The organism is Azospirillum sp. Marseille-Q6669 (assembly GCF_965111635.1).
The window spans coordinates 1,603,580-1,714,480 of record NZ_CBCOOP010000001.1 but is presented as its reverse complement, the minus strand read 5'-3'; the positions used below and the strand labels follow the sequence as shown (position 1 = coordinate 1,714,480).

Here is a 110,901-nt window from a genome sequence, read left to right as displayed (position 1 = left end):
AGGCGATGCCGTCGATGAAGCCCTCGTCCAGCGGCTTGTAGCCGTCGCTGGCCCAGGGGAAGTCGGCCTCCTTGGCCTTGCCCTCCTCCACCAGCAGCCGCGCGGCCTTCAGGTAGACCTCCGGCTTGTAGACCTTGCGGGCGGTCTCGTCGTACCAGCTGTCCGGCTTGGCCTCGGCGATCTGGCCCCAGCGGCGCATCTGCGTCAGGTACCAGACGGCGTCGGAGTAGAAGGGATAGGTGGCGTTGTATCGGAAGAAGACGTTGAAGTCGGGAACCGCCCGCTTGTCGCCCTTCTCATACTCGAAGGTGCCGGTCATCGAATTGGCGATGACCTTGGCGTCGGCCCCGACATACTCCGACTTCGCCAGGATCTTCACCGCCTCGGCGCGGTTGGCGTTGTCGTTCTCGTCCAGCCACATGGCGGCGCGGATCAGTGCCTTGACCAGCGCCAGATGGGTCTTGGGATTCTTGGCGGCCCAGCCCTCGGTGACGCCGAAGACCTTCTCCGGGTTGTTCTTCCAGATTTCGGTGTCGGTGATGACCGGCACGCCGATGCCCTTCATCACCGCCTGCTGGTTCCACGGCTCGCCGACGCTGTAGCCGAAGATGGTCCCGGCCTCCAGCGTCGCCGGCATCTGCGGCGGCGGGGTGACCGACAGCAGCGCGTCGGCCTGGATCTGCCCCGAAACGTCGTTGGGCGCGTAGTAGCCGGGGTTGATGCCGCCGGCGGCCAGCCAGTAGCGAAGCTCGTAATTGTGGGTGGAGACGGGGAAGACCATGCCCATGGTGAAGGGCTTGCCCTCCGCCCGGTACTGGGCGATGACCGGCTTCAGCGCGTCGGCCTTGATCGGGTGCAGCGGCTTGCCATCCGGTCCCTTGGGCAGGTTGGGCTTCATCCGCTCCCACACCTCGTTCGACAGGGTGATGCCGTTGCCGTTCAGGTCCATCGAGAAGGCGGTCACCACGTTGGCCTGGGTGCCGAAGCCGATGGTGGCGCCCAGCGGCTGACCGGCCAGCATGTGGGCGCCGTCCAACTCCCCGGAGATCACGCGGTCGAGCAGCACCTTCCAGTTGGCCTGCGGCTCCAGCGTCACCGACAGGCCCTCGTCCTCGAAGAAGCCCTTCTCCGCGGCGATGGCGAGCGGGGCCATGTCGGTCAGCTTGATGAAGCCCAGCTTGAGCTGGTCTTTCTCCACGTCGAGCGGAGCGGCCTGGGCGGACCCGAGCGTCAGCGCCAACGTGGCGGCGGCGGACAGCAGGGCGGTGCGGGGGGAGGCGGGAAGTCGGATCACGTCTCGGGTCACGTCGGTCGCTCCATCTCTCGTTCCGGAACCCCGCGGCACGCCTGACCTCGATCCAACGCCCCACCGGCGACGCGCCGTTGAGGGCTCTCCAGCCATGAAGGGCTGTCGAACCGGGTCAGCGACGGTGCCGAGGGGCCCAACCTTGGGCGTATGGGATGGACGCACCGCCGTTGGCGCGTCCCGCCGTTCCTCTCGCAAGGACCATGCCAAAGGCTGAACAAGCGTCCAAACAGAGCCAAAGGTCTTTGTTTCTGCGGCTTTGACGCGAATTGCCTATTGTTTGTGCTAGTACCTTGGTGGTGCCGCATTGCACAATTTGTCGGCTTTCGGACCGCTTTTTGTTCGATGCAGGACAAAAGCGCGTGTTCAGGTCCCGACACTCCCGCCATGCGCCAGTGGTGGCGGAGCCTCGCAAATGGCGGAAATCCGCCATTCCGGCCCCTTTCTCATACCTTGGTGCCGGTGTTGGCACGCGGATTGCCAGGAGGATGGGCAGATCAGGGCCAGGGCAACGGCGCCATGGCCGGTTCGACGGCGAACCACCCGGACAACGGCGTCCGAAACCCTGGGAATCCCGCGGGAGTCCCCAGGGCTTCGGGCGCCTTTTTCTTTTCGGCCTCGCGGCCTCGCAAGAGGGCACACAGCATGAGCACGCACACCAATCCATCCACTCCGCGCGAACGGCTGGTCGTCGTCGGCAACGGCATGGCCGGCATCCGCACGCTGGAGGAACTGCTGGCCAAGGCGCCGGACCGCTACGACATCACCGTCTTCGGCGCCGAGCCGCACCCCAACTACAACCGCATCATGCTCTCACCCGTGCTGGCCGGGGAGAAGACCTTCGAGCAGATCGTCCTGAACGGGCGCGACTGGTATGAAGCCAACGGAATCAAGCTGTTGACCGGCGACCGGGTGGAGGTGATCGACCGGGCGAACCGCACCGTCACGGCCATCTCCGGCCTGACCGTGCCCTATGACAGGCTGCTGATCGCCACCGGCTCCACCCCCTTCATCATCCCGGTTCCCGGCTCCACCCTGCCCGGCGTCGTCGGCTTCCGCGACCTCGCCGATGTCGACACGATGCTGGAGGCGGCGGCGAAGGGCGGGCGCGCCGTGGTCATCGGCGGCGGCCTGCTCGGGCTGGAGGCCGCCAACGGCTTGAAGGTCAAGGGTATGGACGTCACGGTCCTGCACCTGATGGACACGCTGATGGAACGGCAGCTCGACCGCTCCGCCGGGGCGCTGCTGCGGCACGAGCTGGAGCGCCGTGGCATCACCGTTCTGACTGGCGCGGACACTGCTGAAATCGTAGGCAACGAGCGCGTTTCCGCGGTTCGCCTGAAAAATGGGCAGGAGCTTCCCGCCGATCTGGTGGTCATGGCCGTGGGCATCCGCCCGAACATAGCGCTTGGCAGGGCGGCGGGGCTGGCCTGCGGGCGCGGCATCCAGGTGGACGACGCCATGACCACCTCCGACCCGGCGATCCTGTCGGTGGGCGAGTGCGTGGAGCATCGCGGCCAGACCTACGGCCTCGTCGCCCCGCTGTTCGAGATGGCCAAGGTCGCCGCCGCCCGGCTGGCCGGCGGTACGGAGGCCGCCTACACCGGCTCCGTCACCTCGACCAAGCTGAAGGTGACGGGGGTGGACGTCTTCTCGGCCGGTGATTTCACCGGCGGCAAGGACTGCGAGGACATCGTGTTCCGCGACGCCGCCCGCGGCGTCTACAAACGCGTGGTGGTCAAGGAGAACCGCATTCTCGGCGCCGTCCTCTACGGCGACACCAAGGACGGCGGCTGGTACTTCCAGATGCTGAAGGACGGGACCGAGGTGGCGCCGGTCCGCGACACCCTGATCTTCGGGCAAGGGTTCGGAGGCGAGGGGGCGGCAAACCCTAAGGCCGCCGTTGCGGCACTCCCCGACAGTGCGGAGATCTGCGGCTGCAACGGCGTGTGCAAGGGCACCATCGTCAAGGCGATCACCGAGAAGGGCCTGTCCAACCTGGACGAGGTGCGGGCTCATACCAAAGCCTCGGCCTCCTGCGGAAGCTGCACTGGTCAGGTGGAGCAGATCCTCGCCCTGACGCTGGGCGACGGCTATGCGGGCGAGGCGAAGGCCAAGCCGATGTGCAAATGCACCGACCGCACCCACGACGAGGTGCGCCGGGCCATCACCGCGCTGACCTTGAAATCCATCCCCGACGTGATGCAGCGGCTGGAATGGCGCACGCCCGACGGCTGCCACCATTGCCGCCCGGCGCTGAACTATTACCTGCTCTGCGAATGGCCGGGCGACTACAAGGACGACAGCCGGTCCCGCTACATCAACGAGCGCGTCCACGCCAACATCCAGAAGGACGGTACCTACTCCGTCGTCCCGCGCATGTGGGGCGGGCTGACCAGCGCCAAGGAGCTGCGCGCCATCGCCGACGTGGTGGACAAGTTCGCCATCCCCACGGTGAAGGTAACCGGCGGCCAGCGCATCGACCTGTTCGGCGTGAGGAAGGAGGATCTGCCCGCGGTGTGGGCGGACCTGAACGCCGCCGGCATGGTGTCCGGCCACGCCTACGCCAAGGGGCTGCGCACCGTGAAGACCTGCGTCGGGTCGGAATGGTGCCGCTTCGGCACGCAGGACAGCACCGGCCTGGGCGTCAAGCTGGAGCGGATGACCTGGGGCACCTGGACCCCGCACAAGGTGAAGCTGGCCGTCTCCGGCTGCCCGCGCAATTGCGCGGAGGCCACCATCAAGGACCTGGGCGTCGTCTGCGTGGACAGCGGCTACGAGCTGCATGTCGGCGGCAACGGCGGCATGCATGTCCGGGCCTGCGACCTGCTGGTGAAGGTGGAGACCGAGGCGGAGGTGCTGGAATACACCGGCGCCTACATGCAGCTCTACCGCGAAGAGGCCCGTTACCTGGAGCGCACCGCCCCGTGGCTGGAGCGCGTCGGGCTGGACCACATCAAGCGCCGGCTGGTCGATGATGCCGAAGGCCGCGCGGCGCTCAACGCCCGCTTCCTCTTCTCCCAGAGCTTTTCGCAGGACGATCCCTGGGCCGAGCGGGCCAGCGGGTCGGTGGACCGTCACGAATTCGCGCCGCTCGCTCAGGTGGGGTAACGACACATGGATCAGAGCATTTCCTGGATCACCGTCGGCTCGGTCGAGGACATTCCCCGCCAGGGGTCCCGCGTGGTGCGGACCGACTTCGGCGACATCGCCCTGTTCCGCACCGTGGCGGACGAGGTTTACGCGCTGGAGGACCGCTGCCCGCACGCCGGCGGCCCGCTGTCGCAGGGCATCGTCCACGGGGCGCGCGTGACCTGCCCGCTGCACAGCTGGGTGATCGACCTCGCCAGCGGCGAGGCGGTCGGCCCGGATGAGGGCTGCGCCGGGCACTGCCCGGTGCGGGTGGTGGACGGCGCGGTGCAGCTCGGGCTGGCGGCCTTCCGCCCAGGCCGTGGAGGGTGCGGCCATGGGTGACGCGCCGTCCGACTCGCCCCTTCCTTTTTCTCCCTCTCCCCCCTGGGGAGAGGGTTGGGGTGAGGGGGTTGCGCTTGGCGGAGCGTTCGGCACAAGCGCAACCCCCTCACCCTCCCCTCTCCCCAGGGGGGAGAGGGAAATCGCGGCGGGGAAGCCCATCCGCACCACCTGCCCTTACTGCGGCGTCGGCTGCGGCGTGCTGGCCACCGTCTCCAGCGACGGCGCCGTCACCGTGGCCGGCGACCCCGACCACCCGGCCAACCGCGGCAAGCTCTGCTCCAAGGGCACCAACCTGCCCGACACGCTGGGTCTCGGCGAGCGACTGCTCCACCCGCAGGTGGACGGGCGGCGCGTCACCTGGGACGAGGCCATCGCCGCCGTCGCAGCGCGCCTGTCCGACACCATCGCCAAACACGGGCCGGACTCGGTGGCCTTCTACGTCTCCGGCCAATTGCTGACCGAGGACTATTACGCCGTCAACAAGCTGGCGAAGGGCTTCCTCGGCACCGCCAACATCGACACCAATTCGCGCCTGTGCATGGCCTCCAGCGTGGCCGGCCACAAGCGCGGCTTCGGGGCCGACGCGGTGCCGGTGACCTACGAGGATCTGGAAGAGGCCGATCTGGTCCTGCTGGTTGGCTCCAACCTCGCCTGGTGCCACCCGATCCTGAACCAGCGGCTTTTGGCGGCCAAGCGGACGCGCGGCACCCGCATTATAGCCATCGACCCGCGCCGCACCGCCACGGTGGATGGGGCCGACCGCCACCTGCCCATCCGGCCCGGCACCGACGCCCTGCTGTTCAACGGGCTGCTCGTCCATTTGGCCGACAACGGCCTGATCGACGCCCGTTTCGTCGCCGAGCACACCGCCGGATTGGCGAAAGCGCTGGAGGCCGCCCGCGCCGATGCGCCCTCCCCCGCCCATGTCGCCGCCCGCTGCGGCCTGCCGCTGGCCGAAATCGAGGCCTTCTACGCTGAAGTCGCAACGGTCCGCCGCACCGTCACCATTTACTCCCAGGGGGTGAACCAGTCCTCGCAGGGGACGGACACGGTCAACGCCATCCTGAACGTCCATTTCCTGACCGGGCGGATCGGCGCGCCGGGGATGGGACCCTTCTCGGTCACCGGCCAGCCCAACGCCATGGGCGGGCGCGAGGTCGGCGGGCTCGCCAACCAGCTCGCCGCCCATATGGGGTTCGAGCCGGAGTCGGTGGACCGGCTGCGCCGCTTCTGGAACGCGCCGCGCGTGGCGGACAAGCCCGGCCTGAAGGCGGTGGACCTGTTCCGCGCGGTGGAGGAGGGCACGGTGCGCGCCGTCTGGGTGATGGCGACCAACCCGGCGGTCAGCATGCCCGACGCCGCCCGCGTTCGCCGCGCGCTGGCAAACTGCGAGACGGTCATCGTCTCCGACTGCATCGCCGACACCGACACGGCGCGGCTGGCCCACATCCGCCTGCCCGCCGCGGGCTGGAGCGAGAAGGACGGCACCGTCACCAACTCCGACCGCACCATCTCCCGCCAGCGGGCCTTCCGTCCCCCGGCGGGCGAGGCGCGGCCCGACTGGTGGATCGTCACCCAGGTCGCCCGCGTCCTGGGCCATGCCGCCGCCTTCCCCTACGAGACGCCCGCCGACGTCTTCCGCGAGCACGCCGCCCTCTCCGCCTTCGAGAACGACGGCACGCGCGCCTTCGACATCGGCGGTCTTGCCGGGCTGTCCGACGCTGAATTTGAAACGCTCGCTCCCGCCCCCTGGCCGCGGCGGGTCGGCGAGGATCCGACGCGCCGTCTCTGCACCGACGGGCGCTTCTTCACCGACGACGGGCGCGCGCGCTTCGTCCCCGTTACCTCCCGCCCCCTGCCCCGTTTCGCCGAGCCGGGTTCGCTGATGTTGAACACCGGCCGCCTGCGCGACCAGTGGCACACCATGACGCGCACCGGCCTGTCGCCGCGCCTCTCCGCCCACGCGCCGGAACCCTGTCTGGACCTCCACCCGCAGGACGCGGCGGCGCGCGGCCTGACCGACGGCGCCCTGGTCAGCCTCTCAACCCCCGTCGGCACGGCGCTGGCCCGGCTGCGCGTGACCGAGGCGCAGCGGGTGGGGGAAGCCTTCCTGCCCATGCACTGGACCGATCGCTTCACGGCCTCCTGCGTCGTCGGGCGGCTGGTGGACGATCTGGCCGTGGACCCCGTGTCGGGCCAGCCGGACCTGAAGCGGATGCCGGTGACGGTCGTCCCCTACGCCGCCGCCTGGACCGGCTTCCTGATCGCCCGCGAGCCTGTGGAGCCTGCCCATGGCGGCTACTGGTCACGCCGCGCCGTCCCGGGCGGCCACCTGATCGAGCTGGCCGGCGAGGGCGCCCTGCCCGCTCCGGAGATGCTCGCGTTCGGCTTCGCCGGGGCGACGGTCGATTACAGCGACGCGGCCCGCGGCGTGCTGCGCCGCGCCTGGGTGACCCACGACCGGCTGGAGGCCTGCCTGTTCCTGTCCACGGCCGGCGGGCTCCCAAGCCGCGCTTGGCTGGTCGACCTGCTGTCGGCGGGGGCGTTGGACGGTGCCGCCCGCCGCGCCCTGCTCTCCGGCCGGTCGCCGGTTCCCACGGCGGACGAGGGGCGGACGGTGTGTTCCTGCTTCGGCGTCGGCGTCAACCGCCTGATCGCCGCCATCCAAAGCCAACGCCTGACCACGGTCCAGGAGGTCGGAACGGCCCTGCGGGCCGGGACCAACTGCGGCTCCTGCATCCCCGAACTCAAGGAGATCCTTGCCGATGCCCAGCGCTGCCATGTGGCTTGACGGCCTTCTCTCTCCGACCGGGGGCAAGCGTATCAACTTCATCGTCGCCCTGCGCGCTGCGCTGGGCTCGGCGCTGCGCCCGAGCACGGCCCGCCGCGTCGCCCGCGCCATTCCGCAGGCGGGTACGCGGACCCCGCACGTCACGCTGGTCGGCGCCGGGCCGGGGGATCCCGACCTGCTGACCGTCGCGGCGGCGCGCGCCATCGCGCAGGCCGAAGTGATCCTCTACGACCACCTCGTCGGGCCGGGCATCCTCGCCCTGGCGCAGCCGGGTGCGGAACTGATCTGCGTCGGCAAGCGGTCGGGCAAGCATTCCCACTCGCAGGAGGCCATCAACGATCTGATTGCGGCACAGGCCTGCACCGGGCGGCGCACCGTCCGGCTGAAGGGCGGCGACCCGATGATCTTCGGCCGGGCCGGCGAGGAGATCGAGCATCTGGAGCGTGTCGGAATCAGCGTGTCGGTGATCCCCGGAATCACCGCGGCGCTCGGCTGCGCGTCCAGCGCCGGGCTGTCGCTGACCAAGCGCGGCGTGTCGCGCGCCGTCACCTTCGTCACCGCCCACGCGCGCGAGGGCGACGCGACCGAGCCGGACTGGGCGCGGCTGGCCGACCCCAAGGGCACGCTGGCGATCTACATGGGCCGCGAGGCCGCTTGCCGCGTCGGGCGTGGCCTGACCGCGGGCGGGCTGTCCTCCGACACGCCGGTGCTGGCGGTGGAGAACGGCTGCCGCCCCGACGAGCGCCACCACCGCACGACGCTGGGCGCCATGGCCGAGCGGGGCGTGGCGGCGGGCGACGGGCCGACGCTGCTTCTGATCGGCTGGGCGCTAGAGGACCGGTCGGCGCACGCCGGTGATGCCCTCTGCGCGGGCGGCCACGTCGGCCAGGGGCTCGGTCACGACTGACATGGTGAAGACGGTGGCGTGCAGCAGCGTGGCACCGTCCAGCATGATGCCGACATGGCCGGGGAAGAAAACGATGTCGCCCCGGCGGTAATCGATCCCCTGCCCGCCCGGCCCAAATCCATCTTGGGACAGCATCGGCCCCAGCCGGTCGTCGTTGCGCTGCATCCCGCTGCTGTGGTGGGTGACGATCCCCGCCGCCCCCAGCGCCACCTGAACGAGGCCGGAGCAGTCGATGCCGAAGGCGCTCCGCCCGCCCCAGACATAGGGTGTCTCCAGGAAGCGCAGCGCCGTCTCCACCGGGACGCGGTTCAGCGGCACGGCCACCGGCTCCAGCTGCTTGCCGAACGTCCACAGCCCGTTGTCCAGCCGGACCCAGCCCCCTGGACCCTGGGCGTCGGCTTGCTCCGCCACCGTGACGAGGCTGCCGAAGCTCAGCGCCGCCACGGGCACCGCCTTGTGGGTGGGCGCCGGGTGCAGGTTCGCCACGCGTCCGGACACGCGGTGGGTCGGGGAGACCGGTTCCCTCAGGTTCGTGCCGGGGGGCAGCCAGCCGACATGCCCGTCGGTGCGGTTTTCCACCTTCACCCAGTCGCCGTCGCGGTCGAGCGGCGTACATGTCTCACCGAACAGCATCTCGCTGGTTTGCGGGACGCCGTGCCTCGGTTGTTCCAGAAGAACGGCCTGCGGGGCGGCGAGCCGGCGGATCGGGATGGTCTGTGCATCGGTCATGCCGGTCACGCTAGAGCCCGCCCCGCCGGAATGCAAGCCAGAGGACCGTTCCGGACAATCCTCCGGCAAACGGGGATTTGCTATGGATTTGACGCTTTTCGACAGGAGAGTGCGATGGGCAACCGTGTGAGGCGTCTGGGGCTCGCGGCGGCTGTGGGCTCGTGCCTGCTGGCCGGTGCCGCCGTGGCGCAGACGGCCCCCCAAACGGCCACCCAGGGTCCCCTGCGGCTCGTGCCGCAGCCCAGTCCTTCACCGGCGGTGGAGCCATCTCCTCCCCTGCCGATCCCCGTTCCACCGCAGCCGTCTCCGGCGGCCGCGGTGGTCTGGCCGGGTCAGCCCGCGGCCACTCCTGCGCCCATCCCGCGGGCGGCCCCGAGCGCTGACCCGGCCCAAATCCATCCGCCCACGCCGCGCCCCCGACCGACCGACGGGGTCGCGGCGGTGCGCGCCTTCTATGACGCCTTGGGGCAGGCTGACGCCGCGCGGGCCAACACCTACGTCGTTCCCGAGAAGCGGGGCAGCGGGGCCTACGACATCGCGTCCATGAACCGCTTCTACGGCAACATGAGCGTTCCCGTCCGCCTGCTGGGCGCGGAGCCCATCGGCCGGGACGCCGTGCGCGTGCGCTACCACTATGTCCATGTGAGCGGCCGCGCCTGCGATGGCGCCGCCGACGTCGCGCTGGCCGAGCGCGACGGGCTAGCCCTGATCGAACGGATCAAGGCGCTCAACGGCTGCTGAGCCTCCATCCCCTCTCCCCCTGGGGAGGGTGAGGGGGTTGTGCATTTGCCGAACACACCGACACGCGCATCCCCCTCACCCTCCCCACGCCTACGGCACGGGTCCTCTCCCTCTTCCGGGAGGGGCGAGGGCTACCTTGCCCTTCCCGTCGGCTTGCCGGCCTTGGCCGGCGTCCGGCGGCCCTTGCCGGCCTGCTGGGTGTAGAAGGTCTTGCCCGGCTTCGGCTTCTCCGCTTTGCCCACGCCCCCCGTCGTCTGCCAGGCCGGAACGAGCTGGTGCTCGCCCGGCCCGATCAGGTCGCTGCGGCCCATCGCCTTCAGCGCGTCGCGCAGCATCGGCCAGTTCTCCGGGTCGTGGTAGCGCAGGAAGGCCTTGTGCAGGCGGCGCTGCTTCAGCCCCTTGGCGGAGAACACCGTCTCCGAGCCCTCGCGACGGATCGGGCGCAGCGGGTTGCGGTCGCTGTGGTACATCGCCGTGGCGAGCGCCATGGGGGAGGGCAGGTAGGTCTGCACCTGATCGGCCTTGAAACCGTTCCGCTTCAGCCACAAGGCGAGGTTCATCATGTCCTCGTCGCTGGTGCCGGGGTGGGCGGCGATGAAGTAGGGAATCAGGTAGAGCTTCTTCCCCGCCGCCTTGGCCGCCGCCTCGAACATCTCCTTGAAGCGGTCGTAGGTGCCGATGCCCGGCTTCATCATCTTGGACAGCGGGCCGGGCTCGGTGTGCTCCGGCGCGATCTTCAAGTAGCCGCCGACATGGTGGGTCACCAGCTCCTTCACATACTCCGGGCTGCGGACGGCGAGGTCGTAGCGCAGGCCCGAGGCGATGTTGATCTTCTTCACGCCGGGGATGGCGCGGGCCTTGCGGTAGAGCTGGATCAGGTCGCTGTGGTCGGTGTTCAGGTTCTTGCAGATGTCCGGGAAGACGCAGGACGGGCGGCGGCAGACCTTCTCGATCTCCGGGTCCTTGCAGGCCATGCGGTACATGTTGGCGGTCGGCCCGCCCATGTCGGAGATGACCCCGGTGAAGCCCTTCACCTTGTCGCGGATCTCCTCGATCTCCTTGAGGATCGAGCCCTCCGACCGGCTCTGGATGATGCGCCCCTCATGCTCGGTGATCGAGCAGAAGGAACAGCCGCCGAAGCAGCCGCGCATGATGTTCACCGAGAAGCGGATCATCTCCCAGGCCGGGATGCGCGCGTCGCCGTAGGACGGGTGGGGCGCGCGGGCGTAGGGCAGGCCGTAGACCCCGTCCATCTCCGCCGTGGTCAGCGGGATCGGCGGCGTGGTCAGCCAGACCTCGCGGTCGCCGTGCCGCTGCACCAGCGCGCGGGCGTTGCCGGGGTTGCTCTCCTGGTGCAGCACGCGCGAGGCGTGGGCGTAGAGCACCTTGTCGGCGCTGACCTGCTCGAAGGAGGGCAGGCGGACCACCGTGCGGTCGGCCCCGGCTGCGCGCGGGGCGGCGGGAGTCAGCTCGTCGATGCTGCTGCTGTCGATGACGGTCCAGCCGTCCGGCACGCGGCTGCGGACGATGGAGGTGCCGCGGATGTCGTCGATCTCCCGCGCCTTCTCCCCGGCAGCGATGCGGTGGGCGACGTCGATGATCGCGCGCTCCGCGTTGCCGTAGCACAGGATGTCCGCCTTGGAGTCCACGAGGACGGAGCGGCGCACCTTCTCGCTCCAATGGTCGTACTGGGCGATGCGGCGGAGGCTCGCCTCGATGCCGCCCAGCACGATCGGCACGTCCTTGTAGGCCTCGCGGCAGCGCTGGCTGTAGACGATCACCGCGCGGTCGGGCCGCTTGCCGCCCTCGTCGTTGGGGGTGTAGCTGTCGTTGTGGCGCAGGCGGCGGTCCGAGGTGTAGTGGTTCACCATCGAGTCCATGTTGCCGCCGGTCACCCCGAAGAACAGGTTCGGCTTGCCCAGCGCCTTGAACGGCTCCGCGCTGCTCCAGTCCGGCTGGGCGATGATGCCGACGCGGAAGCCCTGCGCCTCCAGCAGCCGCCCGATGATCGCCATGCCGAAGCTGGGATGGTCCACATAGGCGTCGCCCGTCACCACCACGATGTCGCAGGAATCCCAGCCCAGCCGGTCCATCTCCGCCCGCGTCATCGGCAGGAAGGGCGCCGGCCGCCGGGCCTCCGTCCGGTGCCGGGGGAGGGAGAAGATGTCCCGCGCCGCCGGAACGGTGACGGTGGGCGTGGCTTCGTTGAGCATGACGCTCTCCGTTCGGGCCACCGGGGCGCGGAGCGCTGCCGGGGCGGGGTGCTTGATGGTCGGGTGCCGGTTTCATACCGGCAATGTCCGGCATGGTCCACCGCGCGAGTCCCTACGGAAGTGCCGCGGCGCGGTCAAGGATTGCCTGACCGTCGGGGTCAACTTTATACGCGTTTATGACGCCGTGATGTGTGCAGCCGGGCCGCCGTCGGCAAGGGGCCATAGGAAAGAGGGGCTGCAACAGGCGTCCCGGCACCCTGTTGGGAAGGGCTGAGACGCAAGCCCTTCCCCATGGACAGGAGTGGATCATGAGCACCGACAAGCGTTACGGCGACCAGCGCGACGAGCCGCTCGACATCAAGAACACCCGCGCCGACCCCGCCATCGACGAGGAGAAGATGGGCTTCCAGAACATCGAAGGGCCGGGCGCCGAGACCAGAAAGGATAAGGCGCCGGGCACGGACGACTCTCCGGACAGCGCACCCCGGCCGTGACGGGGACCCCACCGGCACCACGGGCGTTGTTCGCTGGAACCACAACAAAGCGGAGGTTCGTCATGGCTGAAGAGAAGACACCCGACAGCCCTTCCCAGGCGGGGGCCGAGGCGGGGAGGGACTCCCCGTTGGAGGACAAGACCAAGACGCCCGGCGATGGGACGCTCCAGGACGCCGTTCCCGCCGGAACCACGTCCGACGAGCTGCGGCGGCGGGCGGAAGAGGATGAAGGGTCCGTCCAGCCGGGCACCGGCTGACGTGCCGGAAGCGTCGTCGGTTTCATCATACGACGTCGTATGAGAGCAACTGGGTATGAGAGAGCTACCGTGTGACGCTCTCGCCCGCGGGCGCGGCCAATCCGACCATGGCATAGCTGCTGCGGATGGCCGCGTCCAGCGTCGGGGGCAGGGGCTGGATGCGCTGCTCCCGCGCGGCGCGGCGGGCGAAATCGGGGTCCGCCGCCAAGGCCCGCGTCGCTGCGGCCTTGGCCTCGTCCATGCGGCCCATCTGCACGAAGGCGACGGCCAGCGCGGCCTGGGCCGGGGCGGCGGTGGTCATCTCGAACTCCAGCTTCGTGCTGTCCGGATGCCCATGGCGCTGCAGGGCGAGGCTGTAGGCGGGCAGAAGCCGTTCCCGCTGCGCCGGGTCGCGCTCCATCGCCTGCTCCAGCAGGGGCAGGCCCTTCGCGGGCTGGCCGGCTTCGACATGCCAGAGGCCGAGGTCGCCGAGCACATGGGCGTTTCCAGGGGAAGCCCGCAAGGCGCGCTGACCGGCGGCGAAGCAGGAAGCGTATTGCCCGCGCAGGCAATAGGCGGTGTAGAGCACCGTCAACGGGCGCAGCGAGGTCGGCTCCAGTTCGGTGGCGCGCAGGGCGGCCGCCAGGGCATCGTTGAGGGTGTCGTCGTTCCGTTCTGTCCGATACGCGTCGGACTGCAGAAGGGATAGCGCCGACCACAGCCGGGCGGCCTCGCTGGCGTTGGTCGTCGGCGCGCTGGCGGCCGAGGTCAGGCAACCGCTCAGGGCGGTTCGCTCGGTGGGCGGAATTTCATGGCGACCGGTGGCGAGGAAGGCGCACTCGCGCGGCGACAGGCTGGTGGTCGGTTTGGTGCGCAGACGCGCGGTGGCAACCGGCAGCAGCGGACCCTGCGCGGCGGTCAGCGGCTCGACGATGTCGGCCGCCAAGGCTTGTGGGGTGGGCGCGCCCTCGGGCCCGGCCGGTCGGTCCAGGCTGCTGGACCACAGCACCGTCCCGGTGGCGAGGTCGGTCAAGTGCACGACCAGACGCACCGCGTCGTCGTGCCCCTGAAGGCTTCCGGACAGGCGAAATCCTTGACGGGGCAGGGTGGCGGTCGGCGGCGGGGCAATCCGCACCGGAAGATCGGTGCGATTGGCGAGGCTGCTGGCAATCTCGTCGGTCAGCATTGCAGCGAGCGCGCCGTCCTCCGCCGACTGGCCGGTGGTGCGGAAGGGGCCGACGACGAGCGGCATCGATGGATCGACCGCCACGGGTGGGGCCGCCGACAGCATCGTCGACTGGAGCGGCGCCGGCTCGTTCCCCATCGGCTCCGCGCTGGCCGCGATCGGATGCGGACCGAGCGCCAGGGCCTCTTCCATGTCGATGGTGGTGACGAGGTTTCGTCCGACCAGCAAGCCGGCCAGCCCGACGGCGATCAGCACCACGGCGGCCAACCCGGCAATGCGCAGGGAAACGGGCCTGCGCACTGTTTCCACCTCCGGAATGGCGTGAGGGGCGGGCAGGGCAGGGGGCAGATCGTTGTTCAGCCGTTCGAAGCGGGGTGCATAGCCGCCCTTCGGGATGACGATGCGGATCGGGTCGTTGCGGCCCGCGGTGAGATAGTAATGTTCCAGGCTGCGGCGCAGCCGTCCGGCCTCCAACCGCACGATGGGATCGGATTGCGGGTCGAAGCTCGGCTCACGGTTGAAGACACTGACGGCGATGCAGTAGGCCTTGATCTGCTGCGCCCGCCCCTCCAGGCACTCCTCGACCACATAGCGCAGGAAGCGGCGGTTGCGGTCCGACGCGTCGAAATGGTTGCTCGCCAAAATCCGCTCAAGCTGAGTCCTGACGGCACGATCATCCAATGCCCACCCCTGTGCGGGCGGAGTTTCCTCGGTCATTCGTGACGTCTCCCGAACGTTGAGAAAGACGACGGACGATCCTTCTCAAAAGGGGTGGGTCGATGTGTTGCCGGCATTCTTTCATCGGGAAAAACTGATGTCCATTGGCCCTGTGCTTTTAGGACGGATCATGTTCCCGAAGTCCGCCCGTTTCTCTGATCGTTGGGATAGGGCGCCTATCCAAAGGATGGCGCCGCACGTCCGAAGGCGGCGGGAGCCACCCCCGCCGAACGGGGCGTAAACTACCGTATGCTACCCGCCGCGGCGGAACGGTCGGGCCGTTGTCCGGGTTACCCGCCGCCGGACAGGGGACTCGACACGGGAGAGCCTGAACACTGGCTGAAGGCTTCTCCCGTCCCCGCGGCACGCCCGGCTCACCGACGCGCATCCCCCGCCGTCGACCCCGCTGTCGACAAGGCGTGCCGACATTTCCCGGTTTTCCCTGTTCTCGGCTTCGGTAACGCAACGCACCGGTGGTTCCATGCCTTTTTTGTCTTCGTCTTTCTTGTCGTCTCTGAACGTTCCGTCGCGCCGCTATCCGACACCTCACCTTCAAACGTCCCCCCATAAATCCCCGATGGACGAGCCCGCCGCGTCTGCGCTGACGCGCCGCGGCATCTTCGGGCTGGGGGCCGCCGTGGCGGTCGGCGTCTGCAACAGCCGCAGCGCCGCGGCATGGGAGCCGGCGCCGGAGCGTACGCTGCGGATTTACAATTGCCTGACGGGGGAGAGCTTCGACGGCGTCTACTGGGCGGAGGGGCGTCCGGTCGCGGAGGCGATGGCCCGCATCGACTGGGTGCTGCGCGACCATCGCAGCGACGATTGCCACCGCATCGATCTCGCTCTGCTGAACCGTCTGTCGGAGATGCAGGAGAAGCTGGACAGCCAGCATCCGTTCGAAGTGCTGTCGGCCTTCCGCTCCCAGGAGACCAACCGCCGCGTGAAGGGTGCGGCGACGGGCAGCCTGCACCTGCAGGGTCGGGCGGTCGATCTGCGCCTGCAGGGGCGGCGCGCGGTGGACCTTTACCGTTGCGCCCTGTCCTTCGGCGACGGCGGGGCGGGCTGCTACGCCAAGCGGAACTTCGTCCATGTGGACACCGGGCCGACGCGGCGCTGGATGGGAGCCTGAAGCGTGGAAGGGCCGGAATCGGGACTTTTCGTCGCAGAACCTTTTGCCAGGGGGCATCAGGCGAAGGGCATTAAGCCGATGGGTGGATTGTGCGCAGGACGGAGGAAGCGCACCATAGCCGAAAAAGAAGGCCAAATGATCTGGCCGAAGCTCTTTGGGAGGAGCCCATGCTAACCCCCACCGACTTTGCTGACCCCCGGGGCCGCAACTTATCGGCGCGTTGTCATCCTCTAACCGACCCGGCCCGGATGGCCCAGGCCCGCACGCTGGCGGGCTGGATCGCCGTGATCGCCGAAGACCGCGGGTTGGATGAATGGGGCGTCGCCGCGGCCACTGGCCTGCACATCGACGATGTCCGGGCGGTTCTGGGCGGCACCGTGTTCATGATGCCCGTGAGCACGCTCGACCATGCGCTGCGTCGCCTGGAAGGCCGCCCGCACTGAGAATCCGCAAACCCCGCCTCTCCCTCCGTCCACCGGCACAGGAGGACCGCATGACTCACCACGTCCGCAAACGGAGCAGCGCCATGGACCGTACGGAGAAACGCGACGCCATCACCCGCATCCGCCACGCCGCCGAACAGCAGGGGCTGGACGCCGGCGATCTGGCGCGGATGACCGGTCTGGCGCCGGGGCACGCCCGCGCGATCCTGTCCGGTTTCGGCTCGACGGTTCCGCGCGATGCCCTGGACCGTACCGTCACGATCCTGCCGGAGTGACGGCACGCTGAAATGGAAACGGCGGCGCATCGGATGCGCCGCCGTGTCACCAATCCTTGCGGAGTGCCCCGGTTCAGGCGACCGAAAGCACGTCCAGATAGACGTTCGCCGGTTCGGTCAGGTGGATCCGGTACAGCATGCCCGTCTGGTCGATGATGATGCCGGCGACGGGGTTCTTGGCCGCCATGTCGGTGACGGCGGCGCGCACGTTGCGCGGCAGGCTGTCGAGTTCGACGTCGCGATAGCCGTTCTTGTCGGAGAACTTGATGGTCTTCTGGCCCATGGTCAGGCGCCTTGCGTGCATGCTCTGTTTGCGGTGGGCGGACCATGATCCCGTCGGGTTAAGGAAGCACTAACCAAAAACCGCGCAAACGCAGGACTGATGAGCGGTGGCTGCATCAGTGCCTTAGGAATAATTCGGCCGCGGTTGCCCCCACCGCGACCACTCATCCCCTACCCATGAAAATGCTCGAACACTCGCCGGGCCAGCGCCGCGCTGATGCCGGGGGTGGCCTCCAGATCCTTCAGCCCGGCCGAGGCCACCGCGGTGGAACTGCCGAAATGGTGCAGCAGGGCCTTCTTGCGCGACGGGCCGACGCCGGGGATGCCGTCGATGCGGGTGTGGTCCATCGCCTTCAGGCGGCGGGTGCGATGGGCGTCGATGGCCGTCCGGTGCGCCTCGTCGCGCAGCCGTTGCAGGAAGTAGAGCACCGGGTCGTTGGGCTCCAGCCGGAAGGGCTCGCGGTCCGGCACGAAGAAGCGCTCATGCCCGGCGTCGCGGTCCGGCCCCTTGGCTATGGCGGCCAGCGGCACCCCCGCGATGCCCAGCCCGTCCAGCACCGCGCTGGCGGTGTTTAACTGGCCAAGCCCGCCGTCGATCAGCACCAGATCGGGCCACTGGCCGCCGCTGCGCTGCGGGTCCTCGCGCAGCGCGCGCCCGAAGCGGCGGGTCAGCACCTCGCGCAGCATCGCGTAGTCGTCGCCCGCCGCGGCGGGGTCCTTGATGTGGAAACGGCGGCATGCGTTGCGCTGGATGCCCTCCGGCCCGGCGACCACCATGGCGCCGACCAGGAAGGCGCCCTGGATGTGCGAGTTGTCGTAGATTTCGATACGGGCCGGTGTCTTCGGAAGGCCGAAGACGCGCGCCACCCCGGCCAGCAGCTTGCCTTGCGCGGAGCGTTCGGCCATGCGGCGCCCGTGGGCCTCACGCGCGTTGGTCAGGGCGTGTTCGACGACGCGGCGCTTGGGGCCGCGCTGGGGCACCTCCACCTCGACCCGCCGCCCGGCCGCGAGCGTCAGTGCCTCGGCCAGCAGGGCGCGCTCGGGGATGGCGTGGCTGAGCAGCAGGTGGCGGGGCGGCGGCGTCCCTTCGTAGAGTTGCGCGGCGAAGGCGGCGAGGATCGCGGCGGGCTCCTCCTCACCGTCGTGCCGGGGGAAGAAGGCGCGGGTGCCCTGGTTGCGACCGCCGCGGAAGAAGAAGGCCTGGACGCAGGCGGTTCCGCCCTCGGCATGGACGGCCAGCACGTCGGCGTCCTCCAGCACGCCTTCCAGATTGATGTCCTGGCGGCTTTGCAGGGCGGTCAGGGCGCGGATGCGGTCGCGCCAGCGGGCGGCGTCCTCGTAGGCCAGCCGGTCGGAGCAGTCCATCATGTGGCGTGCGAACTCCGCCTGGACGGCGGCGCTGCGCCCGGTCAGCACATCGCGCACGCCCTGCATCTGCGCGGCGTACTCCTCCGCCGAGACGCGGCCGACGCAGGGGGCGGAGCAGCGCTTGATCTGGTGCTGGAGGCAGGGCCGCGTGCGCGCGGTGAAGGTGGCGTCGTCGCAGTTGCGCAGCAGGAAGGCGCGCTGCAACGCGCCGATGGTCATGCCGACCAGGGCGGGGGAGGCGTAGGGGCCGAACAGGTCGCGCTTCCTGCCATGCCGGTCGGCGCTGCCGCGGTGGTGCATCAGGCGCGGAAACTCATGACCCTCGCCGAGCGCGATGTAGGAGAAGGAGCGGTCGTCCTTCACCAGCACATTGAAGGGCGGCAGCAGGCGGCGGATCAGGTTCGCCTCCAGCAGGAGGGCCTCCGCCTCGGTGTGGGTGGTGACGAACTCCATGGAGCGGGTCAGCGCCACCATGCGGCGGGTGCGGTTGGGCAGCCCGTCCGTCCGGGTGTAGCTGGCCACCCGGCGTTTCAAGTTCTTCGCCTTGCCGACGTACAGGATGCGCCCGTCCGCCCCGATCATCCGGTAGACGCCGGGCGTGTCCGGCAGCGTCGGCAGGGTGGCGCGGATTACCGCAACTCCATCCATCACACGAACCCGGTGTGTTGATCACGATGGCGCGGAAGGAAGCAAGGGAACGAACCATGGACAAGGGACAATCGTCGGCCCTGTCCTTCAGACCAGGAGTCACCCCGCCCTTTGCCGCTCCACGCCCGCATCGGCGTCGGGACGGGTGCTGTCGCGGACGACCAGCTCGCAATCCAACCCATGATGCGGCTGGGCCACCGTGGTGCCGTTCAGCCGGGCCAGGATCTGGCCGGCGGCCAGCTCACCGATCTCGCGCTGCGGCGGGCGCACGGTGGACAGCGGCGGCAGGCAGGCGGCGCTGAAGGTCAGGTCGCCGAAGCCGATCACCGCCAGATCGTCGGGCACGCTCAGCCCGCGCCGGTTCGCTTCGAACAGCACGCCCAGCGCCATGGCGTCGTTGGAGCAGACCACCCCGTCGATGTCCGGGTGAAGCGCGAACACCTCGTCGATCAGCCAGATGCCGACGGGGGTGGAGGCGGTGTCAGGAGCGGTGAAGGCGATCGGCTCGTGCAGGCCGCGGCGGCGCACCTCGTCCTCATAGCCGTCGGTGCGGCTGCGCACGCGCATGTCCTGATGAACGGCGGCGCCGATATAGGCGACCTTGCGGCTTCCCTGGTCGTAAAGATGGGCGGCCTGCCGGCGCCCGACCTCGAAGTGGGAGAAGCCGACCGTCATGTCCACCGCCGGGGTCTGGGCGGAGGGGATGTCCCACATCTCCACCACCGGCACGCCGGAGGAGCGCAGCATGGCGCGCGTCCGCTCGGTGTGGTGCAGGCCGGTGACCACCACCGCGGCGGGCGACCAGGCGAGGAAGGCGCGGATCAGCTCCTCCTCCCGCTCCGGATCGAACTCGCTGACGCCGAGCAGCGTCTGGTAATGGGCGGTCTGGAAGGCGCTTTGCAGCGTGTTGTAGGTTTCCGCGAAGAAGGAGTTGGTGATGGAGGGGAGGATCACCCCCACCGTCCGGCTCTTCGCCGCGGCGAGGCTGCCCGCCACGAGGTTCGGCACGTAGCCGAGCTGGTCGATCACCGTCCGCACACGGGTCGCCAGCTCCTCCGACACCGCCTCCGGCTTGCGCAGATAGAGCGAGACGGTGCTGGGCGACACGCCGGCGGCGTTGGCCACGTCCGTCATGGTCAGCCGCTCCGTGGCGCGGCGGGTCTTCTTGCGGATGGGTTTGGCGGGTTTCGGCGGAAACGGCTTGGCGGGCGGCTGTGCGGTCATTCTCGTCCTTCCCTGCGGCGAACCCCGCCGCGCGGCGAGGCGGCATCATAGCACGCCGTTGGAAAAGCGGGGGAAATGCGGGAACGGTCAGGGCGCGGCATTCGGTTCCGCTCCAGTCATTTCCGTGTCCGCCAGGGCGGCGCGCGCCTGCTCCGCGAAGAAGTCGATGAAGACTCGGATCTTCGCGGGCAGCAGGTTGCGGTGGGGGTAGAGCGCGGCGAGCGTCACCGGATCCGGCGGGCAGTGCGGCAGGACGACACGCAGCTCCCCGCGGCGCAGATGGTCGGCGACCTCCCACAGCGGCTTCAGCACGATTCCCTCCCCGGCCAGCGCCCAGCCGGTCAGCACGTCGCCGTCGTCGGCGTCGAACTGGCCGGACACCGGAAGCGTCATCGGGCCTTGCGGGGTGTTCAGCGTCCATTGGAACTGCTGCGATCCGGGAAAGCGCAGCAGCAGGCAGTAGTGGGACAGCAGCTCCTCGGGGCGTGCCGGCACGCCCCGCCGCTCCAGGTAGGACGGCGCGGCGCAGAGCACCCGCGGCAGGTCGGCGATCTTGCGCGCGACGAAGCTGGAATCCTTCAGCGGCGCCATGCGGATGGCGACGTCCGTCGCCTCGCGCAGCAGGTCCAGCAGATGGTCGGACAGGCGCAGCCGCAGGTCGACCTGGGGGTAGGCGGCGTGGAAACGCGGCACCATCGGCGCCAGGATGCGCCGCCCGAAGCCCAGCGGCGCCGTCACCCGCAGGCTGCCCACCGGCGCCCCGCCGATAGCGCCGACGCTGCTCTCCGCCCGTTCCGCCGCCTCCAGAACCTCCAGGCAGTGTTCGAAGAAGACCTTTCCGGCCTCGGTGAACTGCACCTGCCGGGTGGTGCGGTTGAGCAGGCGGGCGTTCAGATGCTCCTCCAGGCTTTGCAGCCGATGGCTGACCACGGCGGGCGACAGGCGCAGGCTGCGCCCGGCGGCGGACAGGCTGCCCAGCTCCACCACCCGCACGAACACCCGCATGTTCTCCAGCAGCGCCACGCCTTGTCTTTCCTGATTTTCCTTCTTCCCCTGGGGGGCGAGGGGATAAGAGGAGGAATCCTCCCACCTTTCCGTTTTTTTTGAAAGTGCTGGCGCACGCATCCGCTTCCCCGCTGCGCTGCGGCAACCGTAGAGTTCAGGGTGAGGATCACCGAACGGAAGAGGCCGCGACGCATGGAGCCGATCGTCTGGGAGTGGGTCAACTTTCTGGTGCGCTGGCTGCACGTCGTCACGGCCATCGCCTGGATCGGGTCGAGCTTCTATTTCATCCACCTCGACCTGTCCCTGCGGCGGCGCGACGGCCTGCCCCCCGGCGTGGCGGGGGAGGCATGGCAGGTCCACGGCGGCGGCTTTTACAACATGATGAAGTACACGGTCGCCCCGCCGGAGCTGCCGGAAAAGCTGACCTGGTTCAAGTGGGAAGCCTACGCCACCTGGCTCAGCGGCTTCGCGCTGCTGTCGGTGCTCTACTACCACGGCGCCGCACTCTACATGATCGACCCGGCGGTGCTGGACATTCCCTGGTGGGGCGCGGTTCTGCTCAGCCTGGGCGCCCTGGGGCTGGGCTGGCACGTCTATGACCGGCTGTGCAAGTCGCCGCTGGGCAAGGACGACGTGAAGCTGGCGGCGGCGGGCTTCGTCTTCCTGGTGCTGGTCGCCTGGGGCCTCAGCCACCTCTTCAGCGGGCGGGCGGCGATGCTGCATGTCGGCGCGCTGATCGGCACGATGATGTCGGCCAACGTCTTCCGCATCATCATCCCCAACCAGACCAAGGCTGTGGCCGCCATGAAGGCCGGCCAAGTGCCCGACCCGGCGCTGGGCAAGCAGGCCAAGCAGCGCTCGCTGCACAACAATTACCTGACGCTGCCGGTCGTCTTCCTGATGATCTCCAACCACTACCCGCTGGCCTTCGGCACGCGCTACAGCTGGGTGATCGTCGCGGTGGTGCTGGTGGTGGGGGCGGTGATCCGCCACTTCTTCAACAGCCGCCACGCCGGCAAGCCGACGCCCTGGTGGACCTGGGCGGTGGCCGCCGCGGGCGTCGCCGTCATCGTCGGCCTGAGCGCCGCCGGCACGCGGACCGAGAGCGCCGCCGCACCGGCCAGGGTGGAGTTCGCGCAGGTGGAGGAGGTGGTGCTCTCCCGCTGCTCCATGTGCCACGCGGCGCAGCCGGTGTGGGAGGGAATCGGCGTGGCGCCGCGCGGCGTGACGCTGGACAGCGCGGAGGCGATCAGCCGCCACGCGCCGCAGATCCGGACCTGGGCGGCGCTGTCCGACGCGATGCCCCCCGGCAACGTCACCGGGATCACGCTGGAAGAGCGCCGCCTGCTCGCCGCCTGGACCGATCAGCTTCCCCGGTAGGTCGAGTAGCTGTAGGGGGAGACGAGCAGCGGCACGTGATAGTGCTGGTCCGCGTTGGCGACGCCGAAGCGGATCGGCACCACGTCGAGGAAGGCGGGTTCGACGATCTCCAGGCCGGAGGCGCGGAAATAGTCGCCGGCCTCGAACACCAGCTCGTAGACCCCCGGAGTCAGGTCGGCCCCGGCGAGGAGCGGCGCGTCGCAGCGCCCGTCGGCGTTGGTGCGCGTTTGGGTCAGCCGTTCCCGCCGCTCCCCGTCGATGCGGTAGAGGGTGACGGCGATCCCGGCGCCAGGCCGTCCGTGCGTCGTGTCGAGAACATGGGTGGTCAGGCGCCCGCTTCCGGACATGGGTCTCTCTCCTCTCTTTGAATTTCCCTCGCCCTCTGGGGAGAAGGGATAAGTGACTTTACACCGCACCGCCGCGCGGCCCGAACGGGGCCTGCGCAAAAAGACTTTCAAACGGATCGAAAAAGCGGACCTCGGCGATTGCGGTTATGCTGCGTGGCAGGGGACCGATCAGGGAAGGCCGGGATGCGACCGAGCGAGATGGACCGTGCAAGTTTCGTCGCCCGATTCGGCGGCGTGTTCGAACATTCGCCCTGGGTCGCCGAAGGCGCCTGGGATGCCGGCAATCAGGGGGGAAACCTGCCCGACGACGCGGACGGGCTGCACGCCGCCATGGTCGCCGTCCTGCGCGCCGCTGACCACGACCGGAAATTGGCGCTGCTGAACGCCCACCCCGATCTGGCGGGCCGGCTGGCGCTGCGCGGCGAGCTGACCGCCGACAGCACGGCGGAGCAGGCCAGCGCCGGGCTGGACCGCTGCACGCCGGAGGAGTTCGCCCGCTTCACCGAATTGAACGACGCCTACAAGGCGCGCTTCGGCTTCCCCTTCATCCTGGCGGTCAAGGGCCGCAGCCGCACCGACATTCTGGAGGCCTTCGAGACCCGCCTGTCCAACGGCCCGGAGGAGGAGTTCGCCACGGCGCTGGCCCAGGTCGAGCGCATCACCTGGCTGCGCCTGAAGGACCTGCTGCCCAAGGACATCGAGTCATGACCGGCTTCGGCGCGGACCTGATGGCGCGGCTGGACGCCTTCGCCGGCTTCACGGAGGAGCCGGGGCTGCTGACCCGCCTGTTCCTGACCCCGCAGCACCGCGCCGCCGCGGACTGGCTGATGGAGCTGATGGGCAAGGCCGGGATGAACGCCCGGCTCGACCCGGCGGGCACGGTGGTCGGCCGTTATGAGGGGACCGTGCCAGGCGCGCCGGCCCTGCTGATCGGCTCCCACATCGACACGGTGCGCAACGCCGGACGGTATGACGGGAATCTGGGCGTGCTGGCCGCCGTCGCCGCGGTGGCGGAGCTGGACCGGCGCGGCGAGCGCCTGCCCTTCGCCATCGAGGTGCTGGGCTTCGGCGACGAGGAGGGGGTGCGCTTCCCCGTGACCCTGACCGGCAGCCGCGCCGTGGCCGGCCGCTTCGACCGGGTGGCGCTGGAGACGCGCGACCGCGACGGCGTGCGCATGGCTGACGCGCTGCGCGCCTTCGGCGGCGACCCCGAGGCCATCACCACGGCGGCCCGCAAGCCGGGGGAGGCGCTGGCCTTCCTGGAGGTCCACATCGAACAGGGGCCGGTGCTGGAGGCGGAAGGGTTGCCGGTCGGCATCGTCACGGCCATCAACGGCGCCACGCGCTTCGCCGTCCGGCTGCGCGGCATGGCCGGCCACGCCGGCACGGTGCCGATGGCGCTGCGCCGCGACGCGCTGGCCACCGCCGCCGAGATGACCCTGGCGGCGGAGCGGGTGGCCGCGGCCTCCGACGCCGGGCTGGTGGCGACGGTGGGCCGGATCGAGGCGAAGCCGGGCGCCGTCAACGTCATCCCCGGCGAGGCCGCCTTCACCCTCGACGTCCGCGCGCCGGAAGACGCCGTGCGGCGGGACGCCTGCGCCGCCATCCTCGCCGACTTCGAGGCGATCGCCGCCCGCCGCGGCGTGGAACTGGCGGTGGAGACCACCCACGACGCCAACGCCGCTCCCTGCTCCCCCGGCATCCGGCGGCAGATCGAGGCGGCGGTGATCCGTGCCGGCGTCCGTCCCTTGCCGCTGCCCAGCGGCGCCGGGCATGATGCCATGGCCTTCTCCGGCGTGCTGCCGATGGGCATGCTGTTCGTCCGCTGTGCGGGCGGCATCAGCCACAACCCCGCCGAATCCATCACCGTGGAGGACGCCGACCTATCGGTGCAGATCCTCCTGGACATCATCCGCCACTTCGAGCACGAGACCCCGACACCATGACCGACACCGCCCAAAAGGCCATCCGCGCTTTCCTGGAGCAGACCCGCGACGAGCAGGTCCGCTTCCTGGCCGAACTGGTCAAGGTGCCCTCCGACAATCCGGCCGGCGACTGCGCCCCCCACGCCGAGCGTGCCGCCGAGTTGCTGGAGGCCATGGGCCTGACGGTGGAGCGCCACCCGGTCCCGGCGGAGCTGGTGCGGGCCAACGGCATGATCTCCGCCACCAACCTGATCGTGCGCCGCCGATTCGGTGACGGGCCGACCGTGGCGCTGAACGCCCACGGCGACGTGGTGCCGCCGGGCGAGGGCTGGACCCGTGACCCCTACGGGGCGGAGGTGGTGGACGGCTGGATGTACGGGCGTGGCGTCGCCGTCTCGAAGTCCGACTTCGTCACCTACACCTACGCGCTGCTGGCGCTTGAGAAGGCCGGGCTGGACCGCGGCACGGTGGAACTGCACCTGACCTACGACGAGGAGGCCGGCGGCGAGATCGGGCCGAAATGGCTGCTCGACGAGGGGCTGACCAAGCCGGACTTCGCCATCGCCGCGGGTTTCAGCTACGGGGTCGTCACGGCGCACAACGGCTGCCTCCATCTGGAGGTCGAGGTCACCGGCAAGTCCGCCCACGCCGCCCTGCCGATGACCGGCATCGACGCGCTGGAGGCGACGACGGCGATCCTCGGTGCGCTCTACGAGCACCGCAAGGGTTACGCCGGCACCGTGTCGGCGGTGGGCGGCATCGGCTCACCGCAGTTGACGGTCGGGCTGATCAAGGGCGGCATCAACACCAACGTCGTCCCCGACCGCGTGACCCTGCGCCTCGACCGCCGCATGATTCCGGAGGAGGCGCCGGAGACGGTGGAGGAGACGTTGCGCGCCGTCATCGCCGACGCGACCACGGCCTTTCCGAAGGCCCGCGTCGAGGTGCGCCGCATCCTGCTGGCCCGCCCGCTGACTCCGCTGCCCGGCACTGACCGGCTGGCTGCCGTCCTCTGCGCCCACGCCAGCCGCGTGATGGGCGAGCCGGTGGAGACCAAGGGTGTGCCGCTCTACACCGACGCGCGCCATTACTCCGACGCCGGCGTGCCCATCGCCCTGTTCGGCGCCGGCCCCCACACCATCGAGGAGGCCAACGCCCACCGCGCCGACGAGCGCCTGCCGCTGTCCGACCTGTTCAAGGCAACGGAGGTTGTGGCGCTGGCGCTGTTGGAGGTGCTGGGCGAGGGGTAAAACCCCCACCATGACGATAAGAACGACAAGGACGACCCGCCGGTGATCATCGAGAACGATCTGAAGCTGGACTTCAAGGATGTGCTGATCCGCCCGAAGCGCAGCACCCTCGAAAGCCGCAACGACGTGGACATCGAGCGGACCTTCCGCTTCGTCCACAGCGGGCTGGAATGGACGGGCTTCCCGCTGATCGCGGCCAACATGGACGTGGTCGGCACCATGGCCGTCGCCCGCGCCCTGTCGCGCTTCGGCGCGATGACCGCGCTGCACAAGCACTACCCGGCCGACGCCCTGATCCCCTTCTTCCGCGACGAGGACACGGCCAACGTCTTCTACTCGCTGGGCACGACGGAGGCCGACTACGACAAGTTCCAGGCGGTGAAGGCCAAGGCCCCGGTGGCCAAGCTCTGCCTCGACGTCGCCAACGGCTACACGGAACGCTTCGTGCGCGTCATCGGCCGGTTGCGGGCGGAGAACCCGGACATGGTCATCATGGCCGGCAACGTGGTGACCGGCGACATGACCGAGGCGCTGGTGCTCGCCGGGGCCGACATCATCAAGGTCGGGATCGGGCCGGGGTCGGTCTGCACCACCCGCAAGATGACCGGTGTCGGCTACCCGCAGCTCTCCGCCATCATCGAATGCGCCGACGCCGCCCACGGGCTGAAGGGGCAGGTCTGCGGCGACGGCGGCTGCACGGTGCCGGGCGACATCTCCAAGGCCTACGGCGCCGGGTCGGACTTCGTGATGCTCGGCGGCATGCTGGCCGGCCACGACGAGTGCGAGGGCGACGTCCGCTACGAGGAGCGCGGCGGGCAGAGGGTGCCGGTGGCGATGACCTTCTACGGCATGTCGTCCGACACGGCGATGCACAAGTACGCGGGCGGCGTCGCCTCCTACCGCGCGTCGGAGGGCAAGACCGTGGAGGTCCCCTACCGCGGACCGATCGACGGCACGATGCAGGAGATCATGGGCGGCGTGCGCAGCATGATGACCTACATCGGCGCCACCAAGCTGAAGGAGGTGTCGAAGCGGACCACCTTCGTCCGCGTCGGCGCGCAGCTGAACACCGTCTTCGGGGGGTGATGCCGCGGGAGGTACCCTGCATCGGTACCTCCTTCTCGACCTTCTTCCTCCGGAACCACCGGCGGCTTCCACCGTTCGCAGGATGTGCGGACGGGTGGGGCGCCGGACGGCTTGCCTCGCTCGTCCGCCTTTTGGCGGGACGAGGAAGGCAGAGCTTATGCGTGATTTCGATGGAGCCGCTCCAGCGTATGTGGGGCGGACGGACGGGCCGGCGGTTTTCGATTATCTGATCGTCGGGGCGGGCTTCGCCGGCAGCGTGCTGGCGGAACGGCTGGCGGCGGGAATGGACAAGCGTATCCTGCTGATCGACCGGCGCCCGCACATCGGCGGCAACGCCTACGACCATCACGACGACGCGGGCGTGCTGATCCATCGCTACGGCCCGCATATCTTTCACACCAATTCGCAGCCGGTGGCGGACTATCTGTCCCGCTTCACCAAGTGGCGCCCCTACGAGCACCGGGTGCTCGCCCATGTGGACGGGCAACTCGTCCCCATCCCGATCAACCGGACGACGGTCAACCGCCTCTACGGGCTGGACCTCGACGAGGCCGGAGTCGCCGCCTTCCTGAAGAGCCGGGCGGAACCGGTGGCCGATGTCCGCACCTCGGAGGACGTGGTGGTCGGCGCGGTCGGGAGGGAGCTGTACGAGAAGTTCTTCCGCGGCTACACCCGCAAGCAATGGGGCCTCGACCCGTCGGACCTCGACAAGGCGGTGACGGCGCGGGTGCCGACGCGGACCAACGACGACGACCGCTATTTCGGCGACAGCTTCCAGAACATGCCGCTGCACGGCTTCACGCGGATGTTCGAGAACATGCTCGACCACCCGAACATCACCATCCGGCTGGGCGCCGATTTCCGCGACGTGGTGCGCGACGTGCGGTACCGCAACCTGATCTTCACCGGCCCGGTGGACGAGTATTTCGAATACCGTTTCGGCAAGCTGCCTTACCGTTCGCTGACCTTCCGGCACGAGACGGTGGAACAGGAATGGTTCCAGCCCGTCGCCGTGGTGAACTACCCCGGCGAGGAGGTGCCGCACACCCGCATCACCGAATACAAGCACCTGACCGGCCAGACGAACCCGCGGACCAGCCTGACCTACGAATACCCGTCGGCGGAGGGCGACCCCTACTACCCGATCCCCCGCGCGGAGAACGCCGCCTTGTACCGCAAGTACCAGGAGTTGGCCGACGCGACGCCGAACGTCCATTTCGTCGGACGGCTGGCGACCTACCGCTACTACAACATGGATCAGGTGGTGGCGCAGGCGCTGGCGCTCTACACCCGCATCGCCAAGGCGGAGGGTGCTGTGGCGGAGGGCGCGCGCGGCATTTCCGGGATCGGCGCCACCCAACCGGCCGCTCCGGTCCACAGCAGGAGGGAAGCGTCATGAAAGCGTTCGGAATGGCCCTGGCCACCGCGGTCGTCCTCGCCATCGGCGCCAGCGTGATCCTGGAAGGAACGCTGGGCCGCACCGCCGACGAGACCTACGCCGCCCCCTCGGTCCGGCTGAGCGAGGACAACACGGTGCACCACCGCAACTTCATGGGGCACTGAGGAGCTGCGTTCCGGGGGAGGGGCTGTGACTCCTCCCTACATATCCAGCCCGACGTCGAGGTTCGGCGCGCTGTGGGTCAGCCAGCCGACCGAGATCATGTCGACGCCCGCCTCCGCGATGGCGCGCACGGTGGGCAGGGTGACGTTGCCGGACGCCTCCGTCACCATGCGGCCGTCCACCATGGCGACGGCGCGGCGCAGCGTCGGCGGGTCCATGTTGTCGAGCAGGACGACGTCGACCGGCAGGGTCAGCAGCTCCTCCAGTTGGGCCAGCGTGTCGACCTCGACCTCCACCTTCACCATGTGGCCGATGGCGGCGCGGACGCGCTCCACCGCCGGGCGGATGCCGCCGGCAACGGCGATGTGGTTGTCCTTGACCAGAACCGCGTCGTCGAGCCCGAAGCGGTGGTTGAAGCCGCCGCCCAGCCGCACCGCCTGCTTTTCCAGGACGCGCAGGCCGGGGGTGGTCTTGCGGGTGCAGACGATGCGGGCGCGGGTTCCCTCGACCTCGCGCACCAGCGCGCGGGTGGCGGTGGCGATGCCGGACAGGCGGCCCAGCAGATTCAGCGCCGTGCGCTCCGCCGTCAGCAGGGCGCGGGCGCGGGCCGTCACGGTGGCGATGGTGGCGCCGGGGGGCACGTCGGCGCCGTCGCCGTGCTCCACCCGCAGTTCCGCCTTCGGGTCGAGGATGCGGAAGGCGGACAGGGCGACCTCCAGCCCGGCGACCCGGCCGTCCTTGCGCGCGGCCACCCGCGCCGTCGCCACGGCGTCCGCCGGGACGATGCTGTCGGTCGTGATGTCGCCGGCCCGCCCGAGGTCCTCCGCCAGGGCGGCGCGGACGATCGGTTCATAGGTCAGAGGATGGAGCATGCGGCGTCTCCGGAAAGGGGGCCGGCGGCCCCGGTCAGGTCGGTGAGGGTGAAGCGGTGGCGCTGCGCCGCCGGGTCTTCCTGCGGGAAATCGGTGCGGAAATGCGCTCCGCGGCTTTCGCTGCGGGCGAGCGCAGCGTGGACGATCAGCCGCCCGGCCAGCAGGCGGTTGCGCGCCTCGCCCCAGCGGCGGACGGCGGCGAGGTCCGCCGGGCCGCCGCCGCACAGCGCGTCGAGCGCCACGGCGAGACGGTCCAGCTTGCGCCGGGCGGCCAGCAGCCCCACCCCGTCGCGCACCAGCCCGGCGCCCTGGTAGAGCGTGCGGCGGGATTCGTCGGTGATGGCGTCGAGCAGGCCGGCACCGACCTCCCCGGCGACGGCGGGCGCCTCGGGCAGGGCGAAGGGCGGCAGGGGAGGGAGGTCCCGCCCGGCCACGTCGCGGGCCACCCGCGCGCCGAACACCAGCGCCTCCAGCAGGGAGTTGCTGGCCAGCCGGTTGGCGCCGTGGACGCCGGTGCAGGCGACCTCGCCGCAGGCCCACAGCCCGTCCAGGCTGGTTCGCCCGGCGTGATCGGTGACCACCCCGCCCATGTGGTAATGCGCCGCCGGGGCGACCGGCACCGGCTCCCGCCAGGGGTCCAGCCCATGGGCGGCGCAGAGCGCCAGCACGGTGGGAAAGCCGTCCGGCTTGGCGGCCAGCGCCGGGCGCATGTCCAGCAGCACCGGCTCCCCCGCCGCGACGCGGGCGCCGATGGCGCGGGCCACCACGTCGCGCGGCGCCAGCTCGGCCAGCGGGTGTTCCGCCGCCATGAAGCGGGTGCCGCGCCGGTCGAGCAGCACCGCCCCGGCGCCGCGCAGCGCCTCGGTCAGCAGGGGGGCGGGGTCGGCATCCACGGCGAGCGCCGTGGGGTGGAACTGCACGAACTCCACGTCGGCGAGCAGCGCCCCGGCCCGCGCCGCCAGCGCCAGCCCGTCGCCGGTCGCCTCCGGCGGGTTGGTGGTGCGGGCGTAGGCTCCGCCGACCCCGCCGGTCGCCAGCACCACGCGCGGCGCGCGGTGGAACACCCAGCCGTTAGGATGGCAGGCGAGCACGCCGCAGACCCGCCCGTGGCGCACCGCCAGATCGACGGCGAAGGCGTCGCTCTCCACCCGGATCGACGGGGTGGCGCGCACCCGCTCGGCCAGCGCCGCGACCAGCGTCGCCCCGGTGGCATCGCCCCCGGCATGGACGATGCGCGCCGCCCCGTGCGCCGCCTCCCGCCCCAGCAGGGGCGCGCCGTCGGCGGCGCGGTCGAAGGGCAGACCGGCGAGGAGCAGCGCCCGCACCCGCTCCGCCCCCTCGCGGGTCAGCAGCAGGGCGCGGCCGGGGTCCACGAAGCCGGCGCCGGCGGCCACCGTGTCGGCGGCGTGCGCCTCCGGCCCGTCGCCGGGACCGATGGCCGCGGCGATGCCGCCCTGGGCGTGGTTGCTGGACCCGCCCGGCAGGTCCGGGGTCTTGGTCAGCAGCGTGACGGCGCGCGGCGCCAGATGCAGGGCGGCGGTCAGCCCGGCCATGCCGGAGCCGATGACGACCACCTCCGAATCGCGGACCGTGTAAGGGGTGGGCATGGGTAGGTTCTCTCGATGGAGAAACTAACCCTCTCCCCTCTGGGGAGAGGGTGGCCCGAAGGGCCGGTGAGGGGGTTGCGCTTTTGCCGGACGTACCGACACGCGCAACCCCCTCACCCTGACCCTCTCCCCAGAGGGGAGAGGGAATACGGGATCAGCGCGGCTTGACGGCCAGCATCCGTTCCACCGAACGGCGGGCGCGGTCGGCCACCTCCGGCGCGATGCTCACTTGCGGTTCCAGCGTGCGCAGGCTGTGTAGGATGTTCGCCAGCGTGATCTTCTTCATGTGCGGGCACAGGTTGCAGGGCCGCACGAACTCCGTCTCCGGCGAGGCGGCGGCGACGTTGTCGCTCATCGAGCATTCGGTGACCATCAGCACCCGCGGCGGGCGGCGGTCCGCCACGAAATCGACCATGCGCGCGGTGGAGCCAACGAAGTCCGCCGCCTCCAGGACATCGGGCGGGCATTCCGGGTGGGCGATGACGATCAGCTCGTCGAAGCGCCCGCGGAACTCGCGGATCTCGTCGCCGGTGAAGCGCTCGTGCACCTCGCAATGGCCCTTCCAGGCGATGATCTCGACGCTGGTCTGGGTGGCGACGTATTTCGCCAGATACTCGTCGGGCAGCATGATGACACGCGGCGCCCCCAGCGATTCCACCACCTCCACCGCGTTGCCGGAGGTGCAGCAGATGTCCACCTCCGCCTTCACGTCGGCCGAGGTGTTGACGTAGGCGACCACCGGCACGCCCGGATAGCGCTCGCGCAGCAGCCGCACGTCGGCGGCGGTGATCGATTCGGCCAGCGAGCAGCCCGCCCCGGTGTCGGGGATCAGCACCGTCTTCGACGGGTTCAGCAGCTTCGCCGTCTCCGCCATGAAATGCACGCCGGCCAGCACGATCACGTCGGCATCGGTCTCGGTCGCCCGTGCGGCGAGCGCGAGGCTGTCGCCCACGATGTCGGCCACGCCGTGGAAGATCTCCGGCGTCTGGTAGTTGTGGGCGAGGATCACCGCGTTGCGCTCCCGCTTCAAGCGGTTGATCTCGTGGACCAGCGGGGCGTGGAACGGCCATTCGACGGCGGGGATCACGCGCTTCACACGCTCGTAGATCGGCTGCGTCGCCGCGGCGATGTCGGGCGTGTAGGCAAGGCCGGTGGTGTCGCGCATGGCGCATTCCTTTAATGCTCTCTATGAGCAAAACCATAAATGCTCGATCAGAGCATATCAAGCGGAAAAGGATGCGCCATGCGGAGCGTCGGTGATTCGTCCTACTTGGCTTCCTGGCTGCTCAGGTCGGACGGGTTTTCGGAGCGGGTCGGCTCGTGCCCCATGTCGGGTTCGCTGGCCCATTGGTTGGGGCGCGGCACCGGGTTGCCCTGGAGGTCAGGCGGTGCCCGGCGGACGTCGGCCAGAGCCTGCTGAAGCTCCGCCCCCTGGGTTTCGCCGCTGGTGCTGGATTTGGGCGCGCGGACACCCTGCTGGTTGGGCGGCGGCTCCTGGCTCTGCTGCACCTTGATGTCGTTGGACAGCGACTCCTTGGTGACTTCCTGGGCGATGACGTTGCCGGTCATCAGCAGCCCGGCGACAAGGCCGGAGGAGATCAGTGCGGCGAGCAAGGCTGGGGACTCCTTTGGGATGAAGGGGTGACAAGGCCGTCCCTCACCAACAGGCGTGGGCACCAACCCTCCCGTTCGCGCGTTATCAGGGGCATGGACCCGACCGATGCCCCGACTCTGCCGCCCATCTTCCGCCCCTGGCCCGCCGAGGCGGGCGGCCCCTTCGCCACCGCCTGCCGCTTCGCCGCGGAGGGGGCGGCGCCCGGCACGCTCGTCCACAGCGGCCGGCGCGACCGGCTGGAGGTGGCGGTGGTGCTGGTCCCCGACCGGCCGGACGCCGGCGACGGCCTTGCCGCCGTCACCCTGGTCGCGCTGGCCGACGCGCTGGAGGCGCTGGGGCCGCCGAACCAGAGCATCCGCTTCGACGGCGCGGGCCGCCTGCTGCTGAACGGCGCGGTGGCCGGCGGGGTGACCGTCGCCCTTGGCCCCGGCGCCGAGGACGGGCTTCCCGCCTGGGCCGTGGTCGGCGCGGAGCTGGAGGTTCTGGGCGACCCCGACGATCCCGACCCGGGGCGCCACCCCGACCGCACGGCGCTGCGCGAGGAGGGCTTCGGCGACACCGACGCCGTGGCGGTGCTGGAGAGCTTCACCCGGCATTTCCTGACCTGGATCGACCGCTGGATGGACGCGGGCTTCGAGCCGGTGCGGCGGGTCTGGGAACAGCGGCTGATCCGCAAGGCAGAGGGGAGGCGGTCATGACCGGACAGGCCGAACGGCGCGGCGTGGGCATCACGGTGGAGCGCCAGCGCATCGACAACCCGTGGGTGGACGCCCGCTGGCGGGTGACCGGCGCCCTGCCGGCGCTGCCCGACCGTGCGCCCTGGACCGTGCTGGCGCAGGACGGTGAGCGCACCGGCTATTACGCGGGCGCCGCGGAGATCGTGCTCCATCCCGGCGAGACGGAGAATTATGTCGAGAATCTGAAGGGCGGCCAACCGATGCTCTACGTCATCCTGCGCCGCTGCGCGGAGGAGCCGGGGCTGCGGCTGCTCGCCGTCACCGTCGATCCCGGCGAGGTCGACGCCCATTCCGACGCGGGCGACGACCTGATCGAAGCGATTCCCCTGCCGCCCGACCTCGCGGCGTGGATGCGCGATTTCGTGGCTCGCCACCACGCCGAACGGCCCTTCTACAAGCGCCAGCGCGACCGCGCCGACCCGGAGGCGCTGGCCCGCCGCGCCCCGGTTGCTCAATCTGGAAAGGATCAGCGCCATGGATGACGGGTCGGAAGGCTTCCTGTCCCGCTGGTCGCGGCGCAAGCAGGAGGCGCGCACGGCGCCCGTCGAGGTCTCCGAACCGCCGGAGGAGCGGGATGCGGCGGAGGAACCGCAGCCCATCGCCGTTCCGCCTCCGGAACCCTTCGACCCGGAGAGCCTGCCGCCGGTGGAGAGCCTGGGCGCGGACAGCGACTACACCGGCTTCCTCGCCAGCAACGTCCCGCAGGAGCTGAAACGGCTGGCCCTGCGCAAGGCCTGGACCAGCGACCCGGTGATCGCGGGCTTCCGCGGCTTCGCCGAGTATGACTGGGACTGCAACGCCCCCGGCTATGGCAAGCTGCTCGACACCGACCGCATCGCCGACCTGCTGGACCGCATCGCCACCGACGAGAAGCCCCCGGAGGAGGAGAAGCCGGAGGAGGTTGTGGTCGCTGACATGGATGGGTCTGAAGAAGGTGAGGGCCTTCCTCCCACCCCGGCCCTCCCCGCCGCGCGGGAGAGGGTGCCTTAGGGCGAAGCGGGCAGTTCCCTCCCCTGCGAAAGCGGGGAGGGCTAGGGAGGGGGCAACGTTCAGGGTTGGGGCAAGACCATCGCTTGTCCTGGACTGCGCAACCTTTGTGCATTCCCGCTGTTGTCGCTGATGAGCCGGACCTTAACCGGCCACGGAAAAGGCGAAGCGGGGCAAAGGTATGGCGGAAACGGCCATCATCGACGACGCGGATCGGCTGCGGGCGCAGGCGTACGGCCTGCTGGCCCATCTCTTGGCGCGTCCGCCGTCGCGCGACTTGCTGGCCACGGTCGGCGCTCTGGCCGGGGACGGTTCGTCGCTGGGGCGCGCCATCAGCGATCTGGCCGTACGCGCCCGTACGCTCGCCGACGCCCCCGACGGCGAACACCGGGCCGAGCGCGAGTATCATGAGCTGTTCCTCGGGGTGACGCGGGGCGAGCTGGTTCCCTTCGCCTCCTACTACCGCACCGGATTCCTGATCGACCGGCCGCTCGCCCGCCTGCGCGAGGACATGCAGGCGCTGGGCATCGAGCGCGCTCCCGGCGTCAGCGAGCCCGAGGACCACATCGCCGCCATCGCCGAGATCATGGGAGCGCTGGCCGCCGGGACCGTGGGCACGGCGGACGGCGAGCCGGACCTGCCACGCCAGAAGCGCTTCTTCGAGCGCCACCTCGCCCCCTGGGCGGGCCGCTTCTTCCAGGACCTGGAGGAGGCGTCGGCGGCGCATCTCTACCGGCCCCTGGGCACCTTCGGGCGGCTGTTCCTGGACATCGAGACCAACGCCTTTGCGATGATCGCACCCGCCCCTCCGGGCGCGCCGCGCGGGGCCGACCAGCGGGAGGGCACGATCCATGCACCGTGACGACAGCCAGAAGAAAACCGGACTGGAACGCCGCAGCCTGCTGAAGGGCCTCGGGCTGGGTGCGGCGGGAGCCGCCGCGGCGGCCGCCACCCTGCGCGCCACCCCGGCGGAGGCGATGGAATCGCGGCAGGAGCAGGTCAAGGCCCGCTACCGCGAAACCGAACACGTGAAGCGTTTCTACGCGCTGAACCGACTCTGACCGCGACTTTTGATCCAGAGGGCCGCCCCATGCTCGTCAAGCGCAACGCCGGAACCGCCGCCACCCGCGCCTCCCTCGCCCGCCGCCTGAACGGACTGTCGGCCAACGGACTGTCCGCGGGCACCGCCGGGCTGGGAGAAACCGTCGACCGCCGCGGTTTCCTGAAGACCTCCGGCCTCGCCGCCGGGGGCATGGCGGCGCTGGGTGCGCTGCCCGCCGCGATGATCCAAAAGGCCGAGGCCGGGCCGACCCTGCCGAACGTCGAGGTCGTCACCCGCAAGAACGTCTGCACCCACTGCTCCGTCGGCTGCACGGTGATCGCGGAGGTGCAGAACGGCGTCTGGACCGGGCAGGAGCCGGGCTGGGAAAGCCCGATCAGCCAGGGCGCGCACTGCGCCAAGGGCGCCTCGGTGCGCGAGCTGACCAAGGGTGAGCGGCGGGTGAAATACCCGATGAAGCTGGTCGACGGCCAATGGCAGCGCATCTCCTGGGACCAGGCCATCGAGGAGATCGGGACCAAGCTGCTGGAGATCCGGGAGCAGTCCGGGCCGGACGCCACCTTCTGGCTGGGCTCCGCCAAGTTCTCCAACGAAGGCGCCTATCTCTTCCGCAAGCTGGCGGCCTTCTGGGGAACCAACAACGTCGATCATCAGGCGCGCATCTGCCACAGCACCACGGTCGCCGGGGTGGCGAACACCTGGGGCTACGGCGCCATGACCAACAGCTACAACGACATCCAGAATTCCAAGGCGCTGCTGATCATCGGCGGCAACCCGGCGGAGGCGCACCCCGTCTCGCTGCCGCACATGCTGCGCGGCAAGGAGCACAACCGCGCACCCTTCATCGTCATCGACCCGCGCTTCACCCGCACCGCCGCCCACGCCACCGACTATGTGCGCATCCGTCCCGGCACCGACATCCCGGTCACCTGGGGCATCCTCTGGCACATCTTCGAGAACGGCTGGGAGGACAAGGAGTACATCCGCCAGCGCGTCTACGGCATGGACGAGATCCGCGCCGAGGTGAAGAAGTGGGACCCCGCGACGGTGGAGCGGGTCAGCGGCGTGCCCGGCGAGCAGCTCTACCGCGTGGCGGAGGCGCTGGCGAAGAACCGGCCGTCCACCGTCATCTGGTGCATGGGCATCACCCAGAAGACCACCGGCACCGCCAACGTCCGCGCCCTGTCGATCCTGCAGCTGGCGCTGGGCAACATCGGCGTGGCGGGCGGCGGCGCCAACATCTACCGCGGCCACTGCAACGTGCAGGGCGCCACCGACTTCGGGCTCGACGTCTCGACGCTGCCCTCCTACTACGGGCTGGCCGAGGGGGCGTGGAAGCATTTCTGCCGCGTCTGGGACGTCGACTACGACTGGATGAAGGCCCGCTTCTCCTCCAAGGAGCTGATGGAGGCCAAGGGCATCCCGACCACCCGCTGGTTCGACGGCGTCACCTACAAGCCGGAGGAGATCCAGCAGCCGTCGCCGCTGAAGGCGATGGTCGTCTTCGGCCACGGCGGCAACACCGTCACCCGCATGCCGGAGATGCTGAAGGGGCTGGAGCAGCTGTCCCTGCTCGTCATCGCCGACCCGCACCCGACCACCTTCGCCGCCTTCAAGGAACGGAAGAACGGCACCTACATCCTGCCGGCCTGCACGCAGTTCGAGACGGACGGCTCACGCACCTGCTCCAACCGGTCGATGCAGTGGGGCGAGAAGGTCGTGGAGCCGATCTTCGAGTCCAAGGACGACTACACCATCATCTATCTGCTGGCCCGCAAGTTCGGCTTCGCCGACGAGATGTTCAAGCACATCACGGTGGAGGAGACCCGCCCGGTGCCGGAGGACATCCTGCGCGAGATCAACCGCGGCTGCCTGTCCACCGGCTACACCGGCCAGTCGCCGGAGCGGCTGAAGATGCACATGAAGCATCAGGCCGACTTCGACAAGATCACCATGCAGGCGACCAGCGGCCCGCTGAAGGGCGACTATTACGGCCTGCCCTGGCCGTGCTGGGGCCATCCGGAGCTGAAGCACCCCGGCTGCGCCGTTCTCTACGACACCTCCAAGCATGTCATGGAGGGCGGCGGCGTCTTTCGCGCCCGCTTCGGGGTGGAGCGCAACGGCGTCAGCCTGCTCGCCGACGGCTCCTATTCCAAGGGGTCGGAGATCGAGGACGGCTATCCCGAATTCACCATGGCGATGCTGCGCAAGCTGGGCTGGGACAAGGACCTGACGGCGGAGGAGATGCGCGTCATCCAGGCCATGGGCGGCGACAAGGTGGACGAGGTGAGCTGGCAGACCGACCTGTCCATGGGCATCATCCGCGTCGCGCTGAAGCATGGATGCTCACCGCACGGCAACGCCAAGGCCCGCGCCGTCGCCTGGAACCTGCCCGACCCGGTGCCGCTGCACCGCGAGCCGATCTACTCCCCGCGGCCGGAGCTGGTGAAGGAGTACCCGGCGATCGAGGACCGGCGCGATTTCCGCCTGCCGCAGCTCGCCCGCTCGCTCCAGTTCAAGATCGCGGACAGCGACATCCGCCAGCGCTTCCCCTTCATTCTGACCTCCGGACGGCTGGTCGAGTATGAGGGCGGCGGCGAGGAGACCCGCTCCAACCCCTGGCTGGCCGAGCTGCAGCAGTCGATGTTCGTGGAGATCAACCCCAAGGACGCCGAGCGCCTGGGCATCCGCGACGGCGGCATGGTCTGGGTCTACGGGCCGGAGGACAGCGCGAAGGCGCGGATGCGCGCCCTGGTGACCGAACGCATCGGCGCCGGCACGGTCTTCATGCCCTTCCACTTCTCCGGCTATTGGCAGGGCAACAGCCTGCGGGAGAACTACCCGCCGGGCACCGACCCCATCGTCCTGGGCGAGCCGGCCAACGGGGTGACGACCTACGGCTACGACCCCATGACCTTCATGCAGGAAACCAAGGTGACGCTGTGCCGCGTCGAACCGGCCTGACGCGCCCCAGGGAGGATAGACATTCATGGCCCGCATGAAATTCCTGTGCGACGCGGAACGCTGCATCGAGTGCAACGCCTGCGTCACCGCCTGCAAGAACGAGCACGACATTCCCTGGGGTATCAACCGCCGCCGCGTCATCACGCTGAAGGATGGTGTGCCGGGCGAACGGTCGATCTCCATGGCCTGCATGCACTGCAACGACCCGCCCTGCGCCGCGGTCTGCCCGGTGGACTGCTTCTACCAGACGGCGGACGGGGTGGTGCTGCACTCGAAGGACCTGTGCATCGGCTGCGGCTACTGCTTCTACGCCTGTCCTTTCGGCGCGCCGCAGTACCCGCAGGCGACCAACTTCGGCGGGCGCGGCAAGATGGACAAATGCACCTTCTGCGCCGGCGGTCCGGAAGCGGACAACACGATGGAGGAGTATCAGAAATACGGCGCCAACCGGCTGGCCGAGGGCAAGCTGCCGCTCTGCGCGGAGATGTGCTCCACCCGCGCGCTGATGGCTGGTGACGGCGATGTTCTGGCCGACATCTACAAGGAGCGGACGGTGCGCCGCGGCTACGGCTCCGGCGCCTGGGGCTGGTCCACCGCCTATGGCCGGAACGACCGCGACGCCTTCAGCCCGGGCCGCGAGGGCACCGGGGGGAGCTGAGCGGGTGGGGGCAAGGCTGTCCCGATGCAGCACCCCGCGAAGCGCATTTTCTCTAGGGAAGGACGCGACATGACGAAGCTCCTGCGCCCCCTGTTGGTCCTGTTCGTTCTGCTGCTCGCCGCCCCGGCGGTGCAGGCGCAGTTCTACCAGACGCCGGGGCCGACCTCGCCGATTTCGAAGGACGAGGTGCAGCTCTACCAGACGCCGGACGGCAAGCTTTCCGGACGGGTCAGCATTCCCGACGAGAAGCTGGGCGTCCTGGTCCAGCCGGAGGGGCGGGAGTGGCGCGAGTTCCGCATGGTCTGGCTGAAGATCATCGCGGGCGCGCTGATCCTGGGACCGATCGCGGTGCTGGCGATCTTCTACCTGATCCGCGGCACCATCCGCATCCATGGCGGCCGGTCGGGGCGCCCGGTGCCGCGCTTCAGCGGCATGGACCGCTTCGCCCACTGGACGACGGCGGTCAGCTTCCTGCTGATGGCGCTGACCGGGCTGATCCTGACCTTCGGGCGCATGCTGCTGATCCCGCTGATCGGCCACCCGAACTTCACGATGCTGGCCGAGGCCAGCAAGTATATGCACAACTTTTTCAGCGTGCCCTTCGTCCTCGGCCTGCTGATGATCTTCGTGCTCTGGGTGCGCGACAACATCCCGGAGAAGGCCGATCTCGTCTGGCTGAAGACGCTCGGCGGCGTGCTGAACAAGTCCGGCGAGCATCCCGAGGCCGGGCGCTTCAACGCCGGCCAGAAAGGGGTCTTCTGGGCGGTGGTGTTCGGCGGCTTCGCGCTGTCGCTCACCGGCTTCCTGCTGATGATGCCCTTCGCCGTCACCGGGATCGGCGGCATGCAGATCCTGCACGTCGCGCACGGGGTGGTGGCCGCGCTGATGATCGCGCTGATCATCGGGCACATCTACATCGGCACCATCGGAATGGAGGGCGCCTTCGACGCGATGGGCAGCGGCGTGGTGGACGAGAACTGGGCCAAGGACCATCACCGCCGCTGGTACGAGGAGCAGATCCGCAACGGCCGCGCCAACGAGGACGAGCGGCTGCGGCATCGCGCGGCGGAGTGAGGTGCGGAACAGCTCTCGACAGGCGGGCCGGCATGGCCGATCCTTCCGCGCAATGAAGTGTGCGTAGGGGGGATGCATGCCGCTCGACCATAGGGAGTCGCTGTTCCGCCGGATCGCGGAGCGGCGCGACGATCTTGTCGCGCTGACCCGCGACCTGATCCGCATCCCCACCGTGAACCCGCCGGGCGACGTCTACACCGACTGCGCGGAGTTCCTTGGGCGGCGGCTGGCCGGGCGCGGTTTCGCCGTGGAGTATGTGCGGGCGGATGGCGCGCCGGGCGACAGCGACCGCTACCCGCGCACCAACGTCATCGCCCGCATCGAAGGGCGCGAGCCCGGCCCCTGCGTGCATTTCAACGGCCACATCGACGTGGTGCCCGCCGGCCAGGGCTGGACGGTCGATCCCTTCGAAGGGGTAGTGAAGGACGGGCGCGTCTACGGCCGCGGCGCCTGCGACATGAAGGGCGGGATCGCCGCGTCGATCATCGCCGTGGAAGCGATCCTGGAGGCGGGCATCCCCTTCCCCGGCGCGCTGGAAATCTCAGGCACGGTGGATGAGGAGTCCGGCGGCTACGGCGGGGTCGGGCATCTCGCCACGCTCGGCTATTTCTCCCGCCCGCGGGTCGACCACGTCATCATCCCGGAGCCGCTGAACGTGGACCGTGTGTGCATCGGCCACCGCGGCGTCTGGTGGGCGGAGATCGAGACGAAGGGCCGCGTCGCCCACGGCTCCATGCCCTTCCTCGGCAACTGCGCGGTGCGCCATATGGGCGCCGTGCTGCACCGGATCGAGACGGAGCTGCTCCCCCGCTTGGCCGCCAAGCGCACCGCCATGCCGGTGGTGCCGGAGGGGGCGCGGCAGTCCACCCTGAACATCAACGCCATCCATGGCGGCCAGCCGGAGGATCACGGCGGCCTGCCCAGCCCGATGGTGCCTGACCGCTGCCGTATGGTCATCGACCGCCGCTATCTGATCGAGGAGGACCCGGAGGAGGTGCGGGCGGAGATCACCGCCATCCTGGAGGATCTGCGCCGCGAGCGCCCCGGCTTCGATTACGAGCTGCGCGAGGTTCTGGCCTTTCTGCCCACCCTGACCGACGCCGACGCGCCGGTGGTGCGGGCGGTGGGGGCGGCCATCGAGACGGTGCTGGGCCGCCCGGCGGTGCAGGTGGTGTCCCCCGGCACCTACGACCAGAAGCACATCGCGCGGGTTGGGCATCTGAAGGACTGCATCGCCTACGGCCCCGGCATCCTCGACCTCGCCCACCAGCCGGACGAGTATGTGGACATCGACGACATGGTCCATTCCGCGCAGGTCATGGCGATGGCCGCCCTGTCGCTGCTGCGGCGGGAGGTGTAAGGTCGCTTTCGTGGCAACAACGGCTGGCCGGAAACGCGCGCGATGTCGGACCTCAAGCTCAACCTCGGCTGCGGCGACACGCGGCTTGCCGGCTACGTCAACGTGGACAAGTACGGCACCTTCGGGCCGGACATCGTCGCCGACCTGGAGGTCGTGCCCTGGCCGTTCGAGGAGAGCAGCGTCGCCGACGTCCAACTCATCCACGCGCTGGAGCATATGGGCCAGACGACCGAGGGCTTCCTGAACATCATGAAGGAGCTGTACCGAGTCTGCCGCCACGGCGCGCGGATCACCATCAAGGTGCCGCACCCGCGCAGCGACGGCTATCTCGGCGATCCGACCCACGTCCGCCCCATTACGCCCAACGTGCTGAGCCTGTTCTCGATGGAGGAGAACCGGACATTCATCGAGCGAGGCTGGCCCAACACCCGCTTGGCGATGCATCTGAACGTCGATTTCCGCATGCTGTCGATCGTCTACGCCCCGACCCCGCGCTGGCACCACAAGCTGGCGTCCGGGGAGGTCACGAACCAGGAGGTGATGGAGGCAATGGAAAGCCAGAACAACGTCATCGACGAGATCGCCATGGTCCTGGAGGTGGTGAAGGGCGCCGCCTGAGCCCGACCGGCTTGACGGGCGGGGGCCGGTCCCTTAGCTTGCGAAGTGTTCCCTGGGGGGCCTCGCTAGGAGGCTGAGACTCCGCCGGTCCGGCGCTTTCATCCGGACAACGCGGTGACCCATCGAACCTGATCCGGGTCATACCGGCGTAGGGACGGGACTGAAGGGCGGCACGGCGTACCCCCATTCCATCCAGACACCGTTTGCTCCGGCAACAGTTTGTTGGCGCTGCAAAAGGTGTGTGCGGACGTGACCGAAGCCCGACTTGTCGAAGACCTGCTGGCCTTCATCGCCGCCGAAGAGGCGGACGAGGAGGCGTTCAACCGCATGGCGCTGGCCGTCTTCGCCCACCAGTTCGAGACCAACGCCCCCTACCGCCGCTTCGCCACCCAGCGGGCGCGCACCCTGCGCACGGTGAAGAGCTGGCGCGACGTGCCCGCCGTGCCGATCAGCGCCTTCAAGGACCTGACGCTGAGCGGACGCCCGCCGGAGGAGTGCCCGCACGTCTTCATGACCAGCGGCACCACCAAGGGCGTGCGGGGCAAGAGCCACCATCCGACGCTGGCGGTCTACGACCGCTCGATGACCGTCAATTTCCGCCGCCGCTTCATGGGCGAGTTTGACCGGCTGCGCATGGGAATCCTGTTCCCGACCGAGCAGGCGATGCCCAACTCCTCGCTCGCCCATTATCTGGCGCTGGCGAAGAGCGAGTTCGGGACGGATGAGAGCCGCTATTTCGTCTCCGACGCCGGGCTGGACGTGGACGGGGCGATCGAGGCGCTGTCCCGCGCCGAGGAAACCGGCGAACCCTACGCCCTGCTGGGGGCGAGCTTCAGCGTCGTGCATCTGATGGACGCGCTGGCCGAGCGGGGGCGGAGCTTCGCCCTGCCGGCGGGCAGCCGCATCCTCGACACCGGCGGCTTCAAGGGCCAGTCGCGGGAGATGGCGGCGGAGGAGTTCTACGGCCGCCTGTCCGCCACCTTCGGCGTGCCGCGCCGGCTGTGCATCAACATGTACGGCATGACGGAGCTGAGCACCCAGTTCTACGACGACGGCAACGAGACCTGCCCGTCGGTGAAGTCCGGCCCGCACTGGATACGCAGCCGGGTCATCAACCCGCTGACCGGGCAGGAGGTGCCGCGCGGCAGCGTCGGCGTGCTGGTCCATCACGATCTGGCCCATTTCAACTGCGCTTCCGCCATTCTGACCGAGGACGCGGGGGTGGAGGTGGACGGCGGTTTCCAGCTCCTCGGCCGGGCCGACGGGGCGGACGCCAAGGGCTGCTCCATGGCGGTCGAGGACTTCCTCAAAGCGGCGCGGGCCCCATGACCGTTGGCTTGATGGAGCGCGCCGGGCATCTGCCGGGGCTGTCCGCCGACGCGGTGGACTGGCGGACGCTGACCTTCCGGCGCGGCGCCGAGACGCTCGACGTGGCGGTGCCGGTGCTGACCGAGGCGCAGATCGCTGAATTGGCAACGCGGGTGCGGACGAACGCGCGGACTTACCTGAGAAGCCGCACGGTCGCGGAGATCGCCGCCGCCATCGACCGCGCCGTCGCCCGGCTGCTCGACCGCGACGACCCGTGGCGGCAAAAGGCGGAACGTCTGCTGCCGCTGGTCACCGGCTATGACGCCGAGATGGTCCGGCTGGGGCTGACCGGCTATCTGAAGACCTTCCGCGGGCCGGAGCTTCGGAAATTCATCGCCGAGGATTTCGCCAACCCGGCGGTGCTCGACGATTTCCAGCCCATGCCCAAGGGCGGCTTCGCCCGCGCCTTCGGGCCGGAGCAGCTGCTGCACGTCTGGGCGGGCAACGTGCCGGGCCTGCCGCTGTGGAGCCTGATTTCCGGCCTGCTGGTGAAGGCCGGCACGGTCGGCAAGCTGCCGAGCGCCGAGCCGCTGTTCGCCGGCTGGTTCGTGCAAATCCTGGCGGAGATCGACCCGGAGCTGGCCGACTGCATCGCCATCGTCTGGTGGAAGGGCGGCGACGAGGCGGCGGAGCGCGCGTGGCTGAGCCGCGCCGACACGGTGGTCGCCTATGGCGGCAACGACGCGCTGGCGGCCATCCGGGCGCGGGTGCCGATCACCACGCGCTTCCTCCCCTACGGCCACAAGATCAGCTTCGGCATGGTCGCCCGCTCCGCGCTCGACGCCGGGAAGGCGGGGGCGGTGGCGCGGCAGGCGGCCTACGACGTGGCGCGCTACGACCAGCAGGGCTGCTACTCACCCCAGACCTTTTTCGTGGAGCGCGGCGGGCGGGTGTCCCCGCGCGCGTTCGCCGCCTATCTGGCGCACGAGCTGGACGCGCTGGGCAGCAAGTTCCCGCGCCGCCCCCTGTCGATGGCCGAGGCGGGCGGCGTCGCGTCCTGGCGCAACGCGGAGGAGACGAAGGGCTTTGCCGACCCCAGCCGCGCCCTGCTGGGCGATCCGGCGGGAAGCTGGGCCATCGCCTACACCGACGCCGCGGACGGCCTGAGCCCTTGCGGGCTGAACCGCACGGTGACGGTGGTGGCGGTGGATCGGCTGGCCGACGCGGTGCCGGGGCTGGCGCCCTACCGCGCCTTCCTCCAGACCGTGGGCATCGCCGCGGCACCGGAGGAGCTGTTCGCGTTGGCCGGGGCGCTGGGGGCCGTGGGGGTGACGCGCCTCTGCGCGCTCGGCCGCATGACCGCGCCGGAAGCGGGCTGGCACCATGACGGGCGGTTCAACCTGCTGGACCTCGTCACCATGACCGAGATCGAAGGCTCGGCGGAACGGGCGGCGGACAGCTTCGCCCCCTACACGGATTGAGGCGCCCGGCCATGCCCTTCGTCAGCATCGAACAGGCCGGTTACGGCGTCCCGAGCGGCGGCACCATCCTGGACCGCATCGACTGGACCATCGGGGAGGGCGAATTCCACGCGCTGGTCGGGCGCAGCGGCTGCGGCAAGACGACTCTGCTGAAGCTGGTCGCCGGGCTGCTCGCCCCCTCGACCGGCAGCGTCCGCATCCAGGGGGAGCCGGTGCAGGGACCGGGGGCCCAGGTCGGTTTCGTCTTCCAGGCGCCGACGCTGCTGGAGTGGCGGACCGTGTTCGACAACCTGCTGCTTCCCGTCTCGTTGAAGCGCCGCCCGCAGCCGGCGGACCGCCGCAAGGCGGAGGAGCTGCTGGACCTCGTCGGCCTGTCCGGACTCGAAGGGCGCCTCCCCAGCCAACTGTCGGGCGGGCAGCAGAGCCGCGTCGCGCTGGCGCGCGCGCTGGTCACCGAGCCGCCGCTGCTCCTGCTCGACGAGCCCTTCGCCGCGCTCGACGCCATCACGCGGGAGGAGTTGCAGGACGACCTGCTGAAGCTCTGCGCCCGCCACCGCACCACCGTGCTGTTCGTCACCCACGACATCGCGGAGGCGGTCTATCTGGCCGATCGGGTGGCGGTGATGGAGGGCGGGCACCTGCGCCACGCCCTGCCGGTACCGCTGGCCCGCCCGCGCGGGCGCGACGTCCGCTACAGCCCGCGCTTCAACGCCCTGTGCCTGGAGCTGCGCCACGCCATGGACGGCAAGACCGACAGCGGCGTGGCGCTGGAGCGCGCATCGTGATGGTCCGCATCGCCTCCGCCCTGCTGCTCGTCCTGCTGCTGGCGGGGTGGGAGGTCTATTGCCGGGTGGCGGGGGTGTCGGCGCTGGTCGTGCCGCTGCCCTCGGCGGTGCTGCGCACGCTGTGGGACGGGCTGGCCGGGGGCTACCTGCTGCCGCATCTCTGGGTCACCACGGCGGAGATGGCGATGGGCCTCGCCGCCGGCTGCACCATCGGCTTCCTTGCCGGGGTGCTGCTGGCCGAGGTGCCGGTGCTGCGCCGCCTGTTCTACCCCTACATCCTGGCCAGCCAGGTGGTGCCGAAGCTGGCGCTGGGGCCGCTGTTCATCGTCTGGTTCGGCTTCGGCATGACCTCCACCGTCGTCATCACGGCGCTGATCTGCTTCTTCCCGCTGCTGGAAAACACCATGACCGGGCTTCAGCAGGTCGATCCCAACAAGCGGGAGCTGTTCCGGATGCTGCGGGCGACGCGCCTGCAAACCCTCTTGCGGCTGAAGATCCCCTCCGGCCTGCCGGTGATCCTGGCGGGCTTGCGCGTCGCCGTGGTGCTGGCGCTGGTCGGCGCCGTCGTCGGCGAGTTCATCGGGGGCCGGCAGGGGCTGGGCGCCTCGATCATCGCGGCGCAGGGGATGATGGATTCGACCATGATGTTCGCCCTGTTCATCGTCATCACGGTGCTGGGCATGATCGCTTATCAGGCCGCTGCCGGGCTCGAACGGTGGCTGCTGCGCCGTCCGTGGAAAGGATAATCACACGATGTTCGGGTTCCTGCGCACTTTGGGTGCCGTCGCCGTTTCCGCCCTGCTTCTGTCTTCTCCCGCGCTGGCGCTCGACAAGGTGACCGTGGCGGGCTGGAGCCAGCCGATCAGCGAGATCACCAACCTGCTGGCCGAGCCGGACAAGGGCTTCTTCAAGGCCAAGGGGATCGATCTCGGCTATGTGCCGGGGACCGGCGGCGGCTCGGCCATCCAGAACATGCTGACCGGTCAGGCCGACGTGGCCTTCACCGACCCGGCCTCCTTCTACCTCGCGCTCGACAAGGGCGAGAAGCTGATCGCCATCTACAACATCTACCCGCAGAACGTCTTCAACGTGGTGTCGCCGAAGGAGCGCAACATCACCAAGCCTGAAGACCTCAAGGGCAAGCGCATCGGCGTCTATAGCCTGTCCAGCGGCACCCGCCAGAACCTCCAGGTGCTGCTGCATCAGGTCGGGCTGAGCGAGAAGGACGTGACCATCGAGGTGACCGGCCTGCTGAACTTCGCCCCCGTCATCCAGGGTCAGGTGGACGCCACCGCGGCGACCGACACCGGCCTCCATGTCGGGATGCAGAAGGGGCTGAAGGACATCAACGTCATCGAGGTCAAGGACACGCTGAACCTGCCCAGCGACATCTTCGTGGTGACGGAGGAGACCTACCGCACGAAGAAGGACGTTCTGAAGCGCTTCCTTGTCGCCTACCGCGACAGCGCCGCCTGGATGATCGCCGAGCCGGAGGAGGCCGCCCGCCTCGCCGTGACCCGCGCGATCAACGGCCGCGACGAGGCCACCAACCTCGCCATCATCAAGCTGCGCAACGCCTCCAGCGTGTCGGAGACGACCAAGGCCAAGGGCCTCGGCCACTTCGATCCGGCGCTGATGCAGAAGGGGGCGGACACCTTCAAGCAGCTCGGCCTGATCGCAAAGGACCTCGACATGGGCACGCTGGTCCGGTCCGACCTGATCCCCGAGTAAGGAAGGCGGGCCGAGCCATGGATTTCCGCGACAAGACCGTGCTTGTCACCGGCGCCAGCCGCGGCATCGGCGCCGCCATCGCCAAGGCCTTCGCGGCGGAGGGGGCGGCGGTCGCCGTCAACTACCTGCAGAATGCCGATGCGGCGGATGCGGTGGCGGCAGCCTGCCGCGAGGCGGGCGGCGACGCCTGGGCGGTGCAGGCCGACGTGACCGACGCCGACGCGGTAAACCGCATGGTGGAGCGCACGGCGGAGGAGTTCGGCAAGATCGACGTGGTGGTCAACAACGCCTTCCGCCCCTACGCTTTCGACCCGGAGAAGCGCAAGCTGTTCTGGGACACCGAGTGGACGGACTACCGGGGGCAAGTGGATGGGGCTTTGCTCGGCACCTACAACATTTGCAAAGCGGTGTTGCCGGTGATGCAGCGGCGGCCCGGCGGCAGCATCGTGAACATGGCGACCGACCTCGTCGCCCGGCCCACCGTGCCCTATCACGACTACACGACGGCCAAGGCGGCGCTGGTCGGCTTCAGCCGCAATCTGGCGGCGGAGCTGGGGCCGCTGGGCATCCGCGTCAACTGCGTGGCGCCGGGGCTGGTCTACCCCACCGACGCCAGCCGGGCGACGAAGGAAGACGTGAAGGACGCCATCGTCACCCAGACCCCGCTGCGCCGCATCGCCACGCCGGAGGACGTGACCGGCCCGGTGCTGTTCCTGGCGTCGGGCTGGAGCCGGTTCATGACCGGGCAGGTGCTGTATGTGGACGGGGGTTGGTGATGGGGTGACCCTTGCCCCCACCCCAGCCCCCCCCGCTGCGGGGAGGGGATTCTGGCCCTCCCCTGCGCAGCGGGGAGGGAGGGACCCGCGAAGCGGGAGGGTGGGGGCAACCGGTGCCGACGCCTACTCCAACGCGATCTCCCCCTTGATCTCATGCTCCAGCCCGATGCCCTCGATGGTCAGCACGACGCGGGCTTGGAGCGTCTCGTTGCCCTTCAGCTTGCCGGCCTCGATCGCTTCGCTCACGGCGCGCTCGATCTCGCGCTGCGAGGTGACGCCGACGACCTTCAGGTATTTCCGGATGCCCATGTTGAAGGTGTCGTGGTCCATGATGCTCCTCCCTCTCTGATCGCTCCCGAGAACAACCGTCGCGGCAACGCTTTGTCCCGCCCGATCAGTCGTCGTCCCCGATCAGTCGTCGTCATAGAGTCCGCGGGCGGCGTCGCGGTGGCAGGCTTCGCAGTTGGCCTTGGACAGCACGTCCTTGCGCAGCCAGACCTCCGGGCGGAATCCGTGCTCGCGCAGCCACCAGCGCTGCTCGGTGATCCGCAGCAGCGTCGGGTCGCCGCGCCCGGCGGCGTTGCCGGTCAGATAGGCGCGGATCTCCGCCGCCGGGCCGGGCGGCAGGCTGGCCTTCTCGCCGAAATGGTCGTCCAGCCCGTCCATGATCCGGGTCCAGCTTCCCGCCGGCAGCAGGCCGGGCTGGAAGGCCATGTGGCATTCCCCGCATTCCTTGCGGGTGGCGTCGTTGGTCACCGGCCGGACGCGCTCGAACTCGTTGGCCGAAGCGGGGACGCCGGACAGCAGCAGAAGAACGGTTGCGGCGATGAGGCGGCGGGGCATGGCGGGGCTCCTCATTGGCCGGCCTTATTGACCGGCGAGATAGGTGATGAAGTCGCCCTTCTCCTGCGCCGTGCAGGCGCGGCCGAGGACGTTGGGGCAATCGCGGTCGAAGCGCTTCTCCACCTCCGCGGGGTCGGTGAAGCGCTTGGGGTTGGCGGAGACGGCCATCGGCTCGATCCCGCGCCCGGTCCGCTGGTGACGGCCCTGGGCGGTCGGGTCGGGGGTGTGGCAGGCGGCGCAGGCGTTGGTCTCCGGCTTGCCGCCACCGTGCGGGCCGAGATAGAGCGCCCGTCCCCGCTCGGCGGAGAAGCCGGCGAAGGCCGGCGATTGCGCTTTCGCCTGGGCGGCATAGCCGTCGAGGAGGGCGGTGCGCGCCGGGTTCGGGGCGGCGGCGATGGCCGCGCCCACGGCGAAGACGGCCAGCGTGGGCAGGACGAAGCGGATCATGGGGCGGTGACCTCGTGTCGGGTGTTGGAGCGGGCGCGCCAGCCGGCGACTTTCTTCAGGGCGAGCAGCGCGACGACCAGGGCGACATGGGCCAGGACGACGGGCAGGGAAAACTCGCCCAGCGCCTCGTGCAGCGTCTCGAAGGGGACGACAAAGTCGGCAACCGCTCCGCTGAGCGCGGCAGCGCCGACCACGGCCAGCAGCGCCAGCGCCATCCAGGCGAGCAGCGGGCTGCGTTGTCCCCAGGCCCGCGCTTCTCTCATGGCGGCGCGCCGCAGCCAGTCCAGCGTGGCGGCCGTAGATGGGCGGGGCAGGCGCAGCGGCCCCACCGGCATCAGCACCCCGGCCAGGAGCCGCACCGCCAGCGCGGCCAGCGCCGTGTAGCCGGCGAACTGGTGCATGGCGTAGGTGTCCTCGTCCCCCGTCAGGTAGGCGACGATGAAGGCGCCCGACAGCGCGGCGTGAAAGGCGAACAGGAACAGCAGCCGACCCGGCGTGCGGCGCGCCATGGGGGGACGGAGGTCAGTCGGCGTCATGATCGCCCCCCGCGACGGCGGCGGCCAGCGACCCGGCGGTGCGGGCGACGCCCTCCCCGCCGGCAAGGGCCTGGAAGGCGAAGGCCGCCACGGCGACGACGAGCGTTGCGGCGGCGGTGTGGGTCAGCATCCTGCGGATCATCGGTGTAGTCTCCAGGGCGTCGCGTTCGTTGCGGTGGAGACTGCGCCGCCCACGCTGAACGGAGCCTGACCGGTTCATTCAGGTGCCGTTCAGGCGGCTTTGTGCTAACTGGATTCGTCTGTCCGCCTGCCGGTTCCGATCATGAACGCTGCCCGCGCCGTCCTGCTGTCCCTGGTCCTCCTCACCGCGACCCTGCCGGCGGCGGCGGATGACGACCGCGACCATGAGCGGGCGCGGGAGGCGTTCCGCTCGGGCCGGGTGCTGCCGCTGGAGGCCATCCTGGCCCGCGCGCAGGCCGATTTCCCTGGTGACATCCTGGACGTCGAGTTCGAGGATGAGGACGGGCAGATCGTCTACGAGATCAAGACCATCACCGCCGAAGGCCGCGTCCTGAAGCTGAAGTACGACGCCGCGACCGGCGACCTGCTGCGGGTGCGCGGGCGCAACGGGAAAGGCGAGAGCGGCCATCATGGGAAGAGGTGAGCGCCATGCGCCTGCTCGTCGTCGAGGATGATCCGGCGCTCGCCCAGCAGCTCGCCGAGCGGCTGGAGGGCGAGGGCTACGCCGTGGATCGCGCCGCCGACGGCGAGGAAGGGCAGTTTCTCGGCGAGACCGAGCCCTACGACGCCATCGTGCTCGATCTCGGCCTGCCGCGGGTGGACGGGCTGACGGTGCTGCGGTCGTGGCGCGCGGGCGGGATCACGGCACCGGTCATCATCCTGACCGCCCGCGGCGCCTGGACGGAGAAGGTCCAGGGCATCGACGCCGGGGCCGACGACTATCTGGCGAAGCCCTTCAGCATGGAGGAGCTTCTCGCCCGCATCCGTGCGCTGATCCGCCGCTCCAAGGGCCACGCCTCGGCGGAGATTGCCTGCGGCGGGGTGGTGCTGGACACCCGCTCAGGCCGGGTCACGCTGGATGGGCGGCCGGTGGACCTGACCGGGCACGAGTTCCGCGTGCTCGATTACCTGATGCACCGCAAGGGGCAGCTGGTCTCCCGTACGGAGCTGACCGAGCACATCTACGCCCAGGATTTCGACCGCGATTCCAACACCATCGAGGTCTTCGTCGGCCGCCTGCGCCGCAAGCTGGGCGCCGACCTGATCAAGACCGTGCGCGGGCTCGGCTACAAGCTGGAGGCGCCGTGAGCGGGGGGCGCGGCGGTTGACCGGGTCGCTGCGCTTCCGCCTGCTGGCCGGGGCGGCGGTGTGGATCGCGCTGGCCCTGGCGCTGGCCGGGCTGGTTCTGTCCGGCCTGTTCCGCGACCATGTGGCCCGCCGCTTCGAGGCGGAGCTGACCAACCATCTCGACCAGCTCGCCGCGCTGACCGAACTGGGGGCGGACGGCGTGCCGGTGCTGCGCCAGCCGCTCAGCGACCCGCGTTTCCGCCGGCCCCTCTCGGGGCTGTACTGGCAGGTCGGGCCGGGGGCCGCGCCGGTTCTCCGCTCCCGCTCGCTGTGGGACGAGGCGCTGGCCCTGCCGCCGGACGAGGTCGCCGACGGCGAGATCCACCGTCACAGCGTCGTCGGCCCCGCCGGGCGCCACCTGTCGGTGCTGGAGCGCGCGGTGACCTTTCCCAACGGGACCGCGCCCCTGCGCATGGCGGTGGCCCAGGACGAGGCGGAGCTGCGGGCGGTGGTGGCGGATTTCAACCGGGTGCTCTGGCTGTCGCTGGGGGCGCTGGCGCTGGCGCTGATCGCCGCTGCGGTGGTCCAGGTGTCGGTGGGGCTGCGCCCGCTGGTGCGGCTGCGCGCCGAACTGGCCGCGGTGCGGGCCGGACGCAGGAAGCGCTTCGGCGGCGATTCCCCGCGCGAGGTGCAGCCGCTGCTCGACGACCTGAACGCCCTCCTGGACCATTCGGAGGAGGTGGTGGTTCGGGCGCGGCTCCAGGCCGGGAACCTCGCCCACGCGCTGAAGACGAACCTCGCCGTGCTGGCGAACGAGGCGGAGGGGGAGGCGGCCGCCCGGCGGGTGGCGGAGATGCGCCGCCACATCGACCATCACATGGCCCGCGCCCGCGCCGCCGCCGCCCGCGGCCTGCCCGGCGTCGCTACCCCGGTGGCCGACAGCGCCGGGGCGCTGGCGCGGGTGATGGAGAAACTCCAGGGCGGCAATGGACGGGTGATCGTCACCGTCCGCGTCCCGCGCGAGCATGTCTTCGCCGGAGAGCGCGAGGATCTCGACGAGATGCTGGGCAACCTGCTGGACAACGCCATGACGTGGGCGGGGTCGCGGGTGGAGGTCGCGTCGCGGCTGGAGGCAGGCGGGATGCTGGCGGTGGTGGTCGAGGACGACGGGCCGGGCCTGCCCGCCGACCGGCGCGACGCGGTGCTGGCCCCCGGCGTGCGGCTGGACGAAAGCACGCCGGGCAGCGGCCTCGGCCTCGCCGTCGTGCGCGACGTGGCGCGGCTCTACGGCGGCGACCTGCGGCTGGGCGATTCGTCGCTCGGCGGGTTGCGGGTGGAACTGGTTCTGCCGGCGGCGCCCTCCTGACCGGCGCAACATTACCGTCACATCTCCGCGCTGGCGGCGGACCGTCCCTTGTGGTCTGAATGGCGCCCCTTCGCGTGCTCCGGAGACGACGCATGATCCAGGCGGACAGCGCCAACACACCCGGTGTGGACACCGCCGGCCACGGGGTGAGCCTCGGCGAGGCCACGCGGGTCTGGGCGCGGATCGCGGCGCTGAGCTTCGGCGGGCCGGCCGGCCAGATCGCCATGATGCACCGCGTCGTGGTGGACGAGAAGAAGTGGATCGGGGAGGAGCGGTTCCTCCATGCCCTGAACTACTGCATGCTGCTGCCGGGGCCGGAGGCGCAGCAGCTGGCCGTCTACATTGGCTGGCTGATGCACCGGACGGTGGGCGGGCTGATCGCCGGCGTCCTGTTCGTCCTGCCCGGCGCGCTGGCCATCATGGCGCTCAGCCTGATCTACGCGACGCTGGGGCACACCGGGGCGGTGCAGGGGCTGTTTTTCGGGTTGAAGGCGGCGGTTCTCGCCGTGGTTCTGGAGGCGGTGGTCCGCGTCGGGCGGCGCACGCTGAAGAACGGGGCGATGGTCGCCCTGTCGGCGGCGGCCTTCCTGGCGATCTTTGCCTTCAACGTCCCGTTTCCCCTGATCATCCTGACCGCCGCGCTGATCGGGCTGGCCGGGGCGCGGCTGGGTGTCACCGCCTTCCGGCCGGCGCCGCACGGACCGGCTTCGTCCACGCATGGAAATAGCCTGCTGGGCGAGGGGACGCCGGACCACGCCCGCCCCTCCACCGCTTGGTCGCTGCGGGTCGGGGCGGTGTGCCTCGCCCTGTGGCTGGGGCCGGTGCTGGCGCTGCTGCTGACGCTTGGGCCGGACAACACGTTCACCGGCATCGCCGTCTTCTTCTCCAAGATGGCGGTGGTGACCTTCGGCGGCGCCTACGCCGTGCTGGCCTATGTGGCTCAGCAGGCGGTGGAGACCTACGGCTGGCTCCATCCCGGCGAGATGCTCGACGGGCTGGGCATGGCGGAGACGACGCCCGGGCCGCTGATCATGGTGGTGCAGTTCGTCGGCTTCCTCGGCGCGCTGCGCGATCCGGGGCCGCTGCCGCCGCTGCTGGCCGGGGTACTGGGCGGGCTGCTGACCACCTGGGTCACCTTCGTGCCCTGCTTCCTGTGGATTTTCCTCGGTGCGCCCTATGTAGAGGCGCTGCGCGGCAACCGGATGCTCGGTGCCGCCCTGTCGGCGATCACCGCGGCGGTGGTCGGGGTCATCCTGAATCTGGCGCTGTGGTTCGCCCTGCACACGCTGTTCGCCCGGCTGGAGCCGGTGTCGGTCGCCGGCATGGCGCTGGACCTGCCCGTTCTCGCCAGCGTCAACCTGCCGGCGCTGGCGCTGACCGTGGCGGCGGTGCTGGCGGTGTTCCGTTTCAAGGCGGGGATGCTGCCCACCCTGGGCGCCTGCGCGCTGGCCGGCGTGGCGCTGCGCATGGCGGGCGTGGCGTAGCGTTGCCGCTGAAGGTTTCAGGAGCCATAAGCGTCATAGGTGATCAGTAACTGGCTCGCAGGCCGCGCCAATACTGGCGAGAGGCATCCGCTCCCTCACCGAAGGCATTTCCCTTCAATGGTCCGATGGATGACCCGAGGTTGGCCAGGAAATCGGCATCGATGAAGCGTGCATCGGCACCTGAAGCAGCGCCCGCCGCCGACGGAGGCGCGGTTATCGGCTGGATGAGCGCCTGATCCAATGAAAACTCGCCGTCCTTCGAGACCGTATGCGTCTGCGGGAGTCCCGCCCGTTCGGCCACAAGCGACGCGGCGTCACGTTCGCCCATGGGGCGCAAGGCTTTGTCGATGGCGGACAGATCGACACCGGCGGCCTTCAGCTTGTAAACGGCGTCGGTTTCGCTGCGCGTCGACATCAGGCGGGATTCTCCCGGCTCAATCGGTTGGAACGGATCGACGAAGCTGCTCCCGCCAGCCAGCAACCGAGCGTTTGGTGTCAATGCCTTGAGTTGATCAGACAGAGCGGTGTAATCGTCGGAGCCATCCTGCCCGCTCTGCAGCAACGCGGACAGCTTCTCCATCATTCCCGCCCGCTTTTCCGAAGCTGCACGCAACGCTTCCTGGAAATCGGAAGATGTTGCGGAACCGCTGGAGAGCAGATCGGCGTTATCATTGTGGGCCATGCGGAACGTTGCCGCATAAGCGCCGAGACGCGCTTCCTTGGTTCGTTGCTTCAAAGCGTTGTGTACATCGTCGCCAGAGAGCGCGCCGCTGTCGACGAGAGAGGAAAGCTGAGACCGGGTCTCGACCGACAATGCGTTGAAGGCGGAGAGGGATTCATCACGAAGGGCCGAAGCCAACGGACTGAATGACACTTGGTCTGTCGGCGCCGGAGTTCCAGCAACCATCTTTGATGATGCGGATGTCGCTTGGGAGAAGGAGTTGAGGCTCTGTACCGAACTGTTTGCCAAATTTGATGTTCCCAGCACGTTCATCGTTGCATCCTCCTTCGCCATGTCCAACCGGGGCACATCTCCGCGCGCCCACACTCAGCGTCATCGAAATGAAACAAGAAAGGTCAGATATGTCATCACTCGACTGATATTCCGGCAATCTGGAGCCGGCCTGCACTGCAAGCTCCAGCTGCGGAGAATGGTCAGCTATTTAAAAATTTTCAGTTGATGATCGGCAAATTTAGGCGAATTGCACATCCCAGCTGTTGAATATTGCGGCATCCCAGGTGGTGATCTGACCGCCGTTGAGTACGGCATACTCAATCGTACCCACTCCTGGATTACCCTGATTCGTCAGCATGCCGCGGATGACAATGCCATTATCAAAGGTGCCGTCGTCCCACTCACCCGGCTGGAAAATGTACAAAGTCGAACGGTCCCCAGCCCAGTAGAGGTTGAGTGTTGTCGCATTGTACATGAACAGGGCGTCAGCGTTTCCAAATTGGTCGCCAGACATATCGTCGATTACAGTCACGCCACCAAGAGAAAAGTCGTGTAAGTAATAATCATTACCAGAACCGCCGTAGAGGTAGTCGGCGTAGTTTGCAAAATCACCAGTTCCAGAGTTACCGCCACCGAAGAGCGTATCATTGCCGTTATTGCCGTAAAGCACGTCGCTCCCAGCGCCACCATCCAATACATCGTTGCCGTCGTCGCCCCAGAGTCTGTCGTTACCCCCGAAGCCCTCAAGGGTATCATTGCCCTGCAACCCGACGATGGTGTCGTCCCCTGCGGAACCCTGCAGAGAATCATTGCCGGCAGTTCCAATGACGGTGCTCATCAGATGCTCCATTAATTTTATGGTTGTACAAACATATATGCTGATCCCTTATAAAATGCATGTTTAATGGCAGCTCGTCCATAAAAAAGAAAAAATCATTCAATTGGTAATGATTAGTTTATGAACTATTATGCGAATAACGAATTCGCTCATTCGTGTGGGGAATTTTCAATGGTGGCGATCCGTAATCTGATATTTAATCGTTACGGGAAATGATTTGCGCCTCATGGCGCGGCAGGGGAATCAAGGGCGGGTGGCGGATTCATCGGCCCACGCTTTCGACAGGCGGGCAACCGGAAGCCGCGCGGCTCGTAACTGGGCCCCGTCAGAAGATTCACCGTATCGGTGGCTCAACAAGGAAACCCAGAACCACCCACGGCCAGCCGATCCGCCAAGTCTGTACTGCCCTTCCGAATGTGTCCGGGCACGAGCGGCAGCCTGTCGCCGCAGGCCGCGCCGGGGAGGGCGCGGCCCGGGCCCGGCTCAATGCATCTCCTGAACCTGGGCGATGCGTTCGGTGATGCGGTCGAGGCGGCGGGACAACTGGTCCTCGTCCTCCGGCGCGATCTGGCCCTTGCGTTGGGCAAGCCGCAGGGCCGCTTGCGCCTCCTCCAGGCAATCGAGCGTGTGACGCACGTAGTCGTGTTGGGCCATGCCCCCATCCTCCTCAGCCGTTCTGCAACCAAAGCGAAACAGACCGGTACGGTTGGGGTTCCCTCCTTTGGCGGGGCCTATCCCGGTCGGACAGATCGGGCGACGAGAGCCTTGCCTGGAGTTTTCCCGCAGAGATCGTGGGGGAATTCAGAAGTCCAGGTCGGCGTAATGGCGGGGCGGCGGGCAGCCGGGGATGCTGTCGGTCAGCAGGCCGCGGAAGCTGGGGCGCGACTTGATGCGGGCGTACCAGTCCTTGGCCTCCGGCACCTTGTCCCACGGCACGTTGTCCACGTAGTCGACGCAGGACAGCGCCGCCGCCGCCGCGATGTCGGCCACCGTGAAGCTGGAACCGGCCAGCCAGGGGCGACGCTCCGACAGGAAGGCGATGTATTCCATATGGTACTGGATGTTCGCCAGACCGGCGCGGATCGCCGGGGCGTAGGGGTGGCCCTGGCCGGACAGCCGCTTGATCAGCTTCTCGCCGACCAGATTCTCGGTCACCTCGCGGTCGAAGGTGCGGGTGAACCAGTCGACGATCCGGCGCACCTCGGCGCGGGCCGCCACCTCCCGCGGCATCAGGGCCACATCGGGATAGGCCTCCTCCAGATACTCCAGAACGGGCAGCCCGCCGGCCACGACGGTTCCGTCCTCCTCCACCAGCACCGGCGGCTCGCCGGCGGGGTTCAGCATCAGGAAATCCTCGCGCCGTTCCCACGGCTTCTCGATGACCGTGTCGAAGGGAAGACCCTTCTCGGCCAGCATCACCCGCGCGACGCGGGACAAGGGATGGAGGGGGTGGTGATGGAGTGTCCGCATGCCGGGCCGGACTGTAGCGTATGGGGAGCGTGGAAAACAGTCTGCGCTTTGGCTTGTGACACCGCTCCTTCGGCTTATGGATTAACCGTGCCGAGGGGGTGTCAAAGGGCGGATTTGCGGTAGACCACCAGGGGTTCCGCATCCCCTCCGCTTTCGGCGGCGGGGACCGGGGTCCAGCCGTTGTGCTCGTAGAAGGCGCGGGCCGCCGCGTTGCGCGAGGCGCAGGCCAGTTCGGCGGAGCCGCGCAGCAGGGTCAGCGCCTCGCGCAGCAGCGCGCTGCCGATGCCCCGCCCGCGCCACAGCGGGTCGATGAACAGGGTGTGGATGAAGCGCTCGCCGGCATCGACGGAGACGAAACCGACGACCAGCCGGGCCGTACCTTCCAACTCAGCCACCAGCACCTCTTCCCCGTCCACGCAGTCGTAATAGTCGTCCAGGCCGAAACGGTCCTCGGGCTGCCAGGAAAAGGCGGCGCGGCGCCCGCGCAGGAAGATGTCGGCACAGCGCGGCCCGTCGGCCGCCGTGGCGAAGCGAATGTTGATGCGCAAGCCGTCCTCTGCCGGCATGACGCCCTCCCGTGTGGTTGCGGATGCCCCCAGGCGGTCCTAACAACCCATTCCGCACCAGATTATTCCAAGAACCGGCGCCGTGAAAAGGACGCCCGTGCAACGGCGGGCGTGAAAAACGGCGGCCCGGTTACCCCGGACCGCCGTTCGCGTATGCACAATCGACTTGGGATTTATTGCTTGGGTCTTACTCCGCCGAGATGGCCTTCGGCAGATGGACCGGGACTTCCAGGCGGTTCAGCATTTCCTTCGGAACGACTTGCCAGAACTTGGTCACCTCCCGCGCCCAATCGTTGAGGATCTCGGCGGCGAAGCGGCTCTGCGTCTCCGTCACATGCTCCTCGATCAGGTGCTTGAGCTGGCTTTCGTAGTGGCCGACCTCGATGCGCTGGAAGATCACGCTCTCGTCGTTGATGTACAGCGGCAGGCTGTCGTCCAGGTCGTAGACGTAGGCCATGCCGCCCGTCATGCCGGCGGCGAAGTTGTCGCCGACGCGGCCGAGGATGACCGCCGTGCCGCCCGTCATGTACTCGCAGCCGTTGGAGCCGCAGCCCTCGACCACCACGGTGGCGCCGGAGTTGCGGACGGCGAACCGCTCGCCGGCCTGGCCCGCGGCGAACAGCTTGCCCGCCGTCGCGCCGTAGAGGACCGTGTTGCCGATGATCGTGTTCTTGTTGGTCTCCAGCGGGCTGGAGGTCGTCGGACGGACGACGATGGTGCCGCCCGACAGGCCCTTGCCGACATAGTCGTTGGCGTCGCCCATCACCTCCAGCTTGATGCCCTGCACCGCGAAGGCGCCGAGCGACTGGCCGGCGGTGCCGCGCAGGCGGATGGTGATGTGGCCGGGCTGCAGCCCGAACATGCCGAACTTGCGCGTCACCATCGAGGACAGCCGCGTGCCGATGGCGCGCTGCGTGTTGCGGGCGTTGTAGGCGAGCTGCATCTTCTCGCCCTCCTCGAACAGCGGGCGGGCGTCGGCGACGATGCGGGCGTCCAGCGTGTCCGGCACCTCGTTGCGGCCCTGCAGGGTGCAGTAGCGGGCGTTCTCGCCGGGATCGACCTGGGCCAGCAGCGGGTTCAGGTCGAGATCGTCAAGATGCTCGGCGCCGCGGCTGACCTGATGCAGCAGGTCGGTGCGGCCGATCACCTCGTTCAGCGAGCGGAAGCCGAGGCCGGCCAGGATCTCGCGCACTTCCTCGGCGAGGAAGGTGAAGAGGTTGACGACCTTCTCCGGCGTGCCGACGAACTTCTGGCGCAGCTTGTCGTCCTGCACGCAGACGCCGACCGGGCAGGTGTTGCTGTGGCACTGGCGGACCATGATGCAGCCCATGGCGATCAGGCTGGCCGTGCCGATGCCGAACTCCTCAGCGCCCAGCATCGCGGCGATCACGATGTCGCGGCCGGTCTTCAGGCCGCCGTCGGTGCGCAGCCGCACGCGGTGGCGCAGGCGGTTCAGCGTCAGGACCTGATGCACCTCCGACAGGCCCATCTCCCAGGGCAGGCCGGCGAACTTGATCGAGGTCTGCGGGGAAGCGCCCGTGCCGCCGCTGTTGCCGGAGATCAGGATGATGTCGGCGTTGGCCTTCGCCACGCCCGCGGCAATCGTTCCGATACCGGAACGGCTGACCAGCTTCACCGTCACTTTTGCATCCGGATTGATCTGCTTCAGGTCATAGATGAGCTGGGCGAGATCCTCGATCGAGTAGATGTCGTGGTGCGGCGGCGGGCTGATGAGCATCACGCCCGGCGTCGAGTGACGCAGCCGCGCGATCATCTCGGTCACCTTGAAGCCGGGGAGCTGGCCGCCCTCGCCGGGCTTGGCGCCCTGGGCGACCTTGATCTCCAGCTCGCGGCACTGGTTCAGGTACTCGGCGGTGACGCCGAAGCGGCCCGAGGCCACCTGCTTGATGGCGCTGTTCCAGTTGTCGCCGTTCTTGTCCGGGCGGAAGCGCGCCGGGTCCTCGCCGCCCTCGCCGCTGTCGGACTTGGCGCCGATGCGGTTCATGGCGACGTTCAGCGTGCCGTGCGCCTCGGGCGACAGGGCGCCCATGGACATGCCCGGCGTGATGAAGCGCTTGCGGATCGCGGTGATGCTCTCGACCTCGTCCACCGGCACCGGGGCCTTGGTGGAGCGCAGCTCCAGCAGGTCGCGGAGCTGCATCGGCGGGCGCTTGTTCACCTGCTCGCTGTACTTCTTGAAGGTGGTGTAGCTGTCGTTGGTCACCGCCTGCTGCAGCGTGTGGATCACGCCGCCTTCCCAGCCGTGGCGGTCGCCCGACTTGCGGAAGCGGTAGAAGCCGCCGACCGGCAGGGCCACGACCTCCTCGTTGTAGGCGGTGGCGTGCTGCTCCAGCACCTTCTTCTGGATGCCGTTCAGGCCGATGCCGGAGATGCGGCTGACCATCGCCGGGAAATGCTCGGCGACCAGAGCGCGCGACAGGCCGATGGCCTCGAAGTTGCCGCCGCCGCGGTAGCTGCTGATGACCGAGATGCCCATCTTGGACATGATCTTCAGCAGGCCGTCGTCGATGGCCTTCTTGTAGTTGGCCATGCCCTTTTCCAGCGGCATGGAGCCGAACAGGCCGCGGCGGTGGCGCTCGGCGATGGCCTCCTGCGCGAGGTAGGCGTTGACCGTGGTGGCGCCGACGCCGATCAGCACGGCGAAGTAGTGGGTGTCCAGCCCCTCCGCCGTGCGCACGTTCAGCGAGGTGAAGGTGCGCAGGTTGGAGCGGATAAGGTGCGTGTGCACCGCACCGGTGGCGAGGATCGCCGGGATGGCGGCGCGCGCCGGGCCCATCGCCTCGTCGGTCAGGATGACGTGGGTGGCGCCGCCGCGAACGGCGTCCTCCGCCTCCTGGCGGATGCGGCGCAGCGCGTCGCGCAGGGCATCAGGGCCGCCATCCACCGGGAAGGTCGCGTCGATCTCGGCCGCCGTGTCGCCCATGTAGTCGCGCATGGCGCGGAACTCGGCGGTCGTCAGGACCGGCGATTCGAGCTGCAGCAGGCGGGTCTGCGTCTCGTCCTCGTCCAGGATGTTGCCGAGGTTGCCGAGCCGCGTCTTCAGGCTCATCACCCGGCGCTCACGCAGCGAGTCGATGGGCGGGTTGGTGACCTGGGAGAAGTTCTGGCGGAAGAAGTGGTGCAGGCCGCGGTACTTGTCGGACAGCACGGCGATGGGGCTGTCGTCGCCCATCGAGCCGATGGCCTCCTTCCCGTCCTCCACCATCGGGTGCAGGATCAGCTCCATGTCTTCCATGGTCAGGCCGAAGGCCTGCTGGCGGCGGCGCAACTCGGCCTTGTCCATATCCGACGGCTCGCCCTTCAGCGAGGCGGTCTTGACCAGCTCGTCCAGGTGGGTGGTGTTCTGCACCCACTTGTCCCACGGCTTCAGCGTGGCGAGATGGTCCTTCAGCTCGCGGTCGCGGTAGAGCTTGCCGGACTGGAGGTCGACGGCGATCATCTCCCCTGGGCCGAGGCGGCCCTTCTCGATGACCTGGGCCTCGTCGATCTTCACCATGCCCGTCTCGGACCCGCCGATGATCAGGCCGTCGGTGGTGATCGTGTAGCGCATCGGGCGCAGGCCGTTGCGGTCCATGCCGCCGACGACCCAGCGGCCGTCGGTCATGGCCAGCGCGGCCGGGCCGTCCCACGGCTCCATGACGGAGTTGCAGTACTGGATCAGCGCCTTGTGGTTGTCCGGCGTGGTCTGCGAGCTGGTCAGCGCCTGCGGCACCAGCATCATCTTGACCATCGGGGCCGTGCGGCCGGCGCGGACCATCACCTCGAACACGGTGTCGAGGGAGCCGGAGTCCGACAGGCCGACGCCGATCACCGGCTTCAGGTCCTGCATGTGGGTGCCGAAGGCCGGATGCTCCATCCGGGTCTCGTGCGCCTTCATCCAGTTGACGTTGCCCTTGACCGTGTTGATCTCGCCGTTGTGGGCGAGCATCCGGAAGGGCTGGGCCAGCGGCCAGGTCGGGAAGGTGTTGGTCGAATAGCGCTGGTGGTAGATGGCGAAGTCGGACTCGAAACGCTCGTCCAGCAGGTCCGGATAGAAGGTGGTCAGCTGCTCCGCCAGGAACATGCCCTTGTAGATGATCGAGCGGGCGGACAGCGAGCAGATGTAGAAGTCGTTGATCTGCTCACCCTTCACCGCCTTTTCGATGCGGCGGCGGATGATGTAGAGGTCCAGCTCGAACTGCTCGTCGGACACGCCCTTGTTGTTGCCGACGATGATCTGCTCGATCTCCGGACGGGTCGCGTTGGCCTTCTCGCCGATGATGTCGACGTTGATCGGCACCTGGCGCCAGCCGTAGATGTAGTAGCCGAAGGCGAGGATCTCGGTCTCGACGATGCAGCGGCAGGCTTCCTGCGCGTCCAGGCTGATGCGCGGCAGGAAGACCTGGCCGACGGCCAGCTTGTTGTCCGGCGCGCGGTGGCCGATGACCTTCACATGGTCCTTGAAGAACTTCTGAGGCACGGCGACGTGGATGCCGGCACCGTCGCCCGTCTTGCCGTCGGCGTCCACGGCGCCGCGGTGCCAGACGGCCTTCAGCGCCTCGATGCCTTTCTCGACCACCGAGCGGCGGGGCTTGCCGTCGATCGCGGCGATGAAGCCGACGCCGCAGGCGTCGTGCTCATCCTCCGGGTTGTAGGCGTTGGCAGTGGTCAGCGCCGCGGCGTTGGCGCGGAAGTCGGCGACGAACTGCTCACCCTGGTTCAACTCGGTGGTCATCGGTGGACCCTTTCAGTCAGTCTGTTTTGACGGGGGCAGTCTGTTCGAAAGGGGGACTTCGCCCCTTCACCCCCGCCAGGGGCCGAAATGGACCCCTGGAACCCGCGGAATTATGGATTGTTGCGGCTTTTATTCCGCCGCGACAGCGACCGGCGTCTCGGCCTTCGCCCTGGCGTAGGCGTGGATGCCCTCCGCCGCGTCGCGGCCATCGCGGATGGCCCACACCACCAGCGAGGCGCCGCGCACGATGTCGCCGGCGGCGAACACGCCCTCCAGGTTGGTCATCTTGCTGCGGTGGTCGACCAGCAGCGTGCCCCAGCGCGTGACCTTCAGCTCCGTCTCGCCGAACAGGGCGGGCAGATCCTCCGGCTCGAAGCCGAGCGCCTTGATGACCAGATCGGCCTGGACGGTGAACTCCGACCCCTCGATCACCTGCGGGGTCTGGCGGCCGGTGGCGTCGGCAACGCCCAGATGGATGCGCACGGCGCGCACGCCGGTCACCACCGTGTCGCCGGTGAAGCCTTCGGGGGCGGCCTGCCAGATGAACTCCACGCCCTCTTCCTCGGCGTGGGCGACCTCGCGCTGCGAGCCCGGCATGTTCTTGCGGTCGCGGCGGTACAGACACTTGACGGACGTGGCGCCCTGGCGGATGGCCGTGCGCACGCAGTCCATGGCGGTGTCGCCGCCGCCCAGAACCACCACATGCTTGCCCGCGGCGTTCAGGGAGCCGTTCTCGTACGCCTCCACGCTGTCGCCAAGGCTGACCTTGTTGGAGGTGGTCAGATAGTCCAGCGCCGCCACGATGTTGCCAAGGCCCGAGCCCGGCGCCTTGATGTCGCGCGCCTTGTAGACGCCGGTGGCGACCAGCACGGCGACGTGCTTGCGGCGCAGCTCCGGCAGGGAGGCGTCGCGGCCCACCTCGAAGTTCGGGTGGTAGATCACCCCGGCGTCGGCCAGCAGCTGCACGCGGCGCTCGACCACCGACTTCTCCAGCTTGAAGCCGGGGATGCCGTAGACCAGCAGGCCGCCCATGCGGTCGTAGCGGTCGTAGACGTGCACCTCGTAGCCCTTGGCGCGCAGCTCCTCGGCGGCGGCGAGGCCGGCGGGTCCGGCGCCGATGATGCCGACCGAGACGCCCAGTTCGCGCGACGGCGTGCGCGGCTTCACCCAGCCCTGATCCCAGGCGGTGTCGTTGATGTACTTCTCGACCGATCCGATGGTGACGGCGCCGTGGGTGGACTGCTCGATGACGCAGTTGCCCTCGCACAGGCGGTCCTGCGGGCAGATGCGGCCGCAGATCTCCGGGAAGTTGTTGGTGGCCTGGGAGACCTCGTACGCCTCCTCCAGCCGGCCTTCGGAGGTCAGCTTCAGCCAGTCGGGGATGTTGTTGGAGACCGGGCAGTGCACCTGGCAAAAGGGAACGCCGCACTGCGAGCAGCGGTTGGCCTGCTCGTTGGCGCGCTCGTCGCTGAAGCGGGCGTAGATCTCGGCGAAATCCTGGCGGCGCTCCGCGGCCGGGCGTTTGTCGGGCATCCGCTGCGCGGTGTGCACGAAGCCCAACATCCTCTGGTTCGCCATAACGCCTGCTCCTTCTTCCCGTGTCCCGTGCATGGGGACGGCGCCGGCGGCCGGGCGGCCCTTTTCCATGCCGGTGGAGCATGCCAAGGGGCGTGGCCGCAGTGAAAACGAAAGCCCGCGGTCACGCGGTCTGAACGTCATATACCGCAAGAGAAGGCGCCGCGCGAGCATATTTTCGTCGTTAGGACAGCATGACTGACCAAACCGTGACTCGATGTCGCGGACGCCTCCGGGAACGGCCGGAGTGCCTGAAAAACAAGCAAGAAAATTAGGTCCGATTCGGGACTATCTCCCAATTCGGGGTATCGCCCCATGGGTCGTCGCCTTCGCCATGTTGCACTGCTATAAGCCGGACATTGCCCCCCGCAATCTTGTCAGAGGCCCCGCGCCGCATGTTGATCGACCAATATCTGGACGCCGCTCTGCTCGGCCTGATCGAAGGGCTGACCGAATTTCTGCCGGTCTCGTCCACCGGCCACCTGATCATTTTCGACACACTGTTGGGCTTCGAAGGCCCGCCGGGCAAGGTGTTCGAGGTGGTGATCCAGCTCGGTGTGATCCTGGCGATCTGCACGGTCTATTTCGCCCGGCTGTGGAAGGTGGTCACCGGATTGAAGGACGATCCGGGCGCCCGCCACTTCGCGATGGCGGTGATCCTGGCCTTCCTGCCGGCGATGGTGCTGGGGGCGGCGCTGCACGGCGTCATCAAGGCGGTGCTGTTCAACCCGACGGTGGTCAGCATCGCGCTGATCCTGGGCGGCGTGGCGATCCTGATGGCGGAGCGGCTGGTGCCGGTCCCGCGCTACCACCAGATCGAACGCTTTCCGGCGCCGCTCGCTTTGAAGATCGGACTGTGCCAGTGCCTGGCGCTGGTGCCGGGCGTGTCGCGCTCGGGCGCGACGATCCTCGGCTCGCTGCTGATGGGGGTGGACCGGCGGACCGCCGCGGAATTCTCCTTCTTCCTGGCGATCCCGACCATGGCCGGCGCCACGGTCTACGACCTCTACAAGAACTGGAGCCTGATGACCGTCGACTCCGCTCTGCTGATCGGGGTCGGATTCGTCACCGCCTTCATCGCGGCGGCGCTGGTGGTCAAGGTGCTGGTGGACTTCGTCGGGCGCTACGGCTTCGCGCCCTTCGCCTGGTACCGCATCGCCATCGGGTCGGGGATGCTGGCGTTCCTCTATCTGTAATGAGCCGGTTTCCCGCGCGCCTCAGCCCTGTTGGGCGACGGCGCGCGAGGAGGCCGCGGCGATGACCAGCGCCAGCGCGGCGACCAGGGCGAAGGAAAAGCCCACCGTGCTGGCCTCCGCCACGAAGCCGAGCAGGGCCGGGCCGGTCAGCACGCCGGCGTAGCCGAGGGTCGCCACCGCGGCGATGGCCTGGCCGGCTTCCCCCTCCGCCTTGGCGCCGGCGGCGCTGAACAGCACCGGCACCACGTTCGACAGGCCGAGCCCGGTCAGCCCGAACCCGGCGACCGCCACCACCGGCCCGCCGCCGGTCAGCGCGACGGCCAGCCCGGCGAAGGCCAGCACGGCGCCCGCCCGGACCAGCACCGGCCCGCCGAAACGCTGGCGCAGCCGGTCGCCGCAGAAGCGGCCCACCGCCATGGCGCCGGAAAAGACGGCGAAGCCCAGCGCCGCGATCGACGCCGCACCCCCCAGATCCTCGCGCAGATAGACGGCGCTCCAGTCCAGGATCGCACCCTCGCTCATGAAGGCCAGGAAGGTCAGCGCGCCCAGCAGCAGCGTGCCGCGGTCGGGCAGGGCGAGGCCCGTCGGCTCCGCCTGCTGATCGGCGCTTCCGGGCAGGAAGCGGCGGTGCAGCGCGAAGAACAGGGCGAGCAGCGCCGCCGCGAGGATGGAGGCCTGGACCGGCGGCGGCAGGACTTGCAGCAGCAGACCGCCCACCCCGGCGCCGAACAGGCCGCCCAGGCTCCACATGCCGTGCAGCGAGGACATGATCGGCCGCCCGAGATGACGCTCCACCAAGGCGCCGTGGGCGTTCATCGCCACGTCCATGGTGCCGCCCGCCGCCCCGAACAGAAACAGCACCGCGCACAGCGACAACAGGTCCGGCATCAGCGCCGGCAGCGGCAGGATCAGGGCGAAGGCCACGGCGGTGATCCGGATTACCGGCGCGCTGCCGACGCGGCCGAGCAGCGGACCGGTGCCGACCATGGCGGTCAGCGCCCCGGCGGCGAGGCAGAGAAGGGCGACGCCGAGCACGCCGGGGCTGAGGTCCAGGTGATCCTTGATCGCCGGGATCTGGGTGGCCCAGACGCCGAACACCGACCCGTTGACAAAGAAGGCCGCCAGGGAGGCCAGCCGGGCGCCCGGGGCGCGGTCGGCGAATTCCCGTATGGTGAAATCCTGCGTTGCCGCCTGCATGACTCCCCACGCTCCTTCCGTCGCCCCGATGAAGGGGCCAGATGCGGCAGGACGGAGCGGGAATCAAGGCCGCGCGCCGCAGAGCACCCTTGCACGGCTCTTTCGTACAAGATGGCAGGCCCCCGAAACGGCGAAAGCCCCGGCGGCGGGCCGGGGCTTTCGTTTCGCTGGGGCGGAACCGAGGACTCAGTGCGCGCCGGAATGGTTGCCGGCGTCGCGCGGCATCGTGTTGGAGCGGCCGCCGACGATGAAGCGCGACAGGTAGGTCGGCAGGATCACCTCGCAGCTCGACAGGTTGGTGATGCCCAGGTCCTTGAAGCCCGGCGCGCCGGCGGCGGCGACGTTGTCGGTCCGCAGCATCTCCACCTGATCGCGGGTCAGCGGCGGGGCGACGATCGGCGGCACCTTCTCCAGCAGGCCGCCCAGCGTCTCCGCCACGTTCCAGGGAACCGGGACGAGGAAGCGCTTGCGGCGGATCTCCCGCAGCATGAGCTGCATCAGCTCCTTGAAGCTGTAGACGCGCGGGCCGCCCAACTCGAAGGTCCGGCCAACCGCCGAGTCCAGGGTCGCGGCGGCGGCGATGGCGTCGGCCAGATCGCCGACATAGACTGGCTGGAACTTCGTCGACCCGCCGATCAGCGGCAGCGCCGGGGAGACCTGCGCCATGGCGGCGAACTTGTTGAAGAAGCCGTCCTCCGGCCCGAAGACGATGCTCGGGCGGACGATGGTGGCGCCGGGGAAGGCCTGCGCCACCGCCTGCTCGCCCGCCGCCTTGGACTTGGCGTAGGCCGAGGCCGACTTGGCGTCGGCGCCGATGGCCGAGACATGGACCAGACGGCGCACGCCGCTGGCCTTGGCGATGCGGGCGATGCGCGCCGGGGCGTCGACATGCACGGTCTGGAAATTCCAGGCCCCGCGCTCGTACAGCGTGCCGATCAGGTTGATGACGGTGTCCGCGCCCTGGATGGCCCGCGCGACGGACTGGTCGTCCTTCACGTCGGCGGCCATCGGCACGATCTGCCCGACCGAGCCGGCGGTCTTCAGGAAGTTGGCCTTGTTCGGATGGCGCGACACCACGCGCACGATGGCGCCGGTCTTGGCGAGGCGGCGAATGAGATGGCGGCCGACGAATCCCGAACCGCCGAACACCGTGACCACTTCAGAGCGATAGGACATCGACCTTCTCCCGTGCCGTTGGGCCCGCAAATTCTTCCCGACCGGGCCGCCCGCCAGCGGGGCAGGGCGACCGGATCGGGGGTTGCTTATATAGAAACCTCCTGGAAGAGGCTAGGGCCTGACGCGCCGCCCGCGGCCCATTTCGCGCCCGGCCGGGCTTTCGGCGCGAAAGTGAAAAAAGCTGTTGACGGGTCTCCGCCAGCCGGCTACATAAGCGGCCCACACCGAGCCCAGGTGGCGGAATTGGTAGACGCGCAGGTTTCAGGTACCTGTGGCAGAAATGTCGTGGAAGTTCGAGTCTTCTCCTGGGCACCATATCTACCCGGCTGCGCCGCATGCTACGGACCTCCCCCAGCGGGACGGAAAAGTGGCAGAGCGGCGTTCGTCGTTTCTGGGGTCCGTGGCCGGGGGCCGTCCTATTGAGCGGGAAGCCACCCAATGCCCATCGACCTCCATGACGGCGACCTGCCGGACGGTCTCGACCTGAAGTCCTTTGCCCGCGGCGGCGCCGTCGCCATCGACACCGAGACCATGGGGCTGAACCCCCACCGCGACCGGCTGTGCCTGGTCCAGCTTTCCCCCGGCGACGGCACGGTGCATCTGGTTCAGTTCCGCAAGGGCCAGTACGATGCGCCCAATCTGAAGCGCCTGCTCACCGACCCCGAGGTCATCAAGCTGTTTCACTTCGCCCGCTTCGACGTGGCGGTGATGCGGGCCTATCTCGGCGTGGCCTGCCAGCCGGTCTACTGCACCAAGGTCGCGTCCAAGCTGGTCCGCACCTTCACCGACAAGCACGGGCTGAAGGATCTGGTGAAGGACCTGCTGGGTGTGGAGCTGTCCAAGCAGCAGCAGTCCTCCGACTGGGGTGCGGCGGAGCTGACGCCGGAGCAGATGAAATACGCCGCCTCCGACGTGCTGCACCTGCACGACCTGAAGGAGAAGCTGGACGTGATGCTGGCACGCGAGGGGCGGACGCATCTTGCCAAGGCCTGTTTCGACTTCCTGCCGGCCCGCGGGGAACTGGACCTCGGCGGCTGGGAGCAGCCGGATATTCTGGCGCATTGAGGGTGGTCGCATTGACGCCCGGCGCCGGGACAGGAGCCTCGGTGGAATAGGTCAAGCCCTCCGGACGTTGATTTGACCAGACGCGCGCGGGTGGGCATACTGCCCGCGCGGCGGCTGGCCCGTTGTCGCGGATACGCGTGTCGCCAGTCGGAGTACTCATTTTCGGCCCCATGGGCCAACCAGAAGAGGCAAGCACCGCCTTGACGAGCCTGACCGCAACCAGCTTGGCACCCAGCCTGATCGATCGCCCAGCCGACGCCGCGGCCGACCGCGACATCGCGAGCGCCCGGCGCGTCCTGCGGATGGAAGCCGACGCCCTGGCCGCGCTGGCGGACGGGCTGGACGGCGCCTTCGTGCGCGCTCTGGACCGGCTGGCCGGAATCGCGGGGCGCGTCGTCGTCTCCGGCATGGGCAAGTCCGGCCATGTGGCGCGCAAGATCGCCGCGACGCTGGCCTCGACCGGGACGCCGGCCTTCTTCGTCCATCCGGGCGAGGCGAGCCACGGCGACCTCGGCATGATCGCCCGGCAGGACGCGGTCATCGCCCTGTCCAACTCCGGCGAGACGCACGAGCTGTCGGACATCGTCGCCTACACCCGCCGCTTCGACATCCCGCTGATTGGCATCACCCGGCGCGCCGGCTCCTCCCTGGCCGAGCAGTCGGACGTGGCGCTGGTGTTGCCGCCGGCCCCGGAGGCCTGCCCGCTGGGTCTGGCCCCGACCACGTCGAGCACGATGATGCTGGCGCTGGGCGACGCCCTGGCGGTGGCGCTGCTGGAGCGGCGCGGCTTCACGGCGGCGGATTTCAAGCAGTTCCACCCCGGCGGCCAGCTCGGCCGGGCGCTGCTGAAGGTGACCGATGTGATGCACAAGGGCGAGGATATGCCCCTGTGCGCCTTGGATACGCCGCTTTCCACCGTCATATTCGAGATGACGGCCAAGCGGTTGGGCTGCGTCGGCGTGGTGGACGCCACGGGCGCGCTGGCCGGGGTCATCACGGACGGCGACCTCCGCCGCCACCTGACCCCGGAGCTGTGGGCGGAGCGCGCCGACAGCATCATGTCGCCGCGGCCCAAGACGATCCGCCCCAAGGCGCTGGTCGAGGAGGCGTTGCGGGAAATGAACGCGAAGCAGATCACCAGCCTGTTCGTGGTGGAGGCGGACCGGCCGCTCGGTGTTGTGCACATTCACGATTGCCTGCGCGCCGGGGCGGCGTGACGGGCAGCCGGAGGACGGTTGACGCCATGGACAGCGACCTGAAGGATCGGACGGTGAACACGGAGGATCGGCGCGCCGATGCGCCTTCCCTCGCCGCACGGCTCATGGCTATGCCGGAGTCGATGCCCGACAGCGAGGCGGCCAAGCGCATCCACCGGCGCCGGGAAATCCGCCCGGTCAGCCGGGTCTACAGCCGCTTCGTCACCGGGATGAAGTTCGCGCTTCCGGCGCTGGCTCTGGCGGTGATGGCGCTGATCGCCGTGTGGCCGTCGCTGACCGAACTGCCGACCCTGCGCATTTCCGCCGACAAGGGCCAGCTTGAGATGATCAAGCCGCGCTACATCGCGGTGGACGAGGACAACCAGCCCTTCTCGCTGGTGGCGGCCAAGGCCGACCGCATCGCCGACCAGCCGGACATCGTCCTGCTGGACCAGCCGGAGGCGGAGATGACCCAGACCGACGGCACATGGGTGACCATCCGCTCCGACAAGGGCTGGTACAATCAGGTCACCGGCATCCTGAAGATGCGGGGCCATGTCCGCGTCATGCGTGACGACGGCAACGAATTCACCACTGAGGAAGCGGACTCCGACATCCGCAAGGGCACCGCCTGGGGCGATGTCCATGTCGTGGGCCAGGGGCCGCAGGGCGTGATCAACGCCGAAGGCTTCCGCCTGTCCGACCGTGGCAAGACGATGGTGTTCCTGAACCAGTCCAAGGCCGACGTCCAGGCCGCCGAAAGCCCGGGAGGAAAGACGCGTTGAGTGCAGCCACCCTTGCGGCCCCGCTGATGGCCGCGTTCCTTCTGCTGTCGGGGGCCGCCGTCCCGGCGGCCCAGGGGCTGCCCGGCCTCGGCGGTGGCCCCAACCCGGTCGAGGTCAACGCCGATCAGGCCATCGAATGGCATCAGGACGTGCGCGCCTATGTGGCGCGTGGCAACGCCTCGGCCAAGCGCAGCGACAGCACCGTCTACGCCGACGTGCTGACCGCCTACTACCGGGAGGTGCCCGGCAAGGGGAACGAGGTGTTCCAGCTTCTCGCCGAAGGCAACGTGCGCATCGTCAGCCCGACCCAGGAGGTCTTCGGCGAACGGGGCGTCTACGACGTGGACAAGCAGGTGGCGGTGGTCACCGGGCGCAACCTGAAGCTGGTCACCCGCACCGACATCGTGACGGCGCGCGACACGCTGGAATATTACGAGGCCAAGAACCTGACGGTGGCCCGCGGCGACGCCGTGGCCGTGCGCATCGCCAACGGCGACCGGCTGCGCGCCGACATCCTGATCGGCCAGCTCAAGAAGATGCCGGACGGCTCGACCCAGATGGAGCGCATCGACGGCGCGGGCAGCGTGGTGGTGACCACCGCGACCGACGTGGCGCTGTCCGACAAGCTGGTCTATTCGGTGGCCGATGAGACGGCGGTGCTGCTGGGCAATGTCAAGATCACGCGCAACGACAACCAGCTCAATGGCGACGCCGCCGAGATGAACATGAAGACCAGGGTCAACCGGGTGATCGCCGGCCCCGCCACCGGCGGGCGGGTGATGGGCCTTCTGATCCCCGGCCAGGAACCGGGGGCGCCGGCTGGCCGGCCCACCGCCCAGGCGGGCGGCAAGCCCGCCGCGCAAACGGGCGGTACGCCCGCCGCGAAGCCCTGACGACCCGGCAGCGAATCAATGGCCATGGACATCGAAGACCGGAACCTCGGCGGTCCGACCCTTTCCGCCCCGAACGCGTCGGGTCACCCGGCGGACCACCCCGCCACCGACGTGCGCCCGACCGAAGGGCTGGTGGCCCTGCATCTGGGCAAGGCCTACAAGAAGCGCCCGGTCGTCCGCGACGTGACCGTGACGGTCCAGCGCGGCGAGGCGGTCGGCCTGCTCGGCCCCAACGGGGCGGGCAAGACGACCTGCTTCTACATGATCACCGGGCTGATCGCCGCCGACTCCGGCACCATCCTGCTCGACGGGCAGGACATCACGGCGCTGCCCATGTACCGCCGGGCGCGGCTGGGCATCGGCTATCTGCCGCAGGAGGCGTCGATCTTCCGCGGCATGTCGGTGGAGAACAACATCCGCTCCGTGCTGGAGGTGGTGGAGCCCAACCGCGACACGCGCGAGCAGATGCTGGACGAACTGCTGGCGGAGTTCTCGATCACCCACCTGCGCCGCGCTCCAGCGCTGGCGCTGTCGGGCGGCGAGCGGCGGCGCGTCGAGATCGCCCGCGCGCTGGCCTCCCAGCCGCATTTCATCCTGCTCGACGAGCCGCTGGCCGGCATCGACCCGATCGCGGTGAACGACATCCGCGAGCTGGTCAGCCACCTGCGCGACCGCGGCATCGGCGTGCTCATCACCGACCACAACGTGCGTGAAACGCTCGACCTCGTCGATCGGGCATACATCTTGCACGATGGTGTGGTACTAATGGAGGGAGAGCCGGCCGAGATCGTGGCGCACGAGGACGTGCGCCGGGTCTACCTCGGGGACCGGTTCAGCCTCTAGTGCGGTTTCCCTGCCCATGGCGCTCAGCCAACGCCTCGATCTTCGTCAAACCCAGTCCCTGGTGATGACTCCGCAGTTGCAGCAGGCCATCAAGCTGCTGCAGCTGTCGAACATCGAACTGTCGGACTTCGTGGACCGCGAGATCGAGCAGAACCCCTGCTGGAGCGCGATGGCGGCCTCGGCGAGGGCGGCGAGGGGGGGTGACGGTGGGGGCGAGCGGGGGCGGTGGACCTCGCCGCGCCGGAGGAGCGCCAGCCGCCGATGACCGACGGGCGCACCCGCGACACGGTGGAGATGACGTCGTCGGAGACGATGGGATCGGCCTCCGACGCGCCGCTCGACACCGATTTCGAGAATGTCTATTCCGACGACCGTTTCTCCGATGGGACGGACGGCTCCAGCGACGTCTACGGCTCCTGGCAGGAGCGCGGCGGCCGCGGCGGCTTCGAGGACGACGAGTCCAACCTGGAAGCCACGCTGACCGGCCAGAAGAGCCTGCGCGACCATCTGACCGAGCAGCTGAAGATCGACCTGCCGGACCTTGGCGACCAGCTCATCGGTCTGGCGCTGATCGACATGCTGGACGAGGCCGGCTGGATCACCGGGCTGGAGGTCGAGAGCCTCGCGGGGCAGCTCGGCTGCGCTCCGGAACGGGTGGAGCGGGTGCTCGCCGCCTGCCAGCGCTTCGACCCGCCGGGCATCTTCGCGCGCTCGCTCAAGGAGTGCCTGGCGATCCAGCTGCGCGAGAAGAACCGCTTCGACCCGGCGATGGAGGCCCTGCTCGACCATCTGGAGCTGCTGGCGGCGCGCAACCTGCCGGCGCTGATGAAGGTCTGCGGCGTGGACGCCGAGGACGTCGCTGACATGGTGGCGGAAATCCGCAAGCTGAACCCCAAGCCGGCGCTCAGCTTCGACCACACGCCCGCCCAGCTCGTCACCCCCGACATCCTGATGCGCGCCAACCCCGGCGGCGGCTGGCTGATCGACCTGAACCCGGACACTTTGCCGCGGGTGCTGGTCAACCACCGCTATTTCGCGCGTATCTCCGGCACCGCCCGCAACAAGGCGGACAAGGAATACATCACTGAGCGCTTCCAGTCGGCCAACTGGCTGGTCAAGTCGCTGCACCAGCGCGCCACCACGATTTTGAAGGTGGCCAGCGAGATCATCCGGCAGCAGGACGCCTTTTTCATCCACGGCGTCTCGCATTTGAAGCCGCTGATCCTGCGCGATATCGCCGAAGCGATCGGCATGCACGAGAGCACGGTCAGTCGCGTCACAACCAACAAGTTTATGGCGACACCGCGCGGCGTGTTCGAGTTGAAGTATTTCTTTACCTCCGCCATCCAGGGGGCCGACGGGCAGGCGGCCCACTCGGCGGAGGCCGTGCGTTACCGCATCAAGGCGATGATCGACGCCGAGAAGCCCGAGGACGTGCTGTCGGACGATAAAATCGTCGAAATTCTTCGTGGTGAAGGGATCGACATTGCGCGCCGGACGGTCGCGAAGTATCGTGAAGCGATGCGCATTCCGTCATCGGTGCAGCGACGCCGTGCCAAGATGTCACGCATGTAACCGGGCCGGGAGGGGGCCGTCCTTGATTGACAGCCCATACCGCCGTCACTATGGTCCCCGTCCGCACGTGGCGGCCTTCCGTCGTCCTATGTCTATCGCGGACCAGATTGGAAACATCCCAAAATGCAACTGACCGTCAAAGGCAAGCAGCTTGACGTTGGCGACGCTCTGCGCAGCCACGTCGCGGACAGCCTGAACACCATCGTCGGCAAGTATTTCAACAAGCCGATCGAGGCCAACGTCGTCCTGACGCGCGAAGCGCACCTGTTCAAGGCCGACATTCAGGTGCATGTCGGTCGTGGGATCGTCCTTCAGAGCGCGTCCGACGCCACCGAGCCGTATCCCGCCTTCGACACCGCGTGCGAGAAGCTGGCCAAGCGCCTGCGCCGCTACAAGCGCCGCCTGCGCGACCACCACAGCGTCGAAGCCCCCGCGCAGGAAGCCTTCCCGGCCCGCTACCAGATCCTGGAAGCGGAGAAGGACGAGGCCCATGTGGAGAGCGAAGAGGCCGCTGCCGAAGAGGCGCAGCCCATCGTGATCGCCGAGATGGAAACCAACATCGCGACCCTGGCGGTCAGCGAGGCGGTGATGCGCATGGAACTCGCCGACGCTCCGGCCCTAATGTTCCGCAACGGCGCCCATGGCCGCCTGAACCTGGTCTACCGCCGCGCCGATGGCAACATCGGTTGGGTCGACCCGGCGGAGAAGGCCGGCGCCTGAGTCCGGTCTCTGTTCCAACCACACCCAAAGCGTCATGCTCGATCTCATCACGCCGCACGCCATTCTCCCGAACCTGAAGGCCGGCAGCAAAAAGCAGGCCCTGCAGGACTTGGCGCGCAAGGCGTCCGAGCTGACCGGCCAGCACGAACGGGCGATCTTCGACGTCCTTCTGGAGCGCGAGCGGTTGGGCACCACCGGCGTGGGGCATGGCATCGCCATCCCGCACGGCAAGCTGCCCAACCTCGACCGTGTCCACGGCGTCTTCGCCCGGCTGGAGCGGCCCATCGACTTCGATGCGATCGATGAGCAACCGGTCGATCTGATTTTCCTGCTGTTGGCTCCGGATCATGCCGGCGCCGACCATCTGAAGGCGCTGGCCCGTGTGTCGCGCCTGCTGCGTGACCAGTCCATGTGCGAGAAGCTGCGCGGTTCGGACTCGGCGGACGCGATCTACGCGTTGCTGACCCAGCACGAAGCCAGCCACGCGGCGTAAGACGCGTTTCCTTGCGAACATGAAACGGGAGAGCCGGCGGCTCTCCCGTTTTTCGTTGTGCGGCTTCCGATGCCATAGCCTCTTCAGCCCGCATCGGCTCCAGCATCGGCGACACGTACGTATGTACGCCCGTACGCGTCGCCGATGCTCTGTACGTTCAGGACCGCTCCGCCCAGCCCATGTAGTTCACGTCGAGATCGCGCGGGTTCAGCCGGAATTCGTCGGACAGCGGGTTGTAGGTGATGCCGGTCAGGTCGCGGATCGCCATCCCTTCGGCGCGCACGGCGGCGGCCAGTTCGCCGGGGCGCAGGAACTGGCGCCAGTTGTGGGTGCCGCGGGGCAGCCAGCGCAGGATGTATTCCGCCCCGACGATGGCCAGCGCGAAGGACTTCGGCGTGCGGTTCAGCGTCGCCAGGAACAGCGCGCCCCCCGGCGCCGTCAGCGCCGCGCAGGACTTCACGAACAGCGGCACGTCGGCGACATGCTCGATCACCTCCATCGCCAGCACGGCGTCGAAGCGCTCGCCGCTGGCGGCCAGGGCCTCGGCGGTGGTGGCGCGATAGTCGACGGGGGTGCCGGTTTCCGCGGCGTGGGCGGCGGCGGTGCGGACGTTGCGCTCGGCCGCGTCCACGCCGACCACGGTGGCGCCCATGCGGGCGACCGGCTCCGACAGCAGGCCGCCGCCGCAGCCGATGTCGACGATGCGCAGGCCCTTCAGCGGCTCCGCCGCCAGCGGGTCGCGGCCGAAGCGGCGGCACAGCGTGTCGCGGATGTAGGCCAGCCGCAGCGGGTTCAGCCGGTGCAGGGGCCGGAACTTGCCGGTGGGGTCCCACCATTCCGCGGCGATGGCCGAAAAGCGGGCGATGTCCTGAGGGTCGACAGTGCCTGCGGTGCCTGCGGTTCCGGCGGTCGCGGTCATGAAGAAAATCCCGTATGCTTGGATTGCGAGAACAATTGCGGGGCGAACTTGCCTCGCTGTGAGCGACAGAGTATGGATACGCCGCCCCGCGCCGGCAACGGTAGAGCGGGGGCGCGGACTGCCGGCTTTTTTGCCGGCCCAGACATGGTGTGAGGTATGGCGCGGATCGTCCTCAAGTTCGGCGGCACGTCGGTCGGCGACATCGACCGCATCAAGAACGTGGCCCGAAAGGTCGAGCAGGAAGTTAAGGCGGGGCATCAGGTCGCCGTCGTCGTGTCGGCGATGTCCGGCGTGACCAACCAGCTCGTGAAATACTGCAACGACATCGACAAGCTGCACGACGCGCGCGAGTACGACGCCATCGTCGCTTCGGGCGAGCAGGTGACCTCCGGTCTCCTCGCCATCGCGCTGCAGTCGCTCGGCATCCAGGCGCGGTCCTGGCTCGGCTGGCAGATTCCGATCTACAGCGACGAGACGCACGGCAAGGCGCGCATCGTGTCCATCGACACGGCGGAGCTGGACAAGCGGATGAACACCGGCGAGGTCGCCGTGGTCGCCGGCTTCCAGGGCGTGACCGAAAGCGGGCGGATCACCACGCTGGGCCGCGGCGGCTCCGACACCTCGGCGGTCGCCCTCGCGGCGGCGCTGAAGGCCGACCGTTGCGACATCTACACCGATGTGGACGGCGTCTACACCACCGACCCGCGCATCGTCACCAAGGCGCGCAAGCTCTCCAAGATCACCTACGAGGAGATGCTGGAGCTGGCGTCGCAGGGGGCGAAGGTCCTGCAGACCCGCTCGGTCGAGATGGCGATGAACCACCGCGTGCGCGTGCAGGTTCTGTCGAGCTTCGAGGAGGCCGCCGGCAGCGCGCTTCCCGGTACCCTTGTTGTTGACGAGGACGAGATCGTGGAAAAGGAAGTTGTGAGCGGCATCGCCTACAGCCGCGACGAGGCGAAGATCACCCTCATCGGCGTCGCCGACCGTCCGGGCGTGGCGGCCAGCATCTTCGGTCCGCTGACCGACGCCGCCGTCAATGTCGACATGATCGTCCAGAACGTGTCGGAAGACGGCAAGTCCACCGACATGACCTTCACGGTCGGCAAGGCCGACATCGCTCGCGCCGTCAAGGTGCTGGAGGACGCGAAGGCCGAGCTGAACTACAAGCGCATCGTCTCCGACGCCAACGTGGTGAAGGTGTCGGTGATCGGCGTCGGCATGCGCAGCCACGCCGGCGTCGCGCAGCGCATGTTCAAGGCGCTGGCCGACAAGGGCATCAACATCCAGGTCATCTCCACCTCCGAGATCAAGATCTCCGTCCTGATCGCCGAGGAGTATGCGGAGCTGGCGCTGCGCGCGCTGCACACCGCCTACGGGCTGGACGCGGCCTGAGTCGCGGTGAAGGGGGAGGGGCGGCGATGACCGACGCCAGGTCCGACGCGGTCGCAGGCGCCCGACTCGACCGGCTGTGGGAGCGTGGCTGCGCCTTCCTCGGCACGCGCACCGCCATCATGGGCGGTGCGATGAGCTGGGTGTCGGAGCGCCACCTCGTCTCCGCCATCTCCAACGCCGGGGGCTTCGGCGTGCTGGCCTGCGGCTCGATGCCGCCGGACCTGCTGGCGGCGGAGATCGCCGCCACGCGGACGCTGACCGCGAAGCCCTTCGGCGTCAACCTCATCAACATGCACCCGGAGCTCGATCGTCTGATCGACGTCTGCCGGGAGCTGGCGGTGAGCCACGTGGTGATCGCCGGGGGCTTCCCCAGCGGCGCCACCATCAAGCGCATCAAAGACGGCGGCGCCCGCGCCATGACCTTCGCTCCGACGCTGGTCAGCGGCCGGCGGATGGTCAAGCTCGGCATCGACGCCCTGGTGATCGAGGGCACGGAGGCCGGCGGCCACATCGGCCCCGTCTCCACCACCGTCCTGGCGCAGGAGATCCTGCCCGACCTGCGCGAGGTCCCGGTTTTCGTGGCCGGCGGCATCGGGCGCGGCGAGGCCATCCTGTCCTATCTGGAGCAGGGGGCAGCGGGCGTGCAGATCGGCACCCGCTTCGTCTGCGCCACCGAATCCATCGCGCACCAGCGCTTCAAGCAGGTCTTCATCAAGGCCTCGGCGCGCGACGCCCAGGCGTCCGTGCAGATCGACCCGCGCTTTCCGGTGATCCCGGTGCGGGCGCTGACCAACGCCGGGTCGAAGCGCTTCATGGAGCTTCAGCGCGAAGTCATCGCCCGCGTGGACCGCGGCGAGAAGACGCGCGACGAAGGCATTCTGGAGATCGAGCATTTCTGGGCCGGCGCGCTGCGCCGCGCGGTGATCGACGGCGACGTGGAGAGCGGCTCGCTGATGGCCGGCCAGAGCGTCGGGCTGGTCACGCGCGAGCAGCCGGTGGCCGAGATCATCGGCGACCTGATTGTCCAGGCCGAAGCGGCGCTGGCCGCCCGCTCCCCGCACATTGACGCCGATGAGCAGCCGGATATCGGCCGGTCGGCCACCGGTCAATCGGCCATTCTGGGGGCGGCATGAGATGAATGGCGTCGTGGGCGACATCCCCTCCGCCTCGCCGGGCTTCGACGGCGCCGCCTCGCGCCGCCTGCTGGCGCGGCTGCGCGACGTCATGGCGGGCTCCGGCTCGGGCCAGGAGCGGCTTGACAAGATCGTCACCCTGATCGGCATGGAGATGGGGGCGGACGTCTGCTCCTGCTACGTCATGCGGGCGGGCGAGGTGCTGGAGCTGTTCTCCACGCTCGGCCTGAACCAGGACGCCGTGCACAACACCCGCCTGCGCGTGGGCGAGGGCATCGTCGGCGACATCGCCGGCCACGCGCGGCCCATCGCGCTGGACAACGCGCCGTCGCACCCCAGCTTCGCGTACCGCCCGGAAACGGGGGAGGACCCGTTCCTGTCGCTGGCCGGCGTGCCGATCCTGCGCGGCGGCAAGGTCCGCGGCGTCCTGGTCATCCAGCACAAGGACCGCCGCCGCTACACCGAGGTCGAGGTCGAGACGCTCCAGACCATCGCCATGGTGGTGGCCGAGCTGGTCGCCCAGGGCGAGCTGGTCAACCCGCAGGAGGTCGCCTCCACCGGCGATCCGGCGCTGCTGCCGGCCCGCCTGTCGGGCACGTCGCTGGCCAGCGGTCTGGCGATGGGGCTGGCGGTGATCCACCGCCCGCAGCTGACCATCCGCCAGATGGTGTCCGAGGACGCGGAGAGCGAGCTGGCGCGGCTGAACGCGGCCATCGCCACCATGCACAGCGCCATCGACGACCTGCTGAACGCGGCGGCGCTGGCGGGGCTGAGCGAGCCCAAGGACATCCTGGAAACCTACCGCATGTTCGCGGAGGACCGCGGGTGGCTGTCGCGCATCCGCGAGGCGATCCGCATGGGTCTGACGGCGGAAGGGGCGGTGCAGCAGGTGCAGAACGACACCCGCGCCCGCATGAGCCACCTGACCGACCCCTACATCCGCGAGCGGCTGCTCGATCTGGAGGACCTGACCAACCGGTTGCTCCAGCACCTCGCCGGGCGCAAGTCGGAGGCCGACGGCGGCACGCTGCCGGAGGACATCGTCCTGGTTGCGCGGTCCATGGGGCCGGCGGAGCTTCTCGACTACGACCAGCGCCGCCTGCGCGGCGTGATCCTGGAGGAAGGCTCGCCGTCCAGCCACGTCTGCATCGTGGCCCGCGCGCTGAACATCCCGGTGGTGCAGGCGCCCGATGCGCTGAACCGGATCGAGCCGCTGGACCCGGTGATCGTCGACGGCGACCACGGGCAGGCCTTCGTGCGCCCGGCGGAAGACATCCAGATGGCCTTCGCGGAGGCCGTGGCCCTGCGCGCCCGCAAGGAGCAGATGTACGAGGCGATCCGTGCGCTGCCCTCGGTCACCCGGGATGGCGTGCCGATTTCCATCCAACTGAACTGCGGCCTGCTGATCGACCTGCCGCACCTGAAGGCCAGCGGGGCGGAGGGGATCGGCCTCTACCGCACCGAAATCCCCTTCATGGTGCGCTCCACCTACCCGGACGTCCACGCGCAGACCGACCTCTATGCGCGCATCCTCGACCAGACCGATGACAAGCCGGTGGTCTTCCGCACGCTCGACGTCGGCGGCGACAAGATGCTGCCCTACATCGCGGCCAGCGAGGGGGAGGAGAATCCGGCGCTCGGCTGGCGGGCCATCCGCATCGGGCTGGACCACCCGTCGCTGCTGCGTCAGCAGCTGCGCGCCCTGCTGCGGGCGTCGGCCGGGCGTCCGCTGTCGGTGATGTTCCCGATGATCGCCGAGGTGGCGGAGTTCGACGCCGCCCGCCGCCTGCTCGATCTGGAGATCAATCGGCTGAAGGTTCAGGGCGGCGAGCCGCCCAGCCGTGTGCGCGTCGGCACGATGATCGAGGTGCCGGCGCTGCTCTGGCAGTTGCCGGCCCTGCTGCCGCGGGTGGATTTCCTGTCGGTCGGCTCCAACGACCTGACCCAGTACATCTTCGCCAGCGACCGCGGCAACCCGCGCACCTCCGGCCGCTACGACCCGCTGTCGCCGGCCATGATGAGCCTGCTGCGGCGGCTGGTCGAGTGCTGCGGCGACGCCGGTGTCCCGGTCAGCATCTGCGGCGAGATGGCCGGCCGGCCGCTGGACGCCATGGCGCTGATCGGCATCGGCTTCCGCACCCTGTCGATGTCGCCGCCCTCGGTCGGGCCGGTGAAGACGATGCTGCGCTCGCTCGACGTGGCGGCGCTGCGCCAGTACATGAACGGGCTCTATCTGCGCGGTGACCACAGCCTGCGCGACAAGCTGCGCAGCTTCGCCAAGGACCACGGCGTCATCATCTGAGGCCCCGCCCAAGCTTGCGCCCAAGGTCGCTTCCTCCACCCTGGAGCCATATCCGGCGCTGTGCTGTGCCGTGACGGTGTTTTGTTACAGCGGTTTGGACGAAGGGCGTATACAAGAGGGCAGGATCAAGGTCGTTCCCGGTTGCGCCGACGCCGCGGCTGGCGTACCCATGCCGGGACTGCGACCATAAGTCATCCGAGGCGACGGTACGGTTGAGATGATGGCCAAGCGCAAGGTTTTCGGCTCCTACGACTCCGCGCAGGACGGCGCGGCGCAGACCGGCCCCAGCGTGTCCGATACCCTGCGCGAAACGCGCGAGAGCCTCGGCTACGACCTGCGCGAGGTTGCGACGATGCTGCGCATCCGCTACCCCTACCTGCAGGCCATCGAGGCGGGCCGGTTCGAGGATCTGCCGGGCACCACCTACGCCGCCGGCTTCCTGCGCTCCTACGCGGAATGCCTGGGGCTCGACCCGGACACCATCCTCACCCGCTACAAGGACGAGGCGGCGGGCCGCACGCGCAGTCAGCAGCTCTATTTCCCGACTCCGGTGCCGGAAGGCCGCATCCCCGGCGGCACCGTCCTGCTCGGCACGATGGTGCTGGCGGGCATCGTCTACGGCGGCTGGTACTATCTTTCGGCGACCGACCGCTCGATGGTCGATTTGGTCCCGACCCTGCCCGACCGGCTGGTCTCGCTGCTCGACACGCTGCCCTTCAGCGCCAGCCAGAATGGTGGCGGCCAACCCGCGTCGGTGCCGGCTCCCGCCGAAACGCCCGCCGCCCCGGCGTCCGTCCCGACCGTGATGGCGGAGGCTCCGCCCGCCCCGGCGGTTCCGCCGGTGTCCGCCCCGCCGGCGGCTGGTGGAGCGTCCACGGCGGTGCCTGCTCCGACGGCTCCCGCTCCGGTGGTTCCGGTTCCCGCCGCTCCGGCCCCGACCGCCCCGGCTCCAGCCTCTTCGGCTCCGGCGAAGCCCGGCCCCGCCTGCGGCGGTGGTCGCCCAGCCGGCGCCGGCCGCTCCCGCCAAGCCGAGCGCTCCCACGGCGGCCCCGGCTCCCGCTCCGGCCGCCCCTTCGACCGCTGGGTCCTCGGCCATGGTGAACGTCCCGCCGCCCCCGGCCGAGGACGACGAGTCCGAGGGCGCCACGCAGGAGCCGACCCCGCTCACCCCCGCCGCCCCGGCCATCGCCAGCCTGCCGCCCGCGGCCCCCGCGGCGCCTCCGGCGGACGGGGCGCTGCCGTCGAAGGTCTACGGCACGCAGAACGCGGCCTCGCGCATCCAGCTCCGCGCCACGCAGGATAGCTGGATTCAGGTGCGCGACAACAGTGGCGAGATCATCTTCACCCGCGTGCTGAAGCCGGGCGACGTCTATCGCGTGCCCGACCGCTCGGGCATCCGTGTCCGCACCGGCAACGCCGGCGGGCTGGTCGTGGTCACCGACGGGGTGGACGGCGCGCCGATGGGCGCGGTCGGGCAGGTGCTGCGCGACGTGTCGCTGGACCAGCACGCCCCGACCCTGCGCGGCGCGGCCCCCGCCCATTGAGGACGGGCTACCCACGGCTTTTTCCCTTGAATCCGGCGCGGCGGACCGCACTTCAGGCGTAACGCCGGCTGCGCTATAAGACCGCGCCGGACCCGATCCATGCCCCGAGGCCACAGCCCATGAGCAGCGTGCGCGCCTACCGCCAGATCCTTCGCCGCAAGTCCCGCCAGATCCGGGTGGGCAACGTGCTTGTCGGCGGCGATGCGCCGATCTCGGTGCAGACGATGACCAACACGCCGACCGCCGACGTGGCGGCGACGGTGGCGCAGATCCAGGCGGCGGAGCGGGTGGGCGCCGACATCGTGCGCGTCTCCTGCCCCGACCAGGAATCGGCGCTGGCGCTGAAGCAGATCGTGCCGCAGGTGTCGGTGCCGATCGTCGCGGACATCCATTTCCACTACAAGCGCGCCATCGAGGCGGCGCAGAGTGGGGCGGCCTGCCTGCGCATCAACCCCGGCAACATCGGCTCGGCGGAGCGGGTGCGCGAGGTGGTGAAGGCGGCCAAGGACTACGGCTGCTCCATGCGCATCGGCGTCAACGCCGGCTCGCTGGAGCAGGACCTGCTGGAGAAGTACGGCGAACCCTGCCCCGAGGCGCTGGTCGAGAGCGCCCTCAACCACGCCAAGATCCTGGAGGACCATGACTTCACCGAGTTCAAGATCTCGGTGAAGGCGTCCGACGTGTTCCTGGCCGTCGCCGCCTACCAGGGCTTGGCCGAGGCCTGCGACTATCCGCTGCACATCGGCATCACCGAGGCCGGCGGCCTGCGCGCCGGGACGGTGAAGTCGTCCATCGGGCTGGGCATGCTGCTGTGGTCGGGCATCGGCGACACCATCCGCGTCTCCCTGTCGGCCGAGCCGGCGGAGGAGGTCCAGGTCGGCTACGAGATGCTGAAGTCGCTGGGCCTGCGGCGGCGCGGCGTCACGGTCATCTCCTGCCCGAGCTGCGCGCGGCAGAACTTCAACGTCATCAAGACGGTGGAGACGCTGGAGGCGCGGCTGGCCCACATCACCACGCCGCTGACCCTGTCGGTCATCGGCTGCGTGGTCAACGGCCCCGGCGAGGCGCGCGAGACCGACATCGGCCTGACCGGCGGCGGCAACAACACCCATCAGGTCTATCTGTCCGGCGTCACCGACCACCGGCTGAAGGACCAGAACATCGTTGACCACCTCGTCGGGCTGGTCGAGAAGAAGGCCGCCGAGATCGAGGCGGCCAAGGCGGCGGAACCGGCCGCCGAGTGACGGAACCGGCGCGGGCGGACAATTGAACTGAGGACGCCCCGTGCCATCCGTGCTTAAATCCGCGGCAATCCTAACATTCTTGTGGGCCGTGCCGCGGCCTGGGCCAGAGTCAGAGTGACCGCTTCCTACTTCGTCATCGGCGCCAGCCATCGGTCCTGCTCCGGCGCGATCCGCGACCGTCTGACGACGGAGGAGGCGGAGGTCCCGGCGATGCTGGAGCGGCTGAGCGCCGCCGGCATCACCCAGGCCATGTGGCTCAGCACCTGCGACCGGGTCGAGGTCCAGGCGGTGCACGAGCGCCCGAACGAGGCCGCTCTCACCATCGCCGGGATCATGGCGGAGCGGGTGGGGCTGGGCGAGGCCGACCTCGCCGGGCAGCTCTACACCCTGACCGGTGCGGCGGCGGTGCGGCACGTCTTCGCCGTCGCCTGCTCGCTCGACAGCCAGATCATTGGTGAGCCGCACATCCTGGGGCAAGTCAAGGCCGCCCACCGCCACGCCGCCGCCGCCGGCCTGTCCGGGCCGGAGCTGGAGGGGCTTCTCCAGGCCGCCTATGGTGCTGCCAAGCGGGTGCGCCGGGAGACGCCCATCGCCGAGGGGGCCACCTCGCTGGTCGCCGCGGCGGTCCAGGTGGCGCGCGACCTGCACGGCGACCTGAGGCGCTGCACCGGCCTGCTGATGGGGCTGGGCGACATGGGCGCCCTGGTGCTGGAGGGGCTGCGCGAGGCTGGGCTGGGCCGGCTGATCGTCGCCGCCCCGGTGGATCGCCGGGCCGAAGCGGCGGCGCGGCGGATGGACAGCCACTTCGCGCCCTGGGCCGATCTCGATTCGGCGCTGACCAGCGCGGATATCGTGGTGACCGCGGCGGGTCTGGGGCGCTATATCCTCTCCGCACAGCAGTTGGGGGCGGCGTTGAAGCGCCGCCGCCGGCGCCCGGTGTTCGTGGTGGACGCGGCGATCCCCGCCGACGTCGATCCGGACGTCGCCGGGCTGGACGAGGCCTTCGTCTACGACCTCGCCGATCTGGAGCGCGTGGCGTTGCAGGGGCGGGTGGGGCGCGAGGCGGCGACCCAGGCGGCCTGGACCATCGTGGACGACGCCCTGGCGGCCTTCGCCCGCCACCGGGCCGAGCGCGCCGCGGTGCCCGCCGTGGCGGCGCTGCGGACGCATTTCGAGACGGAGCGGCGGCGCCTGCTGGATGAGCAGCGGGGGCTGGACGCGGCGTCGGCGACGCGGCTTCTGGTCAACCGGCTGCTGCACGGCCCGTCGGAGGTGCTGCGCGCCATGGCGGCGGACCCGGACGGGGCCGGGCTGGCGGAGCGGGCGGCGGCGGAACGGCTGCTGTTCCGGCTGTTCCGGTTGGACGAGCCCGCCGGGAGCGATTTGGATAAGGACGAGCGACGTGAGCCTGGACGAGAAGTTCAATAGGGTCGTGGCCCGCCATGACGAGCTGCGGGACGCGATGGCGGCGGGGACGGTGGACCCGGCGGACTTCGCCCGGCTGTCGAAGGAATACGCCGACCTGACCCCGGTGGCCGAGGCCATCGCGGAGTTGAAGAAGGCGAAGGCGGAGGCCGCCGACCTCGCCGGCATGATCGCCGACGCGGCGGGCGACGCCGACATGAAGGCGCTGGCCGAGGAGGAGTTCGGCGATCTCACCCGCCGCATCCCCGCCCTGGAGCGCCGGGTGCAGATTTCCCTGCTGCCCAAGGACGAGGCGGACGAGAAGAACGCCATCCTGGAAGTGCGCGCCGGCACCGGCGGCGACGAGGCGGCCCTGTTCGCCGCCGAGCTGTTCGAGATGTACCGCCGCTACGCCGGGCTCCAAGGCTGGCGCTTCGAGACGATGGAGGTCAGCGAGACCGGCATCGGCGGCTACAAGGAGGCCATCGCCAACATCACCGGCCGCAACGTTTTCGCCCGGCTGAAGTTCGAATCGGGCGTCCACCGCGTGCAGCGGGTTCCGGCGACCGAGACGCAGGGGCGCATCCACACCTCCGCCGCCACCGTCGCGGTGCTGCCCGAGGCGGAGGAGGTGGACATCCACATCGACGAGAAGGACCTGCGCATCGACGTGTTCCGCTCCAGCGGTCCCGGCGGGCAGTCGGTGAACACGACGGACAGCGCGGTGCGCATCACCCACCTGCCGACCGGCCTCGTGGTCAGCCAGCAGGACGAGAAGAGCCAGCACAAGAACAAGGCCAAGGCCCTGAAGGTGCTGCGCGCCCGCCTCTACGAGCGGGAGCGCGCCGAGAAGGACAAGGTTCGCGCCGCCGACCGCAAGAGTCAGGTGGGCTCCGGCGACCGGTCGGAGCGCATCCGCACCTACAACTTCCCGCAGGGCCGGGTGACCGACCACCGCATCAACCTGACGCTCTACAAGATCGAGAAGGTGATGGCCGGCGAGGCCTTGGACGAGCTGATCGACGCGCTGACGGCCGAGGACGAGGCGGCGCGGTTGTCGGAACTGCAATAGGGCGGTTTCGTCAATCTTCCTCCGGGAGTTTCGGCCCGCCGATGGCGGCGAGGATCGTCGCCGCCACGCCCTCCGGGTTGTTCAGGACATCGTTGTTCCAGAAACGCAGGACCCGCCAGCCGTGATGCCGCAGATGCTCGTCCCGCGTGGAGTCGTAGGCGGAGTCGGCGTGCTGGCTGCCGTCGACTTCGACAACCAGCTTTGCCTGGATGCAGGCGAAATCAGCGATGTAGGGGGGAATGGGGTGCTGACGGCGAAACTTCCATCCGCTGAGCTGCTCACTGCGCAATTGGCGCCAAAGCGCTCGTTCGGCGTCGGTGGGCTGAGTGCGCAGGTCACGAGCGCGGTATTTCAGCTTGGAGTTCCGCATAGGCGCTTGTGTGGCAACACGGGCCCCCACCCTAACCCTCCCCCGCTGCGCAGGGGAGGGAACAGGACGTCGCATTCTTGTCCCTCCCCTGCGCAGCGGGGAGGGGGGGGACCCATGCAGAGCATGGGGAGGGTGGGGGCAATTCATGACCATCACGCTTCACCAACTCCGCCGCACCGCCGAGGCCCGCCTGCGCGAGGCCGGAGTGGACACCCCCGACCTCGACGCGCGCCTGCTCGTCGAGCACGCGCTGGGCCTCACCCGCCACGACCTGTTCACCCGGGCCAACGACCCCGTGCCCGAACCGGACGCCGCGCGCCTCCTCGCCCTGGTCGAGCGGCGGGCGGCGCGGGAACCGGTGGGGCGCATCCTCGGCCATCGCGAGTTCTGGACGATCGAGCTCGCCCTCAACCCCGACACGCTGGAGCCGCGGCCCGACACCGAGACGCTGGTGGAAGCGGTGCTGAAGGCCCTGCCGGACCGGAGCGCACCGCTGCGGCTGCTCGATCTAGGCACCGGGACCGGCTGCATCCTGCTGGCCCTGCTGGCGGAGCTGCCCAACGCCAGCGGCCTCGGCGTCGACCTCAGCCCCGGCGCGGTGGCCGCCGCCACGGAAAACGCGGCGCGCAACGGGCTGGCGGAGCGGGCGTGCTTCCAGACCGGCAACTGGGGCGCCGGGCTGGACGAGCGGTTCGACGTCGTCGTCTCCAACCCGCCCTACATCCCCAGTGCCGACATTGCCGCGCTCGATCCGGAGGTGCGGGAGCACGACCCGCTGCGCGCGCTGGACGGCGGAGCGGACGGGCTGGACGCCTACCGGATCCTCGCCGCGCAGTTGCCCGATCTGCTTCAGCCGGGCGGTCTGGCCGGGCTGGAGGTCGGGCAAGGCCAGGCGGCGGACGTGGCGGGGTTGCTGGCCGGCGCCAGGCTGGAGCCGGCGGGCGTCTTCCGCGACCTGGGCGGCGTGGAACGCTGCGTCCTGGGGTGCAAGAGCGCGTGATTTCGCCCCATCCCCCCAAAAAAAAGGTTGGATTGACGCGCGGTCCCCAGTAGGGTGCAAGGACGACGATGGCCCGGGGACGATCATCCCAGGGCGTACCCATGGCCTCCGGAAACCCCGCGCGGTTGGGCGGACGTCCGAGAAGGCAGACCGGCAGACCGGCAGACCGGTTGATCGGTTGGGCGCGTCGATTTGATCCCTGCGACCCATCCGCGGTTGGTTCCGCGGCGGGCCCGGCGACCGGATGGTCAGCCAGGGCGTTTGCGGGATTGCACTTCTCTTACATGGGGCCATAAGGGCAAAATGAGACAGGGACCGAACTCCGGGCGCTCGCGCGGTCGTGGCAACGGCGGCGGTGGTGGCGGAGGTGGCGGCGGCGGGGGTGGGGGTGGCAACCGCCGGCAGAACGTTCCGCTGCGTCACCAGACCTTCGACAGCAATGGTCCGGACGTGCGCATCCGCGGCAACGCGTGGCAGGTCCATGAAAAGTATCTGGCGTTGGCCCGCGACGCCTCCTCGTCCGGCGACCGCGTCCAGGCGGAAAACTACCTTCAGCATGCGGAGCACTATTTCCGCATCATCAACCAGATCCAGGAATCCGAGAACCGGCAGCGCGGCAATGTCGGCGCCGCGGGCCTCGGCCCGCAGCCCAGCATGGGCGGTTCGGCAGAGGACGAGGATGGCGGCGAGATGGGCGACGAGTCCGACAGCGTCGCCGACGAGCGCACCCCGCTGAGCGCCTGACCGTTCGTTTGATGACCGTCAGTCCTGAGGCCGGAGAGTTCCGGTTTCAGGACTGGCTGGTTTCCGGTCTGGTGAGTTTCAGGTCCGACGCGTTTTCAAGCCGGCAGGTCGTCGGCCAGCGCCACCGGGTCGCCCACCGCGATCCGGCCCCCATGCACCACCCGGGCATAGACACCGCACTGCGTGTGGTCGTAGCCGCGCTCTAGAATGGGGAGCGTGTTGAGGTCGCGGGCGCCGGTCGCCGGGTTGACCTCGCTGGAGGGCCGGCAATCCTTGTGGTCGCAGATGCGCAGGGTGACCTCGCCAACGGTCAGCAGGGCGCCGATCCACTGACGCTCCACCCACGGCTCCAGCCCGTCGATCATCAGGTTGGCGCGGAAGCGCCGCGGATCGACCGGCTGCTTGGCCACCCGCTCCTCCAGATCGCGCACGCTGGCGAGGTTGAGGATGGAGACCGCGGCCTCCTCCCGGTCGGTGAAGGAAAAACCGCCGCCCTGCGCCGGGTTCCTGGCCTCGGCCAGCTTGGGCAGGCCGGGAGCGGCGCCGGCCAGATAGGCGGCGAAGAACTGCTCCACCAGCATCCGGCCCATCGGCTGGTCCAGACGCCCGCGCGACACCTGCTTGCCGCCGCGCCGGATGATCAGCGACTGGGTGGCCTCGTCGAACTCGGAATCGAGCAGCGCCAGCTTCTCGTTCCGGTCGAGCGTGAAGAAATCCTCGTTCGGGCGCCAGCCCTCGACATCCGGGGTCAGGGCCGCCGGGCCGTGCAGCAGGCCGAAGCGCCGGTCAAAGGGGATGGGTTGGCCGGTGACGAGGTCAACGGCGGGAAGATCCTGGCCGCTCAGCCCCTTCACGGGGTAGCGGCGTATGGCGGCGACGGTCGCGGGCATTGCATCGCACAATGGTGGGACCGGTTCGCTTCTGTCAACCGTCGCAATCGAAAACCGTCACCAGCGCTCGGCCAAAGGCTCCTGACCCTGGAACTCGGCGATTCGCCGCCGCGTCGCGGGGGAGGTGTCCTCCGGCAACCGGTCCAGCGGGAAGAAGCGCGCCTCCAGGATCTCCACCCCGTCGGCCTGGAGTGTTCCCGACCATCCGCGCGCGACGAAGACCGCCACATGGTCGCTCGCCCCGTGCCGGAAGCGGGCGTAGACGCCGAAGGGCTGCGGGCCGCTCTCCACGATCAACCCGACCTCCTCCCGCACCTCGCGGCGCATGGCCTCCACCAGGGACTCCCCTTTTCCGACTCCGCCGCCCGGAAAATGCCAGCCGCCGACGTAGCTGTGGCGGATCAGCAGGACCGAGGCCGTGCCGCCCCCAGGGTCCGAGTCGTCCAGGATGATCCCCCGCACCCCCATGGTCAGCGGGCGCGCCACCCAATGCCACATGTTGCGGCCGTGCCAAGCCAGCCGCATCAGGGGGGTGGTCAGGGCGGGCCGCAGGGCCTTGGGCGAAGGGTCGCGCGGAGTGCTGGTGGGCGTGGCCGTCATGAAGGCGGGAGTCCGTGGCATTGGCGCAAAAACCCTAGCCCTTTCCGGCGGGCCGCGGAAAGCCACCCTTTCGGCGCGGGTCCGACAAAAGCAATAACCACGCGTACCGGGGGGTCTTGCATACGGACGGGCCTCTCCCACATCTACGGCGACGCATGCATCCTTGCGGATCGCACTGGTAACGTGGATCGGACTGACCGGGCTGCCTCGCGGACGGTCGGCGATGAAGGGAGCACATCATGGACTTCGAGAAATACACCGAGCGCAGCCGTGGCTTCGTGCAGGCGGCGCAGACCCTGGCCCTGCGGCGCGGCCACCAGCGGCTGACGCCGGAACATCTGTTGAAGACCCTTCTGGACGACAAGGAGGGCTTGGCCGCCAACCTGATCCGTGCGGCCGGCGGCGACCCCGCCCTGGCGCTGTCGGGCGTGGACGCTGAGCTGGACAAACAGCCCAAGGTGGAAGGCGCCGGCGCCGGGCAGGTGTATCTGACGCCGGAACTGTCCCGCGTGTTCGAGCAGGCCGAGACGGTCGCCAAAAAGGCCGGCGACAGCTACGTCACGGCGGAGCGCATCCTGCTGGCGCTCGCCATGGCCGACGGCACGCCGTCCGCCGCGGTTCTGAAGCGCGCGGGCGTCACCCCGCAGGCGCTGAACACCGCGATCAACGAGGTGCGCAAGGGCCGCACCGCCGACACCGCCAGCGCCGAGCAGGGCTATGACGCGCTGAAGAAATACGCCCGCGACCTGACCGAGTCGGCGCGCGAAGGCAAGCTCGACCCCGTCATCGGGCGCGACGAGGAAATCCGCCGCACCATCCAGGTGCTGGCCCGCCGCACCAAGAACAACCCCGTCCTGATCGGCGAGCCGGGCGTTGGCAAGACCGCCATCGTCGAGGGCCTCGCCCAGCGCATCGTCAAGGGCGACGTGCCGGAAGGGCTGAAGAACAAGAAGCTGCTGTCGCTCGACCTCGCCGGCATGGTGGCCGGCGCCAAGTACCGCGGCGAGTTCGAGGAGCGGCTGAAGGCCGTGCTCCAGGAGATCCAGGCGGCGGCGGGCGAGATCATCGTCTTCATTGACGAACTGCACACGCTGGTCGGCGCCGGCAAGGCGGACGGCGCCATGGACGCCTCCAACATGCTGAAGCCGGCGCTGGCGCGCGGCGAGTTGCACTGCGTCGGCGCGACCACGCTGGACGAGTACCGCAAGCACATCGAGAAGGACGCAGCGCTGGCCCGGCGCTTCCAGCCAGTCTTCGTGCCGGAGCCGACGGTGGAGGACACCATCTCCATCCTGCGCGGCCTGAAGGAGCGCTACGAGGTGCACCACGGCGTGCGCATCACCGACGCGGCCATCGTGTCGGCGGCGACCCTGTCGAACCGCTACATCACCGACCGCTTCCTGCCCGACAAGGCCATCGACCTGATCGACGAGGCGGCGAGCCGCCTGCGCATGGCTGTGGACAGCAAGCCGGAGAACATCGACGAGCTGGACCGCCGGATCATCCAGCTCAAGATCGAGCGGGAGGCGCTGAAGCGCGAGTCCGACGACGCCTCGCGCGCCCGGCTCGCCAACCTGGAAGGCGAACTGGCCGACCTGGAGCAGGAATCCGCCGAGCTGACCGCCAAGTGGCAGGCCGAGAAGGACCAGCTCCAGGGTGCCCAGAAGATCAAGGAGGACCTGGAGAAGGCCCGCACCGAGCTGGAGCAGGCCCAGCGCGACGGCAACTGGGGCCGGGCCGGCGAGCTGGCCTACGGCGTCATCCCCGACCTGGAGAAGCGTTTGAAGGAGGCGGAGGCCCACGCCGCCAACCGCATGCTGAACGAGGAGGTGCGCGACAGCGACATCGCCGCCGTGGTCAGCCGCTGGACCGGCGTGCCGGTGGACAAGATGCTGGCCGGCGAGCGGGAGAAGCTGCTGGCGATGGAAACCCGCCTGAAGACCCGCGTGATCGGCCAGGACGAGGCCATCGTGGCGGTGTCCAACGCCGTCCGCCGCGCCCGCGCCGGCCTGCAGGACCCCAACCGGCCGATCGGCTCCTTCCTGTTCCTCGGGCCCACCGGCGTCGGCAAGACCGAGCTGACCAAGGCGCTGGCCGAGTTCCTGTTCGACGACGAGACGGCGATGGTCCGGCTCGACATGTCGGAATACATGGAGAAGCATTCCGTCGCCCGCATGATCGGCGCGCCTCCGGGCTATGTCGGCTATGAGGAGGGCGGGGCTCTGACCGAGGCGGTGCGCCGCCGGCCCTATCAGGTCGTGCTGTTCGACGAGGTCGAGAAGGCCCATCCCGACGTCTTCAACGTGCTGCTCCAGGTGCTCGACGATGGGCGCCTGACCGACGGGCAGGGGCGGACGGTGGATTTCCGCAACGTGGTCATCATCATGACCTCGAACCTCGGCTCCGAGGTGCTGGCGGCCCAGCCGGAAGGCCAGGACAGCGGCGCCGTGCGCGACGAGGTGATGGAGGTGGTGCGCGCCCACTTCCGGCCGGAGTTCCTGAACCGGCTGGACGAGATCCTGCTGTTCCACCGCCTGGACCGCAGCCACATGGGCGGGATCGTCACGATCCAGCTCGGCCGGCTGGTCCGCATGCTGGCTGACCGCGACATCACGCTGGAGGTGGACGAGGCGGCGACGCAGTGGCTGGCCGAGGCCGGCTACGACCCGGTCTATGGGGCGCGGCCGCTGAAGCGGGTGATCCAGCGGGAGCTTCAGAACCCGCTGGCCACCATGATCCTGGAGGGCCGCGTCGCCGACGGCCAGACGGTCAAGGTGGGGGCGGAAGGCGGCGAGCTGACCATCAACGGCCTGCCCGTCTCCGCCCAGGTGCGCAGCGCGGCGACGCAGCCGGTGACCACCGTTCATTGAGGGTGTGCATTGATGATGCAGGCGGGGGGCCTTTCGCGAGGCCCCTCGTTCGTCACGTCACCACGAATTCCCGCGCCACCGCGGCGAAGTGGCACGAGGCCGCCACCACGACCAGCGCGTGCCAGACCGGGATGTTGTAGGGCAGGCGGTCCAGCGTGTGGATGAAGGCTCCCACCGTGTAGACCACCCCGCCGACCGCCAGCAGAAGCAGCGTCGTCGGCGACAGCGACCGCCACAGCGGTTCGGCCACCGACAGGATGGCCCAGCCGAGCCCGAGATAGAGCACGAAGCCCAGCCGTTCGTACCGCCAGGAGGCGAACAGCTTCAGCGCCACCCCGCCCAGCGCCACCACCCACACCGCGACGCCCAGCGGGATTCCCGCGGCGCCGTCCAGCCGGTTCAGGGTGAAGGGGGTGTAGCTGCCGGCGATCATCACATAGATCATCGCGTGATCGACCCGCCGCAGCACCGCCTTGCGCCGGCCCGGCGGGGACATGTTGTAGGCGGCCGACGCGCTCAGCATGCCGACCAGCCCGGCGCCATAGGCGACCAGCGACACCATCTCGGTCGCGGAGGCATGGCCCGCCGTCACGACCAGCAGCCAGGACGCGCCGATCAGGCCGGCGATCACGCCGATGGCGTGGATGACCGCGTCCGCCGCACGTTCCCCCGCCGTGTGGACGGGAAACTCGAAGCAGGAATCGGGTTTCATGGGACCAGCCTGCCGGAAAGGCGGGCGGATGGAAAGCCCTCCCCCCGGCACACCAGCCCCATCGGAATCGTTAACTCCGCAGATAGACCCGGTTGATGTAGGGGTCGTAACGACGCTCCGGATTCGGCAGGACCGGCTGGAGCGGGCCGAAGCGGTTGCGCAGCAGCGTGTATTCGGTGACGACGATCAGCCGGTCGCTGTGCGTCGGCTGGAGAGCCTTGTGCATCCCGATGTTGTCGGCCAGGAAGCAGTCGCCCGCCCGCCCAGTCAGCGCGACGGGCGCCGACGCGCCATAGACCGCCTCGACCTCGGCGTCGGAATGATTGCGCCGCTCCAGAAGCTCCTGCCCGTGCTGGGAAGCCGGGACGTAGATGTGCGGCCCGCCGCCCATGTCGGTGTCCGTCAGGTAGAGGAACATCTTGAAATGACGGACCTGGTTGTAGTCCCGGTGGTAGTTCTGGGTGCTGATCCGCGGGTTGGGCCGGGCCAGCGACCACCACACCGACATGCCGTCGATGGTCGGCTTGCAGCCGTGGAACGCCTCCGCGACCTCCAGGACGAGCGGGTGGTTGATGGTGTCCAGCAGGTGGGGCGCGGCCAGGAACTGTTCCTCCACATAGCGGGCCATCTGGATGTCCGGTGACGGCACTTTGTCGATGGTGAAGGAGCCATACTGCCGGTGGCCGCCGTCGAAGCAGGGCTGTTCCTCGAAATAGCGCCGCATCGCCGCGACCTGCTCGTCGGTCATCAGGCGGAAGGCGTCGGTGTAGCCGCGCGTCTCCAACTGGGTTTTGAGGCTCAGCGCCTGTTCGGACGGCGTGAAGCCGGGCGTGCGGGGCCGGAAGGGCGCGACCAGCGACGCGGCGAACTTGCGCCGCGGCTCGATCTTCAGGCGCGGGATTTGATGCCAGATGACGTCGTCGATCCAACGGGCCTTGTTGTTGAACGGTACCTTCACGCGAACGGGCTCCCCAGCAGGTACGGTGGGTGCGAGAAGTCCGAAGAAGTACCCTGAATACGGGAAATTTTCATCACTCGTTCGCATGCGGCATTTTGCGCGGGGTGGGGTGGATGGACTTGTCTCCCGGACAATAAAAGGCGGGCGGGGCGCTGGTCGCAGCGCTATGGTCCGCAACCCGACGCTGTTCCAAGGAACGGTTCAAGAAGACGCATCAGAGCGATCATGACCAGACGATCCAGCTTTGCCGCCGGCGCCCGCGACACCCTGCCGATGGTCATCGGCGCGGCGCCCTTCGGGGTGATCTTCGGCACGCTGGTGGCCGCCGGGCCGCTGGCGGCGTGGCAGGGGCAGCTGATGTCCCTGTCGGTCTATGCGGGGTCCAGCCAGTTCATCGCGCTGGGGCTGGTGGCCGGGCACGCCGGGCTGGCAGTGATCTGGCTGACCACCCTGATCGTGAACCTGCGCCACGCCCTCTACGCCGCCACGCTGCTGCCGCACGTCGCCCATCTGCCGGCGCGCTGGCGCTGGACGCTGGGTTTCTTCCTGACGGACGAGACCTTCGCGGTGATGGCCGGCTATTACGCCCGGCACCCGCGCGCGCCGCTCGGGCATTGGTACTTCCTGGGCTCCTGCCTGTCGATGTACGCGAACTGGCAGTTCTGGACCCTGGTCGGCCTGCTGTTCGGCGCGGCCTTTCCGCAGCTCCAGTCGCTGGGGCTCGACTTCGCGATGGTCGCGACCTTCATCGCCATTGTCGTGCCGCAGCTCGCCAGCCTGCCCAACTTCGCGGCGGCGGTGGCGGCGGGCGCCGTGGCCTATCTGGGGCAGGACGTGCCCTACAAGCTGGGGCTGATGGCCGCCGTGGTGGCCGGCGTCTCCGTGGGGATGGCCCTGCAACGCTGGCGCTCCGGCGGGCTGGAGGCCGGACGGCGGGAGGAGGAAGCGGCATGACCGGGACCGTCCTGACCAACACCGTCATGATCCTGGGCATGGCGGCGGTCACCGTCTTCGTGAAGGCGGCGCTGTTCGTGCTGGGCGACCGGGTGGTCTTCCCGCCGCTGCTGAAACAGGCGCTGGGCTTCGTCCCGGTGACGGTGCTGACCGCCATCATCGTGCCGATGATCCTGTCGCCGAACGGCGAGGGGCTGGAGCTGACCTGGAGGAACCCTCAGCTGGTCGGCGCGCTGGCCGCCGTCCTGGCCTGCGTGGTGACGGGCAAGCAGCTCCTTACCATCGCCGTGGCGCTGGGCGTCTTCTTCGCCTGGCAGCTGGGCGTCCTCGCCTAGGCGTTGGGTGTAAGGGCCGGCGCCACTTTCCTGCCACAAACAGTGCATAGCCGTTCTGCCGCGGCGCGGTGGCGCGGGTGGGGGCGCATCCTGTATGGTCGCCCGATCGAAAGGGCTACCCGACAGAGTCCGTGATGACCAGACGCCTGCGCCTCGTTCCCGTCTCCCTCGCCGTGATCTGCGCGGTGATGCTGACCGCCTGCCAGACGGGCGAGCGGACCAACCGCGCGCCCGTGGTGCAAGGGACCGCCAGCGCCTCCCCGGCCGGACTCGACACCGTTTCCGGCGAGTGGGAAACAGACAAGACCACCGCGCTGCGGTCGCAGCCGAGCAACGGCGCGCCCATCGTCGCCACCTTCCCGCCCGGCCAGCCTTTGAAGGTTCTGGGCCGCGCCCGCGGCACCGACTGGGTGGCGGTGCAGGCGGTGGGGTCGACCGCCTATGTGCGGATGCATCTGCTGCGCCTGCGCGGCAGCGCGCCCGTCCAGGCCGCCCGCGGCACGACGACCACCGTCGCCAAGCCGGAGGACAACGCCGGCCCCTCGATCAAGGCCGCGCCGCGCCGCAAGATCGAGGCAACGCCGATCGCGAATTGAGGCGGGGGGTACGGCTTGCCCCTCAGAACTCCTTCCAGTCGTCGTCCTCGCTGACGTTGCGCTTGAGCGCGGCGCCCGAATGGGCCGCCGCACGAGCCGCCGGCTTGGCCGCGGCGCGGGACGGGCGGGACGCCGGAGGGGCCGGACGTACCGGTGCGACGTGCCGCGGCGCCGCAGCGGTGGCCGCAACCGCGACCGGCACGGCCCGCGGGTCCAGCTTGAAGAAGCCGATCAGCCCCTTCAGGTCGTTGGCCTGACCGGCCATCGCCTGCGCCGCCGCGGTGGTTTCCTCGACGAGGGCTGCGTTCTTCTGGGTCATCTCGTCCATCTGCGAGACGGTGGCGTTGATCTCGTCGAGCGCCGCCGCCTGCTCGGAGGAGGCCGAGGCCATCTCGGCGATCAGCCCGGCGACCTGCTGGACGCCCGACACGATGCCCTCCAGCGCGTCGCCGGCCTTCTTGACCAGCTCCACCCCGTCCTTCACTTGGCTGTCGCTGTCGAGGATCAGGCCCTTGATCTCCTTGGACGCCTGGGCGGAGCGCTGGGCGAGGTTGCGCACCTCCTGCGCCACCACGGCGAAGCCGCGGCCCGCGTCGCCGGCCCGTGCCGCCTCGACCGCCGCGTTCAGGGCCAGCAGGTTGGTCTGGAAGGCGATCTCGTCGATCACCCCGATGATGTCGGTGATCTTACGGCTCGACGCCTCGATGCGCTTCATCGCGTCGATGGCCGAGCCCGCCACCGTCCCACCTGACTCCGCGGCGGTGCGGGCGTCGGCGGCCATGCCGTTGGCGCGCTGGGCGTTGTCGGCGTTGGAGCGCACGGTCGCCCCCAGCTCCTCCATGCTCGCCGCCGTCTCCTCCAGCGAGGAGGCCTGCTGCTCCGTCCGCTCCGCCAAGTCGGAGGAGCCGATGGAGACCTCGCCCGCCGCCGAGGCGATGGTGTCCGCCGCCTGGGTGATCTGGCCGACGATCTCCGACAGCTTGGCGGAGGTGGCGTTGACGTCGGTCTTCAGCGTCTGGAAAGCCCCCTCGTAGTCGCGCTGCACCCGCTTGTTGAGGTCGCCCTGGGCGAGCGCGCTGAGCACCGTGCCGAGGTCGGCGATGACCGCCTCCACCGTGTCGGTCAGGCGGTTGATGCCCGCCGACATCGTCCGATAGAAGCCGTCCTTGCCGGTCAGATCGAGTCGGCGCGACAGGTCGCCCTTCGACACGCCGTCGATCAGCGCGGCGATCTCCTCGCCGATCGCCGTCTCGCGGGCGCGCTGCGCCTCGTCGGCGCGGCGCTCGGCCTCCAGACGCTCGCGCTCGGCCTCGTCCATCGCCTTCTTCTGGATGGCGTTGTCCTTGAACACCTGCACCGCCTGGGCCATCTGCCCGATCTCGTCGCCGCGGTCGAGGCCGGGAACGGCGACGTCCAGCTTGTCGGCGGCCAAGTCGTGCATGGTCGCGCTCATCGCCCGCACCGCGCCCATCTGGCGGCGGACCAGGAAGAAGCTGACCAGACCGAAGGCCAGCGTGACCAGCGGCGCCACCACCAGGATGGTGCGCTCCACCTCGTCCACCACCCTCATCACGTCGGCCCGCTTCAGCCCGACGAACAGCACGCCGACCACCGAGCCGGAGGCGTCGAGCAGCGGGTCGTAGGAGGTGAAATAGCGCTCGCCCAGGATGTCGGCCTCGCCGCGGTAGGGCTTGCGCTGCGTGATGACGCTGTCGAAGACCGGCCCGGCGCCCAGCTTCGTGCCGTTGGCCCGGCTGCCGTCGGGGTTCTGCACGGTGGTGGCGACGCGGGTGTCGCCGCGGAACACCGTGGCCGCACCGCCGGTCAGCTCGCGGATCTGGTCGACCATGCGGGTGTCGCCGTCGACCCGCACCGATCCGACGTAAAGCGCGCCGTCGCGCAGGCTGTAGTCGGCGCCGTTCTGCTTCAGCAGCATGTGGGCCAGCGCCATGCTGCGCTCCCGCTGCTCCTGCGCGGAGGCGGCGCTGCGGTCGCTCAGCACCTGGCTGGAGGCCAGAGTCAGCACGATGGCCAGGATGAACAGCCCCAGCACGTTCAGCAGGGACAGTTTGGCGGTCAGGGAGAGATTTTTCAGCACGTTCGGCCCTATGCGGCAATCGCTCCGCAGCCCTCGCCAACGGAGATAGACAATAAGTCTAATACGGTTTTATCCATTCGTCCGCGTGCAATTTTTCGGAGATCGATTCCCGTAAGCCGTGTGGAAACCCTCCGACGGACCGCCATGCAGCCGGCGCACGGCCCGTCTTCCTTGGTTGGCGGCGCATGTGGCCCTAGGTTAGGGCAGCCGCTTTTGGCAACCGACCCCTTTCCCGGACCCTTCCATGCGCCGCCGCACCAGCAACCCCAGCCCGGCCCCGTCCTATGCGGAGGCCGCGTCCAGCACCGGCGACATGGCGGCGCTGCGCTCGCTCGTCCCCTATCTGTGGCCGCATGATTCCTTCGAGACGAAGCTGCGCGTGGTAGTGGCGCTGGTCCTGCTGGTCGGCGCCAAGGTGGCGAACGTCTGGGTGCCGCTCTTCTACAAGCGGGCGGTCGACGCCCTGTCGCCGGGCGACGCCGGGGCGCTGGTGACGATCCCGCTGGGGCTGATCGTTGCCTATGGTCTGGCGCGGGTGATGTCGCTGGTCTTCGCGGAACTGCGCGATGCGGTGTTCGCCAACGTCGCCCAGCGCACCATCCGCAAGGTCGCCCTGTCGGTCTTCCAACATCTGCACGCCCTGTCGCTGCGCTTCCATCTGGAGCGGCAGACCGGCGGCCTGACCCGCTCGCTGGAGCGCGGCACCCGTGCCATCGAGACGCTGCTGCGCTACGCCCTGTTCTCCATCGTGCCGACGCTGGTGGAGATCACGCTGGTCTGCGTGATCCTGTGGCGGATGTTCGACGGCTGGTTCGCGCTGGCGACCTTCGCCACGGTGGGAAGCTACATCGCCTACACCTTCTTCGTGTCGGAATGGCGCATCCAGTTCCGCCGCGCCATGAACGAGACCGACAACAAGGCCAACACCAAGGCGGTGGACAGCCTGCTGAATTACGAGACCGTCAAGTATTTCGGCAACGAGGGGCACGAGGCCCGGCGCTACGACCAGGCGTTGGCCTCCTACGAGCAGGCGGCGGTGAAAAGCCAGCGCAGCCTGTCGCTGCTGAACATCGGCCAGTCGGCGATCATCTCGCTGGGTCTGGCCGTGGTCATGGGCATGGCGGCGCGCGGCATCGTCAACGGCACGATGACGCTGGGCGACTTCGTGCTGGTCAACACCTACCTGCTCCAGCTCTACCAGCCGCTGAACTTCTTCGGGGTGGTCTACCGCGAGATCAAGCAGGCGCTGATCGACGTGGAATCGATGGTGACGCTGCTGTCGGTGGACCGTGAGGTGGCCGACCGGCCCGGCGCCCCGGCGCTGGCCATCACGGGGGGCGAGCTGCGCTTCGACGGGGTGGAGTTCGGCTACGACCCGCGGCGGCCGATCCTCAAAGGGGTGAGCTTCACCGTGCCCGCCGGGCGGACGGTGGCCATCGTCGGCCCGTCCGGGGCGGGCAAGTCGACCATCGGGCGGCTGCTGTTCCGCTTCTACGACGTGTCGGGCGGCGGCATCCTGATCGACGGGCAGGACATCCGGGAGGTGACCCAGCAATCGCTGCGCGGCGCCATCGGCATCGTCCCGCAGGACACGGTGCTGTTCAACGACACGGTCTATTACAACATCGCCTACGGCCGCCCCGGCGCCAGCCCGGCGGAGGTCGAGCAGGCGGCCCGGCTGGCCCACATCCACAACTTCATCATGGCACTGCCCGACGGCTACGAGACCACGGTGGGGGAACGCGGGCTGAAGCTGTCCGGCGGCGAGAAGCAGCGCGTCGCCATCGCTCGTACCATTCTGAAGAATCCGGCGATCCTGCTGTTCGACGAGGCGACCTCGGCGCTCGACACCCACACCGAGCGGGAGATCCAGGCAAACCTGCGCGAGGTCAGCCGGGGCCGGACCACGCTGGTGATCGCCCACCGCCTGTCCACCGTGATCGACGCCGACGAGATCCTGGTGATGGAGGCCGGGCGTGTGATCGAACGGGGACGCCACATGGAACTGCTGTCGCGCGGCGGCGCCTATGCCGCATTGTGGGCGCGGCAACAGGAATCCTCCCAGGGGCCGGAACCGGTTCCGGAAGTCCTCGCCCCCACTTAACCTCATCATCACGACGGAGCATCCCTTTGGGACCGGTACGGCAGGCGCTACGCGAGGCGACCCGCGACATTCATGAACGGCTGGACCGCGCGGCGGTCCTGCGCCCGCTGACCAGCCCGACGATCACGGCGGACGAGTACCGCGACGCCCTGATCGCCCTGCATGGCTTCAACGCTCCCATTGAGCGGGCGCTGGGCGAGCGGGCGCTGGGCGAGCGGGCGCTGGGCGAGGGGGCCGAACGGCTGGACCTGCTGCGCGCCGATCTGGCCGATCTGGGGGTGGATGCGGACTCATTGCCGGTGGCCGGGGCGCTGCCGGCGTTGGACGGCCTGCCGGCGCGGCTGGCGGCGCGCTACGTGCTCGACGGCTCCGCCCATGGCGGGCGGGCGATGCTGCCCAACGTCACCCGCGCGCTGGGCTTCGACGCCACGCGCGGGGCGCGTTTTCTGGCCTCGGCCGGGATCGACATGGCCGGCCGGTGGAAGGCGCTGCTCGCCCGGCTGGAAAGCGATCTGGAGGCGCCCGAGTCGGCGCAGGCCGCCTGCGCCACGGCGGTCGCCCTGTTCGCCGCGCTGGAGGTCTGGCTGGACGGGCTGGTCCCGACTGTCCGATCCGGGGCCGCCTGAGCCCCGCCGGATGACGGCGGATCGACGCGGGGGCTTCACCGCGCCCGCGGCGCCCGCTAGGGTCCTGCCATGACGACCGTTCCCGCTCCCGCCCTCAACACCCCCGCCGCGCTCGCCGACGCGGTGCTGCGGGGTGACCGCCGCGCGCTCGCCCGCGCCATCACGCTGATCGAATCGACCCGGCGCGACCACCGCGCCCAGGCCGACGCCCTGCTGGAGACGCTGCTGCCCCACACCGGCAATTCGGTGCGGGTGGGCATTTCCGGGGTGCCGGGGGTGGGCAAGTCGACCTTCATCGAGGCGTTCGGGCAGCACGTCATCGCGCGGGGGCACAAGGTGGCGGTGCTGGCCATCGACCCGTCGTCGCAGCGCACCGGCGGCTCCATCCTGGGCGACAAGACCCGCATGGTGGACCTGTCGCGCGAACCGAACGCCTTCATCCGCCCGTCGCCCGCCGGCGCCACGCTGGGCGGCGTGGCCCGCCGCACGCGCGAGGCCATGCTGATCTGCGAGGCGGCGGGCTTCGACGTGATCGTGGTGGAGACGGTGGGCGTCGGCCAGTCGGAGACGGCGGTGGCCGACATGGTCGACCTGTTCATGCTGCTGCTGCTGCCCGCCGGGGGTGACGAGCTTCAGGGCATCAAGAAGGGCATCGTCGAGCTGGCCGACCTCGTGGTCGTCAACAAGGCGGACGGCGACCTTGCCAACACGGCGCGGCATACCGTCGCGGACTACCGCCACGCCCTGACCCTGCTGCGCCACGGCGACTGGCGCGTGCCGGTGCTGAGCTGCTCGGCCATCACCAGGGCCGGCATCGATTCGGTGTGGGACACCATCGGGGAGCACAAGGCGATCACCGAGGCGTCCGGAGTCCGCGCCACGCGCCGCGCCGAGCAGGCCCGCGCCTGGCTGTGGAGCGAGATCCGCGAGACGCTGGTGGACGCCTTCAAGGCGCATCCCGCCGTGCGCGCCGACCTGTCCGCGCTGGAATCCCGCGTGACCGGCGGCGCCATCACCCCCACCGCCGCTGCACGCGTTTTGCTTGAAAAGTTCCTCGGGCGCGCGGTGGAGTAGGTCCTTTCGGGTATGCTGCACCGCAACATTTCCGTTGCGCGGCGATTCTCCCGTGCATAAGGTGGCGTGGGCGGGAAAGGAGCGTCTTCGCGGCGCTTGGGCGAGAGGTTTGCCCGCAGTCTCCTGGGGTACGAGCCGGAGTTGACTTGTCCGACACCGCCTCCGCGTCGAGTCGTCAACGGGAGACCTTAGGACATGGCCGCCAACTTTCTTGATCTTTTCGAGCGCTTCAATCCCCTGACCATGGGACCCCTGGCTCTGTCGCCGCTGGGCAAGGCGAATGCCGAGACCTACGCCGCCCGCGGCACGCGCGTCGCCGGTGTGATGCAGGACGGCTGCCGCCGCCTGCTCGACGGCGTGACCGCCGGCATCGGCGAGACGACCCACCTCGCCGGCGAATTCGCCAAGGTGCGCAGCCCGGCGGACCTCGTCGCCGTGCAGCGCGAATGGGCGACCGTCGCTCAGGCCCGGGTCGTCAACCAAGTGCAAACCGTCCTCGACGTCTCCTCGAAGATCGCCGCCGAGCTGGGCGTCGCCCCGGTGGCCCTGTCGCCGGCCGCCCCGGCGCCTAAGGCCGCTCCGGTCGCCGCGCCAGCTCCCGCCCCGAAGTTGGAAGCCCCCAAGGTCGAAGAGAAGAAGGCCGAGGTGAAGGCGGAGGCGGCTCCCGCTCCGGAGCCGAAAAAAGCTCCGGCGGCCCGCAAGGCTCCGGCCAAGGCTGCCGCTCCCAAGGCCGCGCCGAAGGCCGAGGCGCCCGCTCCGAAGGCGGAGCCGGTAAAGGCTGAAACGCCGAAGGTCGAGGCGGCTCCCGCCCCGACTCCGAAGGCTGAAGCCCCCAAGGTCGAAGCGCCGAAGACTGAAGAGAAGAAGGCCGAGGTGAAGGTCGACGTGAAGGCCGAGCCTCCCAAGGTCGAGTCTCCGAAGGTCGAGGCCCCCAAGGCGGAAGCGCCGAAGCCGGAGGCTGCCAAGGCCGCTCCGAAGGCCGCCGCTCCCGCCGCCGAGTGATTCACCGGATCGCGGTCCCCGCCGGCCCGGGGACCGTCGATCGGCGCGCGCCCGTCTCTTCCTTCCTTGACGGGCGCGCGCTTGTTCGACTATAACGCCGCCTCCTTCGGGCGGAATGCTGCCCGGGACCGGGTTTCATTTGCAAAAATAAAGGATCAGTCCGATGGCACGTCGGTGCTCCGTGACCGGTAAGGGCACGCAGTTTGGCAACAACGTCAGCCACGCCAACAACAAGACCCGCCGCCGTTTCCAGCCGAACCTGCAGGAAACCTCGCTGCTGAGCGACGCTCTGGGTCAGATGGTGCGCCTGCGTATCTCCACCAACGCGATCCGTTCGATCGAGCACAAGGGCGGCCTCGACGCCTTCCTGCTCGACGCGAAGGACGATGTCCTCAGCCTGGATGCGCGCCGCCTGAAGCGCCGCATCGCCAAGGCCCAGGACAAGCAGCAGGCCGCCGCGGCCTGAGGCTGACCGCCGGAGGCGCCTGAGCGCTTCCGGCGATTCTGGTGACGTCACCGCGGGGCGGCAAACTCCGCGGTCGGGCGCTACGCCCCACACCAGGACGACTCCGACTCTCGGTTGCACCGAATCCCGGTTGAGAGTGTCGCGCGCATCGCCGAAAGGCTTTGCGCGCGTTTTGTCGTATCCGGGTTCTGCCTTAGAACGACCGCTGGACACCCAGCAGCAGGCGGTAGCGCGGCGAATCGGGGCCGAACCCGACGCCGACCCCGGCCCCGACGGCGAGGTCTTCGCCAACGAGATGCCGGACGCCGGCCTCCACGAAATTGTCGGCCTTGCCGCGTTCCTGGGATTGCTCGCGCACCACGTCGAAGGCCACGGCGGTGGCGGGGCCGACCGCGGCGTTCATCCCGGCGGCCATGATGAAACGATTCTCGCGCTCGTCCGATGCCGGATCGAACAGATGCCGCCAGGACAGGTTGGCGTGCAGGCGCGGTGCGCCGGCGGCGGACCCGAGCGGTTGGGTCAGGCGCCCGGTGATCCCGGCCTCGATCGTCTTGCTCCCCGACCCGTAGGGGATGCTGACCAGCGGCTCCACCGAGACGCCCAGCCGTCCCTGCGACGGTTCGCGGATGTTGTATTCGGCGGAGAGCTTGACGTCGCCCTGCTGCGCGTCGTCGGCGTTGCCCACGCGGTAGCCGGGATTGACCTTCAGCGCCAAGCCGTTGGCCACGCCGACCTGGAGTTCCGGGTCGAAGGACAGGCGGTTGCGCCCACCATCCCCCTTAAGCCGGTCGAAGAAGGCGCGGACCTTCACGTCGACGCTGCCTTTCTCGATGGCGGCGGCGTCCTCCAGACTGATGGGCAACTCCGACGACAGCGCCATGCGCTTGTCGTCCTGCGCGCGGGCCGTCCCGGAGGCGGCGAGCAGCCCGGCGGCGAGGGTAAGGCCCGCGAGGGCGGCGTGGCGCATGTCTGCTTTCCCGAACCGGTGGCGTTTGCCGAACAACAGACGGACGGGGCGAACAGGCCGCGGAGGGGACGGGGTTACTCCACCGAGTCGGGGTCTTCGGCGTCCACCACCCGACGGGCGATGTCGTAGGCGAAGCCGGCGCGGCCCAGCGCCGCCAGATCCTTGTCGCGGAACTCCGCGCGCTTTTCCGGCAGGCGGTAGGGGCCGAGCCGGCGGCGGCGGGCCAGCGCCAGGGCGGCGGTCAGGTTCAGGTCGCCCTCCACCTCCTCGTCCAGCGACTCCAGCGCGCGGTCGGCCTCGTCGCGGCCGATGCCCTTGGCGGACAGCTTCTCGCGGATGGCGCGGGTCGAGGTGCCGCGGCGGTGCAGGCTGGCCGCGCGCATCTCCGCGTAGGCCGCGTCGTTCAGCAGGCCGCTGCGCAGGTAGCGGGCGATCAGGTCCTCGACCCAGCGCGCCCCCTCCGCCGGATCGGTGCCGTGGGCCTGGGCGGAGCGGTCGACCTTGCGCATCAGCACGCGGCGCAGGCTGGCCGAGGAGCTGGCGAAGCGCTGGAGATAGTGCAGGGCCGCGTTCTCCAGATACTGGGCGGTCACGAGGCGCGGCGGCTTGCGGGCCGGCGGCTGGTCGCGGGTCATGGCTGTCTCCCGTCCGGGGGCGGTTGCCGGAACGGGCGGCGCGCCCTAAAGTCCGGTCCATTCCTGTGAATCGTGGTGCGATGACTCATCCTCTCCCTCCCATGCCCCGCCAGGTCGGCGCCGTCAACTGGGTCGGCCTGTGGACCCTCTACGCGCGCGAGGTGCGCCGGTTCCTGAAGGTGCACCAGCAGACCGTCTGGGCGCCCGTGGTCACCACCCTGCTGTTCTACGCCGTCTTCGCGCTGGCCCTGGGCGGTGCGGTGCGGATGATCGGGACGGTGCCCTATCTGGAGTTCCTGGCCCCCGGCCTGATCATGATGGCGATGGCCCAGAACGCCTTCGCCAACACCTCCTCCTCCGTGGTGATCGCGAAGGTCCAGGGCAACATCGTCGACATCCTGATGCCGCCGATGGCCCCGCTGGAACTGGTCTTCGGCTTCGTCATGGGCGGGGTGACGCGCGGCCTGCTGGTCGGGCTGGTGACCGGGCTGGCGATCTGGGCCTTCGTTCCGATCCGCATCGTCCATCCGGAATTCGTCGTCTTCCACGCCCTGATGGCCTCCATGCTGCTGTCGCTGCTCGGGCTGGTCGGTGGCATCTGGTCGGAGAAGTTCGACAACATCGCGGCGGTGACCAACTTCGTGGTGACGCCGCTGTCCTTCCTGTCCGGCACCTTCTATTCGGTGGAGACGCTGCCGCCGGTCTTCTGGTGGATCGCCCATTTCGACCCGTTCTTCTACATGATCGACGGCTTCCGCTACGGCTTCATCGGGCGGTCGGACGGCACGCTGGGGATCGGGATTCTCGTCATGCTGGCCGTGAACGGCGGCCTGTGGTGGCTGGCCTGGCGCATGCTGAAGACGGGCTACAAGCTGAAGGCGTAAATCCGCCGGAATTCGGCCGAATTCAGCCGGTCGGCGTAGCCAATCCGTTGACAGGCTGAAGTGACATCTTGATATTCGACGGTTCCCGGCGGGCGAGGGTGTCCGCCGGGCTTTCCTCATTCGGAGGCTTTCGCTGTGATTCCGGTCGTCATGCCCACATATGCCCGCGCCGACATCGTGTTCGAGCGCGGCGAAGGTCCGTATCTGTACGCGACCGACGGGCGACGATTCCTCGACTTCGCCGCCGGTGTGGCGGTGAACGTCCTCGGCCACGCGAATCCCTATCTGGTCGAGGCGCTGACCGCCCAGGCCCACAAGCTCTGGCACACCTCCAACCTGTTCCGGGTCGCCGGGCAGGAGAGCCTCGCCAAGCGGCTGACCGACGCCACCTTCGCCGACACCGTGTTCTTCACGAACTCGGGCGCCGAGGCGTGGGAGTGCGGCGCCAAGCTGATCCGCAAATACCATTACGAGAAGGGCGACAAGGCCCGCACCCGCATCATCACCTTCGAGCAGGCCTTCCACGGCCGCACGCTGGCCGCGGTGTCGGCGGCGCAGCAGGAGAAGCTGATCAAGGGCTTCGGCCCGCTGCTCGACGGCTTCGACCTCGTGCCCTTCGGCGATCTGGAGGCGGTGCGCAACGCCGTGACCGAGCGGACCGCCGGCATCTGCCTGGAGCCGATCCAGGGCGAGGGCGGCATCCGCGCCGGCTCGGTGGAATTCCTGCGCGGGCTGCGGGAAATCTGCGATGAGCACGGGCTGCTGCTGTTCCTGGACGAGATCCAGTGCGGCATGGGCCGCACCGGCAAGCTGTTCGCCCATGAATGGGCCGGCATCACGCCGGACGTCATGGCGGTGGCCAAGGGCATCGGCGGCGGCTTCCCGCTGGGCGCCTGCCTTGCCACCGAGAAGGCGGCGTCGGGCATGACCGCCGGCACCCACGGTTCGACCTACGGCGGCAACCCGCTGGCCACCGCGGTCGGCAACGCCGTGCTGGACAAGGTGCTGGAGCCCGGCTTCCTCGACCATGTGCAGCGCATCGGCGGCCTGCTCCAGGGCCGTCTGGCCGGGCTGGTGGCCGGGAACCCGTCGGTCTTCACGGGCGTGCGCGGCAAGGGGCTGATGCTCGGCCTCGCCTGCGGCCCGGCGGTCGGCGACGTGGTGGCGAAACTGCGCGCCAACGGCCTGTTGTCCGTTCCGGCGGGCGAGAATGTGGTTCGGCTGCTGCCGCCGCTGAACATCGGCGAGGCCGAGGTGGAGGAGGCCGTGGCCATCCTCGCCAAGACCGCCAAGGAGCTGGTGTGATGTCCGCCGTCCGTCATTTCCTCGACATCGACCGGCTGGACAAGGCGACCCTGCGCCAGATCCTCGCCATGGCCGCGACCATCAAGAAGGACATCCCGGCCTACCGCTCGCTGTTCGCAGGCCGCACGCTGGCGATGATCTTCGAGAAGCCGTCGACCCGCACCCGCGTCTCCTTCGAGGTCGGCATGCGCCAGCTCGGCGGCGACGTGGTGGTGCTGAAGCCCGACGACATGCAGCTCGGCCGCGGCGAGACCATCGGCGACACCGCCCGCGTGCTGTCCCGCTACGTGGACGCGGTGATGGTCCGCACCATGGGCGAGGAGCGCGTGCAGGAGCTGGCCGAGTTCGCCTCGGTGCCGATCATCAACGGCCTGACCGACCAGTCGCACCCCTGCCAGATCATGGCCGACGTGATGACCTTCGAGGAGCATCGCGGCCCCATCGAAGGGCGCACGGTGGCCTGGATCGGCGACGTGAACAACGTGGCGGTCAGCTGGGTCCATGTGGCGGTGCGCCTCGGCGTGGAGATACGCCTCGGCTGCCCGGAGATCTACGGCCCGGCGCCGGAGCTGCTCGACTGGGTGAAGCGCGAGGGCGGGCGGATCACCGTCACCACTTCGCCGGAGGAGGCCGTGCGCGGCGCCGACTGCGTGGTCACCGACGCCTGGGCCTCGATGCACAACACCGACGTGGACGAGCGGGCGGCGATCCTGTCGCCCTATCAGGTGAACGAGGCGCTGATGGATCTCGCCGCCCCCGACGCCCTGTTCATGCACTGCCTGCCCGCCCACCGCGGGGAGGAGGTGACCGACGGGGTGATCGACGGCCGGCACTCGGTCGTCTGGGACGAGGCGGAAAATCGCCTGCACGCCCAGAAGGCCATACTGGCATGGTGCCTCGGCGCCACTATTTAAGAGCACTTGGGGCTAAGAGCCCTTGGAATTGGAGTCATGGCCCGGCGCCGCCCCCCGCGATGAGCGGGATGGTGGCGCCGGGCCATGGCCTGTCGTAACTTCGAGGACATCATGGACGATCCTTCCGTCCAACCGATCACCGACGATCTCGTTCTGCCTTTCCAGATCGAGGCGTCGCGCCTGCGCGGCCGCATGGTGAAGCTGGGCCCCGCGCTGGACGAAATCCTGACCCGCCACGCCTATCCGGAGCCGGTCGCCCGCTTCCTGGCCGAGACGATGACGCTCGCCATGCTGCTGTCCAGCATGTTGAAGTACGACGGCATCTTCACGCTCCAGACCAAGGGCGACGGGCCGGTCCGGCTGATGGTGGCGGACATCACCTCGGTCGGCGACATCCGCGCCTACGCCCAGTTCGACGAGGAAGCCCTGGCCAAGGCCGCCGACGACGTGGCGATCGCCCCGGCGCCGGCCCTGCTCGGCAAGGGCCACATCGCCTTCACCGTGGACCAGGGGCCGAACACCGAGCGCTACCAGGGCATCGTCGAGCTGTACGGCAAGACGCTGGCCGACTGCGTGCAGCATTACTTCCGCCAGTCGGAGCAGATCGACACCGGCCTGACCGTGTCGGTGGACCAGGAAACCCTGCCGGACGGCAGCAAGGGCGTCTGGCGGGCCGGCGGCATCATGATCCAGCGCCTGCCGCAGGACGCCACGGAGAAGGTGCTCGGCTCCGGCGACGAGGACGCGTGGCGCCGCGCCATGGTCCTGCTGTCCAGCACCACCGGCGACGAGCTTCTTGACCCCGAGCTGCCGGCCCGCGACCTGCTGTTCCGCCTGTTCCACGAGGACGGCGTGCGGGTGTGGCAGCCCAAGGCCCTGCGCTTCGGCTGCCGCTGCTCGCGCGAGCGGGTGTCGGACATGCTGTCCAGCCTGCCGCGGGACGAGGTGCAGAGCCTGAAGATCGACGATGGGCGGGTCGAGGTGGTCTGCCAGTTCTGCTCCACCGCCTACCACTTCGACGACGCGGACCTCGACCGGGTCTACGGGACGGCGAAGTAGGGGCTCCAGGTTCCGGATGCGCTTGGGAAACGGCGCGGCTATAGTGCCGCGCCGTTTTTCCGTCTCACCGGAGCGATCATGCCCACCCGCCGTTTCGTTCTCGCCGCCGCACTCGCCACCATGGCCCTGACGGCCTGCCAGAGCACGCCGCCGCGTCCGGCGGCCCGGCCCATCGATTATTCCAACTTCGGCCCGATCGTCCTGAGCGCGGGCGGCGTTGACGTGGTGGACGCCCACCGTCCGGCCGGCACCACCGTCGACCAGCGCATCCCCCTGCCGCCCGCCGAGGCGGTGCGCCGCTGGGCCAACGAGCGGCTCCAGGCCGCGGGCGGGCCGGGCCGCGTCCGCGTCACCATCCGCGACGCCAGCATCGTCGAGGTCCAGCTTCCCAAGACCGGCGGGGTGAAGGGCTACTTCACCAACGATCAGGCCCAGCGCTACGACGGACGGATCGAGGTCGAGGTCAGCGGCGAGCTGCCCGGCGAGGCGACCTTCCGCGGCATGACCAAGGCGACGGTGACCCACTCCACAACGGTGCCGGAGAACATCTCGGTGGCCGACCGCGAGGCGACCCTGCAGGACCTCGTCCGCCGCATGATGGACGACCTGAATGCCCGGCTGGACGCCGGCATCCGCAAGGATCTGGCGCCGATGGTGCGGCGGTAGGGGTTGGCAGAGGGGAAGTCTTGCCCCCACCCTGACCCTCCCCCGCTGGGCGGGGAGGGGATTGAACACCCGCCCCGCCCAGCGGGGAGGGAAGGGGCCCGCGGCGAAGCCGTGGGAAGGGTGGGGGCAACAGCGCGCCCCAAACGCAAAAAGGGCCGCCCCATTGGGCGGCCCTTTCCGTTCCGATCCGTCCGGACCCGCTTAGTAGCGGTAGTGGTCCGGCTTGAACGGGCCTTCGACCTTCACGCCGATGTACTCGGCCTGCTTGGCCGACAGCGTGGTCAGCTTGGCGCCGATCTTGTCCAGATGCAGGCGGGCGACCTTCTCGTCCAGGTGCTTCGGCAGGACGTAGACCTTGTTCTCGTAGCTGGCGGCGTTGGTCCACAGCTCGATCTGGGCCAGCACCTGGTTGGTGAAGCTGGCGCTCATCACGAAGCTCGGGTGGCCGGTGGCGCAGCCCAGGTTGACCAGACGGCCCTGGGCCAGGAC

The 110,901-nt window shown here is 69.2% G+C and carries 108 protein-coding genes, 1 tRNA gene and 1 riboswitch (2 of these 110 only partly in view); of the genes, 72 read left to right on the top strand and 37 right to left on the bottom strand.

What is annotated here, in order from left to right; all coding sequences use genetic code 11:
* Nucleotides 1-1,306 carry the 5' portion of a CmpA/NrtA family ABC transporter substrate-binding protein gene (locus tag ACWPXE_RS07590; RefSeq protein WP_454017318.1) on the bottom strand. 95 nt of this gene lie to the left of the window's left edge, so 1,306 of the gene's 1,401 nt are visible here — the first part of the coding sequence; its start codon is at nt 1,304-1,306; the stop codon falls past the left edge of the window.
* A gap of 645 nt (nt 1,307-1,951) precedes the next feature.
* On the opposite strand from ACWPXE_RS07590, the gene nirB reads away from it, so the two are divergent.
* From nirB to cobA, 4 genes are all read left to right on the top strand, one after another.
* On the top strand, nt 1,952-4,417 hold the full coding sequence (gene nirB, locus ACWPXE_RS07585) for a nitrite reductase large subunit NirB (protein WP_454017317.1): 2,466 nt from the start codon (nt 1,952-1,954) through the stop codon (nt 4,415-4,417).
* Nucleotides 4,418-4,423: 6 nt separating this feature from the next.
* Nucleotides 4,424-4,780: a nitrite reductase small subunit NirD gene (gene nirD, locus ACWPXE_RS07580; protein WP_035677835.1), complete on the top strand. Its 357-nt coding sequence runs from the start codon at nt 4,424-4,426 to the stop codon at nt 4,778-4,780.
* Nucleotides 4,781-4,976: 196 nt separating this feature from the next.
* Nucleotides 4,977-7,571, top strand: coding sequence for a molybdopterin-dependent oxidoreductase (locus ACWPXE_RS07575; protein ID WP_454017316.1), 2,595 nt, complete (start codon nt 4,977-4,979; stop codon nt 7,569-7,571).
* Nucleotides 7,546-8,478 (top strand): uroporphyrinogen-III C-methyltransferase, encoded by a 933-nt coding sequence (gene cobA, locus ACWPXE_RS07570; protein WP_454017315.1) that lies wholly within the window; start codon nt 7,546-7,548, stop codon nt 8,476-8,478. Before ACWPXE_RS07575 ends, cobA begins: the two co-directional genes overlap by 26 nt.
* Here the strand turns inward: cobA and ACWPXE_RS07565 are convergent.
* Nucleotides 8,401-9,207 carry a C40 family peptidase gene (locus tag ACWPXE_RS07565; RefSeq protein WP_454017314.1) on the bottom strand — a complete coding sequence of 269 codons (807 nt, stop codon included), beginning with the start codon at nt 9,205-9,207 and terminating at the stop codon, nt 8,401-8,403. The two genes, cobA and ACWPXE_RS07565, sit on opposite strands and share 78 nt — an antisense overlap.
* A gap of 114 nt (nt 9,208-9,321) precedes the next feature.
* On the opposite strand from ACWPXE_RS07565, the gene ACWPXE_RS07560 reads away from it, so the two are divergent.
* Nucleotides 9,322-9,948, top strand: a complete 627-nt coding sequence (locus tag ACWPXE_RS07560) for a hypothetical protein (protein WP_454017313.1) — start codon at nt 9,322-9,324, stop codon at nt 9,946-9,948.
* Nucleotides 9,949-10,079: 131 nt separating this feature from the next.
* On the opposite strand, the gene ACWPXE_RS07555 is transcribed toward ACWPXE_RS07560, so the two are convergent.
* Nucleotides 10,080-12,056 (bottom strand): YgiQ family radical SAM protein, encoded by a 1,977-nt coding sequence (locus ACWPXE_RS07555; protein ID WP_454017910.1) that lies wholly within the window; start codon nt 12,054-12,056, stop codon nt 10,080-10,082.
* Nucleotides 12,057-12,469: 413 nt separating this feature from the next.
* Here ACWPXE_RS07555 and ACWPXE_RS07550 point away from each other — a divergent pair, with 413 nt between their 5' ends.
* Entirely contained in the window at nt 12,470-12,655 is a 186-nt protein-coding gene (locus ACWPXE_RS07550) for a hypothetical protein (protein ID WP_014197993.1), read from the top strand.
* Between the two features lie 62 nt (nt 12,656-12,717).
* A complete protein-coding gene (locus ACWPXE_RS07545) occupies nt 12,718-12,912 on the top strand; it encodes a hypothetical protein (RefSeq protein ID WP_454017312.1) in 195 nt (64 codons plus the stop codon).
* Between the two features lie 64 nt (nt 12,913-12,976).
* Here ACWPXE_RS07545 and ACWPXE_RS07540 read toward each other — a convergent pair whose 3' ends face one another.
* The gene (locus ACWPXE_RS07540; protein WP_454017311.1) at nt 12,977-14,794 is read right to left on the bottom strand and encodes a hypothetical protein; all 1,818 of its coding nucleotides are present in this window, start codon (nt 14,792-14,794) and stop codon (nt 12,977-12,979) included.
* A gap of 577 nt (nt 14,795-15,371) precedes the next feature.
* Here ACWPXE_RS07540 and ACWPXE_RS07535 point away from each other — a divergent pair.
* The 3 genes from ACWPXE_RS07535 to ACWPXE_RS07525 all read left to right on the top strand — a co-directional run bounded on the left by ACWPXE_RS07535 (nt 15,372) and on the right by ACWPXE_RS07525 (nt 16,641).
* Nucleotides 15,372-15,923, top strand: coding sequence for a YcbK family protein (locus tag ACWPXE_RS07535; RefSeq protein ID WP_454017310.1), 552 nt, complete (start codon nt 15,372-15,374; stop codon nt 15,921-15,923).
* A 248-nt stretch (nt 15,924-16,171) separates the two neighbouring features.
* The gene (locus ACWPXE_RS07530) at nt 16,172-16,366 is read left to right on the top strand and encodes a hypothetical protein (RefSeq protein WP_454017309.1); all 195 of its coding nucleotides are present in this window, start codon (nt 16,172-16,174) and stop codon (nt 16,364-16,366) included.
* 50 nt (nt 16,367-16,416) lie between these two features.
* On the top strand, nt 16,417-16,641 hold the full coding sequence (locus tag ACWPXE_RS07525; RefSeq protein WP_237905440.1) for a hypothetical protein: 225 nt from the start codon (nt 16,417-16,419) through the stop codon (nt 16,639-16,641).
* Between the two features lie 73 nt (nt 16,642-16,714).
* Here ACWPXE_RS07525 and ACWPXE_RS07520 read toward each other — a convergent pair whose 3' ends face one another.
* The 4 genes from ACWPXE_RS07520 to ACWPXE_RS07505 form a co-directional block, all read right to left on the bottom strand.
* On the bottom strand, nt 16,715-16,945 hold the full coding sequence (locus tag ACWPXE_RS07520; protein WP_454017308.1) for a hypothetical protein: 231 nt from the start codon (nt 16,943-16,945) through the stop codon (nt 16,715-16,717).
* Between the two features lie 149 nt (nt 16,946-17,094).
* Nucleotides 17,095-18,939: an excinuclease ABC subunit UvrC gene (gene uvrC / locus ACWPXE_RS07515; protein WP_454017307.1), complete on the bottom strand. Its 1,845-nt coding sequence runs from the start codon at nt 18,937-18,939 to the stop codon at nt 17,095-17,097.
* Between the two features lie 99 nt (nt 18,940-19,038).
* Nucleotides 19,039-20,163, bottom strand: a complete 1,125-nt coding sequence (locus ACWPXE_RS07510; RefSeq protein WP_454017306.1) for a LacI family DNA-binding transcriptional regulator — start codon at nt 20,161-20,163, stop codon at nt 19,039-19,041.
* Between the two features lie 87 nt (nt 20,164-20,250).
* Nucleotides 20,251-21,186, bottom strand: coding sequence for a LysR family transcriptional regulator (locus tag ACWPXE_RS07505; protein ID WP_454017305.1), 936 nt, complete (start codon nt 21,184-21,186; stop codon nt 20,251-20,253).
* 174 nt (nt 21,187-21,360) lie between these two features.
* On the opposite strand from ACWPXE_RS07505, the gene ACWPXE_RS07500 reads away from it, so the two are divergent.
* Nucleotides 21,361-22,548: a urate hydroxylase PuuD gene (locus tag ACWPXE_RS07500; RefSeq protein ID WP_454017304.1), complete on the top strand. Its 1,188-nt coding sequence runs from the start codon at nt 21,361-21,363 to the stop codon at nt 22,546-22,548.
* Here the strand turns inward: ACWPXE_RS07500 and uraH are convergent.
* Complete coding sequence (gene uraH / locus ACWPXE_RS07495; protein ID WP_014198004.1) at nt 22,533-22,895, bottom strand: hydroxyisourate hydrolase; 363 nt, start codon at nt 22,893-22,895, stop codon at nt 22,533-22,535. The two genes, ACWPXE_RS07500 and uraH, sit on opposite strands and share 16 nt — an antisense overlap.
* A gap of 198 nt (nt 22,896-23,093) precedes the next feature.
* Between uraH and uraD the strand changes: the two genes are divergently transcribed.
* The 6 genes from uraD (at nt 23,094) to ACWPXE_RS07465 (ending at nt 28,719) form a co-directional block, all read left to right on the top strand.
* Entirely contained in the window at nt 23,094-23,603 is a 510-nt protein-coding gene (uraD, locus tag ACWPXE_RS07490) for a 2-oxo-4-hydroxy-4-carboxy-5-ureidoimidazoline decarboxylase (RefSeq protein ID WP_454017303.1), read from the top strand.
* Nucleotides 23,600-24,841: an allantoate amidohydrolase gene (locus ACWPXE_RS07485; RefSeq protein ID WP_454017302.1), complete on the top strand. Its 1,242-nt coding sequence runs from the start codon at nt 23,600-23,602 to the stop codon at nt 24,839-24,841. Before uraD ends, ACWPXE_RS07485 begins: the two co-directional genes overlap by 4 nt.
* Nucleotides 24,838-26,070: a M20/M25/M40 family metallo-hydrolase gene (locus ACWPXE_RS07480; protein WP_454017301.1), complete on the top strand. Its 1,233-nt coding sequence runs from the start codon at nt 24,838-24,840 to the stop codon at nt 26,068-26,070. Before ACWPXE_RS07485 ends, ACWPXE_RS07480 begins: the two co-directional genes overlap by 4 nt.
* A 42-nt stretch (nt 26,071-26,112) precedes the next feature.
* Nucleotides 26,113-27,156, top strand: coding sequence for a GMP reductase (locus ACWPXE_RS07475; protein ID WP_454017300.1), 1,044 nt, complete (start codon nt 26,113-26,115; stop codon nt 27,154-27,156).
* Nucleotides 27,157-27,313: 157 nt separating this feature from the next.
* Nucleotides 27,314-28,555, top strand: coding sequence for a UDP-galactopyranose mutase (gene glf, locus ACWPXE_RS07470; RefSeq protein WP_454017299.1), 1,242 nt, complete (start codon nt 27,314-27,316; stop codon nt 28,553-28,555).
* On the top strand, nt 28,552-28,719 hold the full coding sequence (locus ACWPXE_RS07465) for a hypothetical protein (RefSeq protein WP_454017298.1): 168 nt from the start codon (nt 28,552-28,554) through the stop codon (nt 28,717-28,719). The genes glf and ACWPXE_RS07465 overlap by 4 nt, the downstream gene beginning before the upstream one ends.
* Before the next feature lie 36 nt (nt 28,720-28,755).
* Here ACWPXE_RS07465 and nadC read toward each other — a convergent pair whose 3' ends face one another.
* The 4 genes from nadC to ACWPXE_RS07445 all read right to left on the bottom strand — a co-directional run bounded on the left by nadC (nt 28,756) and on the right by ACWPXE_RS07445 (nt 32,810).
* A complete protein-coding gene (gene nadC / locus ACWPXE_RS07460; RefSeq protein WP_454017297.1) occupies nt 28,756-29,589 on the bottom strand; it encodes a carboxylating nicotinate-nucleotide diphosphorylase in 834 nt (277 codons plus the stop codon).
* Nucleotides 29,574-31,196 carry an L-aspartate oxidase gene (locus ACWPXE_RS07455; RefSeq protein ID WP_454017296.1) on the bottom strand — a complete coding sequence of 541 codons (1,623 nt, stop codon included), beginning with the start codon at nt 31,194-31,196 and terminating at the stop codon, nt 29,574-29,576. Before ACWPXE_RS07455 ends, nadC begins: the two co-directional genes overlap by 16 nt.
* 154 nt (nt 31,197-31,350) lie before the next feature.
* Nucleotides 31,351-32,361 (bottom strand): quinolinate synthase NadA, encoded by a 1,011-nt coding sequence (nadA, locus tag ACWPXE_RS07450; protein WP_454017295.1) that lies wholly within the window; start codon nt 32,359-32,361, stop codon nt 31,351-31,353.
* A gap of 101 nt (nt 32,362-32,462) precedes the next feature.
* Complete coding sequence (locus ACWPXE_RS07445) at nt 32,463-32,810, bottom strand: hypothetical protein (protein WP_454017294.1); 348 nt, start codon at nt 32,808-32,810, stop codon at nt 32,463-32,465.
* Between the two features lie 93 nt (nt 32,811-32,903).
* Between ACWPXE_RS07445 and ACWPXE_RS07440 the strand changes: the two genes are divergently transcribed.
* From ACWPXE_RS07440 to ACWPXE_RS07365, 16 genes are all read left to right on the top strand, one after another.
* Complete coding sequence (locus ACWPXE_RS07440) at nt 32,904-33,509, top strand: biotin/lipoate--protein ligase family protein (protein WP_454017293.1); 606 nt, start codon at nt 32,904-32,906, stop codon at nt 33,507-33,509.
* On the top strand, nt 33,506-34,030 hold the full coding sequence (locus tag ACWPXE_RS07435; protein ID WP_454017292.1) for a DUF3305 domain-containing protein: 525 nt from the start codon (nt 33,506-33,508) through the stop codon (nt 34,028-34,030). Before ACWPXE_RS07440 ends, ACWPXE_RS07435 begins: the two co-directional genes overlap by 4 nt.
* A complete protein-coding gene (locus tag ACWPXE_RS07430; RefSeq protein ID WP_454017291.1) occupies nt 34,023-34,538 on the top strand; it encodes a DUF3306 domain-containing protein in 516 nt (171 codons plus the stop codon). The genes ACWPXE_RS07435 and ACWPXE_RS07430 overlap by 8 nt, the downstream gene beginning before the upstream one ends.
* 178 nt (nt 34,539-34,716) lie before the next feature.
* A complete protein-coding gene (locus ACWPXE_RS07425; protein ID WP_454017290.1) occupies nt 34,717-35,397 on the top strand; it encodes a TorD/DmsD family molecular chaperone in 681 nt (226 codons plus the stop codon).
* Complete coding sequence (locus tag ACWPXE_RS07420) at nt 35,387-35,596, top strand: twin-arginine translocation signal domain-containing protein (RefSeq protein ID WP_454017289.1); 210 nt, start codon at nt 35,387-35,389, stop codon at nt 35,594-35,596. Before ACWPXE_RS07425 ends, ACWPXE_RS07420 begins: the two co-directional genes overlap by 11 nt.
* A 29-nt stretch (nt 35,597-35,625) precedes the next feature.
* A complete protein-coding gene (locus ACWPXE_RS07415; RefSeq protein WP_454017288.1) occupies nt 35,626-38,559 on the top strand; it encodes a formate dehydrogenase subunit alpha in 2,934 nt (977 codons plus the stop codon).
* Nucleotides 38,560-38,584: 25 nt separating this feature from the next.
* Nucleotides 38,585-39,217 (top strand): formate dehydrogenase FDH3 subunit beta, encoded by a 633-nt coding sequence (gene fdh3B / locus ACWPXE_RS07410; protein ID WP_454017287.1) that lies wholly within the window; start codon nt 38,585-38,587, stop codon nt 39,215-39,217.
* A gap of 69 nt (nt 39,218-39,286) precedes the next feature.
* Nucleotides 39,287-40,291 carry a formate dehydrogenase subunit gamma gene (locus tag ACWPXE_RS07405; RefSeq protein ID WP_454017286.1) on the top strand — a complete coding sequence of 335 codons (1,005 nt, stop codon included), beginning with the start codon at nt 39,287-39,289 and terminating at the stop codon, nt 40,289-40,291.
* Nucleotides 40,292-40,367: 76 nt separating this feature from the next.
* A complete protein-coding gene (locus tag ACWPXE_RS07400; RefSeq protein ID WP_454017285.1) occupies nt 40,368-41,651 on the top strand; it encodes an acetylornithine deacetylase/succinyl-diaminopimelate desuccinylase family protein in 1,284 nt (427 codons plus the stop codon).
* A 42-nt stretch (nt 41,652-41,693) separates the two neighbouring features.
* Entirely contained in the window at nt 41,694-42,269 is a 576-nt protein-coding gene (locus ACWPXE_RS07395) for a class I SAM-dependent methyltransferase (RefSeq protein WP_454017284.1), read from the top strand.
* A gap of 43 nt (nt 42,270-42,312) precedes the next feature.
* A riboswitch (TPP riboswitch) is annotated at nt 42,313-42,442 on the top strand.
* A 76-nt stretch (nt 42,443-42,518) separates the two neighbouring features.
* Nucleotides 42,519-43,598 (top strand): LuxE/PaaK family acyltransferase, encoded by a 1,080-nt coding sequence (locus tag ACWPXE_RS07390; protein WP_454017283.1) that lies wholly within the window; start codon nt 42,519-42,521, stop codon nt 43,596-43,598.
* Nucleotides 43,595-45,058 carry an acyl-CoA reductase gene (locus ACWPXE_RS07385; protein WP_454017282.1) on the top strand — a complete coding sequence of 488 codons (1,464 nt, stop codon included), beginning with the start codon at nt 43,595-43,597 and terminating at the stop codon, nt 45,056-45,058. The genes ACWPXE_RS07390 and ACWPXE_RS07385 overlap by 4 nt, the downstream gene beginning before the upstream one ends.
* Nucleotides 45,059-45,069: 11 nt before the next feature.
* Complete coding sequence (locus tag ACWPXE_RS07380) at nt 45,070-45,843, top strand: ABC transporter ATP-binding protein (protein ID WP_454017281.1); 774 nt, start codon at nt 45,070-45,072, stop codon at nt 45,841-45,843.
* Nucleotides 45,843-46,589, top strand: coding sequence for an ABC transporter permease (locus tag ACWPXE_RS07375; RefSeq protein ID WP_454017909.1), 747 nt, complete (start codon nt 45,843-45,845; stop codon nt 46,587-46,589). Before ACWPXE_RS07380 ends, ACWPXE_RS07375 begins: the two co-directional genes overlap by 1 nt.
* A gap of 7 nt (nt 46,590-46,596) precedes the next feature.
* Nucleotides 46,597-47,574 (top strand): ABC transporter substrate-binding protein, encoded by a 978-nt coding sequence (locus ACWPXE_RS07370; protein ID WP_454017280.1) that lies wholly within the window; start codon nt 46,597-46,599, stop codon nt 47,572-47,574.
* Nucleotides 47,575-47,591: 17 nt separating this feature from the next.
* Nucleotides 47,592-48,350 (top strand): 3-oxoacyl-ACP reductase, encoded by a 759-nt coding sequence (locus ACWPXE_RS07365; RefSeq protein ID WP_454017279.1) that lies wholly within the window; start codon nt 47,592-47,594, stop codon nt 48,348-48,350.
* 123 nt (nt 48,351-48,473) lie between these two features.
* On the opposite strand, the gene ACWPXE_RS07360 is transcribed toward ACWPXE_RS07365, so the two are convergent.
* The 5 genes from ACWPXE_RS07360 to ACWPXE_RS07340 form a co-directional block, all read right to left on the bottom strand.
* Nucleotides 48,474-48,680: a DUF6494 family protein gene (locus tag ACWPXE_RS07360; RefSeq protein WP_035677918.1), complete on the bottom strand. Its 207-nt coding sequence runs from the start codon at nt 48,678-48,680 to the stop codon at nt 48,474-48,476.
* 81 nt (nt 48,681-48,761) lie between these two features.
* Nucleotides 48,762-49,193, bottom strand: coding sequence for a diheme cytochrome c (locus tag ACWPXE_RS07355; protein WP_454017278.1), 432 nt, complete (start codon nt 49,191-49,193; stop codon nt 48,762-48,764).
* A 24-nt stretch (nt 49,194-49,217) separates the two neighbouring features.
* Entirely contained in the window at nt 49,218-49,640 is a 423-nt protein-coding gene (locus ACWPXE_RS07350) for a DUF1924 domain-containing protein (RefSeq protein WP_059399382.1), read from the bottom strand.
* Nucleotides 49,637-50,176: a hypothetical protein gene (locus ACWPXE_RS07345; protein WP_454017277.1), complete on the bottom strand. Its 540-nt coding sequence runs from the start codon at nt 50,174-50,176 to the stop codon at nt 49,637-49,639. Before ACWPXE_RS07345 ends, ACWPXE_RS07350 begins: the two co-directional genes overlap by 4 nt.
* Nucleotides 50,163-50,318, bottom strand: coding sequence for a hypothetical protein (locus ACWPXE_RS07340; protein WP_454017276.1), 156 nt, complete (start codon nt 50,316-50,318; stop codon nt 50,163-50,165). Before ACWPXE_RS07340 ends, ACWPXE_RS07345 begins: the two co-directional genes overlap by 14 nt.
* A gap of 141 nt (nt 50,319-50,459) precedes the next feature.
* Between ACWPXE_RS07340 and ACWPXE_RS07335 the strand changes: the two genes are divergently transcribed.
* The 4 genes from ACWPXE_RS07335 to chrA all read left to right on the top strand — a co-directional run bounded on the left by ACWPXE_RS07335 (nt 50,460) and on the right by chrA (nt 54,295).
* Entirely contained in the window at nt 50,460-50,801 is a 342-nt protein-coding gene (locus ACWPXE_RS07335) for a PepSY domain-containing protein (protein ID WP_454017275.1), read from the top strand.
* 5 nt (nt 50,802-50,806) lie between these two features.
* Entirely contained in the window at nt 50,807-51,466 is a 660-nt protein-coding gene (locus tag ACWPXE_RS07330; protein WP_454017274.1) for a response regulator, read from the top strand.
* Between the two features lie 16 nt (nt 51,467-51,482).
* On the top strand, nt 51,483-52,811 hold the full coding sequence (locus ACWPXE_RS07325; protein WP_454017273.1) for a sensor histidine kinase: 1,329 nt from the start codon (nt 51,483-51,485) through the stop codon (nt 52,809-52,811).
* 92 nt (nt 52,812-52,903) lie between these two features.
* Complete coding sequence (chrA, locus tag ACWPXE_RS07320; RefSeq protein ID WP_454017272.1) at nt 52,904-54,295, top strand: chromate efflux transporter; 1,392 nt, start codon at nt 52,904-52,906, stop codon at nt 54,293-54,295.
* A gap of 43 nt (nt 54,296-54,338) precedes the next feature.
* On the opposite strand, the gene ACWPXE_RS07315 is transcribed toward chrA, so the two are convergent.
* The 7 genes from ACWPXE_RS07315 to ACWPXE_RS07285 form a co-directional block, all read right to left on the bottom strand.
* A complete protein-coding gene (locus ACWPXE_RS07315) occupies nt 54,339-55,289 on the bottom strand; it encodes a hypothetical protein (RefSeq protein ID WP_454017271.1) in 951 nt (316 codons plus the stop codon).
* 199 nt (nt 55,290-55,488) lie between these two features.
* A complete protein-coding gene (locus tag ACWPXE_RS07310) occupies nt 55,489-56,088 on the bottom strand; it encodes a calcium-binding protein (protein WP_454017270.1) in 600 nt (199 codons plus the stop codon).
* Between the two features lie 483 nt (nt 56,089-56,571).
* Nucleotides 56,572-56,742, bottom strand: a complete 171-nt coding sequence (locus tag ACWPXE_RS07305; RefSeq protein ID WP_167525482.1) for a hypothetical protein — start codon at nt 56,740-56,742, stop codon at nt 56,572-56,574.
* 147 nt (nt 56,743-56,889) lie between these two features.
* Nucleotides 56,890-57,558 carry a glutathione S-transferase family protein gene (locus ACWPXE_RS07300; RefSeq protein ID WP_014198042.1) on the bottom strand — a complete coding sequence of 223 codons (669 nt, stop codon included), beginning with the start codon at nt 57,556-57,558 and terminating at the stop codon, nt 56,890-56,892.
* Nucleotides 57,559-57,659: 101 nt separating this feature from the next.
* A complete protein-coding gene (locus tag ACWPXE_RS07295; RefSeq protein ID WP_454017269.1) occupies nt 57,660-58,124 on the bottom strand; it encodes an N-acetyltransferase family protein in 465 nt (154 codons plus the stop codon).
* Between the two features lie 187 nt (nt 58,125-58,311).
* Nucleotides 58,312-62,859 carry a glutamate synthase large subunit gene (gltB, locus tag ACWPXE_RS07290; protein ID WP_454017268.1) on the bottom strand — a complete coding sequence of 1,516 codons (4,548 nt, stop codon included), beginning with the start codon at nt 62,857-62,859 and terminating at the stop codon, nt 58,312-58,314.
* A 129-nt stretch (nt 62,860-62,988) separates the two neighbouring features.
* Nucleotides 62,989-64,437 (bottom strand): NAD(P)-dependent oxidoreductase, encoded by a 1,449-nt coding sequence (locus ACWPXE_RS07285; RefSeq protein WP_454017267.1) that lies wholly within the window; start codon nt 64,435-64,437, stop codon nt 62,989-62,991.
* A 392-nt stretch (nt 64,438-64,829) separates the two neighbouring features.
* On the opposite strand from ACWPXE_RS07285, the gene ACWPXE_RS07280 reads away from it, so the two are divergent.
* The gene (locus ACWPXE_RS07280; RefSeq protein ID WP_454017266.1) at nt 64,830-65,630 is read left to right on the top strand and encodes an undecaprenyl-diphosphate phosphatase; all 801 of its coding nucleotides are present in this window, start codon (nt 64,830-64,832) and stop codon (nt 65,628-65,630) included.
* 21 nt (nt 65,631-65,651) lie between these two features.
* Here the strand turns inward: ACWPXE_RS07280 and ACWPXE_RS07275 are convergent, their stop codons facing one another.
* Both ACWPXE_RS07275 and ACWPXE_RS07270 read right to left on the bottom strand, forming a co-directional pair.
* Nucleotides 65,652-66,827 (bottom strand): MFS transporter, encoded by a 1,176-nt coding sequence (locus ACWPXE_RS07275; RefSeq protein WP_454017265.1) that lies wholly within the window; start codon nt 66,825-66,827, stop codon nt 65,652-65,654.
* 186 nt (nt 66,828-67,013) lie between these two features.
* Nucleotides 67,014-68,003 (bottom strand): complex I NDUFA9 subunit family protein, encoded by a 990-nt coding sequence (locus ACWPXE_RS07270; RefSeq protein ID WP_454017264.1) that lies wholly within the window; start codon nt 68,001-68,003, stop codon nt 67,014-67,016.
* A gap of 228 nt (nt 68,004-68,231) precedes the next feature.
* Here ACWPXE_RS07270 and ACWPXE_RS07265 point away from each other — a divergent pair.
* From ACWPXE_RS07265 to ptsN, 10 genes are all read left to right on the top strand, one after another.
* Nucleotides 68,232-68,318, top strand: a tRNA-Leu gene (locus ACWPXE_RS07265).
* A gap of 123 nt (nt 68,319-68,441) precedes the next feature.
* Nucleotides 68,442-69,068 carry a ribonuclease D gene (locus ACWPXE_RS07260; RefSeq protein ID WP_454017263.1) on the top strand — a complete coding sequence of 209 codons (627 nt, stop codon included), beginning with the start codon at nt 68,442-68,444 and terminating at the stop codon, nt 69,066-69,068.
* Nucleotides 69,069-69,268: 200 nt separating this feature from the next.
* Nucleotides 69,269-70,285, top strand: a complete 1,017-nt coding sequence (locus ACWPXE_RS07255) for a KpsF/GutQ family sugar-phosphate isomerase (protein ID WP_454017262.1) — start codon at nt 69,269-69,271, stop codon at nt 70,283-70,285.
* Between the two features lie 26 nt (nt 70,286-70,311).
* Complete coding sequence (lptC, locus tag ACWPXE_RS07250) at nt 70,312-71,049, top strand: LPS export ABC transporter periplasmic protein LptC (RefSeq protein ID WP_237905397.1); 738 nt, start codon at nt 70,312-70,314, stop codon at nt 71,047-71,049.
* Nucleotides 71,046-71,942, top strand: coding sequence for an LptA/OstA family protein (locus tag ACWPXE_RS07245; RefSeq protein WP_454017261.1), 897 nt, complete (start codon nt 71,046-71,048; stop codon nt 71,940-71,942). The genes lptC and ACWPXE_RS07245 overlap by 4 nt, the downstream gene beginning before the upstream one ends.
* An 18-nt stretch (nt 71,943-71,960) precedes the next feature.
* Nucleotides 71,961-72,785, top strand: coding sequence for an LPS export ABC transporter ATP-binding protein (gene lptB, locus ACWPXE_RS07240; protein WP_014198052.1), 825 nt, complete (start codon nt 71,961-71,963; stop codon nt 72,783-72,785).
* A gap of 64 nt (nt 72,786-72,849) precedes the next feature.
* Complete coding sequence (locus tag ACWPXE_RS07235) at nt 72,850-73,050, top strand: hypothetical protein (RefSeq protein WP_454017260.1); 201 nt, start codon at nt 72,850-72,852, stop codon at nt 73,048-73,050.
* A complete protein-coding gene (rpoN, locus tag ACWPXE_RS07230; protein ID WP_454017259.1) occupies nt 73,011-74,360 on the top strand; it encodes an RNA polymerase factor sigma-54 in 1,350 nt (449 codons plus the stop codon). The genes ACWPXE_RS07235 and rpoN overlap by 40 nt, the downstream gene beginning before the upstream one ends.
* Nucleotides 74,361-74,483: 123 nt before the next feature.
* Nucleotides 74,484-75,080, top strand: coding sequence for a ribosome hibernation-promoting factor, HPF/YfiA family (gene hpf, locus ACWPXE_RS07225; protein ID WP_349600552.1), 597 nt, complete (start codon nt 74,484-74,486; stop codon nt 75,078-75,080).
* Nucleotides 75,081-75,114: 34 nt separating this feature from the next.
* Nucleotides 75,115-75,573: a PTS IIA-like nitrogen regulatory protein PtsN gene (ptsN, locus tag ACWPXE_RS07220; RefSeq protein WP_014198055.1), complete on the top strand. Its 459-nt coding sequence runs from the start codon at nt 75,115-75,117 to the stop codon at nt 75,571-75,573.
* Between the two features lie 157 nt (nt 75,574-75,730).
* Here ptsN and ubiG read toward each other — a convergent pair whose 3' ends face one another.
* The gene (gene ubiG, locus ACWPXE_RS07215) at nt 75,731-76,492 is read right to left on the bottom strand and encodes a bifunctional 2-polyprenyl-6-hydroxyphenol methylase/3-demethylubiquinol 3-O-methyltransferase UbiG (RefSeq protein ID WP_454017258.1); all 762 of its coding nucleotides are present in this window, start codon (nt 76,490-76,492) and stop codon (nt 75,731-75,733) included.
* Nucleotides 76,493-76,648: 156 nt separating this feature from the next.
* On the opposite strand from ubiG, the gene ACWPXE_RS07210 reads away from it, so the two are divergent.
* The 8 genes from ACWPXE_RS07210 (at nt 76,649) to prfA (ending at nt 86,583) form a co-directional block, all read left to right on the top strand.
* Nucleotides 76,649-77,884, top strand: coding sequence for an aspartate kinase (locus tag ACWPXE_RS07210; protein WP_200479511.1), 1,236 nt, complete (start codon nt 76,649-76,651; stop codon nt 77,882-77,884).
* Nucleotides 77,885-77,910: 26 nt separating this feature from the next.
* On the top strand, nt 77,911-79,017 hold the full coding sequence (locus tag ACWPXE_RS07205) for an NAD(P)H-dependent flavin oxidoreductase (RefSeq protein ID WP_237905391.1): 1,107 nt from the start codon (nt 77,911-77,913) through the stop codon (nt 79,015-79,017).
* Between the two features lies 1 nt (nt 79,018).
* Complete coding sequence (ptsP, locus tag ACWPXE_RS07200; RefSeq protein ID WP_454017257.1) at nt 79,019-81,319, top strand: phosphoenolpyruvate--protein phosphotransferase; 2,301 nt, start codon at nt 79,019-79,021, stop codon at nt 81,317-81,319.
* 217 nt (nt 81,320-81,536) lie between these two features.
* Entirely contained in the window at nt 81,537-82,622 is a 1,086-nt protein-coding gene (locus ACWPXE_RS07195) for a helix-turn-helix domain-containing protein (protein WP_454017256.1), read from the top strand.
* Between the two features lie 10 nt (nt 82,623-82,632).
* Entirely contained in the window at nt 82,633-82,863 is a 231-nt protein-coding gene (locus ACWPXE_RS07190; RefSeq protein WP_454017255.1) for a DUF4115 domain-containing protein, read from the top strand.
* Nucleotides 82,864-82,982: 119 nt separating this feature from the next.
* Nucleotides 82,983-84,107 carry a flavodoxin-dependent (E)-4-hydroxy-3-methylbut-2-enyl-diphosphate synthase gene (gene ispG / locus ACWPXE_RS07185; RefSeq protein ID WP_454017254.1) on the top strand — a complete coding sequence of 375 codons (1,125 nt, stop codon included), beginning with the start codon at nt 82,983-82,985 and terminating at the stop codon, nt 84,105-84,107.
* 114 nt (nt 84,108-84,221) lie between these two features.
* Nucleotides 84,222-85,535, top strand: a complete 1,314-nt coding sequence (hemA, locus tag ACWPXE_RS07180; RefSeq protein WP_454017253.1) for a glutamyl-tRNA reductase — start codon at nt 84,222-84,224, stop codon at nt 85,533-85,535.
* The gene (prfA, locus tag ACWPXE_RS07175) at nt 85,510-86,583 is read left to right on the top strand and encodes a peptide chain release factor 1 (protein ID WP_454017252.1); all 1,074 of its coding nucleotides are present in this window, start codon (nt 85,510-85,512) and stop codon (nt 86,581-86,583) included. Before hemA ends, prfA begins: the two co-directional genes overlap by 26 nt.
* Nucleotides 86,584-86,593: 10 nt before the next feature.
* On the opposite strand, the gene ACWPXE_RS07170 is transcribed toward prfA, so the two are convergent.
* Nucleotides 86,594-86,953, bottom strand: coding sequence for an endonuclease domain-containing protein (locus tag ACWPXE_RS07170; RefSeq protein ID WP_174452800.1), 360 nt, complete (start codon nt 86,951-86,953; stop codon nt 86,594-86,596).
* Nucleotides 86,954-87,098: 145 nt separating this feature from the next.
* On the opposite strand from ACWPXE_RS07170, the gene prmC reads away from it, so the two are divergent.
* Nucleotides 87,099-87,953 (top strand): peptide chain release factor N(5)-glutamine methyltransferase, encoded by an 855-nt coding sequence (gene prmC / locus ACWPXE_RS07165; RefSeq protein ID WP_454017251.1) that lies wholly within the window; start codon nt 87,099-87,101, stop codon nt 87,951-87,953.
* Nucleotides 87,954-88,256: 303 nt separating this feature from the next.
* Nucleotides 88,257-88,697 carry a DUF4167 domain-containing protein gene (locus ACWPXE_RS07160; protein WP_454017250.1) on the top strand — a complete coding sequence of 147 codons (441 nt, stop codon included), beginning with the start codon at nt 88,257-88,259 and terminating at the stop codon, nt 88,695-88,697.
* Between the two features lie 95 nt (nt 88,698-88,792).
* Here ACWPXE_RS07160 and ACWPXE_RS07155 read toward each other — a convergent pair whose 3' ends face one another.
* Both ACWPXE_RS07155 and ACWPXE_RS07150 read right to left on the bottom strand, forming a co-directional pair.
* On the bottom strand, nt 88,793-89,587 hold the full coding sequence (locus ACWPXE_RS07155; RefSeq protein ID WP_145689220.1) for an MOSC domain-containing protein: 795 nt from the start codon (nt 89,585-89,587) through the stop codon (nt 88,793-88,795).
* Nucleotides 89,588-89,644: 57 nt separating this feature from the next.
* Nucleotides 89,645-90,187 carry an NUDIX domain-containing protein gene (locus ACWPXE_RS07150; protein ID WP_454017249.1) on the bottom strand — a complete coding sequence of 181 codons (543 nt, stop codon included), beginning with the start codon at nt 90,185-90,187 and terminating at the stop codon, nt 89,645-89,647.
* Nucleotides 90,188-90,426: 239 nt separating this feature from the next.
* Here ACWPXE_RS07150 and clpB point away from each other — a divergent pair, with 239 nt between their 5' ends.
* Nucleotides 90,427-93,057: an ATP-dependent chaperone ClpB gene (gene clpB, locus ACWPXE_RS07145; RefSeq protein WP_040133859.1), complete on the top strand. Its 2,631-nt coding sequence runs from the start codon at nt 90,427-90,429 to the stop codon at nt 93,055-93,057.
* Nucleotides 93,058-93,109: 52 nt separating this feature from the next.
* Here the strand turns inward: clpB and trhA are convergent, their stop codons facing one another.
* Nucleotides 93,110-93,769 carry a PAQR family membrane homeostasis protein TrhA gene (gene trhA, locus ACWPXE_RS07140; RefSeq protein WP_454017248.1) on the bottom strand — a complete coding sequence of 220 codons (660 nt, stop codon included), beginning with the start codon at nt 93,767-93,769 and terminating at the stop codon, nt 93,110-93,112.
* Nucleotides 93,770-93,839: 70 nt separating this feature from the next.
* The gene (locus ACWPXE_RS07135) at nt 93,840-94,727 is read right to left on the bottom strand and encodes a phytanoyl-CoA dioxygenase family protein (RefSeq protein ID WP_454017247.1); all 888 of its coding nucleotides are present in this window, start codon (nt 94,725-94,727) and stop codon (nt 93,840-93,842) included.
* Between the two features lie 225 nt (nt 94,728-94,952).
* Between ACWPXE_RS07135 and ACWPXE_RS07130 the strand changes: the two genes are divergently transcribed.
* The 3 genes from ACWPXE_RS07130 to ACWPXE_RS07120 all read left to right on the top strand — a co-directional run bounded on the left by ACWPXE_RS07130 (nt 94,953) and on the right by ACWPXE_RS07120 (nt 96,612).
* Nucleotides 94,953-95,681 carry an AzlC family ABC transporter permease gene (locus ACWPXE_RS07130; protein WP_454017246.1) on the top strand — a complete coding sequence of 243 codons (729 nt, stop codon included), beginning with the start codon at nt 94,953-94,955 and terminating at the stop codon, nt 95,679-95,681.
* Complete coding sequence (locus ACWPXE_RS07125; protein WP_199230075.1) at nt 95,678-96,016, top strand: AzlD domain-containing protein; 339 nt, start codon at nt 95,678-95,680, stop codon at nt 96,014-96,016. Before ACWPXE_RS07130 ends, ACWPXE_RS07125 begins: the two co-directional genes overlap by 4 nt.
* Nucleotides 96,017-96,150: 134 nt before the next feature.
* On the top strand, nt 96,151-96,612 hold the full coding sequence (locus tag ACWPXE_RS07120) for an SH3 domain-containing protein (RefSeq protein ID WP_454017245.1): 462 nt from the start codon (nt 96,151-96,153) through the stop codon (nt 96,610-96,612).
* A gap of 22 nt (nt 96,613-96,634) precedes the next feature.
* Here ACWPXE_RS07120 and ACWPXE_RS07115 read toward each other — a convergent pair whose 3' ends face one another.
* Nucleotides 96,635-98,710, bottom strand: coding sequence for a methyl-accepting chemotaxis protein (locus ACWPXE_RS07115; protein WP_454017244.1), 2,076 nt, complete (start codon nt 98,708-98,710; stop codon nt 96,635-96,637).
* Between the two features lie 244 nt (nt 98,711-98,954).
* On the opposite strand from ACWPXE_RS07115, the gene ACWPXE_RS07110 reads away from it, so the two are divergent.
* The 5 genes from ACWPXE_RS07110 to rpmB all read left to right on the top strand — a co-directional run bounded on the left by ACWPXE_RS07110 (nt 98,955) and on the right by rpmB (nt 103,982).
* On the top strand, nt 98,955-100,814 hold the full coding sequence (locus ACWPXE_RS07110) for an ABCB family ABC transporter ATP-binding protein/permease (protein ID WP_454017243.1): 1,860 nt from the start codon (nt 98,955-98,957) through the stop codon (nt 100,812-100,814).
* Between the two features lie 26 nt (nt 100,815-100,840).
* Nucleotides 100,841-101,440 (top strand): biliverdin-producing heme oxygenase, encoded by a 600-nt coding sequence (locus ACWPXE_RS07105; protein WP_454017242.1) that lies wholly within the window; start codon nt 100,841-100,843, stop codon nt 101,438-101,440.
* Nucleotides 101,441-101,509: 69 nt separating this feature from the next.
* A complete protein-coding gene (gene meaB, locus ACWPXE_RS07100) occupies nt 101,510-102,514 on the top strand; it encodes a methylmalonyl Co-A mutase-associated GTPase MeaB (protein ID WP_454017241.1) in 1,005 nt (334 codons plus the stop codon).
* A gap of 195 nt (nt 102,515-102,709) precedes the next feature.
* Nucleotides 102,710-103,516, top strand: coding sequence for a phasin family protein (locus ACWPXE_RS07095; protein ID WP_454017240.1), 807 nt, complete (start codon nt 102,710-102,712; stop codon nt 103,514-103,516).
* 163 nt (nt 103,517-103,679) lie between these two features.
* Nucleotides 103,680-103,982: a 50S ribosomal protein L28 gene (gene rpmB, locus ACWPXE_RS07090; RefSeq protein ID WP_145628978.1), complete on the top strand. Its 303-nt coding sequence runs from the start codon at nt 103,680-103,682 to the stop codon at nt 103,980-103,982.
* A gap of 193 nt (nt 103,983-104,175) precedes the next feature.
* Here the strand turns inward: rpmB and ACWPXE_RS07085 are convergent, their stop codons facing one another.
* Both ACWPXE_RS07085 and ACWPXE_RS07080 read right to left on the bottom strand, forming a co-directional pair.
* Nucleotides 104,176-104,949 carry a hypothetical protein gene (locus tag ACWPXE_RS07085; protein ID WP_454017239.1) on the bottom strand — a complete coding sequence of 258 codons (774 nt, stop codon included), beginning with the start codon at nt 104,947-104,949 and terminating at the stop codon, nt 104,176-104,178.
* Nucleotides 104,950-105,023: 74 nt separating this feature from the next.
* A complete protein-coding gene (locus ACWPXE_RS07080; RefSeq protein ID WP_145678764.1) occupies nt 105,024-105,584 on the bottom strand; it encodes a regulatory protein RecX in 561 nt (186 codons plus the stop codon).
* 80 nt (nt 105,585-105,664) lie between these two features.
* Here ACWPXE_RS07080 and ACWPXE_RS07075 point away from each other — a divergent pair, with 80 nt between their 5' ends.
* The 5 genes from ACWPXE_RS07075 (at nt 105,665) to ACWPXE_RS07055 (ending at nt 110,412) form a co-directional block, all read left to right on the top strand.
* Nucleotides 105,665-106,468, top strand: coding sequence for an ABC transporter permease (locus ACWPXE_RS07075; protein ID WP_454017238.1), 804 nt, complete (start codon nt 105,665-105,667; stop codon nt 106,466-106,468).
* A gap of 150 nt (nt 106,469-106,618) precedes the next feature.
* Complete coding sequence (locus ACWPXE_RS07070) at nt 106,619-107,773, top strand: acetylornithine transaminase (RefSeq protein WP_454017237.1); 1,155 nt, start codon at nt 106,619-106,621, stop codon at nt 107,771-107,773.
* Nucleotides 107,773-108,687, top strand: a complete 915-nt coding sequence (argF, locus tag ACWPXE_RS07065; RefSeq protein ID WP_454017236.1) for an ornithine carbamoyltransferase — start codon at nt 107,773-107,775, stop codon at nt 108,685-108,687. The genes ACWPXE_RS07070 and argF overlap by 1 nt, the downstream gene beginning before the upstream one ends.
* A 111-nt stretch (nt 108,688-108,798) precedes the next feature.
* Entirely contained in the window at nt 108,799-109,746 is a 948-nt protein-coding gene (locus ACWPXE_RS07060) for an Hsp33 family molecular chaperone (RefSeq protein WP_454017235.1), read from the top strand.
* Between the two features lie 78 nt (nt 109,747-109,824).
* Entirely contained in the window at nt 109,825-110,412 is a 588-nt protein-coding gene (locus tag ACWPXE_RS07055) for a hypothetical protein (RefSeq protein ID WP_454017234.1), read from the top strand.
* Nucleotides 110,413-110,613: 201 nt separating this feature from the next.
* Here ACWPXE_RS07055 and ahcY read toward each other — a convergent pair whose 3' ends face one another.
* Nucleotides 110,614-110,901, bottom strand: the 3' end of a protein-coding gene (ahcY, locus tag ACWPXE_RS07050) for an adenosylhomocysteinase (protein WP_454017233.1). The gene runs 1,032 nt beyond the window's last position; the window shows 288 of its 1,320 coding nt (coding positions 1,033-1,320); its start codon lies beyond the right edge, outside the window; its stop codon occupies nt 110,614-110,616.

What these genes read in the sequence shown, in the direction of transcription:
- nirB (WP_454017317.1), top strand. Translation starts at nt 1,952, where the DNA reads ATGAGCACGCACACCAATCCATCCACTCCGCGCGAACGGCTGGTCGTC.
- nirD (WP_035677835.1), top strand. Translation starts at nt 4,424, where the DNA reads ATGGATCAGAGCATTTCCTGGATCACCGTCGGCTCGGTCGAGGACATT.
- cobA (WP_454017315.1), top strand. Translation starts at nt 7,546, where the DNA reads ATGCCCAGCGCTGCCATGTGGCTTGACGGCCTTCTCTCTCCGACCGGG.
- ACWPXE_RS07565 (WP_454017314.1), bottom strand. Translation starts at nt 9,207, where the DNA reads ATGACCGATGCACAGACCATCCCGATCCGCCGGCTCGCCGCCCCGCAG.
- ACWPXE_RS07560 (WP_454017313.1), top strand. Translation starts at nt 9,322, where the DNA reads ATGGGCAACCGTGTGAGGCGTCTGGGGCTCGCGGCGGCTGTGGGCTCG.
- ACWPXE_RS07555 (WP_454017910.1), bottom strand. Translation starts at nt 12,056, where the DNA reads ATGACGCGGGCGGAGATGGACCGGCTGGGCTGGGATTCCTGCGACATC.
- ACWPXE_RS07550 (WP_014197993.1), top strand. Translation starts at nt 12,470, where the DNA reads ATGAGCACCGACAAGCGTTACGGCGACCAGCGCGACGAGCCGCTCGAC.
- ACWPXE_RS07545 (WP_454017312.1), top strand. Translation starts at nt 12,718, where the DNA reads ATGGCTGAAGAGAAGACACCCGACAGCCCTTCCCAGGCGGGGGCCGAG.
- ACWPXE_RS07540 (WP_454017311.1), bottom strand. Translation starts at nt 14,794, where the DNA reads ATGACCGAGGAAACTCCGCCCGCACAGGGGTGGGCATTGGATGATCGT.
- ACWPXE_RS07535 (WP_454017310.1), top strand. Translation starts at nt 15,372, where the DNA reads ATGGACGAGCCCGCCGCGTCTGCGCTGACGCGCCGCGGCATCTTCGGG.
- ACWPXE_RS07530 (WP_454017309.1), top strand. Translation starts at nt 16,172, where the DNA reads ATGGCCCAGGCCCGCACGCTGGCGGGCTGGATCGCCGTGATCGCCGAA.
- ACWPXE_RS07525 (WP_237905440.1), top strand. Translation starts at nt 16,417, where the DNA reads ATGACTCACCACGTCCGCAAACGGAGCAGCGCCATGGACCGTACGGAG.
- ACWPXE_RS07520 (WP_454017308.1), bottom strand. Translation starts at nt 16,945, where the DNA reads ATGCACGCAAGGCGCCTGACCATGGGCCAGAAGACCATCAAGTTCTCC.
- uvrC (WP_454017307.1), bottom strand. Translation starts at nt 18,939, where the DNA reads ATGGATGGAGTTGCGGTAATCCGCGCCACCCTGCCGACGCTGCCGGAC.
- ACWPXE_RS07510 (WP_454017306.1), bottom strand. Translation starts at nt 20,163, where the DNA reads ATGACCGCACAGCCGCCCGCCAAGCCGTTTCCGCCGAAACCCGCCAAA.
- ACWPXE_RS07500 (WP_454017304.1), top strand. Translation starts at nt 21,361, where the DNA reads ATGGAGCCGATCGTCTGGGAGTGGGTCAACTTTCTGGTGCGCTGGCTG.
- uraH (WP_014198004.1), bottom strand. Translation starts at nt 22,895, where the DNA reads ATGTCCGGAAGCGGGCGCCTGACCACCCATGTTCTCGACACGACGCAC.
- uraD (WP_454017303.1), top strand. Translation starts at nt 23,094, where the DNA reads ATGGACCGTGCAAGTTTCGTCGCCCGATTCGGCGGCGTGTTCGAACAT.
- ACWPXE_RS07485 (WP_454017302.1), top strand. Translation starts at nt 23,600, where the DNA reads ATGACCGGCTTCGGCGCGGACCTGATGGCGCGGCTGGACGCCTTCGCC.
- ACWPXE_RS07480 (WP_454017301.1), top strand. Translation starts at nt 24,838, where the DNA reads ATGACCGACACCGCCCAAAAGGCCATCCGCGCTTTCCTGGAGCAGACC.
- glf (WP_454017299.1), top strand. Translation starts at nt 27,314, where the DNA reads ATGCGTGATTTCGATGGAGCCGCTCCAGCGTATGTGGGGCGGACGGAC.
- ACWPXE_RS07465 (WP_454017298.1), top strand. Translation starts at nt 28,552, where the DNA reads ATGAAAGCGTTCGGAATGGCCCTGGCCACCGCGGTCGTCCTCGCCATC.
- nadC (WP_454017297.1), bottom strand. Translation starts at nt 29,589, where the DNA reads ATGCTCCATCCTCTGACCTATGAACCGATCGTCCGCGCCGCCCTGGCG.
- ACWPXE_RS07455 (WP_454017296.1), bottom strand. Translation starts at nt 31,196, where the DNA reads ATGCCCACCCCTTACACGGTCCGCGATTCGGAGGTGGTCGTCATCGGC.
- nadA (WP_454017295.1), bottom strand. Translation starts at nt 32,361, where the DNA reads ATGCGCGACACCACCGGCCTTGCCTACACGCCCGACATCGCCGCGGCG.
- ACWPXE_RS07440 (WP_454017293.1), top strand. Translation starts at nt 32,904, where the DNA reads ATGGACCCGACCGATGCCCCGACTCTGCCGCCCATCTTCCGCCCCTGG.
- ACWPXE_RS07435 (WP_454017292.1), top strand. Translation starts at nt 33,506, where the DNA reads ATGACCGGACAGGCCGAACGGCGCGGCGTGGGCATCACGGTGGAGCGC.
- ACWPXE_RS07430 (WP_454017291.1), top strand. Translation starts at nt 34,023, where the DNA reads ATGGATGACGGGTCGGAAGGCTTCCTGTCCCGCTGGTCGCGGCGCAAG.
- ACWPXE_RS07425 (WP_454017290.1), top strand. Translation starts at nt 34,717, where the DNA reads ATGGCGGAAACGGCCATCATCGACGACGCGGATCGGCTGCGGGCGCAG.
- ACWPXE_RS07420 (WP_454017289.1), top strand. Translation starts at nt 35,387, where the DNA reads ATGCACCGTGACGACAGCCAGAAGAAAACCGGACTGGAACGCCGCAGC.
- ACWPXE_RS07415 (WP_454017288.1), top strand. Translation starts at nt 35,626, where the DNA reads ATGCTCGTCAAGCGCAACGCCGGAACCGCCGCCACCCGCGCCTCCCTC.
- fdh3B (WP_454017287.1), top strand. Translation starts at nt 38,585, where the DNA reads ATGGCCCGCATGAAATTCCTGTGCGACGCGGAACGCTGCATCGAGTGC.
- ACWPXE_RS07405 (WP_454017286.1), top strand. Translation starts at nt 39,287, where the DNA reads ATGACGAAGCTCCTGCGCCCCCTGTTGGTCCTGTTCGTTCTGCTGCTC.
- ACWPXE_RS07400 (WP_454017285.1), top strand. Translation starts at nt 40,368, where the DNA reads ATGCCGCTCGACCATAGGGAGTCGCTGTTCCGCCGGATCGCGGAGCGG.
- ACWPXE_RS07395 (WP_454017284.1), top strand. Translation starts at nt 41,694, where the DNA reads ATGTCGGACCTCAAGCTCAACCTCGGCTGCGGCGACACGCGGCTTGCC.
- ACWPXE_RS07385 (WP_454017282.1), top strand. Translation starts at nt 43,595, where the DNA reads ATGACCGTTGGCTTGATGGAGCGCGCCGGGCATCTGCCGGGGCTGTCC.
- ACWPXE_RS07380 (WP_454017281.1), top strand. Translation starts at nt 45,070, where the DNA reads ATGCCCTTCGTCAGCATCGAACAGGCCGGTTACGGCGTCCCGAGCGGC.
- ACWPXE_RS07375 (WP_454017909.1), top strand. Translation starts at nt 45,843, where the DNA reads ATGGTCCGCATCGCCTCCGCCCTGCTGCTCGTCCTGCTGCTGGCGGGG.
- ACWPXE_RS07370 (WP_454017280.1), top strand. Translation starts at nt 46,597, where the DNA reads ATGTTCGGGTTCCTGCGCACTTTGGGTGCCGTCGCCGTTTCCGCCCTG.
- ACWPXE_RS07365 (WP_454017279.1), top strand. Translation starts at nt 47,592, where the DNA reads ATGGATTTCCGCGACAAGACCGTGCTTGTCACCGGCGCCAGCCGCGGC.
- ACWPXE_RS07360 (WP_035677918.1), bottom strand. Translation starts at nt 48,680, where the DNA reads ATGGACCACGACACCTTCAACATGGGCATCCGGAAATACCTGAAGGTC.
- ACWPXE_RS07355 (WP_454017278.1), bottom strand. Translation starts at nt 49,193, where the DNA reads ATGCCCCGCCGCCTCATCGCCGCAACCGTTCTTCTGCTGCTGTCCGGC.
- ACWPXE_RS07350 (WP_059399382.1), bottom strand. Translation starts at nt 49,640, where the DNA reads ATGATCCGCTTCGTCCTGCCCACGCTGGCCGTCTTCGCCGTGGGCGCG.
- ACWPXE_RS07345 (WP_454017277.1), bottom strand. Translation starts at nt 50,176, where the DNA reads ATGACGCCGACTGACCTCCGTCCCCCCATGGCGCGCCGCACGCCGGGT.
- ACWPXE_RS07340 (WP_454017276.1), bottom strand. Translation starts at nt 50,318, where the DNA reads ATGATCCGCAGGATGCTGACCCACACCGCCGCCGCAACGCTCGTCGTC.
- ACWPXE_RS07335 (WP_454017275.1), top strand. Translation starts at nt 50,460, where the DNA reads ATGAACGCTGCCCGCGCCGTCCTGCTGTCCCTGGTCCTCCTCACCGCG.
- ACWPXE_RS07330 (WP_454017274.1), top strand. Translation starts at nt 50,807, where the DNA reads ATGCGCCTGCTCGTCGTCGAGGATGATCCGGCGCTCGCCCAGCAGCTC.
- chrA (WP_454017272.1), top strand. Translation starts at nt 52,904, where the DNA reads ATGATCCAGGCGGACAGCGCCAACACACCCGGTGTGGACACCGCCGGC.
- ACWPXE_RS07315 (WP_454017271.1), bottom strand. Translation starts at nt 55,289, where the DNA reads ATGAACGTGCTGGGAACATCAAATTTGGCAAACAGTTCGGTACAGAGC.
- ACWPXE_RS07310 (WP_454017270.1), bottom strand. Translation starts at nt 56,088, where the DNA reads ATGAGCACCGTCATTGGAACTGCCGGCAATGATTCTCTGCAGGGTTCC.
- ACWPXE_RS07305 (WP_167525482.1), bottom strand. Translation starts at nt 56,742, where the DNA reads ATGGCCCAACACGACTACGTGCGTCACACGCTCGATTGCCTGGAGGAG.
- ACWPXE_RS07300 (WP_014198042.1), bottom strand. Translation starts at nt 57,558, where the DNA reads ATGCGGACACTCCATCACCACCCCCTCCATCCCTTGTCCCGCGTCGCG.
- ACWPXE_RS07295 (WP_454017269.1), bottom strand. Translation starts at nt 58,124, where the DNA reads ATGCCGGCAGAGGACGGCTTGCGCATCAACATTCGCTTCGCCACGGCG.
- gltB (WP_454017268.1), bottom strand. Translation starts at nt 62,859, where the DNA reads ATGACCACCGAGTTGAACCAGGGTGAGCAGTTCGTCGCCGACTTCCGC.
- ACWPXE_RS07285 (WP_454017267.1), bottom strand. Translation starts at nt 64,437, where the DNA reads ATGGCGAACCAGAGGATGTTGGGCTTCGTGCACACCGCGCAGCGGATG.
- ACWPXE_RS07280 (WP_454017266.1), top strand. Translation starts at nt 64,830, where the DNA reads ATGTTGATCGACCAATATCTGGACGCCGCTCTGCTCGGCCTGATCGAA.
- ACWPXE_RS07275 (WP_454017265.1), bottom strand. Translation starts at nt 66,827, where the DNA reads ATGCAGGCGGCAACGCAGGATTTCACCATACGGGAATTCGCCGACCGC.
- ACWPXE_RS07270 (WP_454017264.1), bottom strand. Translation starts at nt 68,003, where the DNA reads ATGTCCTATCGCTCTGAAGTGGTCACGGTGTTCGGCGGTTCGGGATTC.
- ACWPXE_RS07260 (WP_454017263.1), top strand. Translation starts at nt 68,442, where the DNA reads ATGCCCATCGACCTCCATGACGGCGACCTGCCGGACGGTCTCGACCTG.
- lptC (WP_237905397.1), top strand. Translation starts at nt 70,312, where the DNA reads ATGGACAGCGACCTGAAGGATCGGACGGTGAACACGGAGGATCGGCGC.
- lptB (WP_014198052.1), top strand. Translation starts at nt 71,961, where the DNA reads ATGGCCATGGACATCGAAGACCGGAACCTCGGCGGTCCGACCCTTTCC.
- ACWPXE_RS07235 (WP_454017260.1), top strand. Translation starts at nt 72,850, where the DNA reads ATGACTCCGCAGTTGCAGCAGGCCATCAAGCTGCTGCAGCTGTCGAAC.
- hpf (WP_349600552.1), top strand. Translation starts at nt 74,484, where the DNA reads ATGCAACTGACCGTCAAAGGCAAGCAGCTTGACGTTGGCGACGCTCTG.
- ptsN (WP_014198055.1), top strand. Translation starts at nt 75,115, where the DNA reads ATGCTCGATCTCATCACGCCGCACGCCATTCTCCCGAACCTGAAGGCC.
- ubiG (WP_454017258.1), bottom strand. Translation starts at nt 76,492, where the DNA reads ATGACCGCGACCGCCGGAACCGCAGGCACCGCAGGCACTGTCGACCCT.
- ACWPXE_RS07210 (WP_200479511.1), top strand. Translation starts at nt 76,649, where the DNA reads ATGGCGCGGATCGTCCTCAAGTTCGGCGGCACGTCGGTCGGCGACATC.
- ACWPXE_RS07205 (WP_237905391.1), top strand. Translation starts at nt 77,911, where the DNA reads ATGACCGACGCCAGGTCCGACGCGGTCGCAGGCGCCCGACTCGACCGG.
- ptsP (WP_454017257.1), top strand. Translation starts at nt 79,019, where the DNA reads ATGAATGGCGTCGTGGGCGACATCCCCTCCGCCTCGCCGGGCTTCGAC.
- ACWPXE_RS07195 (WP_454017256.1), top strand. Translation starts at nt 81,537, where the DNA reads ATGATGGCCAAGCGCAAGGTTTTCGGCTCCTACGACTCCGCGCAGGAC.
- ispG (WP_454017254.1), top strand. Translation starts at nt 82,983, where the DNA reads ATGAGCAGCGTGCGCGCCTACCGCCAGATCCTTCGCCGCAAGTCCCGC.
- ACWPXE_RS07170 (WP_174452800.1), bottom strand. Translation starts at nt 86,953, where the DNA reads ATGCGGAACTCCAAGCTGAAATACCGCGCTCGTGACCTGCGCACTCAG.
- prmC (WP_454017251.1), top strand. Translation starts at nt 87,099, where the DNA reads ATGACCATCACGCTTCACCAACTCCGCCGCACCGCCGAGGCCCGCCTG.
- ACWPXE_RS07160 (WP_454017250.1), top strand. Translation starts at nt 88,257, where the DNA reads ATGAGACAGGGACCGAACTCCGGGCGCTCGCGCGGTCGTGGCAACGGC.
- ACWPXE_RS07155 (WP_145689220.1), bottom strand. Translation starts at nt 89,587, where the DNA reads ATGCCCGCGACCGTCGCCGCCATACGCCGCTACCCCGTGAAGGGGCTG.
- ACWPXE_RS07150 (WP_454017249.1), bottom strand. Translation starts at nt 90,187, where the DNA reads ATGACGGCCACGCCCACCAGCACTCCGCGCGACCCTTCGCCCAAGGCC.
- clpB (WP_040133859.1), top strand. Translation starts at nt 90,427, where the DNA reads ATGGACTTCGAGAAATACACCGAGCGCAGCCGTGGCTTCGTGCAGGCG.
- trhA (WP_454017248.1), bottom strand. Translation starts at nt 93,769, where the DNA reads ATGAAACCCGATTCCTGCTTCGAGTTTCCCGTCCACACGGCGGGGGAA.
- ACWPXE_RS07130 (WP_454017246.1), top strand. Translation starts at nt 94,953, where the DNA reads ATGACCAGACGATCCAGCTTTGCCGCCGGCGCCCGCGACACCCTGCCG.
- ACWPXE_RS07125 (WP_199230075.1), top strand. Translation starts at nt 95,678, where the DNA reads ATGACCGGGACCGTCCTGACCAACACCGTCATGATCCTGGGCATGGCG.
- ACWPXE_RS07120 (WP_454017245.1), top strand. Translation starts at nt 96,151, where the DNA reads ATGACCAGACGCCTGCGCCTCGTTCCCGTCTCCCTCGCCGTGATCTGC.
- ACWPXE_RS07110 (WP_454017243.1), top strand. Translation starts at nt 98,955, where the DNA reads ATGCGCCGCCGCACCAGCAACCCCAGCCCGGCCCCGTCCTATGCGGAG.
- meaB (WP_454017241.1), top strand. Translation starts at nt 101,510, where the DNA reads ATGACGACCGTTCCCGCTCCCGCCCTCAACACCCCCGCCGCGCTCGCC.
- ACWPXE_RS07095 (WP_454017240.1), top strand. Translation starts at nt 102,710, where the DNA reads ATGGCCGCCAACTTTCTTGATCTTTTCGAGCGCTTCAATCCCCTGACC.
- rpmB (WP_145628978.1), top strand. Translation starts at nt 103,680, where the DNA reads ATGGCACGTCGGTGCTCCGTGACCGGTAAGGGCACGCAGTTTGGCAAC.
- ACWPXE_RS07085 (WP_454017239.1), bottom strand. Translation starts at nt 104,949, where the DNA reads ATGCGCCACGCCGCCCTCGCGGGCCTTACCCTCGCCGCCGGGCTGCTC.
- ACWPXE_RS07080 (WP_145678764.1), bottom strand. Translation starts at nt 105,584, where the DNA reads ATGACCCGCGACCAGCCGCCGGCCCGCAAGCCGCCGCGCCTCGTGACC.
- ACWPXE_RS07075 (WP_454017238.1), top strand. Translation starts at nt 105,665, where the DNA reads ATGACTCATCCTCTCCCTCCCATGCCCCGCCAGGTCGGCGCCGTCAAC.
- ACWPXE_RS07070 (WP_454017237.1), top strand. Translation starts at nt 106,619, where the DNA reads ATGCCCACATATGCCCGCGCCGACATCGTGTTCGAGCGCGGCGAAGGT.
- argF (WP_454017236.1), top strand. Translation starts at nt 107,773, where the DNA reads ATGTCCGCCGTCCGTCATTTCCTCGACATCGACCGGCTGGACAAGGCG.
- ACWPXE_RS07060 (WP_454017235.1), top strand. Translation starts at nt 108,799, where the DNA reads ATGGACGATCCTTCCGTCCAACCGATCACCGACGATCTCGTTCTGCCT.
- ACWPXE_RS07055 (WP_454017234.1), top strand. Translation starts at nt 109,825, where the DNA reads ATGCCCACCCGCCGTTTCGTTCTCGCCGCCGCACTCGCCACCATGGCC.